This is a genomic window from Bradyrhizobium sp. UFLA05-108 (genome assembly GCF_059803455.1).
Window position 1 is genome coordinate 56905 of the sequence record NZ_JBANAZ010000008.1, and the last position, 111107, is coordinate 168011.

The 111107-nt window shown below is 63.4% G+C and carries 121 protein-coding genes and 4 pseudogenes (2 of these 125 only partly in view); 60 read left to right on the plus strand and 65 right to left on the minus strand.

Translation table 11 applies throughout. From position 1 onward, the window contains the following. Nucleotides 1–414: the 5' portion of a leucyl aminopeptidase gene (locus SO140_RS07980; RefSeq protein WP_498539771.1), read on the minus strand. The gene continues 1089 nt to the left of window position 1, outside the view; only the first 414 of its 1503 coding nucleotides appear in the window; the start codon lies at nucleotides 412–414; the stop codon falls past the left edge of the window. Nucleotides 415–753: 339 nt separating this feature from the next. Here SO140_RS07980 and lptF point away from each other — a divergent pair, with 339 nt between their 5' ends. From lptF to SO140_RS08015, 7 genes are all read left to right on the plus strand, one after another. Continuing rightward, nucleotides 754–1923: an LPS export ABC transporter permease LptF gene (gene lptF / locus SO140_RS07985; RefSeq protein WP_449378554.1), complete on the plus strand. Its 1170-nt coding sequence runs from the start codon at nucleotides 754–756 to the stop codon at nucleotides 1921–1923. Beyond that, complete coding sequence (lptG, locus tag SO140_RS07990; RefSeq protein WP_449378630.1) at nucleotides 1920–3017, plus strand: LPS export ABC transporter permease LptG; 1098 nt, start codon at nucleotides 1920–1922, stop codon at nucleotides 3015–3017. The genes lptF and lptG overlap by 4 nt, the downstream gene beginning before the upstream one ends. Continuing rightward, a complete protein-coding gene (locus SO140_RS07995; RefSeq protein WP_449378555.1) occupies nucleotides 3017–5503 on the plus strand; it encodes an LPS-assembly protein LptD in 2487 nt (828 codons plus the stop codon). The genes lptG and SO140_RS07995 overlap by 1 nt, the downstream gene beginning before the upstream one ends. Nucleotides 5504–5559: 56 nt before the next feature. Continuing rightward, nucleotides 5560–6489 carry a SurA N-terminal domain-containing protein gene (locus tag SO140_RS08000; protein ID WP_449378556.1) on the plus strand — a complete coding sequence of 310 codons (930 nt, stop codon included), beginning with the start codon at nucleotides 5560–5562 and terminating at the stop codon, nucleotides 6487–6489. Next, the gene (gene pdxA / locus SO140_RS08005) at nucleotides 6489–7490 is read left to right on the plus strand and encodes a 4-hydroxythreonine-4-phosphate dehydrogenase PdxA (RefSeq protein ID WP_449378557.1); all 1002 of its coding nucleotides are present in this window, start codon (nucleotides 6489–6491) and stop codon (nucleotides 7488–7490) included. The genes SO140_RS08000 and pdxA overlap by 1 nt, the downstream gene beginning before the upstream one ends. Then, the gene (gene rsmA, locus SO140_RS08010; protein WP_498542408.1) at nucleotides 7487–8341 is read left to right on the plus strand and encodes a 16S rRNA (adenine(1518)-N(6)/adenine(1519)-N(6))-dimethyltransferase RsmA; all 855 of its coding nucleotides are present in this window, start codon (nucleotides 7487–7489) and stop codon (nucleotides 8339–8341) included. Before pdxA ends, rsmA begins: the two co-directional genes overlap by 4 nt. 148 nt (nucleotides 8342–8489) lie before the next feature. Further along, entirely contained in the window at nucleotides 8490–9548 is a 1059-nt protein-coding gene (locus tag SO140_RS08015; RefSeq protein WP_449378559.1) for an alcohol dehydrogenase, read from the plus strand. A 33-nt stretch (nucleotides 9549–9581) separates the two neighbouring features. Here the strand turns inward: SO140_RS08015 and SO140_RS08020 are convergent, their stop codons facing one another. Both SO140_RS08020 and SO140_RS08025 read right to left on the minus strand, forming a co-directional pair. Then, entirely contained in the window at nucleotides 9582–10349 is a 768-nt protein-coding gene (locus SO140_RS08020) for a hypothetical protein (RefSeq protein ID WP_449378560.1), read from the minus strand. Nucleotides 10350–10470: 121 nt separating this feature from the next. Then, nucleotides 10471–10734 carry a GlsB/YeaQ/YmgE family stress response membrane protein gene (locus SO140_RS08025; protein ID WP_449378561.1) on the minus strand — a complete coding sequence of 88 codons (264 nt, stop codon included), beginning with the start codon at nucleotides 10732–10734 and terminating at the stop codon, nucleotides 10471–10473. A gap of 153 nt (nucleotides 10735–10887) precedes the next feature. Between SO140_RS08025 and SO140_RS08030 the strand changes: the two genes are divergently transcribed. Further along, entirely contained in the window at nucleotides 10888–11793 is a 906-nt protein-coding gene (locus SO140_RS08030; protein WP_498542409.1) for a transglutaminase family protein, read from the plus strand. Between the two features lie 16 nt (nucleotides 11794–11809). Here SO140_RS08030 and SO140_RS08035 read toward each other — a convergent pair whose 3' ends face one another. Further along, a complete protein-coding gene (locus tag SO140_RS08035) occupies nucleotides 11810–13057 on the minus strand; it encodes a sensor histidine kinase (protein WP_449378563.1) in 1248 nt (415 codons plus the stop codon). 166 nt (nucleotides 13058–13223) lie between these two features. Further along, nucleotides 13224–13724, minus strand: a complete 501-nt coding sequence (locus tag SO140_RS08040) for a helix-turn-helix domain-containing protein (RefSeq protein ID WP_474799547.1) — start codon at nucleotides 13722–13724, stop codon at nucleotides 13224–13226. A 302-nt stretch (nucleotides 13725–14026) separates the two neighbouring features. On the opposite strand from SO140_RS08040, the gene SO140_RS08045 reads away from it, so the two are divergent. Further along, nucleotides 14027–15337, plus strand: a complete 1311-nt coding sequence (locus SO140_RS08045) for a hypothetical protein (RefSeq protein ID WP_498542410.1) — start codon at nucleotides 14027–14029, stop codon at nucleotides 15335–15337. On the opposite strand, the gene gmk is transcribed toward SO140_RS08045, so the two are convergent. The 7 genes from gmk to fabD form a co-directional block, all read right to left on the minus strand. Then, nucleotides 15270–15929, minus strand: coding sequence for a guanylate kinase (gene gmk, locus SO140_RS08050; protein WP_498542411.1), 660 nt, complete (start codon nucleotides 15927–15929; stop codon nucleotides 15270–15272). The two genes, SO140_RS08045 and gmk, sit on opposite strands and share 68 nt — an antisense overlap. A gap of 3 nt (nucleotides 15930–15932) precedes the next feature. Further along, entirely contained in the window at nucleotides 15933–16820 is an 888-nt protein-coding gene (locus tag SO140_RS08055; RefSeq protein WP_498542412.1) for a YicC/YloC family endoribonuclease, read from the minus strand. A 236-nt stretch (nucleotides 16821–17056) separates the two neighbouring features. After that, on the minus strand, nucleotides 17057–18334 hold the full coding sequence (mltG, locus tag SO140_RS08060; RefSeq protein ID WP_498542413.1) for an endolytic transglycosylase MltG: 1278 nt from the start codon (nucleotides 18332–18334) through the stop codon (nucleotides 17057–17059). A gap of 124 nt (nucleotides 18335–18458) precedes the next feature. Beyond that, nucleotides 18459–19724 (minus strand): beta-ketoacyl-ACP synthase II, encoded by a 1266-nt coding sequence (gene fabF, locus SO140_RS08065; protein WP_449378569.1) that lies wholly within the window; start codon nucleotides 19722–19724, stop codon nucleotides 18459–18461. Between the two features lie 105 nt (nucleotides 19725–19829). Next, on the minus strand, nucleotides 19830–20069 hold the full coding sequence (locus SO140_RS08070) for an acyl carrier protein (protein WP_027522576.1): 240 nt from the start codon (nucleotides 20067–20069) through the stop codon (nucleotides 19830–19832). A gap of 310 nt (nucleotides 20070–20379) precedes the next feature. Next, nucleotides 20380–21117 (minus strand): 3-oxoacyl-[acyl-carrier-protein] reductase, encoded by a 738-nt coding sequence (fabG, locus tag SO140_RS08075; protein WP_027522575.1) that lies wholly within the window; start codon nucleotides 21115–21117, stop codon nucleotides 20380–20382. A 10-nt stretch (nucleotides 21118–21127) separates the two neighbouring features. After that, the gene (gene fabD / locus SO140_RS08080; protein ID WP_498542414.1) at nucleotides 21128–22087 is read right to left on the minus strand and encodes an ACP S-malonyltransferase; all 960 of its coding nucleotides are present in this window, start codon (nucleotides 22085–22087) and stop codon (nucleotides 21128–21130) included. 300 nt (nucleotides 22088–22387) lie between these two features. Between fabD and SO140_RS08085 the strand changes: the two genes are divergently transcribed. Then, nucleotides 22388–23641 carry a diguanylate cyclase domain-containing protein gene (locus SO140_RS08085; RefSeq protein ID WP_449378571.1) on the plus strand — a complete coding sequence of 418 codons (1254 nt, stop codon included), beginning with the start codon at nucleotides 22388–22390 and terminating at the stop codon, nucleotides 23639–23641. Here SO140_RS08085 and SO140_RS08090 read toward each other — a convergent pair. Then, nucleotides 23638–24663: a fatty acid desaturase family protein gene (locus tag SO140_RS08090; RefSeq protein ID WP_449378572.1), complete on the minus strand. Its 1026-nt coding sequence runs from the start codon at nucleotides 24661–24663 to the stop codon at nucleotides 23638–23640. The genes SO140_RS08085 and SO140_RS08090 overlap by 4 nt on opposite strands. Before the next feature lie 3 nt (nucleotides 24664–24666). Continuing rightward, nucleotides 24667–25371: a TetR/AcrR family transcriptional regulator C-terminal domain-containing protein gene (locus SO140_RS08095; protein ID WP_449378573.1), complete on the minus strand. Its 705-nt coding sequence runs from the start codon at nucleotides 25369–25371 to the stop codon at nucleotides 24667–24669. Nucleotides 25372–25864: 493 nt separating this feature from the next. Here SO140_RS08095 and rpsF point away from each other — a divergent pair, with 493 nt between their 5' ends. The 4 genes from rpsF to rplI all read left to right on the plus strand — a co-directional run bounded on the left by rpsF (nucleotide 25865) and on the right by rplI (nucleotide 28333). Then, nucleotides 25865–26332 carry a 30S ribosomal protein S6 gene (gene rpsF, locus SO140_RS08100; protein ID WP_449378574.1) on the plus strand — a complete coding sequence of 156 codons (468 nt, stop codon included), beginning with the start codon at nucleotides 25865–25867 and terminating at the stop codon, nucleotides 26330–26332. 5 nt (nucleotides 26333–26337) lie between these two features. Next, a complete protein-coding gene (rpsR, locus tag SO140_RS08105; RefSeq protein WP_007592020.1) occupies nucleotides 26338–26577 on the plus strand; it encodes a 30S ribosomal protein S18 in 240 nt (79 codons plus the stop codon). Between the two features lie 128 nt (nucleotides 26578–26705). After that, nucleotides 26706–27680 carry a YybS family protein gene (locus SO140_RS08110; protein ID WP_449378575.1) on the plus strand — a complete coding sequence of 325 codons (975 nt, stop codon included), beginning with the start codon at nucleotides 26706–26708 and terminating at the stop codon, nucleotides 27678–27680. 47 nt (nucleotides 27681–27727) lie between these two features. Then, nucleotides 27728–28333: a 50S ribosomal protein L9 gene (gene rplI / locus SO140_RS08115; protein WP_449378576.1), complete on the plus strand. Its 606-nt coding sequence runs from the start codon at nucleotides 27728–27730 to the stop codon at nucleotides 28331–28333. A 185-nt stretch (nucleotides 28334–28518) separates the two neighbouring features. On the opposite strand, the gene SO140_RS08120 is transcribed toward rplI, so the two are convergent. Beyond that, a complete protein-coding gene (locus tag SO140_RS08120) occupies nucleotides 28519–29574 on the minus strand; it encodes a hypothetical protein (protein WP_449378577.1) in 1056 nt (351 codons plus the stop codon). A 275-nt stretch (nucleotides 29575–29849) separates the two neighbouring features. Here SO140_RS08120 and SO140_RS08125 point away from each other — a divergent pair, with 275 nt between their 5' ends. Then, nucleotides 29850–31100 carry a cyclopropane fatty acid synthase gene (locus SO140_RS08125; protein WP_449378578.1) on the plus strand — a complete coding sequence of 417 codons (1251 nt, stop codon included), beginning with the start codon at nucleotides 29850–29852 and terminating at the stop codon, nucleotides 31098–31100. Between the two features lie 13 nt (nucleotides 31101–31113). On the opposite strand, the gene SO140_RS08130 is transcribed toward SO140_RS08125, so the two are convergent. Next, entirely contained in the window at nucleotides 31114–31308 is a 195-nt protein-coding gene (locus SO140_RS08130; RefSeq protein WP_474799538.1) for a transcriptional regulator, read from the minus strand. Between the two features lie 549 nt (nucleotides 31309–31857). Here SO140_RS08130 and SO140_RS08135 point away from each other — a divergent pair. Together SO140_RS08135 and alr are read left to right on the plus strand one after the other, a co-directional pair. Then, nucleotides 31858–33369: a replicative DNA helicase gene (locus SO140_RS08135; RefSeq protein ID WP_449378579.1), complete on the plus strand. Its 1512-nt coding sequence runs from the start codon at nucleotides 31858–31860 to the stop codon at nucleotides 33367–33369. Between the two features lie 46 nt (nucleotides 33370–33415). Next, nucleotides 33416–34699 carry an alanine racemase gene (gene alr / locus SO140_RS08140; protein WP_498539775.1) on the plus strand — a complete coding sequence of 428 codons (1284 nt, stop codon included), beginning with the start codon at nucleotides 33416–33418 and terminating at the stop codon, nucleotides 34697–34699. A gap of 168 nt (nucleotides 34700–34867) precedes the next feature. On the opposite strand, the gene SO140_RS08145 is transcribed toward alr, so the two are convergent. Continuing rightward, the gene (locus tag SO140_RS08145; RefSeq protein ID WP_449378580.1) at nucleotides 34868–35086 is read right to left on the minus strand and encodes a cysteine rich repeat-containing protein; all 219 of its coding nucleotides are present in this window, start codon (nucleotides 35084–35086) and stop codon (nucleotides 34868–34870) included. 40 nt (nucleotides 35087–35126) lie between these two features. Here SO140_RS08145 and SO140_RS08150 point away from each other — a divergent pair, with 40 nt between their 5' ends. Beyond that, entirely contained in the window at nucleotides 35127–35897 is a 771-nt protein-coding gene (locus SO140_RS08150) for an exodeoxyribonuclease III (RefSeq protein WP_449378581.1), read from the plus strand. 27 nt (nucleotides 35898–35924) lie between these two features. On the opposite strand, the gene SO140_RS08155 is transcribed toward SO140_RS08150, so the two are convergent. Continuing rightward, nucleotides 35925–37490 (minus strand): winged helix-turn-helix domain-containing protein, encoded by a 1566-nt coding sequence (locus tag SO140_RS08155; RefSeq protein WP_498542415.1) that lies wholly within the window; start codon nucleotides 37488–37490, stop codon nucleotides 35925–35927. A gap of 154 nt (nucleotides 37491–37644) precedes the next feature. Here SO140_RS08155 and SO140_RS08160 point away from each other — a divergent pair, with 154 nt between their 5' ends. Further along, entirely contained in the window at nucleotides 37645–37887 is a 243-nt protein-coding gene (locus SO140_RS08160) for a DUF1127 domain-containing protein (protein ID WP_449378583.1), read from the plus strand. A gap of 312 nt (nucleotides 37888–38199) precedes the next feature. Here SO140_RS08160 and SO140_RS08165 read toward each other — a convergent pair whose 3' ends face one another. Continuing rightward, complete coding sequence (locus SO140_RS08165; protein ID WP_449378584.1) at nucleotides 38200–38568, minus strand: GFA family protein; 369 nt, start codon at nucleotides 38566–38568, stop codon at nucleotides 38200–38202. A gap of 273 nt (nucleotides 38569–38841) precedes the next feature. Between SO140_RS08165 and SO140_RS08170 the strand changes: the two genes are divergently transcribed. The 6 genes from SO140_RS08170 (at nucleotide 38842) to SO140_RS08195 (ending at nucleotide 45721) form a co-directional block, all read left to right on the plus strand. Next, the gene (locus SO140_RS08170) at nucleotides 38842–39570 is read left to right on the plus strand and encodes a sulfite exporter TauE/SafE family protein (protein WP_449378585.1); all 729 of its coding nucleotides are present in this window, start codon (nucleotides 38842–38844) and stop codon (nucleotides 39568–39570) included. A gap of 19 nt (nucleotides 39571–39589) precedes the next feature. After that, a complete protein-coding gene (gene radA / locus SO140_RS08175; RefSeq protein ID WP_449378586.1) occupies nucleotides 39590–41035 on the plus strand; it encodes a DNA repair protein RadA in 1446 nt (481 codons plus the stop codon). 165 nt (nucleotides 41036–41200) lie between these two features. Beyond that, the gene (locus tag SO140_RS08180; protein ID WP_449378587.1) at nucleotides 41201–41830 is read left to right on the plus strand and encodes a CvpA family protein; all 630 of its coding nucleotides are present in this window, start codon (nucleotides 41201–41203) and stop codon (nucleotides 41828–41830) included. Nucleotides 41831–41861: 31 nt separating this feature from the next. After that, nucleotides 41862–43373 (plus strand): amidophosphoribosyltransferase, encoded by a 1512-nt coding sequence (gene purF, locus SO140_RS08185; RefSeq protein WP_449378632.1) that lies wholly within the window; start codon nucleotides 41862–41864, stop codon nucleotides 43371–43373. Between the two features lie 157 nt (nucleotides 43374–43530). Next, a complete protein-coding gene (locus tag SO140_RS08190; RefSeq protein ID WP_449378588.1) occupies nucleotides 43531–44271 on the plus strand; it encodes an SDR family NAD(P)-dependent oxidoreductase in 741 nt (246 codons plus the stop codon). Between the two features lie 223 nt (nucleotides 44272–44494). After that, complete coding sequence (locus tag SO140_RS08195; RefSeq protein ID WP_449378589.1) at nucleotides 44495–45721, plus strand: ABC transporter substrate-binding protein; 1227 nt, start codon at nucleotides 44495–44497, stop codon at nucleotides 45719–45721. 133 nt (nucleotides 45722–45854) lie between these two features. Here the strand turns inward: SO140_RS08195 and SO140_RS08200 are convergent, their stop codons facing one another. The 8 genes from SO140_RS08200 to SO140_RS08235 form a co-directional block, all read right to left on the minus strand. Further along, the gene (locus tag SO140_RS08200; RefSeq protein ID WP_449378590.1) at nucleotides 45855–47111 is read right to left on the minus strand and encodes a TCR/Tet family MFS transporter; all 1257 of its coding nucleotides are present in this window, start codon (nucleotides 47109–47111) and stop codon (nucleotides 45855–45857) included. Continuing rightward, complete coding sequence (gene der / locus SO140_RS08205) at nucleotides 47108–48490, minus strand: ribosome biogenesis GTPase Der (RefSeq protein ID WP_449378591.1); 1383 nt, start codon at nucleotides 48488–48490, stop codon at nucleotides 47108–47110. The genes SO140_RS08200 and der overlap by 4 nt, the downstream gene beginning before the upstream one ends. Before the next feature lie 50 nt (nucleotides 48491–48540). Beyond that, nucleotides 48541–49092 carry a hypothetical protein gene (locus SO140_RS08210; RefSeq protein WP_449378592.1) on the minus strand — a complete coding sequence of 184 codons (552 nt, stop codon included), beginning with the start codon at nucleotides 49090–49092 and terminating at the stop codon, nucleotides 48541–48543. Between the two features lie 42 nt (nucleotides 49093–49134). Beyond that, nucleotides 49135–49788 carry a tetratricopeptide repeat protein gene (locus SO140_RS08215; protein ID WP_449378593.1) on the minus strand — a complete coding sequence of 218 codons (654 nt, stop codon included), beginning with the start codon at nucleotides 49786–49788 and terminating at the stop codon, nucleotides 49135–49137. 169 nt (nucleotides 49789–49957) lie between these two features. Continuing rightward, nucleotides 49958–51553: a class I adenylate-forming enzyme family protein gene (locus SO140_RS08220; RefSeq protein ID WP_449378594.1), complete on the minus strand. Its 1596-nt coding sequence runs from the start codon at nucleotides 51551–51553 to the stop codon at nucleotides 49958–49960. 78 nt (nucleotides 51554–51631) lie between these two features. Further along, on the minus strand, nucleotides 51632–52216 hold the full coding sequence (locus SO140_RS08225; RefSeq protein WP_449378595.1) for an NnrU family protein: 585 nt from the start codon (nucleotides 52214–52216) through the stop codon (nucleotides 51632–51634). Nucleotides 52217–52290: 74 nt separating this feature from the next. Next, entirely contained in the window at nucleotides 52291–52863 is a 573-nt protein-coding gene (locus SO140_RS08230; RefSeq protein ID WP_449378596.1) for a UCP034077 family protein, read from the minus strand. Nucleotides 52864–52982: 119 nt separating this feature from the next. Further along, a complete protein-coding gene (locus SO140_RS08235; RefSeq protein WP_449378597.1) occupies nucleotides 52983–54602 on the minus strand; it encodes a peptide chain release factor 3 in 1620 nt (539 codons plus the stop codon). 156 nt (nucleotides 54603–54758) lie between these two features. On the opposite strand from SO140_RS08235, the gene sugE reads away from it, so the two are divergent. After that, nucleotides 54759–55073 carry a quaternary ammonium compound efflux SMR transporter SugE gene (gene sugE / locus SO140_RS08240; RefSeq protein ID WP_449378598.1) on the plus strand — a complete coding sequence of 105 codons (315 nt, stop codon included), beginning with the start codon at nucleotides 54759–54761 and terminating at the stop codon, nucleotides 55071–55073. Here the strand turns inward: sugE and SO140_RS08245 are convergent. The 8 genes from SO140_RS08245 to SO140_RS08280 form a co-directional block, all read right to left on the minus strand. Next, nucleotides 55066–56070: an inorganic phosphate transporter gene (locus SO140_RS08245; RefSeq protein WP_449378599.1), complete on the minus strand. Its 1005-nt coding sequence runs from the start codon at nucleotides 56068–56070 to the stop codon at nucleotides 55066–55068. The genes sugE and SO140_RS08245 overlap by 8 nt on opposite strands. Nucleotides 56071–56169: 99 nt before the next feature. After that, nucleotides 56170–56814 carry a DUF47 domain-containing protein gene (locus SO140_RS08250; RefSeq protein WP_449378600.1) on the minus strand — a complete coding sequence of 215 codons (645 nt, stop codon included), beginning with the start codon at nucleotides 56812–56814 and terminating at the stop codon, nucleotides 56170–56172. 155 nt (nucleotides 56815–56969) lie between these two features. After that, nucleotides 56970–57938 (minus strand): branched-chain amino acid ABC transporter permease, encoded by a 969-nt coding sequence (locus tag SO140_RS08255; protein ID WP_449378601.1) that lies wholly within the window; start codon nucleotides 57936–57938, stop codon nucleotides 56970–56972. A gap of 1 nt (nucleotide 57939) precedes the next feature. Then, the gene (locus tag SO140_RS08260; RefSeq protein ID WP_284270329.1) at nucleotides 57940–58809 is read right to left on the minus strand and encodes a branched-chain amino acid ABC transporter permease; all 870 of its coding nucleotides are present in this window, start codon (nucleotides 58807–58809) and stop codon (nucleotides 57940–57942) included. Nucleotides 58810–58882: 73 nt separating this feature from the next. After that, nucleotides 58883–60106 carry an ABC transporter substrate-binding protein gene (locus SO140_RS08265; RefSeq protein WP_449378602.1) on the minus strand — a complete coding sequence of 408 codons (1224 nt, stop codon included), beginning with the start codon at nucleotides 60104–60106 and terminating at the stop codon, nucleotides 58883–58885. A 36-nt stretch (nucleotides 60107–60142) separates the two neighbouring features. Then, nucleotides 60143–60892, minus strand: coding sequence for an ABC transporter ATP-binding protein (locus SO140_RS08270; RefSeq protein WP_449378603.1), 750 nt, complete (start codon nucleotides 60890–60892; stop codon nucleotides 60143–60145). Further along, the gene (locus SO140_RS08275) at nucleotides 60885–61640 is read right to left on the minus strand and encodes an ABC transporter ATP-binding protein (RefSeq protein WP_449378604.1); all 756 of its coding nucleotides are present in this window, start codon (nucleotides 61638–61640) and stop codon (nucleotides 60885–60887) included. The genes SO140_RS08270 and SO140_RS08275 overlap by 8 nt, the downstream gene beginning before the upstream one ends. A 395-nt stretch (nucleotides 61641–62035) precedes the next feature. After that, nucleotides 62036–62395: an ArsC family reductase gene (locus tag SO140_RS08280; RefSeq protein WP_449378605.1), complete on the minus strand. Its 360-nt coding sequence runs from the start codon at nucleotides 62393–62395 to the stop codon at nucleotides 62036–62038. Between the two features lie 102 nt (nucleotides 62396–62497). Between SO140_RS08280 and SO140_RS08285 the strand changes: the two genes are divergently transcribed. The 3 genes from SO140_RS08285 (at nucleotide 62498) to SO140_RS08295 (ending at nucleotide 64480) form a co-directional block, all read left to right on the plus strand. Further along, a complete protein-coding gene (locus SO140_RS08285; RefSeq protein ID WP_449378606.1) occupies nucleotides 62498–62869 on the plus strand; it encodes a tRNA-binding protein in 372 nt (123 codons plus the stop codon). A 192-nt stretch (nucleotides 62870–63061) separates the two neighbouring features. Then, complete coding sequence (locus SO140_RS08290) at nucleotides 63062–63694, plus strand: TetR/AcrR family transcriptional regulator (RefSeq protein WP_449378607.1); 633 nt, start codon at nucleotides 63062–63064, stop codon at nucleotides 63692–63694. A 3-nt stretch (nucleotides 63695–63697) separates the two neighbouring features. Beyond that, complete coding sequence (locus SO140_RS08295) at nucleotides 63698–64480, plus strand: sulfite exporter TauE/SafE family protein (RefSeq protein ID WP_449378633.1); 783 nt, start codon at nucleotides 63698–63700, stop codon at nucleotides 64478–64480. A 1-nt stretch (nucleotide 64481) separates the two neighbouring features. Here the strand turns inward: SO140_RS08295 and SO140_RS08300 are convergent, their stop codons facing one another. The 4 genes from SO140_RS08300 to SO140_RS08315 all read right to left on the minus strand — a co-directional run bounded on the left by SO140_RS08300 (nucleotide 64482) and on the right by SO140_RS08315 (nucleotide 66510). Beyond that, nucleotides 64482–65186: a glutathione S-transferase family protein gene (locus tag SO140_RS08300; protein WP_449378608.1), complete on the minus strand. Its 705-nt coding sequence runs from the start codon at nucleotides 65184–65186 to the stop codon at nucleotides 64482–64484. 122 nt (nucleotides 65187–65308) lie between these two features. Beyond that, nucleotides 65309–65455, minus strand: coding sequence for a hypothetical protein (locus SO140_RS08305; RefSeq protein WP_449378609.1), 147 nt, complete (start codon nucleotides 65453–65455; stop codon nucleotides 65309–65311). A 12-nt stretch (nucleotides 65456–65467) separates the two neighbouring features. Further along, entirely contained in the window at nucleotides 65468–65785 is a 318-nt protein-coding gene (locus SO140_RS08310; RefSeq protein WP_474799525.1) for a hypothetical protein, read from the minus strand. Nucleotides 65786–65850: 65 nt separating this feature from the next. Then, nucleotides 65851–66510: a DUF429 domain-containing protein gene (locus tag SO140_RS08315; RefSeq protein ID WP_449378634.1), complete on the minus strand. Its 660-nt coding sequence runs from the start codon at nucleotides 66508–66510 to the stop codon at nucleotides 65851–65853. Nucleotides 66511–67268: 758 nt separating this feature from the next. Here SO140_RS08315 and SO140_RS08320 point away from each other — a divergent pair. After that, entirely contained in the window at nucleotides 67269–67625 is a 357-nt protein-coding gene (locus SO140_RS08320) for a hypothetical protein (protein ID WP_449378611.1), read from the plus strand. Between the two features lie 68 nt (nucleotides 67626–67693). Here the strand turns inward: SO140_RS08320 and SO140_RS08325 are convergent, their stop codons facing one another. The 4 genes from SO140_RS08325 to SO140_RS08340 are packed head-to-tail and all read right to left on the minus strand — an operon-like array spanning nucleotide 67694 to nucleotide 69612. After that, nucleotides 67694–67948, minus strand: a complete 255-nt coding sequence (locus SO140_RS08325; RefSeq protein ID WP_449378612.1) for a hypothetical protein — start codon at nucleotides 67946–67948, stop codon at nucleotides 67694–67696. Next, a complete protein-coding gene (locus SO140_RS08330; protein ID WP_449378613.1) occupies nucleotides 67945–68685 on the minus strand; it encodes a DUF899 domain-containing protein in 741 nt (246 codons plus the stop codon). The genes SO140_RS08325 and SO140_RS08330 overlap by 4 nt, the downstream gene beginning before the upstream one ends. Before the next feature lie 34 nt (nucleotides 68686–68719). Continuing rightward, on the minus strand, nucleotides 68720–69253 hold the full coding sequence (locus tag SO140_RS08335) for an SRPBCC family protein (RefSeq protein WP_449378614.1): 534 nt from the start codon (nucleotides 69251–69253) through the stop codon (nucleotides 68720–68722). 11 nt (nucleotides 69254–69264) lie between these two features. Further along, nucleotides 69265–69612, minus strand: coding sequence for an ArsR/SmtB family transcription factor (locus SO140_RS08340; RefSeq protein WP_449378615.1), 348 nt, complete (start codon nucleotides 69610–69612; stop codon nucleotides 69265–69267). Between the two features lie 145 nt (nucleotides 69613–69757). On the opposite strand from SO140_RS08340, the gene SO140_RS08345 reads away from it, so the two are divergent. Further along, on the plus strand, nucleotides 69758–70459 hold the full coding sequence (locus SO140_RS08345; RefSeq protein ID WP_449378616.1) for an RtcB family protein: 702 nt from the start codon (nucleotides 69758–69760) through the stop codon (nucleotides 70457–70459). Here SO140_RS08345 and SO140_RS08350 read toward each other — a convergent pair. After that, nucleotides 70422–71609: a serine hydrolase domain-containing protein gene (locus SO140_RS08350; protein ID WP_449378617.1), complete on the minus strand. Its 1188-nt coding sequence runs from the start codon at nucleotides 71607–71609 to the stop codon at nucleotides 70422–70424. The genes SO140_RS08345 and SO140_RS08350 overlap by 38 nt on opposite strands. Nucleotides 71610–71865: 256 nt before the next feature. Here SO140_RS08350 and SO140_RS08355 point away from each other — a divergent pair, with 256 nt between their 5' ends. Then, nucleotides 71866–72393: a hypothetical protein gene (locus SO140_RS08355; protein ID WP_474799521.1), complete on the plus strand. Its 528-nt coding sequence runs from the start codon at nucleotides 71866–71868 to the stop codon at nucleotides 72391–72393. A 40-nt stretch (nucleotides 72394–72433) separates the two neighbouring features. Here SO140_RS08355 and SO140_RS08360 read toward each other — a convergent pair whose 3' ends face one another. From SO140_RS08360 to SO140_RS08380, 5 genes are all read right to left on the minus strand, one after another. Beyond that, entirely contained in the window at nucleotides 72434–73126 is a 693-nt protein-coding gene (locus SO140_RS08360) for a GNAT family N-acetyltransferase (protein WP_449378619.1), read from the minus strand. Between the two features lie 5 nt (nucleotides 73127–73131). Beyond that, nucleotides 73132–73473 carry a Lin0512 family protein gene (locus tag SO140_RS08365; protein ID WP_449378620.1) on the minus strand — a complete coding sequence of 114 codons (342 nt, stop codon included), beginning with the start codon at nucleotides 73471–73473 and terminating at the stop codon, nucleotides 73132–73134. 45 nt (nucleotides 73474–73518) lie between these two features. Continuing rightward, nucleotides 73519–75321 (minus strand): chloride channel protein, encoded by a 1803-nt coding sequence (locus tag SO140_RS08370; protein ID WP_449378621.1) that lies wholly within the window; start codon nucleotides 75319–75321, stop codon nucleotides 73519–73521. Between the two features lie 109 nt (nucleotides 75322–75430). Next, entirely contained in the window at nucleotides 75431–77083 is a 1653-nt protein-coding gene (locus tag SO140_RS08375; RefSeq protein ID WP_449378635.1) for an acetolactate synthase large subunit, read from the minus strand. Between the two features lie 119 nt (nucleotides 77084–77202). Continuing rightward, complete coding sequence (locus tag SO140_RS08380; RefSeq protein ID WP_449378622.1) at nucleotides 77203–78366, minus strand: MFS transporter; 1164 nt, start codon at nucleotides 78364–78366, stop codon at nucleotides 77203–77205. 148 nt (nucleotides 78367–78514) lie between these two features. On the opposite strand from SO140_RS08380, the gene SO140_RS08385 reads away from it, so the two are divergent. Both SO140_RS08385 and SO140_RS08390 read left to right on the plus strand, forming a co-directional pair. Then, the gene (locus SO140_RS08385) at nucleotides 78515–78868 is read left to right on the plus strand and encodes an MmcQ/YjbR family DNA-binding protein (RefSeq protein WP_449378623.1); all 354 of its coding nucleotides are present in this window, start codon (nucleotides 78515–78517) and stop codon (nucleotides 78866–78868) included. A gap of 660 nt (nucleotides 78869–79528) precedes the next feature. Then, a complete protein-coding gene (locus SO140_RS08390) occupies nucleotides 79529–79717 on the plus strand; it encodes a hypothetical protein (RefSeq protein WP_474799517.1) in 189 nt (62 codons plus the stop codon). A 669-nt stretch (nucleotides 79718–80386) separates the two neighbouring features. Here the strand turns inward: SO140_RS08390 and SO140_RS08395 are convergent. Next, nucleotides 80387–80791: a hypothetical protein gene (locus SO140_RS08395; protein WP_449378624.1), complete on the minus strand. Its 405-nt coding sequence runs from the start codon at nucleotides 80789–80791 to the stop codon at nucleotides 80387–80389. Between the two features lie 554 nt (nucleotides 80792–81345). Here SO140_RS08395 and SO140_RS08400 point away from each other — a divergent pair. The 4 genes from SO140_RS08400 (at nucleotide 81346) to SO140_RS08415 (ending at nucleotide 83765) form a co-directional block, all read left to right on the plus strand. After that, nucleotides 81346–81594: a hypothetical protein gene (locus tag SO140_RS08400; RefSeq protein WP_474799515.1), complete on the plus strand. Its 249-nt coding sequence runs from the start codon at nucleotides 81346–81348 to the stop codon at nucleotides 81592–81594. 281 nt (nucleotides 81595–81875) lie between these two features. After that, nucleotides 81876–82184, plus strand: a complete 309-nt coding sequence (locus SO140_RS08405; protein ID WP_449378626.1) for a hypothetical protein — start codon at nucleotides 81876–81878, stop codon at nucleotides 82182–82184. 203 nt (nucleotides 82185–82387) lie between these two features. Further along, complete coding sequence (locus SO140_RS08410) at nucleotides 82388–82576, plus strand: hypothetical protein (protein ID WP_498542416.1); 189 nt, start codon at nucleotides 82388–82390, stop codon at nucleotides 82574–82576. Between the two features lie 877 nt (nucleotides 82577–83453). Continuing rightward, nucleotides 83454–83765: a hypothetical protein gene (locus SO140_RS08415; RefSeq protein WP_474805157.1), complete on the plus strand. Its 312-nt coding sequence runs from the start codon at nucleotides 83454–83456 to the stop codon at nucleotides 83763–83765. A gap of 18 nt (nucleotides 83766–83783) precedes the next feature. Here the strand turns inward: SO140_RS08415 and SO140_RS08420 are convergent, their stop codons facing one another. Further along, nucleotides 83784–84002: a hypothetical protein gene (locus tag SO140_RS08420; RefSeq protein WP_449383169.1), complete on the minus strand. Its 219-nt coding sequence runs from the start codon at nucleotides 84000–84002 to the stop codon at nucleotides 83784–83786. 361 nt (nucleotides 84003–84363) lie between these two features. Between SO140_RS08420 and SO140_RS08425 the strand changes: the two genes are divergently transcribed. The 3 genes from SO140_RS08425 (at nucleotide 84364) to SO140_RS08435 (ending at nucleotide 85548) form a co-directional block, all read left to right on the plus strand. Continuing rightward, a complete protein-coding gene (locus tag SO140_RS08425) occupies nucleotides 84364–84717 on the plus strand; it encodes a hypothetical protein (protein WP_449383170.1) in 354 nt (117 codons plus the stop codon). Nucleotides 84718–84736: 19 nt separating this feature from the next. Beyond that, the gene (locus SO140_RS08430) at nucleotides 84737–84994 is read left to right on the plus strand and encodes a hypothetical protein (RefSeq protein ID WP_449383171.1); all 258 of its coding nucleotides are present in this window, start codon (nucleotides 84737–84739) and stop codon (nucleotides 84992–84994) included. Between the two features lie 227 nt (nucleotides 84995–85221). Next, a complete protein-coding gene (locus SO140_RS08435) occupies nucleotides 85222–85548 on the plus strand; it encodes a hypothetical protein (RefSeq protein ID WP_449383172.1) in 327 nt (108 codons plus the stop codon). A gap of 394 nt (nucleotides 85549–85942) precedes the next feature. Here SO140_RS08435 and SO140_RS08440 read toward each other — a convergent pair. The 4 genes and pseudogenes from SO140_RS08440 to SO140_RS08455 all read right to left on the minus strand — a co-directional run. Further along, nucleotides 85943–86065: pseudogene (locus tag SO140_RS08440) on the minus strand (ATP-binding protein); the annotation flags it as partial. Further along, nucleotides 86065–86976 (minus strand): tripartite tricarboxylate transporter substrate binding protein, encoded by a 912-nt coding sequence (locus SO140_RS08445; RefSeq protein WP_449383173.1) that lies wholly within the window; start codon nucleotides 86974–86976, stop codon nucleotides 86065–86067. The pseudogene SO140_RS08440 and the gene SO140_RS08445, both read right to left, overlap by 1 nt. Nucleotides 86977–87134: 158 nt before the next feature. Beyond that, nucleotides 87135–87821 (minus strand): LysR family transcriptional regulator substrate-binding protein, encoded by a 687-nt coding sequence (locus SO140_RS08450; protein ID WP_474797074.1) that lies wholly within the window; start codon nucleotides 87819–87821, stop codon nucleotides 87135–87137. Between the two features lie 39 nt (nucleotides 87822–87860). Continuing rightward, a pseudogene (locus tag SO140_RS08455) lies at nucleotides 87861–88034 on the minus strand (LysR family transcriptional regulator); the annotation flags it as partial. 121 nt (nucleotides 88035–88155) lie between these two features. Between SO140_RS08455 and SO140_RS08460 the strand changes: the two are divergent. The 7 genes and pseudogenes from SO140_RS08460 to SO140_RS08490 all read left to right on the plus strand — a co-directional run. Continuing rightward, on the plus strand, nucleotides 88156–89328 hold the full coding sequence (locus SO140_RS08460; RefSeq protein ID WP_449383174.1) for an alpha/beta hydrolase family protein: 1173 nt from the start codon (nucleotides 88156–88158) through the stop codon (nucleotides 89326–89328). 95 nt (nucleotides 89329–89423) lie between these two features. Further along, nucleotides 89424–89996: a DUF1097 domain-containing protein gene (locus SO140_RS08465; RefSeq protein ID WP_449383175.1), complete on the plus strand. Its 573-nt coding sequence runs from the start codon at nucleotides 89424–89426 to the stop codon at nucleotides 89994–89996. Continuing rightward, nucleotides 89993–90922 (plus strand): AEC family transporter, encoded by a 930-nt coding sequence (locus tag SO140_RS08470; RefSeq protein ID WP_449383176.1) that lies wholly within the window; start codon nucleotides 89993–89995, stop codon nucleotides 90920–90922. The genes SO140_RS08465 and SO140_RS08470 overlap by 4 nt, the downstream gene beginning before the upstream one ends. Before the next feature lie 81 nt (nucleotides 90923–91003). After that, complete coding sequence (locus SO140_RS08475; RefSeq protein WP_449383177.1) at nucleotides 91004–91519, plus strand: YqhA family protein; 516 nt, start codon at nucleotides 91004–91006, stop codon at nucleotides 91517–91519. A 266-nt stretch (nucleotides 91520–91785) separates the two neighbouring features. Further along, complete coding sequence (locus SO140_RS08480; protein WP_449383178.1) at nucleotides 91786–92268, plus strand: hypothetical protein; 483 nt, start codon at nucleotides 91786–91788, stop codon at nucleotides 92266–92268. Nucleotides 92269–92399: 131 nt separating this feature from the next. After that, nucleotides 92400–92846 carry a hypothetical protein gene (locus SO140_RS08485; RefSeq protein ID WP_449383179.1) on the plus strand — a complete coding sequence of 149 codons (447 nt, stop codon included), beginning with the start codon at nucleotides 92400–92402 and terminating at the stop codon, nucleotides 92844–92846. Nucleotides 92847–92881: 35 nt separating this feature from the next. Then, a pseudogene (locus tag SO140_RS08490) lies at nucleotides 92882–93031 on the plus strand (SOS response-associated peptidase); the annotation flags it as partial. A 751-nt stretch (nucleotides 93032–93782) separates the two neighbouring features. On the opposite strand, the gene SO140_RS08495 reads toward SO140_RS08490, so the two are convergent. Together SO140_RS08495 and SO140_RS08500 are read right to left on the minus strand one after the other, a co-directional pair. After that, a complete protein-coding gene (locus SO140_RS08495; protein ID WP_449383180.1) occupies nucleotides 93783–95036 on the minus strand; it encodes a site-specific integrase in 1254 nt (417 codons plus the stop codon). Nucleotides 95037–95642: 606 nt separating this feature from the next. Continuing rightward, complete coding sequence (locus SO140_RS08500) at nucleotides 95643–95945, minus strand: LysR substrate-binding domain-containing protein (RefSeq protein WP_449383196.1); 303 nt, start codon at nucleotides 95943–95945, stop codon at nucleotides 95643–95645. A 12-nt stretch (nucleotides 95946–95957) separates the two neighbouring features. Here SO140_RS08500 and SO140_RS08505 point away from each other — a divergent pair, with 12 nt between their 5' ends. Next, nucleotides 95958–96182, plus strand: coding sequence for a hypothetical protein (locus SO140_RS08505; protein ID WP_449383197.1), 225 nt, complete (start codon nucleotides 95958–95960; stop codon nucleotides 96180–96182). Here SO140_RS08505 and SO140_RS08510 read toward each other — a convergent pair whose 3' ends face one another. Further along, nucleotides 96183–96830, minus strand: coding sequence for an O-methyltransferase (locus SO140_RS08510; RefSeq protein WP_449383198.1), 648 nt, complete (start codon nucleotides 96828–96830; stop codon nucleotides 96183–96185). A gap of 13 nt (nucleotides 96831–96843) precedes the next feature. Next, nucleotides 96844–97479, minus strand: a complete 636-nt coding sequence (locus tag SO140_RS08515) for a PadR family transcriptional regulator (protein ID WP_449383199.1) — start codon at nucleotides 97477–97479, stop codon at nucleotides 96844–96846. A 222-nt stretch (nucleotides 97480–97701) separates the two neighbouring features. Here SO140_RS08515 and SO140_RS08520 point away from each other — a divergent pair, with 222 nt between their 5' ends. After that, nucleotides 97702–98385, plus strand: a complete 684-nt coding sequence (locus tag SO140_RS08520) for a VOC family protein (RefSeq protein WP_449383200.1) — start codon at nucleotides 97702–97704, stop codon at nucleotides 98383–98385. Between the two features lie 26 nt (nucleotides 98386–98411). Here SO140_RS08520 and SO140_RS08525 read toward each other — a convergent pair whose 3' ends face one another. Beyond that, nucleotides 98412–98870: a MarR family winged helix-turn-helix transcriptional regulator gene (locus SO140_RS08525; RefSeq protein ID WP_449383201.1), complete on the minus strand. Its 459-nt coding sequence runs from the start codon at nucleotides 98868–98870 to the stop codon at nucleotides 98412–98414. 148 nt (nucleotides 98871–99018) lie between these two features. On the opposite strand from SO140_RS08525, the gene SO140_RS08530 reads away from it, so the two are divergent. The 3 genes from SO140_RS08530 (at nucleotide 99019) to SO140_RS08540 (ending at nucleotide 101012) form a co-directional block, all read left to right on the plus strand. Then, entirely contained in the window at nucleotides 99019–99420 is a 402-nt protein-coding gene (locus SO140_RS08530; RefSeq protein ID WP_449383202.1) for an Ohr family peroxiredoxin, read from the plus strand. Between the two features lie 275 nt (nucleotides 99421–99695). After that, the gene (locus SO140_RS08535) at nucleotides 99696–100568 is read left to right on the plus strand and encodes a GNAT family N-acetyltransferase (RefSeq protein ID WP_449383203.1); all 873 of its coding nucleotides are present in this window, start codon (nucleotides 99696–99698) and stop codon (nucleotides 100566–100568) included. 57 nt (nucleotides 100569–100625) lie between these two features. Next, nucleotides 100626–101012: an ester cyclase gene (locus SO140_RS08540; RefSeq protein ID WP_449383204.1), complete on the plus strand. Its 387-nt coding sequence runs from the start codon at nucleotides 100626–100628 to the stop codon at nucleotides 101010–101012. 22 nt (nucleotides 101013–101034) lie between these two features. On the opposite strand, the gene SO140_RS08545 is transcribed toward SO140_RS08540, so the two are convergent. Continuing rightward, the gene (locus tag SO140_RS08545; protein ID WP_449383205.1) at nucleotides 101035–102255 is read right to left on the minus strand and encodes an MFS transporter; all 1221 of its coding nucleotides are present in this window, start codon (nucleotides 102253–102255) and stop codon (nucleotides 101035–101037) included. A gap of 18 nt (nucleotides 102256–102273) precedes the next feature. On the opposite strand from SO140_RS08545, the gene SO140_RS08550 reads away from it, so the two are divergent. After that, nucleotides 102274–102945 carry an MAPEG family protein gene (locus SO140_RS08550; RefSeq protein WP_449383206.1) on the plus strand — a complete coding sequence of 224 codons (672 nt, stop codon included), beginning with the start codon at nucleotides 102274–102276 and terminating at the stop codon, nucleotides 102943–102945. Between the two features lie 322 nt (nucleotides 102946–103267). On the opposite strand, the gene SO140_RS08555 is transcribed toward SO140_RS08550, so the two are convergent. The 3 genes from SO140_RS08555 to SO140_RS08565 all read right to left on the minus strand — a co-directional run bounded on the left by SO140_RS08555 (nucleotide 103268) and on the right by SO140_RS08565 (nucleotide 105351). Next, entirely contained in the window at nucleotides 103268–104242 is a 975-nt protein-coding gene (locus tag SO140_RS08555; RefSeq protein ID WP_449383207.1) for a zinc-binding alcohol dehydrogenase family protein, read from the minus strand. 64 nt (nucleotides 104243–104306) lie between these two features. Beyond that, a complete protein-coding gene (locus SO140_RS08560; protein WP_449383208.1) occupies nucleotides 104307–105161 on the minus strand; it encodes an alpha/beta fold hydrolase in 855 nt (284 codons plus the stop codon). Nucleotides 105162–105207: 46 nt separating this feature from the next. Beyond that, nucleotides 105208–105351 (minus strand): VOC family protein, encoded by a 144-nt coding sequence (locus SO140_RS08565; RefSeq protein ID WP_449383209.1) that lies wholly within the window; start codon nucleotides 105349–105351, stop codon nucleotides 105208–105210. A 167-nt stretch (nucleotides 105352–105518) separates the two neighbouring features. Here SO140_RS08565 and SO140_RS08570 point away from each other — a divergent pair, with 167 nt between their 5' ends. The 6 genes from SO140_RS08570 to SO140_RS08595 all read left to right on the plus strand — a co-directional run bounded on the left by SO140_RS08570 (nucleotide 105519) and on the right by SO140_RS08595 (nucleotide 110658). Continuing rightward, entirely contained in the window at nucleotides 105519–106139 is a 621-nt protein-coding gene (locus tag SO140_RS08570; protein WP_474797073.1) for a CGNR zinc finger domain-containing protein, read from the plus strand. 220 nt (nucleotides 106140–106359) lie between these two features. After that, nucleotides 106360–107112: a glutamine ABC transporter substrate-binding protein GlnH gene (gene glnH, locus SO140_RS08575; RefSeq protein ID WP_449384271.1), complete on the plus strand. Its 753-nt coding sequence runs from the start codon at nucleotides 106360–106362 to the stop codon at nucleotides 107110–107112. Between the two features lie 183 nt (nucleotides 107113–107295). After that, nucleotides 107296–107952 (plus strand): glutamine ABC transporter permease GlnP, encoded by a 657-nt coding sequence (glnP, locus tag SO140_RS08580; RefSeq protein ID WP_474797070.1) that lies wholly within the window; start codon nucleotides 107296–107298, stop codon nucleotides 107950–107952. After that, entirely contained in the window at nucleotides 107949–108677 is a 729-nt protein-coding gene (gene glnQ, locus SO140_RS08585; RefSeq protein ID WP_449384273.1) for a glutamine ABC transporter ATP-binding protein GlnQ, read from the plus strand. The genes glnP and glnQ overlap by 4 nt, the downstream gene beginning before the upstream one ends. After that, the gene (locus SO140_RS08590; protein ID WP_449384274.1) at nucleotides 108667–109725 is read left to right on the plus strand and encodes a C45 family autoproteolytic acyltransferase/hydrolase; all 1059 of its coding nucleotides are present in this window, start codon (nucleotides 108667–108669) and stop codon (nucleotides 109723–109725) included. Before glnQ ends, SO140_RS08590 begins: the two co-directional genes overlap by 11 nt. Nucleotides 109726–109740: 15 nt before the next feature. Beyond that, nucleotides 109741–110658 carry a MurR/RpiR family transcriptional regulator gene (locus tag SO140_RS08595; RefSeq protein ID WP_449384275.1) on the plus strand — a complete coding sequence of 306 codons (918 nt, stop codon included), beginning with the start codon at nucleotides 109741–109743 and terminating at the stop codon, nucleotides 110656–110658. A gap of 83 nt (nucleotides 110659–110741) precedes the next feature. Here SO140_RS08595 and SO140_RS08600 read toward each other — a convergent pair. Continuing rightward, nucleotides 110742–111107 (minus strand): annotated as a pseudogene (locus tag SO140_RS08600) (DUF8737 domain-containing protein) (it continues 151 nt past the right edge of the window).

Consider the following 111107-nt stretch of genomic DNA (forward strand, 5'->3'; position numbering starts at 1 on the left):
CTTATAGGCGCGCAGCCGGAGGCCCGAGGCGATCGCGACCGTCTGTTCCGCGGTCATGGAGCCGTCAGGCAGTTCGGCCATGATGGTCATGGCGCTCGCGCCAGCCTTCAGCTTGCCGGCCGTCACACCACCGAACTTCAGAAAATCGTTGAGCTTGAGGGCCGAAGCCTTGCCAGCGCCGATCACAATCAGGCGGTCGGCCTTCAGCCCCTCGGGAGCCAGGATGTCGAGCGCGGCGCCCGTCTTGCCCTTGAACTGGCTCGCCTCGGCGGCCCGCTTCACCAGGTCCGCTGCCGATCCGAGCGCCTTGGCGGTTGCTGGGCCGAATCGCAGGCCGTCGTCGCAAAATGCCACCAGCGTGCCGCGCGGGGCGGCGGAAAACGGAACGAAGCCGACCTTGACGGCGTCGGACATGGATAACTCCTCCAAAAGACGGGACTTTTGCCGCTCCTCAGGCACCCCCTGAGAGTACCGGCTGAACCGCGATTCACTGATCCGGCACGCACTATGACCCGTCCGCACCGCGCATGCCAAGCGCCGGCCGTGGCCGGCGGGCCACAAGAAGGAAATATTAACCATATGATGAGGGTGCCACGGGGCAGCCATTTTGTTGACGGATCAAAGGGATGGTAGTGAGAGTGTGAACTGGTGAAAGACGTGGCAGAACGACCCTTGGGGACCCCTTTCGGGATGGGTCGGGACGTCCGGAGTTTGGGACCCAGAAGGGGCCTGGTGGGGATCGTGCGGTAGCGCATGGGGTCGATCGACAGGTATATTTTCCGCACGACGCTGGCGTCGTTTGCGCTGGTCCTGGTCAGCCTCACCGGCGTGATCTGGATTACGCAGGCGTTGCGCGGCATCGACCTGATGACGAGTCAGGGCCAGACCATCCTGACCTTCCTCGGCATCACCAGCCTGGTGATTCCGGCGCTGGTGCTGATCATCTCGCCGATCGCGCTGATGATCGCGATCTCGCACACGCTGAACAAGCTCGCGACCGATTCCGAGATCATCGTGATGAATGCTGCCGGCTTCTCACCGTTCCGGCTGTTCTATCCGTTCTTCTACGCCACCTGCGTGGTGGCTCTGCTGGTCGCCTTCATCGCCGCCTATCTCGCCCCCGACGGCATGCGGCGGATCAAGCAATGGGACGCCGAGATCACCGCCGACGTCCTCACCAACATTCTCCAGCCCGGCCGCTTCGCTCAGCTCGACCAGAACCTCACGATCCGGATTCGCGAGCGCCAGCCCGGCGGCATCATGGCCGGCATCTTCATTGACGACCGCCGCGATCCGAAGGAGCGCAACTCGATCGTCGCCGAGCGCGGCACGGTGGTGAAGAGCGGCGGCGAAACCATCTTGGTGCTGGAGGACGGCAACCTGCAACGCTTCGAGGCCGGCAAGCGCGATCCCGCGCTCGTCACCTTCGCCCGCCACGGCTTCGACATGTCGAAATTCTCCAACCAGGGGCGCGACGTCACGCTCGGGATTCGCGAACGCTATCTCTGGGAGCTGTTGTCCCCGCCCGAGGACGACCCCGTCTACATGGCGGTGCCCGGCCAATTCCGCTCGGAGCTGCATGACCGCATCATGGCGCCGATGTACCCCTTCGCCTTTGCGGCGCTGACATTCGCCTTCCTCGGCGCGCCGCGCACCACCCGTCAGAGCCGCAACTTCTCGATCGGCAGCTCGATCCTCGCCGTGTTCGGCCTGCGCATGGCTGGCTTTGCCTGCTCGGTGATGGCGGTGAAGTCGCCGGTAGCGCCCCTCGTGCAATATGCCATGCTGGCGGCCGCCATCGGCCTCGGCCTGTGGATGATCGTCGGCGGCGTGGTGGTCGAAGCGCCGCCTGCGCTGCTGGAAGCCATCAACAGATCCAATGCGCGTATTGCGCGGCTATTCCGACGTCCGGTCGCCGCATGAGCATGCTCACCAACACCCTCGGACGCTATTTCGCCGGCCGCTTCGTCGTCGCGGCGCTCGGCGTGTTCGCGAGCATTTTCCTGCTGCTGGTGCTGGTCGACTATATCGAAATGGTGCGCAAGACCTCTGGCCTTGCGTCCGCCTCCGCGATCATGGTGGCCGAGACCTCGCTGTTTCGCGTACCGCAGCTTCTGGAGAAGCTGACGCCATTCTGCATGCTGATCGGCGCCATGACCTGCTACCTCGCCCTGTCCCGCCGGCTCGAGCTCGTCGTAGCACGCGCCGCGGGCATTTCCGCCTGGCAGTTCATCTCCCCCGCCCTCGGCAGCGCGCTGCTGATCGGTGTGATCGCGACGGTTGCCTACAATCCGATGTCGGCGAACCTGCGCGAGCTTTCCAAGCGTATGGAAGCGGAGCTGTTTGGCTCGGCCCCTGGCGGCGGCATCCAGGACGCCTCCGGCTTCTGGCTCAACCAGGTCACCAGCGAAGGCCAGGTCATCATCAACGCAGCGCGCAGCGAACAGCAAGGCATCCGGCTGACCGGTCTGACGCTGTTCCGTTTTGATACGGAGTATCACTTCAAGGAGCGCATCGAAGCGCGCGAGGCAACGCTCGAGGATGGCCGCTGGGTGTTCAGGACCGTGCGCCGTTTCTCCCTGGATGCGCCCCCCATCGACCAGGACCGGTTGGAGATTCCCACGACGCTGACCGAAGCGCAGGTTCGCAACAGCTTTTCCACACCCGAAACTGTGTCCTTTTGGCAACTACCGAGTTACATCCGTTCGTCGGAAAGCTCGGGCTTCGCGACAGCCGGATATCGACTCCAGTACCATAAGCTTCTGGCGCAGCCGTTTCTGCTTGCAGCAATGGTGATGCTGGCGGCTTCCGTATCGTTGCGCTTCTTCCGGATGGGCGGCGTGCAGAAGATGGTTTTGAGTGGCGTGGGCGCAGGCTTTCTGCTCTACGTGCTGTCCAAAGTTACTGAGGATTTGAGCAAGGCTGAGTTGATGCATCCGATCGCTGCGGCGTGGCTGCCCGTTGTGGTGGGCGGCCTCACCGGCTTTTTGGCCTTGCTTTATCAGGAGGACGGATAGTGACTGCCGTCCGCCGAGGGCATGTGTCTCGTGTCGCGCGACGCACCGTGGTGCGCGCGAACGCATTCGGCTTGCCTGCCCGCAGCCTCCTGATCGCCTTCATTGCCGCGCTCGCGCTGGGTGGATTGCTCGATCTTGCAGCGACCGTGCCCGCGGCCGCGCAGAGCTTCAACTACAACCAGCTGCCGCCACGTCCGAAGCCGCCGAAGGCCGCCAACGACAACCAGATGCTCGTGCAGGCGACCGAGGTCGATTACGACTACAACAATTCGCGCGTCTCGGCGGTCGGCAACGTCCAGCTGTTCTACAACGGCACCAGCGTCGAGGCCGACAAGGTCATCTACGACCAGAAGACCAAGCGCCTTCATGCCGAAGGCAACATCCGCATGACGGATGCCGACGGCAAGATCACCTATGCCGAGATCATGGATCTGTCGGACGACTACCGCGACGGCTTCGTCGATTCGTTGCGTGTGGACACCGCCGACCAGACCCGCATGGCCGCGAGCCGCGCCGACCGCTCCAGCGGCAACTACACCGTGTTCGAGAACGGCGTCTACACCGCCTGTGCGCCGTGCAAGGACGATCCGAAGAAGCCGCCGCTGTGGCAGGTCAAGGGTGCCCGCATCATCCACGACCAGCAGGAGAAAATGCTGTACTTCGAGACGGCGCAGCTCGAATTCTTCGGCGTGCCGCTCGCCTACATGCCGTACTTCTCGACGCCCGACCCGACGGTGAAGCGCAAGACCGGCTTCCTGATGCCGGGCTTCACCTCCTACACCGCGTTCGGCTACGGCCTGGAGATCCCGTTCTACTGGGCGATCGCGCCCGACATGGATGCGACCTTCAGCCCGCGCGTCACCTCCAAGCAGGGCGTGCTGTTCCAGGCCGAATTCCGCCAGCGCCTGATCGACGGCGCCTACCAGATCCGCGTTTACGGCATCGATCAGCTCAACCCCAGCAATTTCGCCGGCCAGCCGGGTGACCGCCAGTTCCGCGGCGGCGTCGAGACCAAGGGCCAGTTCGCGCTGAACGACAAATGGGTCTGGGGCTGGGACGGCGTCCTGCTCTCCGACTACTACTTCATGTCGGACTACCGGCTGGCGCAGTACCGCGATCCCTTCTCCTCGTTCCTGAGCCTGCCGACGGAAGCGATCTCCCAGCTCTATCTGACGGGTGTCGGCAATCGCAGCTACTTCGACGCGCGCACGATGTATTTCCTGAGCTTCTCGGGCAACCAGGGCCAGGTGCCAGTCGTCTACCCCGTGATCGACTACTCGAATGTGCTCAACTATCCGATCTTCGGCGGTGAGGTCTCCTACAAGACCAATTTCATCAACCTGACGCGTAACGACGCCGTGTTCGATCCGATCACCACGGTCGCCAACACCAACGGCCTCTGCACCTCGACCTCGGCCGATACCGCCGCGCGCACGCCTTCGCAATGTCTGTTGCGCGGCTTCCCCGGCACCTACACGCGCCTGACTGCTGAAGCGCAGTGGCGGAAGTCCTTCACCGATCCCTTCGGTGAGATCTGGACCCCGTTCGCCATCCTGCGCGCGGATGCGATCAACTCCTCGGTCTCGAATCAGCCGGGCGTGTCGAACTACCTGCCGGTTGGCGACACCCAGGCGCTCCGCCTGATGCCGACGGTCGGCCTCGAGTACCGCTATCCCTTCATCAACGTTCAGCCGTGGGGCTCGACGGTTGTCGAGCCGATCGCGCAGGTCATCATCCGGCCGAACGAGACCTATGCCGGCAAGCTCCCCAACGAGGACGCGCAGAGCATGGTGTTCGATGCGAGCAATTTGTTCAGCGTCGACAAGTTCTCGGGCTACGATCGCGTCGAGGGCGGCGGCCGCGCCAATGTCGGCGTGCAGGCCACCACCCAGTTCGACAGGGGCGGCGCCGTCAAGGTGCTGTTCGGGCAGTCCTACCAGCTGTTCGGCATGAACTCCTTCGCTGTCCAGGATTCCACCAATACCGGTCTGGATTCAGGTCTCGACAAGCCGCGATCCGACTATGTCGCGAGCGTCGGCTATTCGCCGAACCGGACCTACACGTTCAGCGTCCGCGGCCGGTTCGACGAGCAGACCTGGAACGTGCAGCGCTTCGAGGCTGAGGGCCGCGCCAATTTCGACCGCTGGTCGGTCAGCATGATCTACGGCAACTACGCGCCGCAGCCGGAACTGGGTTACCTGACCCGCCGCGAGGGCATCCTCACCTCCGCCTCGGTGAAGGTCGCAGCCAATTGGGTGGTCCAGGGCTCGGCGCGCTGGGACCTCGAGGCCAACAAGCTCAATCAATACGTGGTCGGCGCCGGCTATGTCGACGATTGCTTCGTGCTGGCGGCTAACTATGTAACGTCCTATAGCTACTCGGCGGGCAGCACCCCGCCTGTTCTGAGCCACGCGTTCATGTTCCAGATCGGCCTGCGAACGCTGGCGAACTCCTCGGGAACCAGCAGCTCCGCCGGCTTGCAGTAGACAGATTTGACGCTGCGGGGCTTGTTCGGATCGCAAGTATGCGAGCGACGACATCCATGACGATCACTTTGCGAGTTCATCGCCTTCTCATCGCACTCGGCACGTCCCTGCTACTGATCGGCGGCGCGGCCCCGTCGCGGGCGCAGACCGTCGTCGTCATGGTCAATGGCGAGCCCATCACCGATTTCGACGTCGAACAGCGCAGCAAGCTCGACCTGCTGACGACCCAGAAGACACCGAGCCGGCAGGAAGTCCTCAACGAGCTGATCGACGAGAAGGTGAAGATCAAGGAAGGCAAGAAATACGGCGTCGAGCCTACCAGCTCCGATATCGACCAGTCCTTCTCCGGCATGGCGCAGCGCATGCGCATCACGACGGACCAGCTCGCGAAATCACTCGAGGTGAAGGGCGTGCGGCCGGAAACGTTGAAGAACCGCATGCGTGCCGAAATGGTCTGGACCAGCCTCGTTCGCGGTCGCTTCAAGGAACAGCTGCAGGTCGGCGAGCGCGACGTCGCGGCCGCCGTGCAGGCCCAGAATGGCGAAAAGCTGCAGGTCGAGGGTTTCGAATACAAGATGCAGCCGATCGTCCTCATCGTGCCGCGCGGCTCGTCGCAGGCAGCGACCGAGGCACGGCACAAGGAAGCCGAAATGTACCGCAGCCGGATCACGAGCTGCGATGAAGCCAATTCGCTGTTCCGCTCGACGCCCAACGCGGCGATCCGCGACAGCGTCACCAAGACCACCGCTGATCTCCCCGAGGCGCTTCGCAAGGTGCTCGACGACACGCCGGTTGGCCACCTCACCCCGCCGGAGACCACCAAGCAGGGGATCGAAATGGTCGTGCTGTGCGCGCGCAATCCGACCATGATCGACACGCCGAAGCGGCGCGAGGTCCGCGAGAAGATGTACGTCGAGAAGTACGAGAAGACCTCGAAGCGTTATCTGGCAGAAATCCGCAAAGCGGCGATGATCGAATATCGTTGATGGCAAGGCCCCTCGCACTGACCCTGGGCGAGCCTGCCGGCATCGGCCCCGACATCACGATCGCGACCTGGCTGCGCCGCAACGAGCTCGGGCTCCCCGCGTTCTACCTGCTCGGCGATGACGCGCTGATCGCGCGCCGCGCCAAGGCACTCGGCATCGATATCAAGATCGCGCGTGTTCGAGCCGAGGAGGCGGTCGCCGCCTTCCCCGACGCGCTGCCGGTGGCTGTTACCGGAGAGATCGCAACGGCCGAGCCGGGCCGGCCCGATGAGGGCAGCGCGCCCGCAGCGCTCGCCTCCATTCGCCAGGCCGTTGCCGACGTCCGCGCAGGCCGCGCCGGCGCCATCGTCACCAACCCGATCGCCAAGAGCGTGCTCTACCGCGCGGGTTTCCGCCATCCCGGTCACACCGAATTTCTCGCCGAGCTCGCCGAACAGGACGGACGCGTGCCGCAGCCGGTGATGATGCTGTGGTCGCCGCGACTTGCGGTGGTGCCGGTGACCATTCATCTTTCGCTGCGCGATGCGCTGGCGCAGCTCTCGCCCGAGCTCATCGTCTCGACAGTGCGCATCGTCGCGGCCGAGCTGAAATCCCGTTTCGGCATCAGCCGGCCGCGCATCGCGATCTCCGGTCTCAATCCGCATGCCGGCGAGGACGGCTCGCTCGGCCACGAGGAGCAGACCATCGTCACGCCGGCGATCAAGATCTTGCGCAACGACGGCATCGAGGCCAGAGGCCCCCTGCCCGCCGACACCATGTTCCACGACGCCGCGCGAGAAACCTACGACTGCGCGGTCTGCATGTATCACGACCAGGCGCTGATCCCGATCAAAACGCTCGCCTTCGACGACGCGGTCAACGTCACGCTCGGCCTGCCCTTCATCCGGACATCACCGGATCATGGCACGGCGTTCGATATCGCAGGCACCGGCAAGGCCAATCCAGCAAGCCTGATCGCGGCGCTGCAGCTCGCAAGCCGCATGGCCGCGCAACCGGCATGAGCGCGATCGACGACCTCCCGCCGCTTCGCGAGGTCATTCGACAGCATTCGCTATCGGCCCGCAAGTCGCTGGGCCAGAACTTCCTCCTCGACCTCAACCTGACGGCGCGCATCGCGCGTGCCGCCGCGCCGCTCGAGACTTCGACGATCGTCGAGATCGGTCCGGGCCCCGGCGGATTGACCCGTGCCCTGCTCGCGCTTGGTGCTGCGCGCGTCATCGCGATCGAGCATGACGAGCGCGCGATCCCTGCCTTGCAGGATATTTCAGCGCGCTATCCGGGGCGGCTCGAGATCGTGCATGGCGATGCCATGACCTTCGATCCGAGGCCGCTGCTCGCGGGTCACGCAGCAAAGATCGTCGCCAACCTGCCCTACAACATAGCTACCCAGCTCCTGATCGGATGGCTTACCAGCGAGCCATGGCCGCCGTGGTACGAGATGATGGTGCTGATGTTCCAGCGCGAAGTCGCCGAGCGGATCGTGGCGCGCGAGAACGAAGAGGCCTATGGCCGGCTCGGCGTGCTCGCCAACTGGCGTACCGAGACCAAGATCCTGTTCGACATCTCGCCTTCCGCCTTCGTGCCACCGCCGAAGGTCACCTCCTCCGTCGTGCGCCTCGTGCCGCGCGTGGCGCCTCTGCCTTGCGACCGACGGCTGCTCGAACAGGTCGCCGCCGCCGCCTTCGGCCAGCGCCGCAAGATGCTGCGCCAGAGCCTGAAATCACTTCAGGCCGATCCGGCACGCCTCGCCTCGGCCGCCGGCGTCGATGCGACGCGGCGCGCCGAGACCATTCCGGTCGCGGGCTTTGTTGCCATGGCGCGTGAATTGGCCGATATACGAAGCCAAACCTAAAGCACGATCCGATGATCGCGCTTTAGAGCATGATCCGGAAAAGTGTGAAGCGGTTTTCCGAAAGATCATGCTCAAACAACAACCCGAAGCGCGATGACGATTCATCCTGATCTCATCGCGCTTCAGCGAAAATTTCGGAGGAAGGAAAATGGCGTTGATGCGTCGACAGTCCCTCGTGAAGTTCGATGCGCCGCTGTGCGAGACCATCATCGACACGCCCAAGCCGCAAGGACGCGAGGTGCTGGTGCGCATCGAGCGCTGCGGCTTGTGCCATTCCGACCTGCACATCCAGGACGGCTATGCTGATCTCGGCGGCGGCAAGAAACTCGACACCACGCGCGGCATGACGCTGCCGTTCACGCTCGGCCACGAGATCGCAGGCGTTGTGGACGAGGTCGGCGGTGACGTGCCGGCTGGCCTCATCGGCGCCAAGAAGGCGGTCTTCCCATGGATCGGCTGCGGCCAGTGCCGCGACTGCGCCAATGGCGATGAGAATCTCTGCGCCAAGCAGCGCTTCCTCGGCGTCTCCATCGACGGCGGCTTTGCCAGCCACGTGCTGGTGCCCGATGCGAAGTACCTGCTCGACTACGATCCCCTGCCGGTCAACCAGGCCGCGACATTGATGTGCTCGGGCGTCACCGCCTACGGCGCGCTCAAGCGCCTCGTCGACCGTCCGCGCCAGCGCAACCTCTTGCTCATTGGTCTCGGCGGCGTCGGCATGATGGGCCTTTCGTTCGCGCAGGCCATGTTCAAGCAGCCGATCGCGGTTGCCGATCTCAGCCCAGCGGCGCGCGAGACCGCGCTGAAGAATGGCGCGGCGACCGCCTACGATCCGGCCGAGCCGGAGGTTATCAGGCGCATCCTGAAAGAGACCGAGGGCGGTTTCGACGAGGTCGTCGATTTCGCCGGCAACGAGAAGTCGATGGCGTTCGCCGTCTCCGTGCTCGCGCGCGGCGGCAAGGTCGTGGTCTCCGGCCTGATGGGCGGCCAGTTCACGCTGCCGATGGTGCAATGGGTGTACAAGCGCATGACCATCGAAGGCTTCATGGTGGGTACGCTCGCTGAGGCCCACGAGCTGATGGCGCTCGCCCGCGCCGGCAAGATCAGGCCGACGCCGATGCAGGAAGAGCCGATGGCCGATGCTCAGAAGTGGATCGACAGCCTGCGCGCCGGCAAGGTCGTGGGGCGCATCGTGCTGAAGAATTGATTGCGCCGGCGTTGAGGCCGCGCGCGGCCCACGCTATTTCAAGCTGACGAAGCGCGACGGTCCCGCGACCATGGTCTTCGCGAGGTCGACGACGAGCGGCGCCGCGTCGGGCAACGCGAGGTCGGCGCCACCAGCCGCGAGCAGACGCATGATCTCCCAATCCTGCCGCGCAAGCGCGTTTCGCAGCGGCTCGACGCGCTCCTTGTAGAATTGGAGGAACAGCGGCCGCGCCACCGGCTGCTTGCGGTGGTGACCCGGCACCACCGCATTGACGTCGATCAGCCCCGCCGCGAGCGCCCTGCGAAGGAGTTCGAGCGCCTGCGCGCTCGGAGGATTGGCCCCCTCGTCCCGATAACCTGCACTGCCGATGCAATCGAGAAATGCCCAGGCTTGCTCGGGTTCGAGCGGCTGAGACTGGGCCGCGCGTCTATCCACATCGGCGGTCCACTGAATGAGATCGCGCGCGAACGCGTCATCCCGTTGCTGTTGCTCGGCTTTGCGCGTTTCGTGCTCTGTGGCCCGGACGCGGGATTCAATGATCTCGGGCGCGAAACCGGAAAAAGCCGTCAACCCGACCAGAAGTAGCGCAAGTCCCGCACGCGGCGACGTGAGCGCAGTCGCGCGCCAGCAGAGAACGAGCACGGCGGCCGTTGACACAACAACCACGGCCAGCGCCGCGAGTGCAAGACGATCGAACTCAGCCCCCCTCTCGATCAAGAGATTGTCGAGCCGGAAACGGATCACGTTGAAGAGGCTCGCCGAGGCAACGAGCAATTGCACAACAGGAATAAGCCAGCGCATTCCCGTTTGGTCGGGGCAAACGATCGATCGGTTCAGCCAGGAAGCGCAAAGGCCATCGGTGCGCGCGGGCGCGCATGCAGACCTCCAGGCGACCGCGCCGCAGAACTCGGACGCGCCGGGTTCAGCTCGTTCGCCCCTGGCGCCCCATGAAGAGGCCATAGAGGAAGAGCAGGATCACTGCGCCGACGATGGCGCCGATGAAGCCCGCCGATTCGCCCGCCCGGTACCAGCCCACCGACTGGCCTAGGAACGTCGCGACGAACGCGCCGACGACTCCCAGGATCGTGGTCAGGATGAAGCCCTTCGGCTCATTGCCGCCCGGCATGATGAATTTGGCGATCACGCCGACGATAAAGCCAATGATGATAGTCCAAAGGATCCCCATCTCGTTGCTCCTGTCATGAGCCGGCACGCGCGGCGACCGCCATCCTGAAAGAGATCATACGGGAGCGCCTTTGACATAGATCAACATAGGGCGGCGTTCTCGGGCCGCCCTGATTGCACAAGACCGTCATTGGGTCGCGCGAGGGAGGTCAGCATGGCAATGCTGGGCGAGATCACCCACACCACCACCTACAAATATGCAAAGCCCGTTACGTTCGGGACGCATCGGGCGATGTTCTTGCCGAGGCGCGGTGCATCTGCCCGCCTGCTCGGTTGGTCGGCGAAAACCAGCCCGATTTCGAAGATCCACTGGATTACCGATTCCCGCTCCAACACCGTTACGGTGATGGAGTTCGCAGAGCCGAGCAGCGAGCTGACCTTCACTTTCCAGGTGCGCGGCGTGTTCTTCGGCATCAAGGGCATTGAATCCTTTCCACTGGAGCCGCGGGCCGATGAAATCCCCGTGCAGTATTCGCCCGACGAGTGGACCGACCTCGCCGGTTACCTGCGTCCCCACGCGGACGACCTCGACGGCATCGTTGCAGCGTGGACGAAGGCCTTCGTCGCCGGCGATCAGGACCAGACGACAGACGTTTTGCACCGGATCTTGCGCACGTTTCGTGAGGGGTTCAGCTACCGCGCCCGAGAAACGCAAGGCACGCAATCCCCGAGCGAGACACTGCGTACGAAATCCGGCACATGCCGGGACTACGCCTGGCTGATGATCGAGGTGCTGCGCCGCCTCGGCCTCGCCTCGCGCTTCGTCAGCGGCTACCTTTACGACCAGGCGCTGGATGGCGGCGCCGTCGGAATGACTGGCTCCGGCGCCACGCATGCGTGGCTCCAGGTGTTTCTCCCCGGCGCCGGATGGCTGGACTACGACCCGACCAACCAGATCAATGCCGGCTTCGATCTCATCCCGGTCGCTGTCGCCCGGCATCCTGGCCAGGCCATACCGCTGGAGGGGTCCTGGTTCGGAGATGCAACGGACTATCAGGGCATGTCCATCAAGGTCGCGGTTCACAAGATCGGCGAGATCCGCGATCCCTCCGAGAGTTGAGCGGGCCTGGAGCTGATCAGTCGTCGGACCGTGGCGCATTTCTCGGAAGGATCAGCCGCACATACGTCCCTGCCCCCAGCTCGCTGTCCAGCGTGATGCGGCCGCCAAGGCGTTCGGTGACGACGCCATGGACGACGTGCAGTCCGAGCCCCGTCGCCCCATGGTGACGTCGCGTGGTGAAGAACGGATCGAAAGCGGAGAGCTTGACGTCCGGCGGCATTCCGCAACCGTCGTCGGACACGATGAGCTCGACCTGATCGTCACCCGCAGATCTCAGATCGACGCGGATCCGACCTCCGGCGCCATCCGGCCATGCATGGGTCATCGCATTCATGACCAGATGGGTCAGAACCTGCCCGAAGGGACCGGGATAGCTGTCCATTTCGAGAGCTCGTGCGAGCCGCAGATCAAGCGCGATACCGCGGCGATGACATTCGCGATCGAGATGCGACAGCAGTTGCTCCGACAACTCGGCAGCGTCGAAGCGGCGCAGCGCTGATTGACTTGGATCGAGCGCGACCTGCTTGAAGGACTGGATCCGCTCCGCCGCACGCGACAGGTTGGTGATGAGCTGGGTGGACGCATCGCCGGCGAGGCTGATGAACTCGTTGAGGCTCGAGCGTCGCACCTTGCCGCCCGCAACTTCCGAGGCGAAGGCCTCGGACTTGCGCTGAAGCGTCGAGGCGATCGTCAGGCTGCTGCCCACGGGACCGTTGATCTCATGCGCCACGCCGGCAACCATCCGACCGAGCGCCGCGAGCTTTTCGGCCTCCACCAGCGACTGCTGGGTCTCGCGCAAATGACGCAACGCGGTTTCAGCAGCATCTTTCGCCTTGCGCACCTCCGCCTCGGCACGCTTGCGTTCTGTGATTTCCTCGGCCGCGACGTTGACGGCGATGATCTCGCCGTTCGGCGCGCGCAAGGGATGCCAATAGGTCACCCAGTAGCGCTCCTCGGCCTGATCGGCGCGCTGGCCGGCGACCTCTATGCCGACCACCGGCTCTCCGGTTTCCATGATCGAGCGGACGATCTCCGCGACGGAATCCGCCAAGGCCGGAACGCAATCCCGCACGAAGCGGCCGAGATGGTTTTCGACCGAGATGCCGCAGATCTCGGTGAGCCGCTGGTTGATTTGCAGGTAACGGCAATCCGGGGAGAGGCAGGCAAGTCCAATCGGTGCAGTGTCGTAGATCGATTTCAGGCCTGGCTGCTCCGGAAACAGCAACACCTCGGATGCGAGCGCTGATTTTGACGCCTGTACCATGACCGCCTCGACATTGTTTTTGTAGGTTCGAGTCGCATCCTCTTTGGCTGAGCCGGGCCCCCTCGCTGATACCGTCCCAGGACGACACACAGCGTCTCTTCGGCTTCGGCAAAACCGCGGCATACTATCGAAATTCTGCAAAATTGAGATTTGCGGCCGTATCGCCTCAATGCGCGTGTCCGTCCCTGCCCGTCAGCCGCGCCAACTCGCGCGCCGTCTCCAGGATCATGTCGATCCGCTGCTGCAAGCGCTGCTGCAAGTCGGGGATGTTGACCTTGTCGGTGACACGGTAGGCATTGCCGATGCGCTCCACGTACCCCTGCTTGATCATCTCCTCGAGCCTGCGCAGCACGGTTGCGCGTGGCAGCTTCAGCGCGGCCGCTACCATGCTCGCCCGCACTGGCGAGCACATCGCGGTCCGCAGGAACAGGTAGATGCCGATCGTGCGGAAGGTGGCGCTGTCGTTCTGCCTGACGAAGTCGGCGCCGTAGTCGTCGTTGAGACTGCGGATCAGGCCGAGATAGAGCCGGCTCAGCAGCATGCGCTCCCGCGCCATCGCGATGCGGGCCGGCGGCTGGACGGTGTCGAGCAGGACGAACTCCTCGCCCGCGACCGACCACTTTTCGGCGGAACTGCTCTTGTCGGAATGGTCGTGGAAAAGGGCCATGGCCGTGATCCATCAAACGACACCCCGGACCAAGCTTATCGCCTTGGCGGCTCGCTCGGATAGGCAAATTTGCGTCAGGGAACCCGAACTTCGAGAGCGTGAACCCGGGCGGCTGGATGCTCTGGGACGCAGACCCCGATCAAACAATAGTCCCGAGAATCGTTCATTTTCGCGGCGGAACGAACGCTGCGCAGGCCCGATTTAAGCCTCATCCTCTCCGGATTTGCGGCTCATTGCCACCCAACTCTTTGACGAGAAGGAGGACAGTGACGCGTTGCGTAAGGCGTAGCCGGGAGACCAGGATGGGCAACCGAACCGCGAAATTCATATCTGCTCTGTTTGCGAGCGTACTCGCCGGCATACCTTTGAGTGCGGAATCGCAGAACGCGACGAGCGCCCCGGCCGCCGCAGACGCGCAGGATGCGTCGCAAAATTCTTCAAACGCCACCGACGATTGCCTTCGCGCCCCGAAGGGCTCAGCGCCCGAGGGGCAGCACTGGTACTATCGCGTCGAACGCGGCACCAAGCGGCAGTGCTGGTATCTGCGCGAGGAAGGCGCGAAAACGGCCCAGAGCGCGCAGGCGACGCAAAGCGCGCCGGCGACGCAGAGCGCACAGGCGACGCAGAGCGCGCCGGCCGCACCGGCGACCTCACCTGCGCAGAAGGCGGACAAACCCGCGCCGCGCTCGGTGCAGGACGCGCACGCCGAACTCACGGCACAGACCGCTGCTGCAACACCCGACACGACCGCATCGATCCCGGCGCCGAGCGCACCCAGCACCCCGCCCGCAACGCTTCAGCGTCCGGTCACGGTGGCCGATGCCGGTGCAGGCCAGCCGACCGTCGATGCGCGCTGGCCCGACCCGAGCGCGGCCCCCCCGCCTGCTCCGCAAGCCGCGCCCGCGCCGAAACTCGCCGATGCGCGGCCCGCGCCCAAACCGCAGGTTTCGCCTCCAGCCGGCACGATGACGCTCGCCTCGGCCGATGCCCCGGCCGAGAAGCCGACTGGTTCGCTCCAGACTCTGCTGCTCGTCATCGGCGGCGCGCTGGCGCTCGCCGGCATCACCGGCAGCGTCATCTATCGCTTCGCCGGCTCGCGCAGGCGCGTCCAGCCTGAAGGCGGACGCCGCCGCGTCAACTGGGAGCCCGCGCACGACGACAGGAGCCGCGCGCCGTGGATCGATGCGACCGCAACTGCCGCCCCACGCGTGCAGCGGCCGCGCCCTGTGGATTTCGGCGCCGCGCTGGCCACGGCGGCCAACGCCAATGGCAAGACCGCCAATGGCAAGACCTACGGCGCGTCCACACCGCACGTGGAGCAACCTCTCGAGGATGCAACGACCGAGTTCGAAGAGCTGGTCCCTGAGGACCTGGACCGCAAGGACCTGCACATCGCATCGGCGGCGGAAACCGCCGAGCCGCATGTCCCAGCCGTCGATGCAGATGCGGATGACAGCGACAACAGCGATGCCGACGCGGTCGATATCGATGCGATCACCGCGATCCTGGAACGTTTGGCGAAGGAAGGTCCGCGGCTGGCGCCGTCTAGCCCTGAAGCTGACCTTGCAGACCTCGTACAAAGCCAACGACGCCAATCCGCCGCTCGCGCTTGAGGCGCTCGGCCTTCAGGATCGACTGCACCTCGGAGAAGGCCTCATCGACGTCGTGGTTGACGACGATGTAATCGTACTCGGCCCAGTGGCTCATCTCGTGGCTGGCGCGGCTCATCCGCTTGCGGATCACCTCGTCGGAATCCTGCGCGCGCGAGCGCAGGCGCTTCTCCAGATCTGCGGCCGACGGCGGCAGGATGAAGACGCTGACGACATCGGCGCGCGCCTTCTCACGTAATTGCTGCGTGCCCTGCCAGTCGATGTCGAACAGCACGTCCTGCCCCGCCGACAGCGCCGCCTCGACCGGTGCGCGCGGCGTGCCGTAGCGATTGTCGAACACGGTTGCCCATTCCAAGAGCTCGTCGCCCGTCACCATCGCCTCGAAGCGCGGCTTGTCGACGAACAGGTAGTCACGGCCATCGACCTCGCCGGGCCGCATCGCGCGCGTCGTCGCGGAGACCGACATCTTCAGTCCTGGCATCCGCTCGATCAACAGGCGCGACAGCGTCGTCTTGCCCGCGCCGGAGGGTGAGGACAACACGAACATCAGTCCCCGCCGCTCGACACCATCAGTTCCGTGACCGCCCGTCGTCATCGATCACTCCAGATTCTGGACCTGCTCGCGGAACTGTTCGACCACATTCTTCAAGGCGAGCCCCGTGTTGGTCAGCTCGATGTCGTTCGACTTCGAGCAGCAGGTATTGACCTCGCGGTGAAACTCCTGCGCCAGGAAATCCAGCTTGCGCCCGATCGGGCCGCCCTTGCCGATCAACTCGCGCGCCTGTGCGACGTGGGAGGCAATGCGGTCGAGCTCCTCGCGGATGTCGGCCTTGGTTGCGATCAGGATTGCCTCCTGCATCAAACGATCGGAATCGAAGCGATCGGAGGTGTCGAGCAGCGTCGCGATCTGCTCGGCGAGTTTTGCCTTGATCGCCTCCGGCTTGCGGCCGGGCGCGGCTTCCGCCTTCTTCGCGAGCGCTTCGATCTCGTCCACGCGCTGTGTCAGGATCTGGCCAAGCGAGGTGCCCTCGCGCTTGCGCATGTCGACGAGCTCGGCGAGCGCCTTGTCGAAGGCTTCGGCCGCGGCGGTGCGCGCCGCCTTGTCCTCTTCCTCGTTGCCTTCTGGCTCGGCGACCTCGATGACGCCCTTGATGGCCAAAAGGCCGTCGATGCTCGGCGCCACCGCGTCGACCTTGCCGGCGATCTGCGATGCCGCCTTCAGCACGGCCGAGAGCACGTCCTCATTGATCCGCACGGTCGCCACGGCGTTCGCGCGCTTGACGTTGAGATTGGCGTAGACCGTGCCGCGCGACAAAACCTCCCCGGCGCGTTTCTTGGCGTGGGCCTCGAGCTCGTCAAAGCCCTGCGGCAGCCGCACGCGCAGGTCAAAGCCCTTGGCATTGACCGACTTCAATTCCCATTCGAACGTATACGGCCCGCTTGCGCCGTGGCTTCGGGCAAAGCCGGTCATGGACGACAGCGCCATCGAGTGAACTTCTCCGCACAGATGAGATTCGCAAAGGCCATCAAGGCACGCGAATCTTAAGACCATTTTGCCGCAAAGTGGAATCCGTAACCACCGCAGGTCGGGGTTGCGGGCCTAAAGCGTGATGAGATCAGGATGAATCCTCATCGCGCCTTAGGTTGTTGTTTGAGCATGATCTTTTCGGAAAACCGTTCCATACTTTGCGCTAACGCGGCCCTTCGGGTCCGGATCATGCTCTAGCGCTGGATAACCTGCGACGAGGGTTGCACCGCCCCCTGGCGGGCCGGCGCAGGATTGGCCGGGCGCGGCGCGGGCGGCTTCTTCTGCTGGGCCGGCTTGGGCGGCGTGGTTGCGGTCGGCGCCGTGTCGACGCCGGCAGGCGCGGCGGCAGCCGGTGCCTGGGCATCGTCGGCAGGCTCGACGGTGTCGTTCTGGATCTGCTTCTCCATCGCCCGGAGCTTGGCGACGTTCTTCTGGTGCGCGTCGTAGGTTTCGGTGAAGGCGTGGCCGCCGGTGCCATCGGCAACAAAATAGAGGTCGCGGGTGCGGGCGGGATTGGCGGCAGCCTCCAGCGAGGCGCGGCCGGGGTTGGAGATCGGCCCCGGCGGCAGCCCGTCGATGACATAGGTGTTATAGGGCGAGGGCTGGGTGATCTCGCTGCGCTTGATCGGGCGGCCCAGCGTGCCCTTGCCGCCGACGAGACCGTAGATGATGGTCGGATCGGACTGCAGCTTGATCTTCTGCTTCAAACGATTGACGAACACGGCCGCGACTCGGCTGCGCTCGTCGGGCTTGCCGGTCTCCTTCTCGACGATCGAGGCGAGCGTCACCAGTTGCTCGGGCGTCTTGATCGGAATGTCCTGGCTGCGGCGCTCCCAGATCTCGGCGAGCACGCGCTTGTGCGCCTGTTGCATGCGCTGGACCACCTGCTCGCGCGTGGTGCCGCGCGGGAATTTATAGGTCTCCGGCAGCAGCGTGCCCTCACGCGGCAATTCGCGCACGCTGCCGGTGAAGATGTCGTTGTCCGACAGCCGCGCCACGATCTGCTCGGAGGTCAGGCCTTCGGGAATCGTCACCGCATGCTGCACCACCTTGCCTTCGACGATGGTGGCGATGACGTCGCGCAACGAAGCGTTCTTCTGGAAAGAATATTCGCCCGGCTTCAGGTCCGAGCTCGCCTTCAGCGCAAAGACGCTGGCGATGAAGACCCAGGGATTGACGTCGGTGACGCCTTCCCTGTTCAGGACGTCGGCAATATCGCGCTTGCCCGCGCGCGAGGGGATGTTGACGATCTTGTCTTCCTGGAGCGGCCCGGCCGCCTCAAGAACCTGCCGGCCGTAATAGTAGACCGCGCCTGCCCCGAGCATCGCGATCAGGAGGATGGTGATGATGGCGTTGCCGACCACCACGAAGGGATTGCGCGCGCGGTCCGACCGCTTCGGCGGCGGCGGCACCTGTTCAGGCTCCAGCGCAGCGCGCGGGCTTCGGGGCGAAATGGGCGGCCTTTCACTCATCGAAAACCTGAATCCTGCCGGTTCAATCGCAGCCTGACGATCGTCTGCCCGGCTAATAGCACACGCCCGCAACTATGACTTATCGCCGAATACGGCAAAACGGTGAATTCGTCTGAAACCCAAGCTAATCGGCCAGCCGTCTGACGATCACCGATGCGTTGGTACCGCCAAAACCGAAAGAATTCGACAACGCCACGTTGATCTCGCGCTTCTTCGCCGCCTGAGGCACGAGATCGATCGCGGTCTCGACCGACGGGTGCTCGAGGTTGATGGTGGGCGGCGCGATGTTATCGCGAATCGCGAGCATGGCGAAAATCGCCTCGATCGCACCCGCTGCACCGAGGAGATGCCCGGTCGAGGATTTGGTCGAGGACATCGCGACCTTGGACGCCGCGTTGCCGAGCAGCCGCTCCACCGCGCCAAGCTCGATCTCGTCGCCGAGCGGCGTCGAGGTGCCATGCGCGTTGATGTAGTCGAGATCGGCCGGCGTCAGCCCGGCGCGCTTCAACGCGGCCGACATGCTGCGGAAGCCGCCGTCTCCATCCGGAGATGGGGAGGTGATGTGATAGGCATCGCCGGACAGACCGTAGCCGATCACCTCGGCGTAGATCTTCGCGCCGCGGCCCCTCGCATGCTCGAGCTCTTCGAGGATCACGACGCCAGCGCCCTCGCCCATCACGAAGCCATCGCGATCCTTGTCATAGGGGCGCGAGGCCTTCTCGGGTGTCTCGTTGAATCCGGTGGACAACGCACGCGCCGCGTTGAAGCCGGCGATGCCGATGCGGCTGATCGGCGATTCCGCGCCGCCGGCGACCATCACGTCGGCATCGCCCAGTGCGATCAGACGGGCGGCATCACCGATCGCATGCGCGCCGGTCGAACAGGCCGTGACCACGGAATGGTTCGGCCCCTTCAGCCCATGCTCGATCGAGACATAGCCGGAGGTGAGATTGATCAGCCGGCCCGGAATGAAGAACGGCGAGACGCGGCGCGGCCCGCGCTCCTTCAGCAGGATTGCAGTCTCCGCGATACCGTTGAGGCCGCCGATGCCGGAGCCGATCAGGGTGCCGGTCGCGCACTTGTCCTCTTCGCTCTCAGGATGCCAGTTGGCATCATTGAGAGCCTGCGTCGCCGCCGACACGGCAAAGATGATGAAATCGTCGACCTTGCGCTGGTCCTTCGGCTCCATCCACTGGTCGGCATTGAAAGTGCCGTTCGAACCGTCGCCGCGCGGCACGACGCAGGCGATCTTGGTCTGCAGATCGGAGACGTCGAACGTCTCGATCTTGCGCGCCCCGCTCTCGCCGTTAAGGATACGCTGCCAGGTCGGCTCGACACCGCAGCCGAGTGGCGACACCATGCCGAGGCCCGTGACGACAACTCGTCTCATATCCCAAAACTCCGGTTCTCAAGGAATCGCGGCCGATAACAAGAAACCGGTGGACCGCTGGCACGATCCGTCCGGTTTCGTCGTTCGACCGCGGATTTTGGAGCCTTAGCTCTTCGCGTTCTTCTCGAGAAACTTGGTCGCGTCGCCGACGGTGAGAATCGTTTCCGCGGCGTCGTCCGGAATCTCGCAACCGAACTCTTCCTCGAACGCCATCACCAGCTCGACGGTGTCCAGACTGTCGGCGCCGAGGTCATCAATGAAGCTCGCGCTGTCGATAACCTTCTCGGGCTCAACACCAAGGTGTTCGACCACGATCTTCTTAACCCGTTCGCCAATGTCACTCATTGCTTAACCTCGTGTTGTTCCCTGTAGACCCGACCCCCCGGGACGATACGAGCCGTCGTGGTCGTTTTACTGCCTTTGCGTACGAACTTGATTTGGCCCCATCCTAGCCGATGCAGGGCCCGGCGAACGACGGCCAAGGCTCCGCATCGCCAATATACAGGGTTTCAAAAACCTGCAATGGCGTTCTTTGCCCATCCGTTGAAGGTCCGGTTATCATACTCCAATTGCCTTGACTACAAGCCTCAATTCACTTCGGAAACGGCCGTTTGCCGCATCCGGTCCGCCCGGCCTTCCGCCGGCCGGATTACGTTCAGATCATGGCCATGCCACCGTTGACGTGGATGGTCTGGCCCGTGACGTAGCCTGCTTCGTTGGAGCTCAGATAGACCGCAGCTGCAGCAATATCCTCCGGCGTTCCCAGCCGGGCGGCCGGAACCTTGGTCAGAATCGTCTCGCGCTGCTTGTCGTTGAGCGCATCGGTCATCGGCGTCTTGATGAAGCCGGGCGCGATGCAATTCGCGGTCACCCCGCGCTTGGCGTATTCGGCGCCGAGCGTCTTGATCATGCCGATCAGGCCCGCCTTCGACGCGGTGTAATTGCCCTGCCCGGGATTGCCGGTGACGCCGACCACCGAGGTGATCGCGATGATGCGGCCGAACCGCTTGCGCATCATCAGCTTGGTCGCGGCGCGCGCGAGGCGGAAGGTCGCGGTGAGGTTGACGTTGATGACCTCCTCCCAGTCCTCGTCGCGGAGCTGCACGAAAAGATTGTCGCGCGTGATACCGGCATTGGCGACGAGGATGTCGACCTGGCCCATCGCAGCTTCCGCGGCGGGCACCAGCGCCTCGACCTCGTCAGCCTTGGAGAGATTGCACGGCAGCACGTGCACGCGCTCGCCGAGCTTGCCGGCGAGCTCGTCCAGCACCTCTTTCCGCGTCCCCGAAATCGCAACCGTGGCGCCCTGCGCATGCAGCGCCAGCGCGATCGCGCCGCCGATGCCCCCGGTCGCGCCGGTGACGAGCGCCTTCCTGCCAGTCAGATCGAACATCGATAGCTCCTCACCCCTGCTTCGCGGCAGCCAAGGCGTCTTTGGCCGTGGCAACATCGTTCGGCCCGCCGACGGCCACGCCCACGGCGCCGTCCGCAATGCGCTTGACGAGACCCGTCAGCACCTTGCCCGCGCCGATCTCGAAGAAACGCGTCACGCCCTGACCAGCCATATAGGAAACCGACTCGCGCCAGCGCACCGTGCCGGTGACCTGCTCGACCAGACGGCGGCGGATCTCGTCGGGATCGGTGATGGCGCTCGCCAGCACGTTGGAGACCAGGGGCGCTGCGGGCGCCTTGATCGTGACCTTGGACAGCGCTTCGGCCATGGCATCGGCGGCCGGCTGCATCAGCTTGCAATGGAACGGCGCGGATACCGGCAGCAGCATCGCGCGCTTGGCGCCCTTGCCCTTGGCGATCTCGACGGCGCGATCGACCGCCGCCTTGTCGCCGGAGACCACCACCTGACCGCCGCCATTGTCGTTGGCAGCCTGACAGACCTGCCCCTGCGCCGCCTCATGGGCGACCTCCATGGCCGCCTCGTAGTCGAGGCCAAGCAGCGCGGCCATCGCGCCGGCGCCGACCGGGACGGCCTTTTGCATTGCCAAACCGCGGGTGCGCAGCAGCCGCGCGGTATCGGAAATCGTCAGGCTTCCGGCCGCAGCCAGCGCCGAATATTCGCCGAGCGAGTGCCCGGCGACGAACGCCGCATCCCGCCCCACGGAAAATCCGGCCTCGGCCTCCAGCACACGCAAGGTGGCGAGCGAGACCGCCATCAAGGCCGGCTGGGCGTTTTCGGTGAGTTGGAGGGTCTCCGCCGGGCCATCCCAGATGGTCGCAGTGAGCTTTTCCCCAAGCGCGGCGTCGACCTCGTCGAACACGGCGCGGGCCGCAGGAAAGGCTTCCGCCAGGGCCTTGCCCATACCGACCGCCTGGGACCCCTGCCCCGGAAATGTGAATGCTGCCGTCATCGGCGCTCCCTGGCTTGCTGAGCCTCGTCAGGATCGGGCGGCCATTCTACGCCGGGGCGTGGGCCGTTGTTCCCGATCATGCTCCAAAGGGGGCCGTAGACACTGACCGGGGCCGAAATGTCAAGCCGCGACGACGTCCTGGATGGGGATCGCTGACAGATTACGCCCACCGGCCGGGTCAAGTCCCTCCCGGCCCGCCACGCGGTCGTGGGCTGCCCATGCAGGCAAAACGTTTACGCTGTCGGGAACTCGACGGTGCATTTTAAGTCCCTTTAAATACCCACTGCCGAAATTGCGGCCATGGCATCCGTCGCTACACTGATATCGACAGCTTCCTCCGCTGCCGCACGAGTTCGGCTGTGGTGGCACAGCTGCGTCGACTGGTTGCTCAGCGGCCCGACCTCTCAGTTCGACGACATCCGGAACGAGTTTCTTCAGCAGAGGACGAAAAAGACCAAGACGCTCCTGGTGGCGGTGCTGGCGTCCCTGCTGGTCGCATCGCTCGCCGCGGCTCTGACCGGCGCTGCATGGGCTTATGCCTGGGTACTGGCGGAAATCGTCCTGGGCTGCACCCGAATCTGCCTGATGACGAAGGCCTCCGCGCGGGCAAAAGCCAACGGGCCAGGCGCCGCGAGCGGCACGCCGGTCTGGGTCGGCCTGCTATCGGTGATCGCAATTTCCGCGGGCTGCTATCAATGCGTCGCATCGGGACAGCTGCCGCTGGTCCTGACTGCGGGCGTCGGCCTCGCCAACCTGACCGGTGGAATTGCCTCGGGCAACGCCGGGACGCCGCGTTATGGAATCCTCATGATCTGCATCCTGACGCTACCCTTTGCGGTGGCCACGATGCTGTCACCGATCCCCTTCCTGTTCATCGTCGGCCTGCAAACGCCGGTCTATACTGCGGGGATGATTTTCCTGCTGCTTGAAAATCACAAGATCCTGCTCAACCTGCATCGCTCCGAGCGCAACAATCGTCAGATGGCGCACCACGACCTGCTCACCGGTCTTCCCAATCGCGCCCTGAACCGGAAGCTGTTTTCGAAACTGCTTGACGGCCCATGGCCGGAGGTCGCGTCACGATCAGCCGCGAAGCTCACCGTGTTTTGCGTCGATCTCGACAACTTCAAGGGCGTCAATGACCGGCTCGGACATGCGGCCGGCGACGCCGTCCTCGTCGCCGTCGCAGATCGCCTGCGCGCCAGCGTGCGTGAGGCCGATGTCGTGTGCCGCGTTGGTGGCGACGAATTCGTGATCCTGCTGCCCGACATCACGGACACCGAGGCCGCCGACATTGCCCGGCGGATCATCGCGCGGGTCTCGGAGCCGTTCGAGTTTGCGCCCACTGCGCGTGTCGGAGCCAGCATCGGCCTGGCATCCGCGCCGCGCGACGGCGTGACCGCGGACGAATTGCTGAGCGCGGCCGACCGCGCGATGTACGAGGCCAAGCGTCGCGGCAAGGGCGATTTCGTGATCCACGCCTCCGGCGTCGAAGAAATCACCGAAGAGGTGCCGCTTGTCCCCGCGGTGCAAAGCGTCGCGCTGGCCGACTAGAACCCGCCGGCCTTCTGATCCGCGCCGACTTCGGCACCCGCCCGTGCGCGGCGAACGCTGCTGACCAATTGCCCGGGACGATCATCGCGGTTTGGCTTGGCGGTGGCCAATCGCAACACGGCGAGATAGTTCGGCTGCACCTCCATGCGGTCAGCATGCCGGCTCTCGCTCAGCAGGCGATGCACCTTGGGCAAATTGTAGCAGGGCACGTAGAACAAGAGGTGATGCTCGAGATGATAGTTCACGTAATAGGGCGCGATGAACAGGCGCTCGAGAAAATTGGCATGCGTGGTGCGCGTGTTGCGCAAGGGATCGTGGCTGTCGGGAACGACCGCATGCTCGGCGATGTTACGGATGCGGGTGATGACCATCTGCCAGGTCAAAAGCGGCACCAGCCATAGCAGCGGATAGGCCCACCACACGCCGGCGGCCGCGAGCACTGCAAACAGAAGCGCATTCGTGACGCATTGCGGCCCGAGCTTCTCCGAGAAATGCGCCGCGCGCTGCGACCACGGCCAATCCTTCGAACCGAGCGCATTGAGCAGTTGTGCCTTACGCTGCTGGTAGCCGGTCTGTCCGGTGAGATCACGGATGAACTTGCGGCGGTAACTCAGCCTGGTGATCGGGAACGGCGCCGACAGCACGAGATCGGGATCATCCTCTTGTTGCGTGCGCGCATGGTGCTGCAAATGATAGCGCCGATAGCTGCGCGTCTCGGCGAAGACCGGATAGGCGCAGAACCACTGGCTCAGCGCCAGATTGGTCTTTTCATCCGGCGACAGGCAGCCATGCGCGCCGTCATGCATGAGGATCGCGAGGCCCAGCTGACGCGAGCCGATGATGCCGACCGCGAGAACATAGGTCAGCGGATTCGGCCACCACGCCACCAGTGCGATCGCACCCGCGATCAGCGCCCAGGCGTGCGCGATCAGTGCCACGCCCTTCCAGGTGACGCGCTCGCGCACGTTGACGAGCTGGTCCTCGGTCAGGAAATCGCGGGCACGCATGCGAAGCGCGGTCATGGCCTAACCCTCCCCGTCCGATGGTGTTGATGCGCCGCGATCCCCGACGAGCCGCAGGCGCGCCGCATCGCCTGCCGATTTCGCCTGCTCGCCCAGCACGCGCAGCATCTCTGCGCACAGCTCATCAGGCGAGCGGCCCATCGCGTAGCCTTCCACGATGACGCCAATCGCCACCGCCCAGAACCTGCGCGAGCTCTCGTCGGGCGCGCGCAACGTCCGCCAGCCATGGCGCGCGACCTGGGCGCCATAGGCGCGCGCGCCCTCGGTGTGCAGGCGTTCGATGGTGCGCTCGACCAGCGGCGCGAGATCCTGTCGCCGCCGTGTCAACGTCAGCGCTTCGGCGAAGAAGGCCACCGAATCGGTCGCCGTGACCGTCTGCGCGAGCGCACGCGTGTAGGCCTCTGGCGTGTGCGCCTTCAGTGCCGCCTGCTCGGTGGCGCGCGCCAGATATAGGAGATCGCGGCAGGCGCATTCGACGAACAGCGCCTCCTTGGTGCGGAAGTAATAGGTGATCTGGCTCGGAAACGCGTTCGCGGCCGTCGCGATGTCGGAAATCGATGTCCCGGAAAGCCCCTGCTCCCTAAACAACGGACTGGCCGCATCGAGGAGCAGCGAGCGCATCTTGCGCCCCGCAGAACGGGTGGCCCGGACAGCATGCTTTGGGTCGCCCCGAGGCGCTTCCACCGGACCTTTGACGGATTTGGCCATCGGCTCCTCTCGTCATTTATTTGTATGCTATACAAACAAATAAATCAAGCCAGAGGAAGGTGCAGCTTTGGAATGCCCTGGAATCGAAAGGGGCCGCTCCTGAGCGGCCCCTTGCCGGTAAAAATGGTTTCGAGATGAAATTCAGCCCCGGCAATTAGAAGCCTACAACTTTCCATAAAATCTGTGGATTCCGTACAAGCGCGGTGTTCCCGCCCCGGAACCGCTACAATCGTGTTGGCTACGCGCGTCTCCAAAACCTGCGTGCCAAACCTTGCCAAGCCGGCCAAAATCCGTATAAAGCGCGCCATCCGCAGACCCCGGCCGGGAGCTGAACGGACGGTCTCAGCAAATTCACTTGTTGATTTTGATGTGGCAGGGCCAGTCGGCCCGTCGTCCCGTGTTTCCGCCTTCTGAGCTTAATCCCAGAGTCCTTTCCGAAGGCCTCTTAAGGGCTTGACGCCGGGTGAAGCGCCAACATGAGGAAAGGACTTCCATGCCTCTTTACGAGCATGTTTTTCTCGCGCGTCAGGACGCGAGCCCGCAGCAGGTTGAAGAGTTGACGACCCAGATGACCGGGATCGTCGAGGGTCTCGGCGGCAAGGTCACCAAGACCGAGAACTGGGGCGTGCGCTCCCTCACCTACCGCATGAACAAGAATCGCAAGGCGCACTTCGTGCTGCTCAACATCGACGCGCCGTCCGCGGCGATCGCCGAGATCGAGCGCCAGGAGCGCATCAGCGAAGACGTGATCCGCTATCTCAGCGTCCGCGTCGAGGAGCTGGAGGAAGGTCCCTCCGCGATGATGCGCAAGGCTGACCGTGATCGCGAGCGCGATGACCGCGGTGGTGGATTCCGCGGCGAGCGTGAAGGCGGCTTCCGCGGCGACCGCGAAGGCGGCTTCCGTGGTGACCGCGGCCCGCGCCGTCCGCGCGACGAAGCTGAAACGACGGATGGGGAGTAAGAACAATGGCTGAAGCTGGTGCACGCCGTCCGTTTTTCCGTCGCCGCAAGAGCTGCCCGTTCACGGGGGCCAACGCGCCGAAGATCGACTACAAGGATTCCAAGCTGCTGATGCGTTACGTCTCCGAGCGCGGCAAGATCGTGCCGAGCCGCATCACGGCCGTGTCCGCCAAGAAGCAGCGTGAGCTCGCCCGCGCCATCAAGCGCGCGCGGTTCCTCGGCCTCTTGCCCTACGTGATCCGCTAAACGACGTTTCGACCGGCGGCCCTAAGGCCGCCGGTCGTATCATTCAAACTCATAAGGCTTCCGGGTCGTCCGGTCGCCGATGGTTGGGGCGAAATGCCTCTAACCGCTCGAAGGGAGCGGGACAGCTGATGATGGCACTCGTACTCATTGCCCTGATCGCCGGCGCTGCGTCGGCCCTGATGTTCGCCTCGATCGTCTCGGGCGCGCTGATCTCGCTCGTCCTGTTCTACCTCTCGCCTTTGCCGCTGATGGTTGCCGCGATCGGCTGGGGACCGCTTTGTGCGAGCCTTGGCGGCATCGCCGCCGCGACCGGCCTCGGCGCGATTTTCGGCCTGCCGTACTGCCTCGCCTTCGTCGTCACGGTCGCGCTGCCGGCCTGGTGGCTCGGCCATCTCGTGCTGCTCGGCCGTCATACTACGCCTGCCGTGATCACCGCGGGCGCAGAGCCGCCGGCCGAACCTGAGATCGAATGGTACCCGGTCGGGCGCATCCTGCTCTGGATTGCGGGCTTTGCCGCGCTGATCACGATCGCGGCGCTGCTCACGCTCGGCAGCGATGCCGAGGGCATCGCGACCTCGCTGCGCCGCGGCTTGATGCGCATCCTCCGCTCGGCCGATCCGCAAGTCTCCGGCGATACCGACCAGTTCATCGATGCGCTGGCGACCGTCGCACCGGCCGTTGCCACCATCGTGTCGATGATGACGCTCACCCTCAACCTCTGGCTCTCGGCCAAGGTGACCGCGACGTCGGGACGGCTGCGCCGTCCCTGGCCCGCGCTGATGACCGCCGAGCTGCCGTCGATGACGCTCGCCGTACTGTGCATCGCCATCGCCTTCTGCTTCGCCGGCGGGCTGATCGCACTCGCCGCGCAGATCATCACGGCGGCCCTGATGATGGCCTACGCGCTGACCGGGTTCGCCGTGCTGCACACGCTGACGCTTGCGCTGAAGAGCCGCGCCTTCTGGCTCGGCTCGACTTACGCCGTCGTCGTTGTGCTCGGATGGCCCGTGATCGCGATGATCGTACTCGGGCTTGCCGATGCCGTCTTCGGTTTCCGCGAGCGCTTCCTGCGCAACCGGCCACCGCCACTGCCGACCCCTTAAGTTCAACCCGAAGATCCAACTCACATCACTTCAAAAGGAGAACGATTATGGAAGTCATTTTGCTGGAACGCGTGGCCAAGCTCGGCCAGATGGGCGAAGTCGTGAAGGTTCGCGACGGCTATGCCCGCAATTTCCTGCTCAAGCGCGGCAAGGCGCTGCGCGCCACCAACGACAACCGCGCCAAGTATGACGGCATGAAAGCCGAGCTCGAGGCGCGCAATCTCAAGGCCAAGGGCGAGGCGTCCAAGGTCGCCGAGAAGATCGAAGGCAAGAACATCACCGTGATCCGTCAGGCCTCCGAAGCCGGCCAGCTGTTCGGCTCGGTCACCGTGCGCGACATCGTGCTGGCGTTCGAAGCGGACGGCATCTCGCTCGCCCGCCCGCAGGTTCAGCTCGACGCGCCGATCAAGACCATCGGCAAGCACACCATCACCATCGCCGTCCACCCGGAGGTCGAGATCGAGGTCACCGTGACGGTTGCGCGCAGCCAGGAAGAAGCCGAGCGCATCAACCGCGGCGAGGACATCTCGACCCGCAACGAGGATCGCGACGCGGCCGCCGAGGCGATCGCCGCCGCCGGCGAGTTCTTCGATCCGGAAGCCCAGCACGACGATGTCGCGCCGGCACCGGCCGCGGAAGCGACCGAGCAGTAAGCCTCGCGCTCACACGACAGACGGAAGCCCGGCTGCCTATGCGGCCGGGCTTTTCGTTTCGGCGGCAACGTCCGCGCTCAGCTTCGCGATCGAGGCCAGCGCGGTCGCGGTATGCGCTTCTCAGTCAGGACGACGCGGAGGCCGCAATGAGCAGCCTCCGATGCGATGACGAGATGAAAGTCTCTTTAGCGGGAGATCGGCGGGACCGGCGAGCCGGAGGGCTCGGCCGCAGCCGGCGCATCCTGCGGCTTGGCCGCCGCCGGCGCAGAGGCGCCGTTGCCGTTTGAAGAGGCATCGGCGGGCTTCGCCGCGGTGTCCGCCGGCTTCTGCTCAGGCGCAGCCTCGGCCGGTTTTGCAGCGGAGAGCGGAGCCGGCGTCACCTCCGGCACGGGATCGGGCCGCAGCGCGGGAGTCTGGCTGGTCGAAGGTTCGACCTTGGCGCTCTCAGGCTTATCGGCCGGCTTCTCCGCCGGTTTGTCCTTGGCGCTGTCGGGCTTGGCTTCGGTATCGACCTTGGCGCTGTCGTTCTTGGTATCGTTCTTGGAATCGTTCTTGGGTTCGCTCTTCTTGTCCGTGGTCGGCGATTCGGCGGCGGCAGGCATTTCCTTGGGCGTTTCGCCCTTGGGCGTCTCGGCCTTCGGGGCTTCCTCGGGCTCGGGCTTGCCGCGCTTGCTCATGCGCTGCTTGGACTTGCGCCCCTCGGGACCGCGCTCATTGGTCGCCTGGCCATCGGGCCTGGCACCATCCTTCGTACCATCCTTGGCCCCCTCTTCGCTCGGCCGCGCCATCCGCCTCGAACCGGCACGTCCGGTCTCGGACACGGGAGCGCCCTCGCCCTCCGGTTTCGCCGCGTCCTGATGCTGACGCCGGCTGGGATGCTCGGGCTGTTGCGTGGCGCTGGAATTGGCTTCTTTCTCCTTGCCGCCGTCCTTCTTGTCCTTGCCGTCCTTGGACTGGTAGCGCGTGTCGGTCGCACCGTTGGAGACGAGGTAGGAGGACAGGACGCCCGCCATGTCGGAACTCGTGGTGTAATGCTGGCGCAAGAAGCCCGGCAGCGAGCCCGCCGGCACCGACTTGAGCAGTCCCCGCGGCGACTTATGACAGGCGTTACAGGTCTGGGCGAAGATCTGGGACGGACTCTTACCGGCCTCGAGATTCGTCGCCTGCGCAAACGCAGCCTCTGGAGCGCCAAGGCCAATCAGAAGCAACACCGTCGCGAGGTTGAGCGCTCGGCTCGACATCCCGTCATCTCCATTGAAAATACGCAAGAAGGCCAGCCGGCGCCGGCGGCGGGTCACCTTTTAGCCGATTGCGCTGCAATTGGAAGCACGCTCGTGACGCAAGGATGTGATCGCGCGTTTTGCGAATATCGGCTTTGAACACAACGCAATAGCAGGTCGGGAACGTGCTGATTACGTTCCCATGCAAATGCATAGGAACCAATGCAGTTCCGATGCGTCGGTGTGACGACGGGGGTTAGTCGCATCTTTTCGGGTTCGCTCGACAGGGTGGTTCTATGGACCGTTTGTTGCGCAGCTTCCTGACGAAGTTCATCCGCCACGGATCGATGACGGTGACGACCGCAAGTGGCGCAAAATTCACATGCGGCGACGGCTCCGGCCAACATGTGGCAGTCCGCTTCGCGACGACGGAGGCGCAGCGCAAGATCCTGCTCAATCCCGAGCTCGGGCTCGGCGAGGCTTATATGGACGGCGAGTTCGTCGTCGAGCAAGGCACGATTGCTGATGCCCTGGCGATCCTCCTGGATCAACCCGAAATATTGCCGCAGTGGGCCAAACCCCAGTGGCACCTGCGCTACCTGACGCGGCATTTGAAGCAGTTCAACCTGCGCACCCGTGCCAGGACCAATGTCGCCCATCACTACGATCTGGACGGCCGGCTCTATTCGCTCTTCCTCGACGCCGACAAGCAATATAGCTGCGCCTATTTCGAGACGCCGGACACCTCGCTCGACGACGCCCAGCTCGCCAAGAAGCGGCATCTCGCGGCAAAGCTCGTCATCAAACGCGGTCAGCGCGTGCTCGATATTGGCTCTGGCTGGGGCGGGCTCGGCCTCTACCTCGCCGAGATCGCAGGCGCCGACGTCACCGGCATCACGCTCTCGACCGAGCAGTTGCAGGTTGCGAATGCCCGCGCTGCCGAGAAGAGCCTGACCCGGTCGGCCCGGTTCCTGCTCCAGGACTATCGCGACATCGACGGTCCGTTCGACCGCATCGTTTCGGTCGGCATGTTCGAGCATGTCGGCGTCAAGTTCTACGATACCTATTTCGAGCGCTGCGCCGAGCTCCTCGCCGAGGAAGGCGTCATGCTGCTGCATTCGATCGGCCGTTCGCAGGGGCCGGACTCCACCAATCCCTGGATCGCCAAATACATCTTCCCCGGTGGCTATATCCCGGCGCTGTCCGAGGTGCTGCCCGCAATCGAGCGCGCAGGGCTCCTCGTCTGCGACATCGAGATCCTCCGCCTCCACTATGCGGAGACGCTGAGGGCCTGGCGCGAACGCTTCATGGCGCGGCGAGAGGAAGCGGTGCAGCTCTACGACGAGCGCTTTGCGCTGATGTGGGAATTTTATCTGGCCGCCTGCGAGATGACCTTCCGCAAGCAGGGCATGATGAACTTCCAGATCCAGCTCACCAGACGCCAGGGCGTGGTCCCGGTGACCCGCGACTATATCGGGCATGAAGAGGCCCGGCTACGCGGCGTTGAAGGCGCCAGCAAGCCGAGGCTGAAGCTGGCGGGCGAATAATGAACAATATGGGCTAGTGGCGCAGCCGTGAGGCTGGACAAAGCGTAGCCGGGAGCGCGAGCTGCGCTCGGAACTGCGCCAACGTCTCGGCCGGCAGCTTGGACCTCTCGGATTCGGGGCGGGAGGCGTCCTCCATGGCAGCAATCAGCGCCGACAGCCAGATCCGACTGCCCGCCTCGCTCTGCCAAGTCTGCAGCTCCTGCCGCATTGTCGCCTCGTCTCCTGACGGTCGCGGACCGGACCAATTCCTTACCCGCCGACCGGTTCCGGCCCTTGCCCGAAAGAATCCGGGGGTCTGTGATCTGCTTCACAAAGTGGCGGTCGGAATTGTCCTAGACCGTCCCCCATGAGCAAGAAGATCCAAACCTCCTTCGACGTGCAGGACGATCTCCGCACCGACTATGCCTTGATCGCCACCGGCGTTGCCGCCGCTCTGGTTGCGCTGGTCTACCTCCTGATCGTCTGAACAGTCGGCCGGCCAACGCGCCGCACGATACGCGCCTGCAAAATAGGTCTGCGCGCCGCCGTATAAGGTTCACATTATCCGGATTTTTCCGCGGGCCGGCCTGAGCGAGATCAAGGTGCCGAGGCCAATTCCGCAAAACATCAGTCAAGCATCGCGCATGCTGCGGCTGCTAATCATCCACCATTTTAAAGACCGGTTGATAGCGACCAGCTTTCGCTTCCGCTTTGCGTGTTGTCGGCGCTTTATCGCCGCCCCGCATCTCGCCGGAAAAGTTGCTAAGCACCTCCAACCATGGCCCTGACTGATTCGACCGTCCTGAAACTCGCGCCCGAGGCCGGAACCCCAGCCTACCGGAGCGCGCCGCACAATATCGAGGCGGAACAGAGCCTTCTGGGCGCGATTCTGGTCAACAACGACGCCTTCTACCGCGTCTCCGACTTCCTCGAGCCAAAGCACTTTTTCGAACCCCTGCACCAGACCATCTTCGAGACCGCCGGCAGCCTGATCCGGATGGGCAAGATCGCGACCCCGGTGACGCTGAAGACATTCCTGCCCGCCGATACCGACGTCGGCGGCATGACCATCGGGCAATATCTGGCTCGCCTCGCTGCGGAAGCGACCACGATTATCAACGCCCAGGACTATGGCCGCACCGTCTACGATCTGTCGTTGCGGCGCGACCTGATCGGCATCGGCGAGGACATGGTCAATGTGGCCTATGACGCGCCGGTCGACTTCGCACCGCGGGCGCAGATCGAGGATGCCGAGCGGCGCCTCTACGAGCTCGCCGAATCCGGCCGCTATGATGGCGGCTTCCAGAAGTTCTCGCAGGCGTTGGCGGTCGCCGTCGATCTCGCGGCAAAGGCATTCCAGCGCGACGGAAAGCTGTCCGGCATTTCCACGGGCATGCGCGACCTCGACACCAAGATGGGCGGCCTCCAGCACTCCGACCTCATCATCGTGGCCGGACGCCCGGGCATGGGCAAGACGTCGCTTGCGACCAACATCGCCTACAATGTCGCACGAGCCTACGTTCCGGAACTCCAGGCCGACGGCACCATGAAGGCCGCCAATGGCGGCGTAATCGGCTTCTTCTCCTGCGAAATGTCGGCCGACCAGCTTGCCACGCGTATCGTGGCCGAGCGCACCGGCGTTCCCTCCTCCCACATCCGCCGCGGCGGCATCTCGGAAGCCGATTTCGACAAGATCCGGGAGGTCTCGATCGAGCTGCAGTCGTTGCCGTTCTATGTCGACGCAACCGGCGGCCTGTCGATCGCGCAGCTCATGGCGCGCGCGCGCCGGCTGAAGCGCCAGAAGGGCCTCGATCTCCTCGTGATCGACTACATCCAGCTCCTGTCGGGCTCGGGCAAGCGCGCCAGCGACAGCCGCGTGCAGGAAATCACGGAGATCACGACCAGCCTGAAGGCGCTCGCCAAGGAGCTCAACGTTCCCGTCATCGCGCTGTCCCAGCTCTCGCGCCAGGTCGAATCCCGCGACGACAAGCGGCCGCAGCTGTCCGACTTGCGTGAATCCGGATCAATCGAGCAGGACGCCGACGTCGTGCTGTTCGTGTATCGCGAGGAATATTACCTCGCGATGAAGGAGCCACGCCCGGGCACACCTGAACACGAGAAGTGGCAGCTTGACATGGGTCTTGCGCACGGAAAGGCCGAAGTCATCATCGGCAAGCAGCGCCACGGCCCGACAGGCACCGTCGATCTGGCGTTCGAGGCCTCGGTCACGCGGTTCGGCGACCTCGCCCCTGACAGTCAGCTGCCGGAGCGCAGCAACAACGACTACTGAGTTCCTTGAACCAAACCAGCCTCTTGCGTAAAACGGCGCCGTGACAATCGCGTCGGACCCGAACATGATTCCGCAAAACGGCTTTCTCTCAACGGAGGCCAACCAGGCCGCGGCGCTTGCCGCGTATGGCGGCGTGCTCACCGTCGATCTCGACGCGATCGTCGCCAACTGGCGCAAGCTCGAGAAGACCGCGGTGCCGGCCGAATGCGCCGCCGTGATCAAGGCCGACGCCTATGGCTGCGGCACGGAGCCGGTGGCGCGCGCGCTGCACGGAGCGGGTTGCAAGACCTTCTTCGTCGCAACGATCGAGGAAGCGCGCATCGCCCGCGCGGCGGTGCCGACCGCGACGATCTATGTGCTCGGCGGCTATTTCCAGAACACCGGCGAGCACTACGCCAAGATCGATTGCCGTCCCGTGATCGGCGATCTCAACGAGCTCGCCGAATGGGATGTGTTCTGCCGCCGCACGGGCTGGACCGGCGGCGCGGCCATCCACATCGACACCGGCATGAACCGGCTTGGGCTGACGCTCCAGGAGGCGCAGGCGATCATCCCGCGCATCAATGCCGGCGATCACGGCATCACGCTGGTGATGAGCCATCTGGTCTCCGCCGAGCAGCTCAACAGTTCGGCGAACGCCAAGCAACTCGCAGCCTTCCGCACCATCGCAAGCGAATTCGCGGGCGTGCCCGCGGCGCTCGCCAATTCCTCCGGCATCTTCCTGGGCGCCCCGTTCCAGTTCGACCTGGTGCGGCCGGGCGCGGCGCTCTACGGCGTCAACCCGACGCCGGAGGCCGACAATCCGATGCAGCCGGTGGTCGATCTCAAGGCCCGCATCGTGCAGATCCGCACCATCGAGCGCGGCGAGACGGTCGGCTATGGCGGCACCTGGAGCGCGCGACGCCCCACGAAGCTCGCGATCATCGCGGTTGGCTATGCCGACGGCTATTTCCGCGCCGCCAGCTCCAATGACGGCACCCGCGGCGCCGAGGTGATCGTCGCCGGCAAGCGCTGTCCGGTCGCGGGCCGCGTCTCCATGGATCTGATCGCGATCGACATCACCGATCTGCCACCGAATGCCGTGCGACGCGGCCACATGGTGACGCTGCTCGGCGAAGGCATCACCGTCGACGAGCTCGCGCATCATTTCGGCACCATCGGATATGAGGTGCTGACGAGCCTCGGCCACCGGTATGCCCGAGTCTACAAGGGCGGCAATGTGCACGCGCCGGTTGAACAGCCGGCTCTCGCCCCGCCCGCGGAGGCGTCCGTCGCCGCGCCGCCGCCACTCGTGGAGCAGCCGGCAAGCCCGCCGCCACTGCCGACCTAGCCAACGGTCTCGTGCCCCGGACGCAGCGCAATGCGCCGCTCTTCGCGGCTAGTGCGCCTGCAGAGCCGGGGTCAGCATTTGTGGTGAGATGGGCCCCCGCTCTGCGCACCGCACTGGACGATGCTCCGCATCGCCAGGCGCGCTGCGCCGCGTCTGGGACACGAGACTTTACTTCTTCCTGCTGTCCAGTGCCTTCTTGCAGGTATCGCTGAGCTGGTCACGCTTGCCATTGAGGCATGCGACGATGCGGCCGCCGCCAGGCGCAATGCCGGCGCAGAATTTGTCATAATCCGCCTTGCAGGCGCCGCGCGGATCGGACGATTGTGCCAGCGCGGACCCGGAGAGCGCGACGGCGAATGCGATAACGGCGAAGTTCAACTTGGACATTGTCTCTCCGGTATGGGGCGTGAGGAGCCATCAGCTCTACATGAAGATTGCGACATTCAACATCAACAACATCAACCGTCGCCTGCCCAACCTGCTGCGCTGGCTGCACGGGGCGAATCCTGACGTCGTCGCACTGCAAGAATTGAAGGCCACTGATGGCGAATTTCCGGCCGCTGCAATCGAGAAAGCCGGCTACGGCGCGGTCTGGCGCGGGCAAAAGACGTGGAATGGCGTCGCCATTCTCGCGCGCAACGCCGAGCCCGTGTTGACCCGCGACCGCTTGCCGGGCGACGCTGACGACCTCGAGGCGCGCTACATCGAGGCAGCCGTGCGCGGCATCATCGTCACCAGCATCTATTTGCCGAACGGCAACCCGCAGCCCGGACCGAAATTCGACCACAAGCTCGACTGGTTCGCGCGCCTGAAACGCCACGCAAAAAGTTTGCTCAAGCAGGATCTGCCGGTCGTGCTCGCCGGCGATTACAACGTCGCGCCGACCGAGCTCGACATCTATCCAACGAGATCTTGGGACAAGGACGCCCTGATCCAGCCCAGGAGCCGCGCCGCGTTCAAATCACTCGTTGCGCAAGGCTGGTGCGATGCGCTCCGCACGCTGCATCCGGACAAGCGGATCTACACGTTCTGGGACTACAAACGAAACCGCTGGCCACGCGACGCCGGCTTGCGTCTCGATCACCTCTTGCTCAGCCCTGCCCTGGCCCCGCGCCTGACCAAGGCCGGCGTCGACAAGCAGATCCGTGGCGAAGACGGCGCGAGCGACCACGCGCCGGCATGGGTCGCGCTACGTTAGGTGCGTGCTCGCAAATCCGCTGGGCCGTTACTCGGGCAGCCCTGCTATTCGCAGGCCATCCGTCAACCTGGCGAGATCCTCGGCGCGGCGAAACGGCATTTGCTCCCCAAGATTCGAAAGACGGAGCATCGGATCGAGCTGACGCAGCCGGGCTAACGACATCTCAGGGCTCTCTGGCCGACCGCCGAGCGCGGCGCTGGCGACAATCATCCTTGCGGCCGGAAGGTAGCTGGGATGTTCCCGCGACGTCCGCTCCGCCCATGAGAGTGCGTCGTCATTTCTGCCGCAGGCAAAATGCGCATAGGAACCGACGCACCACCATGCGAAGGAGAAAACGTCGGAAGGGCTCAACTGCAGGGCGCGTTCGACGTTGGCCAGCGCAAGTTCGGGCTCGCCGCGCCAGACGTGAATCCATCCATGCAGACCCAAAGCGGCGGGAGAGTTCGGGTTGAGCGCCCGCGCGCGCGCAACCGCATCCGTTGCAACGTCGAGATCACCTTGAAGATAGGCCAGACCAAAACCGGCCGCAGTCAGGAATAGCGGATCATCCCTCCCGAGGTCGAGCGCGCGTCGAGCAAGTCGCGCACCTTCAGCGGATTCGGCCGCGTGATCGCTGAACCAACCGAACGACTTCGCCCAAGTGTAGCACTGCGAGGCGAACGCATAGCCCGCCGCTGACTCCGGGTCGAGCTGTATTTCCCGCCGAAAGATTTGCTGCGCTTCCGCGTTGGCCTCCCTGGTCAATCGTCTTTGTACTGCAAATCCGTGCATCAACCGCTCCCACGCCGTTGCCGCAGGCTTGCGTGTCGCGCGCCGGGTCTCGACCCGCAGGACGGCGGGCTCTATCGCACCGACCACGCTGGCCGTCACCTGGTCCTGCAGATCGAAAGCATGTTCCAGACCGCCGTCGAAGTGATCGGCCCAGACGTGCGTGCCCGTCGCCGTGTCGATGAGCTGACCGGTTATGCGAATACGATCCCCCGTCTTGCGCACGCTACCTTCCAGGATAAAGCGGACGTCGAGTTCGCGACCGATCTGCCTCACGTCGATGGCACGCCCCCGGTACGCGAAGCTCGAATTGCGGGCGACTACCGACAGCCACTGGAAGCCGGCCAGCCCAGTGATGATCTCCTCGACGATTCCATCCGTGAAATGGTCCTGCTCAGTATCGCCGCTCATGTTCTCGAACGGCAAAACCGCGATCGAGGGCCTGTCGGGCGGAAGGACAGCCTCCGTCGATCCCATGGGACGGACTGAGATCCCTGCCGCGCCCGAAGGCTGGCTCTCTTCGCGAACCGTGCCGACGAAACGAAAGCCCTTTCGTGGCAACGTCTTGATCAGGCGCTGCTCCTCGCCGGTATCGCCGATCGCACTTCTCGCAGCGTTGAGGCGAGTCGTCAGCGCCGCCTCGGATACGATACGTCCCTTCCAGATGGCGTTGACAACGTCCTCCTTGCTGACCACGCGCTCCCTGTTGCAGATCAAGTAATCGAGCAGATCGAAAACTTGAGGCGCTGTCGGCACCACATCAGCTCCGCGACGGAGCTCGCGCCGGTCGGTGTCGAACGCGTAGTGCTCGAACAAATAGCGCAAGGGACATTCCCTCGGTTGCCCTTCGAGGTCGCCACGGCACGGTCTGACGCGAAAGAATAAGCCGCCGGTAAGGAAAATGTAAGCCGCCTGTCAAGCGTGCCCCGCCATGTCCGGACATCCTAGACCGTGCGAAACGACGCCGGGAGGTACCCCGATGACAACGGCCTTCAACGCGTTCGAGCCACGGCGGAATTTTGTGACGGTGCGGCTCGGCCTCGCTGTCCTCGCCAATTGCCGCGATGCATTTTGCGAATGGCGCACACGCGCAAAGCTGTGCGCGAGGTTAGACGGTCTGAGTGACCGGGAGCTGCTCGATCTCGGTATCGGGCGTGGCGAGATCGACTACGTCTCCTCCAATCGCGCCTCCGACCCGCGCAGCGCCGTCGTCCCGCCGTGAGGAAGACCGCGCGCCCGGTTCAAAACGAACGGGCCGCAAAAGAGGCGTGTCATGCAGCAGAGAGAGTCTCACCCAAGTCAATTCGAACAAACCGCGATGCGCGCATTTCGCGTTCAGCCTGATTGGTACGAGCAATATTGGCTTAGACCGAACATGGCCTCGACTAAAGGAAGATGGCGCCGTTCGAGTGTCCTTCTACGTTCGGTCTTGTACGGAGCAATCGTATCCATGTTCTTCGTCTACTTTGGTCATTGAAGCCCAAAAATATCCTCCGCGCATTCTGCCCGTACCATCAGCCAACGATACGTGCCGTCACCACAAATTCTTACCGTCGATCACGTTCACGGGCACCGCATCGAGATCGTAGTCGTCGAACAGGCGCGCGTTGATCGCGACCTTGGGATTGTCGAAGTCGGGCTTGCCGGTCGACCAGTCCGGCGACTCCGAATAGGTGCCGCAGCCGCAGCTCGCACAGTAATGATGTTTGACGGTGCGACTACCCCATTGATAGGTCGCGACGTTCTCCTGCGGAGAGAGCAAGCGGAACTGCGCCGGCGTGTAGTAGGCCCACAGCGCGCCGCGCTTGGCACAGAGCGAGCAAGTGCAGCGCGTCACGCTGGCCGGCGGCTCCGTGACCTCGAACACCGTTTCACCGCAATGGCAGCTCCCTTCGACCGGCATGACCCGCTCCCTCTCTCGAAAATGTCAGGAGATGGTCGTAGCCGAGGCCTGCTGCCAACATGCTGTCAGCATGTGCTGCGGCGCACTGCCTGGTTTGCAGGCAGCGCCCCGCCGGGCGACACCGGCCTGTGTCCCCGAAGAGTTTCGCGGAGCGCGAAGTCCAGCCTGGCTACTTTGCATGGGGTTGATTTCCAGATTTCTTGTTACCGAGGCGAGCCGGTCCGATCTGGAGCGAGAATTGCTACACTCCCCCGATTCCCGGAGCTCTCCCTTTTGGCCTTCCTGTTCGTCCTCATCGTCGGCCTGATCGCCGGCACCATTTCCGGCATCGTTGGCACGGGCTCGTCGATCATGCTGATGCCGGTACTGGTCTTTGAATACGGGCCAAAGGAAGCCGTTCCGATCATGGCGGTCGCGGCCGTGATGGCGAACTTGTCGCGGATCCTCGCCTGGTGGCGCGAGGTCGACTGGAAGGCCTGTGCCGCCTATTCCATCACAGGCATTCCCGCCGCAGCGCTCGGCGCGCGGACGCTGCTGGCGCTGCCCTCGCACGCGGTTGACCTTGCGATCGGCATCTTCCTGATCGCGATGGTGCCGGCGCGGCACTGGTTGGCGCGGCACGACCTGAGAGCCAACCTCTGGCATCTGGCGATCGGCGGCGCGATCATCGGCTATTTCACCGGCATCGTGGTCTCGACGGGACCACTCAGCGTGCCGCTGTTCCTGTTCTATGGCTTGACCAAGGGCGCGTTCCTCGCGACCGAGGCCGCTTCCTCGCTCGGCCTCTATCTGTCGAAATCCGTGACATTCGAACGCTTCGGGGCGCTGACCGGCGACGTCGCGATCAAGGGCCTCATCGCAGGCTCCTCACTGATGTTCGGCGCCTTCATCGCCAAGCGCTTCGTGCTGCACATGAAACCAGACGTGTTCCGCCTGGTGATGGACGCCATCATGGTCGCGGCGGGACTCTCCATGCTATGGAACGCCACGCAATCCCCCTGACACCGATTCACCAGTCCCCATGGCCAAATCCACGCTCTCCTTCGTCTGCCAGAACTGCGGCGCAGCCTATAACCGCTGGCAGGGCAAGTGCGAGGCCTGCGGCGAGTGGAACACGCTGGCCGAGGAGGACGCGACCGGCAACGTGCCGGTGTCGATCCGCTCCAAGCGCAAGGGGCGCACCTTCGCGCTGGAGAGCCTGGCGGGAAAAAGCCCCGACGCCCCGCGACTGTCATCGGGGATGACCGAGCTCGACCGCGTTACCGGCGGCGGCTTCGTGCGCGGCTCGGTGCTGCTGGTCGGCGGCGATCCCGGCATCGGCAAATCGACGCTGCTGACCCAGGCCACGAGCTTGCTGGCCCGTGCCGGCCACCGCGTCGTCTATATCTCCGGCGAAGAGGCAATCGCTCAGGTGCGCTTGCGCGCGGAACGGCTCGGGCTGTCGGACGCGCCGGTGCAGCTCGCCGCGGAGACTTCGGTCGAGGACATCATCTCGACGCTGTCGGAAGGGGCGGTCCCCCGCCTCATCGTGATCGACTCGATCCAGACCATGTGGACCGACACGGTGGAGTCCGCGCCCGGCACGGTGACGCAGGTGCGCGCCTCCGCGCAGGCCCTGATCCGCTTCGCCAAGAAGACGGGCGCCGCCATCATCCTGGTCGGCCACGTCACCAAGGACGGCCAGATCGCCGGCCCCCGCGTGGTCGAGCACATGGTCGACGCGGTGCTGTCCTTCGAGGGCGAAGGCTCGCAGCAATTCCGTATCCTGCGCGCCGTGAAAAACCGCTTCGGCCCCACCGACGAGATCGGCGTCTTCGAGATGACCGGCCTTGGCCTTCGTGAGGTCACCAACCCTTCCGAGCTGTTCCTGTCCGAACGCGACCTCGGCACCCCCGGCACGGCCGTGTTCGCCGGGATCGAGGGCACCCGCCCCCTGCTGGTCGAGCTACAGGCCCTGGTGGCGCCGACCTCGCTCGGTACCCCGCGCCGCGCCGTGGTCGGCTGGGACCCGAGCCGGCTCTCGATGGTGCTGGCGGTGCTGGAAGCCCATTGCGGCGTGAAGCTGTCCGGCCACGACGTCTATCTGAACGTCGCAGGCGGCCTGCGCATCCACGAGCCGGCCGCCGACCTCGCCGCGGCAGCGGCGCTGGTATCCTCGCTGGTTAACGCGCAGTTACCCACCGATGCGGTCTATTTCGGCGAGATTTCGCTCTCCGGCGTGGTGCGGCCCGTAGCCCAGACCCCCGCGCGGCTGAAAGAGGCCGCAAAACTCGGCTTCAGCCGCGCCGTGCTCCCCGAATCGGCCCGAGGCGAAGCCGGCGGGGACGCGGGGCTGTCGCTCAACGCCGTGAACAACCTGACCACGCTGGTCGCCGAGATCGCCGCCCGCGGCTCCCGCCGGGGCGAATCCACAAGTCAGCCCGAGAAAAATGCCACACCCGCCAGATTCCGCCGTGGAGAGGGCTAGGTGGAGGTGACGATCCCCGGCCCCGCCGCTATACAGCCGTCACAAAGCGGCGGGATCGCGTGGTTCCGGACTTGCCGGGAACGCCGTCTGCCCCTCACTTAGGGCGGCGGCCAAAACACCGATTCGCCGAGCATCTTTGAGAGTACGAGCGGACCAGACCAGCCGATGCCGATTACACTCCTCGATCTGATCCTGCTCGGTGTGATGCTGATCTCAGGCCTGCTTGCCATGGTCCGCGGCTTCATGCGCGAAATCCTGTCGATCGCGGCCTGGGGCGCGGCGGCGATCGTGACGCTCTATTCATTCTCGAAGCTGCTGCCGACCGCCAAGACGTACTTCAACAACGACACGGTCGCGAGCGTCGTGGTCGTGGCCGGCGTGTTCGTGGGCACGCTGATTGTGGTCTCCGTGATCACGGTCCGGATCTCCGACATGATCCTGGATTCCCGGATCGGCGCCCTGGACCGCACCTTGGGCTTCCTGTTCGGCCTGGGGCGCGGTCTCCTGATCGTGGTGGTTGCCTTCCTGTTCTTCACCTGGCTGGTCCCGGACAAGCAGCGCCCGGACTGGGTCACGGGAGCGAAGTCCCGGGTGGTCTTGCAGGGAACCGGGGATTGGCTGATGTCGCTCTTGCCTGATGACCCCGAGAACACCATCTTGAAGAGATTCAAGAAAAACAAACCAGATGATGATCAAGCTGATACCGAGCAGCAGCCTGCGGGCGGCAGCGACGGCTACAGTAAACCGGCTCGTGACAGCCTTAAAAAGCTGATCGAGAAACCCGCGGCGCGTTGAATTGAGCCCGAAGAGAGGCGCGATGGACGAGATGCAAAACCCCGACTGGAACGCCCAGCTTGATCTCGACCTCCCCCCGGCCGGGCTCGAGCTTCAGGACGATCTCGAGGGGGATACGCTACGCGAGGAATGCGGCGTATTCGGCATCTACGGTCACCCCGACGCCGCCGCCATTACCGCCCTCGGCCTCCACGCCCTGCAGCACCGCGGCCAGGAGGCCGCCGGCATCGTCTCCTACGACGGCTCCCGCTTCCATTCCGAGCGCCGCCTCGGCCTCGTCGGCGACACCTTCTCCCGCCGCGAGGTGATCGACCGCCTGCCCGGCAGTGTCGCGGTTGGCCACGTCCGCTACTCCACGACCGGCGCCACGATCCTGCGCAACGTGCAGCCGCTGTTCGCCGAACTGAATGCCGGCGGCCTGGCGGTTGCTCATAACGGCAACCTTACCAACGGCCTGACGCTGCGCCGCGAGCTCGTCAAGAACGGCGCGATGATGCAGTCGACCACCGACACCGAGGTGATCCTGCATTTGGTGGCGCGGTCCAAGCGCAACCGCTTCATCGAACGCTACATCGACGCGCTGCGCGAGATCGAAGGCGCCTATGCCCTGGTCTCGGTGACCAACAAGAAGCTGGTCGGCGCGCGCGATCCGCGCGGCATTCGCCCCTTGGTGCTCGGCGAGCTCGACGGCTGCCCGATCCTGACGTCGGAGACCTGCGCACTCGACATCATCGGCGCGCGCTTCGTGCGCGACATCGAGCCCGGCGAAGTCATCGTGTTCGACGAGAACGGCCAGGACGTCCACAAGCCGTTCCCGCCGATGGCCCCGCGGCCCTGCATCTTCGAATACATCTATTTCTCCCGGCCTGATTCCATCGTCCATGGCCGCTCGGTCTACGAGGTGCGCAAGGCCTTTGGCGCGCAGCTCGCCAGGGAGAGCCACGTGCCGGTCGACGTGGTGGTGCCGGTGCCCGATTCCGGCGTGCCCGCCGCGGTCGGCTACAGCCAGTTCTCCGGCGTGCCGTTCGAGCTCGGCATCATCCGCAACCACTATGTCGGCCGCACCTTCATCCAGCCGACGCAGGCGATCCGCGAATCCGGCGTGCGCATGAAGCACTCGGCCAACCGCGCCGCGATCGAAGGCAAGCGCATCATCCTGATCGACGACTCGCTGGTGCGTGGCACCACCTCGAAGAAGATCGTGCGCATGATGCGCGATGCGGGCGCGACCGAGGTGCACTTCCGTCTCGCCTCGCCACCGATCCTCTATCCCGACTACTACGGCATCGACCTGCCCGATCGCGGTGGCCTGCTCGCGGCAACGCATTCACTGGAAGAGATGCGCGAGATCATCGGGGCGGACTCGCTCGCCTTCCTGTCGATCGACGGCATGTACCGCGCGATGGGCGAGCCCGGACGCGACCCGGCCAATCCGAAGTTTTCGGATCACTGTTTTACCGGCGCCTATCCAACGCATCTCACCGACCAGACCCAGACCGAACAGCAGCCGCGCCAATTGTCGCTACTGGCGGAGGCGAGTTAGTCCGTCCCCAGCAGTCATTCCGGGGCGCGCGTAACGCGAACCCGGAATCTCGATCTCGTATCGTAATCTCCGGATTCCGGTTCGATGCTTCGCATCGCCCCGGAATGACGACCAAGCGGGGGCTTGTCCCGGCCATCCACGCCTGTAAAACCCCGCCATGACAAAACTCCTCGCCAACCGCATCGCTCTCGTCACCGGCGCCTCGCGCGGCATCGGCTATGCCACCGCGATCGCGCTGGCAAAAGCCGGTGCGCACATCGTCGCGGTCGCGCGCACGCAGGGCGGGCTGGAAGAGCTCGACGACGAGATCCGGAAATCAGGCGGCAACGCCACACTGGTGCCACTCAACCTCACCGACTTCGACGGTATCGCGCGGCTCGGCGCCGCGCTGCATGAGCGCCACGGCAAGCTCGACATTCTCGTCGGCAATGCCGGCGTGCTCGGCCCCTCCTCGCCGCTCGGCCATATCGAGCTGAAGACCTTCACCGATGTGATGGCGATCAACGTGTCGGCGAATTTCCAGCTCATCCGCTGCATGGAGCCACTGCTGAAACAGTCCGACGCCGGCCGCGCGGTGTTCATCACCTCGGGCGCAGCCAACAAGGCGACCGCTTATGTCGGCCCCTACGCGGCCTCCAAGGCTGCGCTGGAAACGCTGGCGCGCGCCTGGGCGCAGGAGACCGCGAGCACGAAACTGCGCGTCAACCTGTTCAATCCCGGGCCGATCCGCACCCGCATGCGCGCGACCCTGATGCCGGGCGAGGATCCCTTGACGCTCGACACGCCCGAGCAGGCGGCCGAGTTCATCGTGCCGATGTGCGCGCCTGACTGGGCGGAAACCGGCAAATTCTACGACTACAAGTTGCGCACGCTGATGAGCTTCCGGCCGCCAGCCTGAGGCCCGCGCATGCTGGCCGACGCGCGGCCACGCGACGGATTGATGAAATTTAAGTCAGCAAGAGACGATCGGATTAACCGATCGCCCGGACCGCTACGATTAGCGCATTGCCGCAAGCATCAGGACACGCTATCGGACACATCAAGATCGTGACCGATCACGCCGATGGTCAAAAGCCCCATCCAAGAGGGCCGTCCCGGCATCAACAGTTGGAGGGAATACAATGAAAAACTTGCGCGCGTGGCGCTACGCCGCGCTGTTGACCTGTGCCGGCCTCGGCTTCGCCACCTCGGCTTCCGCCCAAGACAAGACCGTCAAGATCGGCGTGCTCAACGACATGTCGAGCCTCTATGCCGACATCGGCGGGCCGAACTCGGTTGCCGCCGTGAAGATGGCAGTCGAGGATTCCGGCCTGAAGGCCAAGGGCTGGACGATCGATGTCGTCTCGGGCGATCACCAGAACAAGCCCGACGTCGGCGTCAACATCGCAAGGCAGTGGATTGACAACGACAAGGTCGACGTCATCTCCGACACGCCGAGCTCGGGCGTTGCGCTCGCGGTGAACAACCTCGTCAAGGAAAAGAACTCGGTGCTGCTCAATTCGGGCGCGGCCACCGCCGATCTCACCGGCAAGGCCTGCACGCCGAACACGATCTCCTACACCTACGACACCTACATGCTGGCGAACGGCACCGGCAAGGCATTGACCAAGGCCGGCGGCGACAGCTGGTTCTTCCTGACCGCCGACTACGCCTTCGGCCACGCGCTGGAGCGCGACACCAGCGCGGTCGTCACCGCCAATGGCGGCAAGGTGCTCGGCGGCGTCAAGCATCCGCTCAATTCGTCCGACTTCTCCTCCTTCCTGCTGCAGGCGCAGTCGTCGAAGGCCAAGATCATCGGCCTCGCCAATGCCGGCGGCGACACCACCAACGCGATCAAGCAGGCATCGGAATTCGGCATCGTGGCGGGCGGCCAGAAGCTCGCAGCGCTGCTGCTGTTCATCAACGACGTGCACTCGCTCGGCCTCAAGACCGCGCAGGGGCTGACCTTCACCGAGTCCTTCTACTGGGATCTCAACGACCAGACGCGCGAATGGTCGAAGCGATTCCAGAAGGTCTCGCCGAAGGGCTCGATGCCGTCGATGACGGTCGCCGGTCTCTATGCCGGCATCCTGCATTATCTGAAGGCGATGGACGCGCTCGGCAGCAACCCGCATGACGGCGCCAAGGTCGTTGCCAAGATGAAGGAACTGCCGACGGATGATCCGCTGTTCGGCAAGGGCCCGCTGCGCGCCGACGGCCGCCGCCTCATCCCGGCCTATCTGTTCGAGGTGAAGAAGCCGGAAGAGTCGAAGGGCCCGTGGGACTATTACAAGCTGGTCGCCACCATCGCACCGGAAGACGCTGCCAAGCCGCTCGAGGCGAGCGAGTGTCCGCTGGTGAAGAAGTAAAGCGACACTGTCGTAGGGTGGGCAAAGGCGCGAAAGCGCCGTGCCCACCGTTCCTCCATCGCTGTGATAGAAGCGGTGGGCACGCTTCCGCCATCGCTCTTCGAGCTACGGCGGACAAGTCGCTCTGCCCACCCTACGAAGCCGCCTTCGTCGCGACCAGCGTCCGCATCGCGATCATCACCGCTATGATCATCAGCACCGCAGCAAGCAAGAACGGCGCGCCGGGCAAATGCCAGAGCGCGCTGCCGCCGATGAAATAGGAAAACGTCAGCGTGAACAGGAAGGGCCCTACGAGCTGCGACACACTCTGTACGCTCGTGGTTGCGCCCTGCAATTGTCCCTGCTGATCAGGTGCGACGAGCCGCGTCATCAGCGATTGCGCGGCCGCGCCTGATACGCCCCACAGCGACATCACGGGAATGCCGAGCCAGAATAGGGGGCCGGTCGGCGCACTCCCAAAGATCAGAAAGCCGATGGCACCGCAGCTCAAACCCAGGAGCAGCGCGTTGCGCTCGCCGAGCGCGCGCACGATTGGGCCGACGCCGAGCCCCTGCACCACCATGGCGCAGATGCCGACCATCGCGAGCGTGAGGCCGACGGTCTTGGAATCCCAGCCATAACGATAGGTCGCATACAGGACGAAGGTCGAGGGCAGCACGACGTGCGCCACCTGCGCGGTGAAATTGACGACGGAAAGGCCCGCGAGCACCGCGTTCGAGCGCAACAGATGCAGCGCGCCGAGCGGATTTGCCCTACGCCAGCGGAACGGCGCGCGCCTATCCGCAGATAGTGATTCCGGCAGGATCAGGAGGCCATAAACCGCGTTGGCGAAGCTCAACGCCGCCGCAGCCCAGAACGGCAGCCGCGGATCGATATCGCCGAGCAGACCGCCCAGCGCCGGCCCAAAGATGAACCCCGCACCGAATGCCGCACCGATCCTGCCGAAGACCGCAGCGCGGCGCTCCGGCGGTGTCAGGTCGGCGATATAGGCAAAGGCGGTCGAGATGCTCGCCGATGTGATCCCTGAGATGATGCGCCCGATGAACAGCCAGATCAGGGACGGCGCAAGGGCCATCAGCACGTAGTCGGCGGCGAGGCCGAAGTTCGACAAAAGCACCACCGGCCGCCGGCCGAAGCGATCGGACAGCGCACCCAGCACCGGCGAGAACACGAACTGCATCAACGCCCATGCGGTGCCGAATAGGCCGAAGATGCGGGCCGCGTGCGCGGTGTCGTTGCCGACGAAACTCTCGATGAGCTTTGGCAGGATCGGCATGATCACACCAAGCGCGAGCATGTCGAGGAGAATGGTGACGAAGATGAAGGCGACCGCACCGCGCCGGATCGGCGCGGCATCCGAGCCTATCGCCTCACCCGCCTCGCCGCTCACGACAACCGCTTGCGCTTGTGCGCAAACGGGTTGGCCTTCTCGCGCAACGTGATCCGTACCGGCGTGCCCGGCAACTCGAAGGCATCACGCATGGAGTTGGTGAGGTAGCGCAAATAGGCCTGCGGGACGGCATCGGCGCGCGAGCAGAACAGCACGAAGCTCGGCGGGCGCGCCTTGGTCTGGGTGATGTAGTTGAGCTTCAGCCTGCGCCCCGAAACCGCCGGCGGCGGGTTGGCCTGGATCGCCTGCTCGAACCAGCGGTTCAGGGCCGAGGTCGGCACGCGCCTGTTCCAGACCGCATAGGCATCCTGGATCGCCTGCATCAGGCGGTCGATGCCTTCGCCCATCAGGCCGGAGACGGCGACGATCGGCACGCCCTTGACCTGCGGCAGCCAGTGATCGGCATCGCGGCGCAGGTTGGAGATCGCGCCGCCGCCCCTGCTCTCCATCAGGTCCCATTTGTTGACCGCCAGCACGACGGCACGGCCCTCACGCTCGATCAGGTCGGCGATGCGCAGATCCTGCTCCTCGAAGCGGTGCTGCGCGTCCATCATCAGCACGACGACTTCGGCAAAGCGCACGGCGCGCAAGGCATCGGCGACCGAGAGCTTCTCCAGCTTCTCCTCGATGCGCGAGCGGCGGCGCAGGCCCGCGGTATCGAACACTCGGAAATCGCGCCCCTTCCAGTTGATCTCGACCGCGATCGAGTCGCGCGTGGTGCCCGCCTCCGGACTGGTCAAGAGGCGCTCCTCGCCGAGCAGATGGTTGATCAACGTCGACTTGCCGGCATTGGGGCGGCCGACGATCGCAACCCGGATCGGACGCCTGGCGGCCTCCTCCTCGGACAGTTCCTCCTCGTCCTCGCCCTCATCCTCATCGAGCGGCTCCGGCATCAGCCTGCTCAAGGCATCGTAGAGCTCGCCCATGCCCTCGCCGTGCTCGGCGGAAATCTGGATGGGATCGCCGAGGCCCAGCGCAAAGGCTTCCATCGCGCCGGCGTCGCCGTGCTTGCCCTCGCTCTTGTTGGCAACCAGCAGCACCGGCTTGTTGGCACGGCGGGCGAAATCGGCAAAGGCGCGATCGGTCGGCGTGAGGCCGACGCGCGCGTCGATGACGAAGAACAGTGCGTCGGCTTGCGCGATCGCGGCCTCGGTCTGCTCCTGCATCCGCGCGGTCAGCGACCCCTTGGCGCCTTCGTCGAGACCGGCCGTGTCGATGATGGTGAATGCGAGATCGCCAAGCTTTGCATCGCCCTCGCGGCGGTCACGGGTCACCCCGGGCAGGTCATCGACGAGCGCGAGCTTCTGTCCAACCAGGCGGTTGAACAGCGTTGACTTTCCGACATTGGGCCGGCCGATGATGGCGATCGTAAAAGACATTGGTCATTCGTGCGCTGCCGGGGCTGCGCCTGTCAATGCAGTGAAAAATGTCAGCGCGTAAAGCTGCCGCTCGGCATCGGCGCCGGGAAAGCTCCCTGCGACTGCTGCTGTGTGGTCTGCGTCGCTTGCGCGGGCTGGGTGGTCTGATCCTGATCCTGCGGCGGCGCGGTGGTGCGCTTGCGCACGATCTTCTGCTTCGGTGGCGGTGCCGCTGCGGGCGCTGCTTCGGGTTGGGCCTCGCCGTCGACTTCGCCGGCCGGCGCTGCGGCGGCTGCCGCCGGCTGCTTGGTCTTCTTCGACTTCGCGGCCTTGGCGGATTTCGGCGGCTCGGGCGGCGGGGCTGCGGCAGCAGCAGCCGCGGCGTCCGCATTCTGCTGGTCCTGTGGCTGCTGTGCGCCCTTGTAGAGGTCTCTCGGCACGCCCTGCTCCAGGCCGGGCACGCCCTCGGGGAAGACCGGCTTGCGATCGCCCGGCAGCTTCTTCTTGGTGTCGAGCCAGTCCATGAGGTCGCTCGGATCGAACCCGCCGCTCGAGCAGCCGCCAAGGAGGCCCGAGAAGGCGATCAGAACAGCGGCTGCGATCAAACGTTGCGTACGGCGCATCTCAAGTCTCGTTCAACTGTTCTCGCAACTATTCTTGGGCCGTCAGCTCTTGGCGACCGGCGGCAGCAGAGCCTGCAAGGCCTCGGCGCGCGAGCGCAGGCCCTGCGGGGTTTCACCATCCTCGGCGATTGCATCCAGCCATTTGCGTGCGGCGGCTGCGTCGCCATTGCGCCAGGCCGACAGGGCCAGCAGTTCACGTGCGCTATGGCGGAAGGTGGAGCCGGCCGCGGCGGATGCCTCCAGCCGTTGCTGGATGTCGGCATAGGCCGCGGTGTCGATCAGAAGCCCTGCGGCGCGGAGTTTTGCGAGCGCTTGCTGCTCGGCGCCAGCAGTGCTGTCGGCTGCGATATCGTCATACATCTTCACGGCAGCCTTGGGGTCGCGTGCAGCTGCCTCAGCCGCGGCGCGCAAGCGCGCCAGCGTGCGATAGCCCCGGGGAGCCTTGGCCGCGAGCTCGGTGAAGGCCGCCTCGGCCTCGGCATGCTTGTTCTGCTCGGACAGCTCCACGGCCTTCTCGAAGGCGGCACCGGCCTCGGCGGCCTTCTTGGCCTCCAGGTACTGGTAGCCGCGCCAGCCACCGACGGCGGCCACGACCAGCACCATCAGGGCGATGAAGTAGATCGAATACTTGTCCCACAGCTTCTTGAGCTGTTCGCGACGTACTTCCTCGTCGACTTCGTCAAATAATTCAGACACTTATGCTAATCCCATGCCCGGCCGGGAGCGCGCGCCATAGCGTTCGCGTGAGGAATCCCGTCCCCGCGTCGCGGCTGCGATACGCTATCGATATGGCGGTGGCAAGGCAAAGCGAGCCGGATCAAGGCGTTAACCCTCCGCCGTGGCCCCTACCGGGTTCCGGCGCGGTTCATGATCCGGCCAGAGCCTCTCGCAGCTTCCGCTTGAGCACCTTACCATTGGCGTTGCGCGGCAGCGGCTCGGCCGTGAGGACGATCGTCTCCGGCACCTTGTAGTCGGAGAGCTGCTCGGCGCACCAGGCACGCAGCGCCTCGCCTGCGACCGCTTCACGCGTGACGACCACCGCATGGACGCGCTCGCCGAGCACCGGACACGGTTTTGCGATGATCGCACTCTCGACCACCGCCGGATGTCCGGCCAGCACTGATTCCACCTCGGCGGAATAGACCTTCAGGCCGCCGCGGTTGATCATGTCCTTCTGGCGGTCGAACACGCGGACGAAGCCGTCGGCATTGACCGAGCCGAGGTCGCCGGAGTGCCAGAAGCCGCCGGTAAAGCTCTCGGCGGTCGCCTTCGGATTATTCCAATAGCCCTTGATCACGGACGCGCTTCCGATCCAGAGCTCGCCGATCTCGCCGCGCGGCAGTTCGCGCCCCTCTGCGTCAACCGCGACGATCCGCGCGCCGGGACAGGGCAAGCCGACACTGTCGATGTGGCGTGCGGTAAGCTCGCCCGGCATGATCGTCGACGGCGACGTGGTCTCGGTCGCGCCATAGCAGTTCATCAGCTCCAGGCCGGGAATTTTTTCGTCCAGCTTCTCGATGGTCGCGATCGGCATCGGCGCACCGCCGAAGCCGCCAATGCGCCAGCTCGACAGATCATAGCTGTCGAAGTCCGGCTGGAGCAGACAGAGATTATACATTGCCGGCACCATCACCGTGTAGGTGACGCGCTCGCGCGCGGCGAGCTTGAGATAGTCGGCCGCCCTGAACTCCGGCATGATGATCAGCGTACCGGCGCAGCGGATCATCGTCGTGATGTTGGCGACGATGCCGGTGACGTGGCCGAGCGGCACCGCCGCGATCGAACGATCCGCCGCCGTGAGCTTTAGGCAAGATACGAAGACAATCGAGGAATGGATGATGTTGCAATGGGCGAGCATCGCGCCCTTGGGCTTGCCGGTGGTGCCTGAGGTGTAGAGGATCATCGCGGTATCCTCTTCGCCGACGTGCGCCGGCGTAGCCGCAGGCGCGTGATCGCTGAGATCGGAGAAGCGCGACAAACGCACGTCATCGTCGACCGCGATACGATCCGCCACATCGGGGACATCGCGCGGCTCCGGGAGACGGTCGGCCAGCACCGCCTCGTGGATCAAGACCTTGGCACCGCAGTCGGCGAGCACATAGGCAATCTCGGGTTTCTGCTGGCGCGTGCTCAGCAGTACGGTGACGAGGCCCTCATGCGCAGCAGCAAACAGGATCAATGGAAATTCGATGCGATTGCCGAGCAGGAGCGCGACGCGGTCGCCACGTTGCAGGCCGAGCCTGCGAAGTCCGGCCGCGATCCGCGCCGACTGCTCGACGGCCTGCCGCCAGGTCAGCCTGGCATTGCCGCAAATCAGCGCTTCACCGTCGGGATTGCGATCGGATGCTTCCGCGATCATCGCCCAGAGACTTGCCGGCCGCTCGCAGAATGTACTCACGATGCGATCTCCGAAGCGCGCCTCGAGCCGCATCGGGGGAAGCTGAGATTGCGACCAGTCCATCGGGCGGCTCCCGGCTTGCTATTCTCGTCACTTTTCCCGCACGGACAGCCGCTCTTGTCTTGCGCTGATCGGCTGGCGCTAGCCTCCCATCACGGGAACGCCGATCACGACGGGATGGAAGGCAAAGGCGAGCGCCAGATAGGCGACGACACCGACGGCGACGGCGATCAGATCGTTGGTGACACCGCCAACCGGAATCGGCGGGCCGCCAGCATCCTTGCGATGCTTCAACGAGATCCGGTCATACACCGCCCAACCGAGGAACGAGCCGAACAAGATGATGGAGCCGAGATCGCCATTGGCCAAGAGATGCGCCGCCGCCCACAGCTTGATGCCGGCCAGCATCGGGTGCTTCAGCGTCGCATAGATGCGGCCGCGGATGTAGGACGCCACCACCAGGATCACGGCCGGCAGCATCAGCGCGACGGTGATGTGCTTCAGGAAAGTTGGCGGCTCCCAAACATTCCACATGCCCGCCGCGCGATAATGGGAAAAACCCCAGACGATCAGCGCAAGGCCGGCCAGCGAGACCAGCGCATAGAGGATCTTGTAGGTGCCCTCGCCCAGCCGCGCGATCGCCTGAGCGCGCGCCTCGCGCTTGGTCGTGAACGTGTGGGCGGCGAAAAACAAAGCGAGCCCCAGGATCATCACCAGCAGACCCATGACGTCCTCCCCTCAACTAGCGCCGTCTATCGGGTAACACCTGAAGCCCATCGCCCGCAATGCGTCATTCGCGGTCATTGCTTTGTCGTGGGGGGCGTCAACTCGCGATTGTCGACATAGCGGATCGCGATCGGCCGTCCGGCCAGCGCCCCGGCAAAACCGTCGGTGAGCTTCAGCGGCAGGCAGGCATTCAACGACGCGTTGATGGCATCTAGGTACGTGGTTCGCGTGTCCGCCGACGCGCCCGCCGTCGCAAAGGTCAGGTGCGGCGGGCCGATGAGCCTGCCCGACCTGTTGAGGCTGAAACGTACCGACATCTGCATGCCCTCCCGCGCATTGTCGGTCGAGGGAGGCGACCAGCACGAGCGCAACTGCGCGAACAGGTCGCTGATCGTGTCGAGGTCATGATCCGGCTTCTGGTACTTCGCGCTGTCGGCCTGCGATGGAACCGTCTCGACCGTGACCTGGAGCGTCTCGCCGAACGGAAAGGGTATCTCGGTGATACAGGGTCCCTGAAATGGACCGCCGCAAGGCTCGTAGGAGAAAGGCTCGTTGAAGTAGGGACTCGAATGGAAGTGTCGGTACCGTGCATCGGCAGAGACCGGTGTTACCGTCACCAAGAGCAGGATAAGGATGCAGCGCCACATGACCGCCAGACCGCAATGCCACATGCTTCAAACGTGGCACCGGCCGTCGACGCGTCAAGCCCACCGGCGTTCACATGCGCGCGTTCGGTTCGGGCATGACAGCGGAGAGTGGGCTCCGCCTACCCCTTCTTCTTCACGTCCTTGACGTTGGCGAACTCGATACCCTCGGCGCGCTCCCGGGTATAGCCGAGATAGAATTCGTTCCGTGCCAGATACACGGGATCGCCATCGACATCGTCAGCGATGCTGGACGTGTTGGCAGCGATGAAGGTGTCGAGCTTCTTGCGGTCATCCGAGGAGACCCAACGGGCCAGCTGGAACTCGCTCACCTCGAACTCAACCGGCAACGAATATTCCGCCTCGAGCCGCGCCTTCAGCACGTCGAGCTGCAGCGCGCCGACGACGCCCACCAGCGCCGGCGCGCCGTCGCGCGGGCGGAACACCTGCACCACGCCCTCTTCGGACATCTGCTGAAGCGCTTCCTTCAGCTTCTTCGCCTTCATCGCATCGGTAAGCCGGACGCGGCGGACGATTTCCGGAGCAAAACTCGGTACGCCGACGAACGTGAAATCCTCGCCTTCCGTCAGCGTGTCACCGATGCGCAAGGTGCCGTGATTGGGAATGCCGACGACGTCGCCGGCGAAGGCTTCGTCGGCGACCGAGCGGTCCTGCGCGAAAAAGAATTGTGGGCTCGACAGCGGCATGCTCTTGCCGGTGCGAACCAGCTTGGCCTTCATGCCGCGGCTGAGCTTGCCCGAGCACAGCCGCGCGAAGGCGATGCGGTCGCGATGGTTCGGATCCATGTTCGCCTGGATCTTGAACACGAAGGCGCTCATGCGTGGGTCGGTTGCTTCGACCTTGCGCTGGTCGCTTTCCTGCGCGCGCGGCTCGGGTGCGAACTTGCCAAGGCCTTCCAGAAGGTCGCCGACGCCGAAATTGCGCAGCGCGCTGCCGAAGTAAACGGGCGTCAGATGGCCTTCGCGAAACGCCCCCAGATCGAATGGCTTGGAGGCCGCGGTGACGAGCTCGAGCTCGTCCTTGACGGCGGCAACATCGAGATTGGCGTTGAGCTTGGTCAGTTCCTCGATCTCGGTCTGCTGCGCAGCACCCGTCTTGGCGCCGCCGCCCTCGAGCAGGCGTACGCCGCCATTGACGACGTCATAGGTGCCGAGGAAGTCGCGGCCCCGGCCGACCGGCCAGGTCATCGGCGTGGTGTCGAGTGCCAGCGTCTTCTCGATCTCGTCGAGCAGCTCGAAAACGTCGCGGCTCTCGCGGTCCATCTTGTTGATGAAGGTGATGATCGGGATATCTCGAAGACGACACACCTCGAACAGCTTTCGGGTTCGCGCCTCGATGCCCTTGGCAGCGTCGATCACCATGACGGCGGAGTCGACGGCTGTCAGCGTGCGATAGGTGTCTTCCGAGAAGTCCTCGTGGCCGGGCGTGTCCAGGAGGTTGAACACCAGGCCCTCGAACTCGAAGGTCATGACCGAGGTGACGACGGAGATGCCGCGCTCGCGCTCGATCTTCATCCAGTCCGAGCGCGTGTTGCGCCGCTCGCCCTTGGCCTTGACCTGGCCTGCAAGGTTGATGGCGCCGCCGAACAGCAGCAACTTTTCCGTCAGCGTGGTCTTGCCGGCGTCCGGGTGAGAGATGATCGCAAAGGTCCGCCGCCGCGCCACTTCGGTAGCAAGCGGGGAACGGGCCGGCGATTCGGCTGTGATGGCGATGTCGGACATGGCGGGAGCGTTTGGCAGGGAAAACGGGCCTAATCAAGGGTCATCTGGTGATTGCGGGGCGCCTCGGCCAGTCCCATATCCACCCCGGGAAGGACGACCTTCCTTTAATCGGCACATTAGTCGCGGGGACGACCCTGCCTTGAACGAAGGGGCGTCATGGCCTGGACTATCCTGTTCGTCGCCGGTCTTTTGGAGGTCGGCTGGGCGATCGGCCTCAAATACACAGATGGTTTCTCGCGGCTCGTTCCATCCGTGCTCACGCTCGCCGCCATGGCCGGCAGCGTCATCCTGCTCGGATTGGCGCTGAAGTGGCTGCCGATTGGAACCGCTTACGCGGTCTGGACCGGGATCGGCGCGGTCGGCACCGCAGCCCTGGGGATCATCCTGTTCGGCGAGCCGGCCACGGCGCTGCGCCTCGCCAGCATTGGGCTGATCGTGGGCGGCATCGTCGGGTTGAAGCTCGTTACCTGAAAAACTGCACCGCCCACCAGGAGAGTCCCGCGACGATCGCGGACGCCGGTATCGTGATCACCCAGGCATAGACGATCGAGCTTGCCACGTTCCAGCGCACCGCCGAGACACGGCGGGCGGCACCGACACCGACGATCGCGCCGGTGATGGTGTGGGTGGTCGACACGGGCACGCCGAGAAAGGTCGCCATGAACAGGGTTGCCGCACCGCCGGTCTCGGCGCAAAAACCCTGCATCGGCGTGAGCTTGGTGATGCGCAGGCCCATCGTGCGCACGATCCGCCAGCCGCCCATCAGGGTGCCCATCGCCATCGCCGCCTGGCACGACAGCACCACCCAGAACGGCACGTAAAACTCACCGCTCAGTTGGCCCTGCGAGAAGAGCAGCACGGCGATGATGCCCATGGTCTTCTGGGCGTCATTGCCGCCATGCCCGAGCGAATAGAGCGAGGCGGAGGCGAATTGCAGGATGCGGAAGGCGCGGTCGACGGCGAACGGCGTCGAGCGCACCGAGGCCCAGGAGACGATCGCAACCAGCATCATCGCCAGAAGGAAGCCGACCAGCGGCGAGAGCACGATCGCCAGCACGGTCTTCGTCAGCCCGCTCCAGACCGCGGCCGAAATCCCGGCCTTGGCCATGCCGCCGCCGACGAGGCCGCCGATCAACGCATGTGACGACGACGACGGAATGCCGAGCGCCCACGTGACGATGTTCCAGATGATAGCGCCGACAAGAGCCGCAAAGATCACCTGGGCGTCGACGATCGAGGGATCGATGATCCCCGTGCCGATGGTCTGGGCGACGTGCAGGCCGAACACCATGAAAGCGACGAAATTGAAGAACGCAGCCCAGAACACCGCGAATTGCGGCCGCAACACGCGGGTCGAGACGATGGTGGCTATCGAATTGGCGGCGTCGTGCAGGCCGTTCAGGAAATCGAACAGCAGCGCGACTGCGATCAGTCCGACCAGGATGGGAAGACCCAACACGGCATCCACGGCGCGGTTCCTGTTTTAAGATTTGCGCATGATCTCGGCGCAAACGCGCTCCGCGTTTGTCGCGAGGGAAAACCGCTGCACACTTTTCCGGATCATGCGCTAGACCTGTTCGATGACGATGCTGTTGATCTCGTTCGCGACGTCGTCGAAGCGGTCCGCGACTTTCTCGAGGTGATCGTAGATCTCGACACCCACGATGAAATCCATCGCGTTGCCGTCGCGGTGCTTCAAGAACAGCTCCTTCAGCCCGATGTCATGGAGATCGTCGACCCGCCCCTCCAGCTTGGTCAGTTCCTCCGTAATGGCGGTCAGCATGGCGACGTTCTTGCCGATCTCCTGAAGCAGCGGCAGCGCGCGGCCCACCAGGTTGGCGCACTCGATCAAAAGCCCGCCGATCTCACGCATCGGCGGCTCGAAGGCGCGGACCTCGAACAGCATCACAGCCTTGGCGGTCTGCTGCATCTGGTCGATGGCGTCGTCCATCGAGGTGATCAGGTTCTTGATGTCGCCGCGGTCGAACGGGGTGATGAAGGTGCGGCGCACCGCGGTCAGCACTTCGCGCGTGATGTTGTCGGCATCATTCTCGAACTGGTTGACGCGCTGGCAATAGACCGGCGTCTCCTCGCCGCCGTTCAGCATGCCCTGGAGCGCGATGGAGCCGTGGATCACGGTCTGGGCGTGGCGGTCGAACAGATCGAAGAACCGTTCCTCCTTGGGAAGGAAGGCGCGAAACCAACGCATCATGGGGATAATTGCCGGGTTGAGATTGGCCGGTCCGGGAGGACTGTCACCAAATTGTCATAGACCATTTTCAGGCCGCGCGCGTGCCACGTCACGTCGCCCGAAGCACTTCATCCACCACTTTCAAGAACCGCGAAAACAGGCTTTTGATCAAATGCTTACAGAGATCTCCGGAAGTAATGCGCGATTTCGCCGACGACGCCGCGGCGGAAGGTGAGCACGCAGATCACGAAGATCGCGCCCTGAATCACCGTCACCCACTGGCCGTAGCTCGCCAGGTACTGCTGCATGGCGATGATCACGAAGGCGCCCACCACGGGCCCGAAAATGGTGCCGAGACCGCCGACCAGCGTCATCAGCACCACCTCACCGGACATCGACCAGTGCACGTCCGTGAGCGAGGCGTTCTGCGCCACGAACACCTTCAGTGAGCCCGCAAAGCCCGCCAGCGTGCCTGAAAGGATGAAGGCCAGCAGCTTGTACTGATCGGTGCGGTAGCCCAGCGAGATCGCGCGCTGCTCGTTCTCGCGGATCGATTTCAGGACCTCGCCGAAGGGCGAGTTGATGATGCGGTAGATCAGCAGGAAGCCGGCGAGGAAGCCGACCAGCACGACGTAATAAAGCATCGTCGCCTTGGAGAGATCGAAGATCCCGAACAGATGGCCCTGCGGAATGCCCTGAATGCCGTCTTCGCCATGCGTGAACGGCGCCTGCAAGTAAATGAAATAGAGGAGCTGCGACAGCGCCAGCGTGATCATCGAGAAGTAGATGCCCTGGCGGCGGATCGAGATGTAGCCGGTCACGATCGAGAGCACGAAGGCTGCGGCAACGCCAGCGAGAATACCGAGCTCCGGCGGCAGCGCCCACACCTTCAGCGCATGCGCGCTGCAATAGCCGGCAGTGCCGAGGAACATCGCGTGGCCGAACGACAAGAGGCCGCCATAGCCGATCAGCAGGTTGAAGGCGCAGGCGAGTAGCGCGAAGCACAGCGCCTGCATCACGAAGAACGGATAGATGCTGGTGAACGGCACGGCAGCCAGGGCCAGCGCCATGAATACGAAGACGATCATTTCGTCGCGCATCGCGCGCGCCGTCACTGGCAAGGTGTCGTCAGTCAAGGCTGTCATATCAGGCCGCCCTTCCCGTCAGTCCCGTTGGCTTCACAAGCAGCACCAGCACCATCAGCACGAACACGACGGTGTTGGAGGCCTCAGGGTAAAAATACTTGGTCAGGCCTTCGATCACCCCGAGCGCGAAGCCGGTGATGATCGAGCCCATGATCGATCCCATGCCGCCGATCACCACCACCGCGAACACCACGATGATGAGGTCGGCACCCATTAGAGGCCGCACCTGGTTGATCGGCGCGGAGAGCACGCCGGCGAGCGCGGCAAGGCCGACGCCGAGCCCGTAAGTCAGCGTGATCATGCGCGGCACGTTGATGCCGAAGGCGCGCACCAGCGTCGGGTTTTCGGTCGCGGCGCGCAAATAGGCGCCGAGCTGGGTCTTCTCGATCAGGAACCAGGTCGCAAGGCACACCACCAGCGAGAAGACGACCACCCAGCCGCGGTAGATGGGCAGGAACATGAAGCCGAGATTCATGCCGCCCTTGAGCTGGTCGGGAATGGCATAAGGCAGACCGGACGAGCCGAAGTAGTTCTGGAACACGCCCTGGATGATGAGAGCCAGACCGAACGTCAACAGCAGGCCATAGAGATGATCGAGCCCGGTCAGCCATTGCAGCATGGTCCGCTCCAGGATCATGCCGAAGATCCCGACCACGATCGGCGCGATGATCAACGCTGGCCAGTAGCCGATACTGAGGTAATCATTGTTGAGCAGGAAATACGCGACGAACGCGCCCATCATGTAGAGAGCGCCATGGGCGAAATTGATGATGTTCAGCATGCCGAAGATCACGGCAAGCCCGAGACTGAGCAGCGCGTAGAACGAGCCGTTGATCAGTCCCACCAGTAGCTGTGCATAGAGAGCCTGCATCGATCCCGCACCCAGTCCCTTCAGCGTTCCTCATGTGGTTCGCCGGCATTGGCCGGCGAACCGTTATTGCCGCTTACTTCTTCAACAGCGCGCACTTGCTTTCGGACAGCGGTGTGAAGGCCTGATCGCCCGGCACCGTGCCGACCAGCTTGTAGAAGTCCCACGGCGCCTTGGATTCGGAGGGCTTCTTCACCTCGAACAGATAGGCGTTGTGAATCTTGCGGCCGTTCGGCTGGATCTCGCCCTTGCCGAACAGATCGTCCTCGGTCGGCATCGACTTCATCTTCTCGACGACCTTGACGCCGTCGTGCGGATTGCCGCCAAGCGCTTCCAGCGCCTTGAAGTAATGACGCAGGCCCGCATAGACGCCCGCCTGCACCATGGTCGGCGGAGCGCTGTTCTTCATCTTCCCGGCGAAGCGCTTCGAGAAGGCGCGAGTCTGGTCGTTCATGTCCCAGTAGAAGGTCTCGGTGAAGTTGAGGCCCTGCGCGGTCTCGAGCCCGATCGCCTTGACGTCGGTGAGAAACAGAAGCAGCGCGGCGAGCTTCTGGCCGCCCTTGGTGATGCCGAACTCGGCCGCCTGCTTGATCGAGTTGGTGGTATCGCCGCCGGCATTGGCAAGGCCGATGACCTTGGCCTTGGACGACTGCGCCTGGAGCAGGAAGGAGGAGAAGTCCGGCGTGTTGAGCGGATGCTTGACGCCGCCGACAACCTTACCGCCATTGGCCAGCACCACCGCCGTCGTGTCGCGCTCGAGCGCCGCGCCGAAGGCGTAGTCGGCAGTCAGGAAGAACCAGGTGTCGCCGCCCGCCTTCACCAGCGCTTGGCCCGTGGTATGGGCGAGCATATAGGTGTCATAGGTCCAGTGCACGGTGTTGGGCGAGCACTGCGCATTGGTGAGATCGGAGGTCGCAGCACCCGAATTGATGTAGACCCCGTTCTTCTCCTTGATGACGTTGTTGACGGCCAGCGCCACGCCGGAATTCGGCACGTCGACGATGACATCGACCTTGTCGACGTCGAACCATTGCCGCGCGATCGCGGTGCCGATGTCCGGCTTGTTCTGGTGATCACCGGAGATGATGTCGATCTTCCAGCCCTTGGCAACAAGGCCGGAATCCTCGACCGCCATTTGCGCCGCCAGCGTCGAGCCGGGGCCGCCGAGATCGGCGTAGAGACCGGACTGATCGGACAGCGCGCCGATCTTGACGGTCTTGTCCTGTGCGCAAGCGGCGCCCACTGCTGTGAGCGACAGCGCGGTGCCGAGCAGAAATGACGCAATTGACCTGGTCTTCATGCAACTTTCCTTTTTTGAAGTTTCTCGTTGGCAGTTCTAGACGCCGAGATAGGCGTGGAGCTTGTCCATATTGGCAGCAAGCTCCGCATTGGAGAATCCGTCAATGATCTTGCCATGCTCGACGACATAATAGCGGTCGGCGACCGTGGAGGCGAAGCGGAAGTTCTGCTCGACCAGCAGGATGGTAAAACCCTCCTTCTTCAGCCGCGCAATGGTATGGCCAATCTGCTGGATGATGACGGGTGCAAGACCTTCCGTCGGCTCGTCCAGCATGAGGAAGCTCGCGCCGGTGCGCAGGATGCGCGCAATTGCCAGCATCTGCTGCTCGCCTCCGGAGAGTTTTGTCCCCTGGCTGCTCAGGCGTTCCTTGAGGTTCGGAAACAGCTCGAAGATCTGGTCGAGCGACAGCCCCCCGGCCCGCACGATCGGCGGCAGCATCAGGTTCTCGCGCACGTCGAGGCTCGCGAAGATGCCGCGCTCCTCGGGGCAGAAGGCAATCCCCATGCGGGCTATCTTGTCCGAGGTCGCGCGGATGATCTCCTGGTTGTTGAACCGCACCGAGCCGGTGCGCTTGCCGATGACGCCCATGATCGACTTCAGCGTGGTCGTCTTGCCGGCGCCGTTGCGCCCGAGCAACGTGACGACCTCGCCCGCATTCACGTCGAAATTGATCCCGTGCAGGATGTGGGACTCGCCGTACCAGGCCTCTAAGTTGCGCACCTGGAGGATATTGCCGCCGGTCGTTGCAGCCTTCGCCGGTGCCTCGGCGATCGCAGTGTCAGGCATGACCGGCTCCCAGATAGGCTTCCTTGACGCGCTCGTCCTTGGTGAGCTCGCTATAATGGCCTTGAGCAAGCACCTGCCCGCGCGTCAACACGGTAATGATGTCGGAAAGATTGGCCACGACGCTCAAATTATGCTCGACCATCAGGATGGTGTATTTCGCGGAGATGCGCTTGATCAGCGCCGCGATCTTGTCGATGTCCTCGTGGCCCATGCCGGCCATCGGCTCGTCCAGCAGCATCATCTCCGGATCGAGCGCGAGCGTGGTTGCGATCTCGAGTGCGCGCTTGCGCCCATAGGGCATCTCGACCGCGGGCGTGTTGGCAAACTCGCTGAGGCCGACATCGTACAACAACTCGCGCGCGCGATCGTTGAAACGGTTGAGCACGGACTTGGAGCGCCAGAAATCGAACGAGCTGCCGTGCTGGCGCTGAAGCGCAACACGCACGTTTTCCAGCGCCGTGAGATGCGGAAACACCGCCGAGATCTGGAACGAGCGCACCAATCCCATGCGCGCGACGTCGGCCGGCGCCATCGCGGTGATGTCCTGGCCTTTGTAGAGGATTTTTCCGGCAGACGGCCTGAGGAACTTGGTCAGGAGATTGAAGCACGTCGTCTTCCCGGCCCCGTTCGGACCGATCAACGCGTGAATGCTCCCACGGCGGACCTTGAGGGCGACATCGCGGACGGCGAAGAATCCCGCGAACTCCTTGGTCAGCCCTTCCGTTTCGAGAATGAACTCATCGGCCAAACAAATTTCCCCCTGCCCGCGCGACGCGCTGGCCGCGCGTGGCTTTGCTTATTGCTATCGGCTTTCCGGAAGCCTTGGAGCCCTTTCCGGAACGCCGCCTCCGGCGGCGGAATATGCCGGAGGTGACGGGGGTTAGGCAAGGCGGAAAGCTGTGCCGGTCACATTGCCGACCCGCGGGACAGATGCTCCCTTAGTCGAAGACATTGATGTCGCACCTGCCGATGACCTCGCGCGCAAAGCACCGGTCATCCAAGCCGTCGTTAACGGTCTTTCGCAGGCTCCGCCAGCCCGCTCCGTCAGTCGCCAATCGATCAGGCAACGTGATCTCCTGAACCAACCGATGACAGAATCACCCACGTCATCGCGTCAACGAAGACGATCAGCGAAGCTCGCCTTTAGCGTTTCTTGGCGCCGACTTCCTTGGCATAGATGTCCGGCTTGAATCCGACCAGGAGCTTGCCGCCCGTCTCGAGGACGGGCCGCTTGATCATCGAGGGTTGCGCCAGCATCAATGCGAGCGCCTTCTTTTCGTTGAGGCCCTCCCTGTCGGCCTCGGCAAGCTTCTTGAAGGTGGTGCCAGCACGGTTGAGCAACGTCTCCCAGCCGACCTTTTCGCTCCACGCCTTGAGCTTCTCTTTCTCGACGCCAGCGGCCTTGTAGTCGTGGAAATCATAGGCCACTCCGTTGGAATCCAGCCAAGCGCGCGCCTTCTTCATGGTGTCGCAGTTTTTGATGCCATAAATGGTGGTGGGCAAGGCCGCTCCTCATGCATGGGTCGCGTGACGATGATCGGCGTTGTACGAAACTACGGCGCGCCCCACAATATTCGCCACCCAGCTCGCCACACGGATTTCACCATGCACGTCAATCACGATTCCACTGCCGCCGCGGCGCCGACCATCGACTTCGACACGTTTCTGAAGGTCGACATCCGCGTCGGCACCATCGTCGACGCAAAACCGTTCCCCGAAGCGCGCAGGCCTGCATGGCGGTTGTGGATCGATTTCGGCCCCGTGATCGGCGTGCGCAAGAGCTCGGCGCAGATCACCGAAAACCATCCGTTGGAAACGCTGGTGGGACAGCAAGTCGCAGCCGTCGTCAATTTTCCTCCGCGCCAGATCGGGCCGGTTGTCTCCGAGGTGTTGACGCTCGGCTTCCCCGACGCCGAGGGCAAGGTCGTGCTGATGCAGCCGAGCAAACCCGTGCCGAACGGCGGCCGGCTGTTCTAGCCACCTCAGTCCACCAGCCAACGTAACGTCGTTCGATTTCTGGCATGCCAGCGATGGCCGGCTTGACGAGGTCGATCGTCAGTGATAAAATGACTGACTGATCGGTTTTTATAATTTCGTTCTCCTCGAACGAAGAAGGATAAAGCTCAATCAAAACGATCATCTGGTCAGTTATTTAGCGAGCGAGCCGTCATGCCGAAGATCAGCGAAAGACAGCGTGAGAACCGCCGCCAGCAGATTCTCGAGGCCGCCCTCGCCTGCTTTTCCGAAAACGGCTTCCACCAGACCGGCATGGCCGACATCGTCAAACGGTCCGGGCTGAGCCACGGGGCCGTCTACCTCTACTTCCAGAGCAAGGACGATCTCATCGAGGCGCTGGCCGACGACCGGCATCGCCGCGAGGCCGTGCTCAACTCGGTCGCGCATGGGTCGGCCGATCCGCTGGAGCATTTGCAGGCGCTGGTCCGCGTCTACGCGCAATGGCTCACCGATCCCGCCGGCGAGGCGCGCCGGCGCGTCGGAATCCACGGCTGGGCCGAGGCCCTGCGCAACCGCCGCGTCCGCGCCAGCGTCGTCGAAGGCATCGACATGCCACGCGCGCTGATCATCGCGTTGGTCGAGCGGGCCCAGCACGATGGCCTCATCAAGCGCGATCTCGGCGCGGATGCGATCGCACGCGTGCTGATCGCGATCTTCCAGGGCTTCGTACTGCAGAAATGCTGGGGCGAGGAGCTCGACATCAATGCCTGCATGGCGGCCGTCACCGGCGTGATCGACGGCTTCCGCACCACCAAACCCGACGTCGAACGAACGACCAGGGCTTGAATGATGTCCTGGATCCATGACCTGCTCGCAGGTGTCGGCGTAGGCCTCGTCGGAGGGGTGACGTCGGGCTTCATGGGCACGAGCCCTGGTGGCGGTCTCGTGATCTTCTGCGTGCTGCTGCTTGGCGCGGAGCAGCACATCGCCCAGGGTACTTCGCTAATCGCCCAGGTGCCTCCGACGGGCCTCGCCGGGGTGCGCCGCTACTGGCAGAGCGGTAATCGCAGCCCGTTGCAATGGATCGCCTGGATCGGCACAGGATTTCTCGTCGGCGGTGCGAGCGGCGGTTACACCGCGGCCGCGGTGTCCGACTCGGTCTTGCAATGGACCTACGTCGTCTACCTCGTTGCGCTCATCGCAGCGCTCGTTCTGCGGCGTGACCGCAAGGACGCCAGTAGCGAGGTTGGTGATCCCGACAAATTGCCCGGGCTCCCACTGTTCCTCATCGGCACGCTGGCCGGCTTCTCCTCCGGCTTCATGGGCATCGGCGGCGGACTTGCGATCACTGTCGGCCTCGCCGCGGGCCTGCGCGTGCCGCAGCATCAGGCCCAACTCGTCAGCCTCATCTTCTCGGTCATCCCGACCAACATTCCGGCGGCCTGGATCTACTGGAGCAAGGGGCTCGTGGTCGGTTGGCCGGCCATCATCGGTATTCTCGCCGGCCTTTGGATCGGCACCGATCTCGGCGCACGCATGGCCAATGGCGTGAGCAAATCGGTGCTGCGCCGGATCATGATCGGGCTCGTCTCGCTGATGGCACTCTACATGACCTGGAAGGCGTTGAGCTGATTCAGGGCCGCTTCGGAATGTTCAACCCGCGCTGTACGGCCGGACGCACAAGGCCGCGTTCGAGCCAGGCCGCGACCGACTTGAACTGGCTGAATTCGACGAGATCGCCAGCGCCATAGAATCCGATGAGATTGCGAACCCAGCCGAGCATGGAAATGTCGGCGATGGTGTAGTCGTCGTCCATGAACCACTGCCGGCCCGCAAGATGCATCTCCATGACACCGAGCAGGCGCTTGGACTCGCCCACGTAGCGCTCGAGCGGCCGCTTGTCCTCAAAATCCTTGCCGGCGAATTTGTGGAAGAAGCCGACCTGGCCGAACATCGGCCCGATGCCGCCCATCTGGAAATGCACCCACTGGATGGTCTGGTAGCGGCGCGCCGCGTCCTGCGGCAGAAGCTTGCCGGTCTTCTCGGCGAGGTATTGCAGGATCGCACCGGATTCGAACAGCGGCAACGGCCTGCCGCCGGGACCGTTGGGATCGAGGATCGCCGGAATCTTGCCGTTCGGATTGAGCGAGAGGAATTCCGCCGTCTTCTGGTCGTCCTTGCCGAAGTCGACGAGATGCACCTCGTAAGGCAGCCCGATCTCCTCGAGCATGATCGAGACCTTGACGCCGTTCGGCGTCGGCAGGGAGTAGAGTTGAAGGAGTTCGGGATTCTTCGCGGGCCAGCGTTTGGTGATGGGGAAGGTTGAGAGATCGGACATCAGGACCTTGGATGCGTGTGTTGGAGCGCATCTAATGTAGGCGAGGCGTGGAACGACGCAAGATCACTGGTTGTGCCTGCACGTTCTGGTCACGAGGTCCGGCGCGGGGCGGCCCGACGCATCTATGGTGGCAGCCTCATCATCGCTGCGATCGGAGTCATCGTCTCATGTTGCAGCCGATACTCCATGAACCATTGCCCCGTCACCAGCAACATCGCCGTAAAGGCGATCGCAAGCATCGCGGTCGCCAATTGGCTGACATCGTTCATTGCATTTGTCCCTCAGCAAAACTTGATGTCTAAACGCTGGCTCGTTCTGCATGTTCCCTGCTCCCGCGAAAAGATTGCCACTCTTTCCCATTCCGAATACCAGGCGGGCACTCTGTTCCGACCCCAGAGCGAGGGACCATTGAGCCATGCCGGCGTTATCGGGAGATGAACATCGAGAAGCACGCCTTGCTCGATCACGCCGAGCGCTGTCGCCGGGTCGCGGACGACCTTGCCCATAACGAAGCCGTGCGACGGCTGCGGGCGATGGCCGAGGAGTATGAAGCCAGAGCTTTGAGGCTGGAGCACCAGGAAGGTCAACTTCGGCAGCATCTCAAGCAGCGCCGTGCGTGTCTCGGCCGCACCGAAGGTCGAAGCGATCGGGGAGCTGATTGCTCTCAATAGTTGATCTCCATCCGCAACCCGCGCGGATCAGGATCTTCGCCATCGAGGCGTCTGGTGCTGTCACGCGCAGCGATCGCGCAGGCACATGCATCGATCAGATCGTCACGCCCGATGCCGGTGCCGTGACGCTGCATCAGCCATTTCCGGAGCTTGGCAAAGCCCTGCTTCTCCAGCAGTTGAATGCGCCGTTCGCGCCCGGTCGCCGATGTCTTTCGTTCCAGCCTGCACTCGCCCGCGAGAGTCCAGAAGATCAACTCCGGATGCGCTTCGCAGATCGTCGTCTGACGCTCCGGTGTCATGACATCATCGAGCTCTCTGATCTTGTCCCTGATGTTCCAGAGCTGGCACGACACGCCCTTGTCGCCCCGCTGCCAATAATGCCGGTTCGCGGCTGCCATGTCCGGAAACGTCCAGAGATCGCGACGCGCGCCAAGAAAGACGGCAGCGCCGATCAGCTCGCGGGCACGAAGATCGCAGACCCGATAGCCTGTCTCCTTCAATCCGATGGGCATGTCGATCATCGCGCGCTGGTGTGGGATGGCGAGCAAGCGCGTGAGGCCCGGCGCATAGTCGAACCCATGATCGCCACGCCCATCAATCCAGGCCGCGACCCACCCCAACCGAAAGCCGTCCAGGCCGAGATAGTTTGGCATCCCCTCTTCCGCCTGCTTCATGTCTTCGAGCACGCTTGAACATCCGCAAGTTGCGAGCGTATGTCCCGCGCCCTCGCGAACACTTCCGTTCGCGAAACGACCATGAACCGAGTGATGAACCACCGCTACGAAAGATTTGCGCGACTGTCGAACGGTCTCGGACCGATCGATAGCGCATGCCCGGCTCATGGGAGCGATCTCGCTTGAAAGCGAGATCGACAGTCCGCTTCTCACGACCCTCCCGAGCCAGCCGCTCCGGAGGGTTTTTTGTTGCCAGCCGCGCGGCCCGTTCGAACTTCCCGGCAAATGCCGGAACGGGAGACCCGGATCCCGGGGCTCGCGCTCGAGAGGCGCGTGCCCAAGCGCGCGGGGCCTGCCGGAGGGAACGAGGCGATGAGCCGGACACCGATGGCAGAGCGAACCCGAATGATTCGCAAACAGCGGCGCGTTGACAGCGCCGCGATAGAATTTTCGTGAATCGGTTTGCCGCGATCTTCGCGGCTCAACCGACGCTGGTGGTGAAGATGTCGGATACTTCCTCCACGGTGAAGCGGGTTCGAATCCCGCCTTTGACGCACGCACCGGGATGCGGCCTCGGAAAGGCTTGCACGCGGCCCGGCGCAGTTTCTCTCCGCAAGGAGAGCGCTGTGTTGCTGTCACTTAAAGCCGATATCGCCCGTTCCCCAGGGTACCCATCTAGGCCGATGCGAATGCTTCGGCGCAGTCGGGAATGACGCGCGCGGAGGCCGCGTGCAGCCTTGCGATCCTCGCCCGCGGTCTGCGGTGAGGTCGAGATCTTCACCTTCAGCAGTGAGGTGGTGAAGGTCCCTCCCCGCCGCGGCTTTGCGCTGAGGGATGCGATCATCAACTCGCAGGCTCATAGCGGGACCTATCTCGGCAAGGCGGTGTCCGAGATCGACCGCAAGGGCGACCGCCTGATCGTCTTCACCGACGAGCAGAGCCACGACCGCGTGCCGGATCCTGCGGCGAGCGGAACGCTGGTCAACATCGCCTCGTATCAACACGGCGTCGGCCACGGCGGCTGGACCCGCGTCAACGGCTTCTCGGAGGCCGTGGTCGCGTGGATCGCGGCGTCGGAGACGACGCTGCACTGATGCGTCCCACGAACGACCCGGGCGCGGCATCCCGCGCCCGGGTCACTTGGTTTGACGATCTTGCGCTCTTACGCTTGGCCTTCACCCACGCGAGACAGCCTGGCGCGGCTACCGACCAACTTCAGCCAGGGCGCCAGATGGACGGCACTCATCAGCAGGTACATCGGGACCATTCCACCGAACGGCGACGCCCCCGCTGTCGAACACAACGCATCCGGCGATCCGCCGCCAAGAACGGCCGTCAGCAGCGCCATGATCGCGAAGGTCGGCGCGGCCGCGAGGCGTAGCCAATTGGCCGCGCCGATCGCCGCGGTCTTGCTCACGACTTTGCGCTCTGTTTGCGGAACGCCGCCTCTCCGGCATCCGACACCTCGACCCATCTCTTGTCGGGCGCCGCACCTGCCTCGTAGTTGTCATGCCAGTTCCACCACTTGTAGGTCGGCGTCTGGGGATAGCCCTCGGGCGAGTCTTCCCACACCTCTTGCCGGCCGAGCGGCGTGATGTCGAGGTAGTTCCAGGTACCTCCCATCTGCTCATCGCCGCGGTTGTTGATGAAATAGGTGCGGAAGATTTTGCTGCCGTCGCGGAAAAACACGTTGGTGCCGTGCCATTCGCCGACGCCGAAGTCAGCGTCGAAGCTGTCCGTGATCGTGTACCAGGGCATCTCCCATCCCATCCGCGCCTTGAGGCGTGCGATGTCCGCCTGCGGCGCACGCGAGACAAAGACGAGCGTGGTATCGCGCGCGTTCAGATGAGCGAGATGGGCGACCTGGTCGGCCACCATGGAGCAGCCACGGCAGGCGTGGTCCGGCCAGCCAAACACGCCCGGCTCGAAGAATGCGCGGTAGACGATGAGCTGATGTCGGCCCTCGAACAAGTCGAGCAAGCTCGCTTTACCCGTGGGTCCCTCGAACGCGTAACTCTTCTCCACCGCGAGCCACGGCATCCGCCGCCGCTCAGCGGCCAGTGCGTCACGGGCTCGGGTTGCAGCCTTCTCCTTGACGAGCAACTGCTGACGCGCAGCTTCCCACTCCTGCGCCGAAACGACATGAGTCTGCATAGCTGACCTCCTGTTTGTTGTTTGGTGCGTTCCGTCAGGCCGGCAGCCGCCGGTCGTAGTCCTGCTGAAGCCGGGCCCAGCCATCCCAGAACGGCGCCGGCTCCTCGCCGGAGATCCGCGCGACCAGAATGTCGAGATGCATGTGCCAACCGGCGCCGACCTTGAGCATGGTCGGGCGGTCGGGCAGACGACGATGGATCACGGTGAGCACCACGCCCTTTCCCTTCGGCTCCAGCTCGAAGGTCACGTCGCCGCTGTTGCTCCAGGCAATCGAAAGCTTTCGCGGCGGATCGCACTCGGTAATCCGACTCTGCATCCGATGCTCTTCGGGAAAGCCGGCCGGGCGCCTGCTCGGGGGATCGTTGAGCTCATCGTTGCGCCAGACGAGCTCGAAGGGCGCTCCGACCCTGGTCTCCATCACGCCCGCCGCCAGCCATTTGCTGCGAAGGTCGCTGTCGGTGAGATACGCCCAAACGCGCTCGATCGGGCCGGGCAGCAGGCGCTGAAGCTTCAGCGTCGTCGGTTCGATCAGTTCGCCATAGGCATCGGGCTTGGTCTTTGCATCCATCGTTCTGCTCCTCACTTCTTTTTTGCCTTCGCCTCGTCTTCGGCGCGCAGCAACGCCTCCAGCGAGTCGAGCCTGTCATTCCAGAAGCGTTCGTAACGTCGCAACCAGGCATCGGCTTCGGCGAGCCGTGCAGCTTGCAGCCGACACAGATGGGTACGGCCGCGGATCGTGCGTGTGACGAGGCCTGCATTCTCGAGCACCCGAACGTGCTTCGAGGCACCCGCGAAACTCATGCTGAACGGTGTCGCAAGCTCCCCGATCGTGAGCTCCCGTTCCGCCAGATGACCAAGCATTGCCCGCCGCGTTGGATCCGCGAGGGCATGAAAAACGGCGTCTAGATGCGAGAATTGCTCAACCATATGGTTTAACATAATCGGTCGGGATCGATTGTCAACCGATCGGTTTAATTATTTTTGAGTTCCGGCGGCTCTGGGCAACTCGAGCCAGCCGGCAAGGACCCGAGCGAGCCAGACGGCGCGCGCGGAATGAAGTAGGAGCAAGACCATGCGACGACCCGACCCCTACCAGGAACGTGCCCGCGAACTGTGCCTCGCCGCCGGCGTCGATCCGGATTCGCGCGTTGGCGAAGGACGCGGCCAGCCGGCCTGGTGTCTCTGTCGAGATGCCGCGCGGAAGGAGCAGCTGGCACGCGAGACCAGCGCGGCCGCGAGCGAGATCGCGAACCTCCGCCCGCAAGATGATCGCTTCAAGAATGCACCGCTGAAGATCTTCGGCGAGCATGATGAGGCGACCGTGGCGCAGATGCGCAACTGCATGGCGGTCGGCAACGTCGTATCCGGCGTGATCTGCGCCGACGGCCATCTCGGCTACGCCCAGCCGGTCGGCGGGGTCATCGCGTATGAGAAGCAGATCAGCATCTCCGGCGTCGGCTTCGACATCGGCTGCGGCAACATGGCTGCGCGTCTCGACACGTGTTTCGAGAACATCTCGGCGATCGTACCCACGATCATCCGCGACGTCGCGAAGACGATCTCCTTCGGGGTCGGCCGGGCCAATGCCGAGCGCGCCGAGCAGGAGCTGTTCGACGATGGCGATGCGTGGCGTGAGAGCGATATGGAAGCGCATCGGCAGAGGCAAATAGTAAAGTGGGAGGCGATGCCTCCCACTTCGTTTGCGCCGTTCGCTTCCAGCGATCTTCGCGGGGGCGTTAGCCTGCCCCAAGCGCCTCATAAGCGAGGCGCTTGAACTCAAAGAAGAACGGATTCCAGAAGCCCATCGCGCGCTGCGCCATCAGCACGCCGGCCGTATTGGCCGCTGGGCATATCCACCAATGTGTGCCGGCGACGCCGCCCCACTGGAATTCGCCAGTCGAATTCGGGGGATCAAAGGGCGACGGTGCGAAGGTGACGGCGCCGCCGAGCCCAAATCCCTTGCCGGGAATGGTCCCGAGGTTCGCAAAACGGATGGTCTGGCCATTGCCAAGCTGGTTCGTCATCATCTGCCGCAGCGTCTCGGGCTTCAAGAGTTCGCCCGATCCCGGCAACAGCGCCCGCACCAGCGCGAGCATATCCGGCAGGGTAGAGACCAGCCCGCCGCCGCCCGACAGCCGCGGGAACGGCCGGCGATAGGCTTGCGGATAGGGCTGATCGTCGATCCGCCAGAGGCCCGGTTTCATCGGATCGAGCACATCGGCGCCGCGATAATAGGCGACCAGCCTGCCCTGCTCGGCTTTCGGCACGGAAAAAACGGTATCGACCATGCCGAGTGGATCGAAGATGCGCGCCTTGAAGAAGGCATCGAGCGCCTTGCCGGAGACGACCTCCACGACACGGCCGAGCACGTCGGTCGCAACCGAATATTCCCAGCCAGTGCCGGGATGATAGGACAGCGGAAGCCTGGCGAGCCCATCGATCATGTCGCCGAGCGACGTCAGCGGATTGAGGACGCGCGCCTCGTTGTAACCCTTGAACAGCACCGTGCCGGGATCAAATAACCCGTAGCTCAGGCCCGATGTATGCGTCAGCAACTGGCGGATCGTGATCGGGCTGCGCGCCGGTTCGACGTCGGCGAGGCTCGTCGCCCTCTGCTTCAGCACCTTGCGATTGCCGAGTTGCGGCAGGAATTTCTCGATCGCGTCGTCAAGGCCGATGCGGCCCTCCTCGACCAGCAGCATGATCGCGCAAGTGACGACGATCTTGGTGTTGGAAAACGCGCGGAAGATGTGATCGGGCCGAAGCGCCACGTTCGCCTCGCGATCAGCCAGCCCTACGCATTGCTGGTCGACGACATCCCGCCCGCGCAGCACCGCCCAGGACACACCGGCGACGATCTCCTGATCGACGTAGCGCTGCATTGCCGTCCGTGCGGCGGAAAATTTGGGTGTCCTGGCGTCCATCTGCTGCTGTCTCCGTGAGCTGGTTGACATCGATACAACGCCGAATCCCCGGCAGGAAAGCCCTTCCTTCAAGCTGGCGCCGGTGCATGCCAGCGCCGACATTTTTGTTTCGCCGCGTGTTCATTTGGATGCGAGCAACAGAGCGAAAAGCTCTGCAACCTTCCAGGCAAGCGCCCGGCAAGAGCGCGTTAAGGGCGCGACCTTTAGCCTCACACCCATGTTAGGCGTATCTCAATCCAATCAACGGTGACCGGCAATGACCTCGATCGCTGCTACATCTACCAGCTCCTATTCGCCGCTTGATCTGCTCAAGAGCGAGCTCACCAAGGAAGTCTCCGCGGGCACGATCAGCTCGAGCGACGAGTCTGCACTCTCGTCCGCGCTCGATGACATCGATTCCGCACTCAAGAGCGACGGCTCCAGTTCGAGCTCCTCGACGCCGCCTTCGCCCGACGAGATGCAGTCGAAAATTGACAATCTCATCCAGAACGAGGTGTCGAGCGGCAAGCTCACCAGCGATCAGGCGGATGAGCTGAAAAACGTGTTCGCCAATACGTTCTCCAATGGTGCCGGCGCTCCTCCTCCCCCGCCGGATGCGAGCAGTGACTCATCGAGCACGAGCAGCACCGACTCCAGCTCCTCGTCCACCAGCAGCGCTGACCTGATGAAAGAGCTGATCGCACTGCTTCAGAATGCGACCAGCCAGTCGACCTCCTACAGCTCCAGCGGCAACGTGTCGTCCTCCTCCGCGTCGAGCTCACTGCTCGTCGACTACAAGACCTGAGCGCGAGGCAGGGAAGGCTCGGTCCCAGGCCTACCGAGCCTCATCCCTCTTTCTGCAACACGGTCACATGCAGGCGACGGTGGATTCGCATCCCATGCCGCTGATAGAGCGCGATCGCAGATGCATTGTTGGAAAACACGTGCAGGAAGGGAATTTCGCCTCGCGCCACGATATGGCGCGCAATCGCTCCAAGCAGCGTCTGCGCATAGCCGCGGCCGCGGTGATCGGGATGCACACAGATTGCCGTCATCTCCGTGAAATTGCCGGGCTTCATCCGTTCACCGGCCATCGCGACCAGGTCACCACCGACACGGATGCCGAGAAAGGTTCCGAGCTCGTGCGTCCGTTTGCTGAACGGACCGGGCCTGGTCAACGCGGTCAATGCCACCATCGCCGGAACGTCATCGACCCCGAGCGTGACGATCTCGGCATCATGGAGCGGGCTTTCGACGGGCGTGCCGATCATCTGCTCGCCGGTCTCGGCGAGCAGCGTCTTGAATCCGGCCGGCGCGACCACTGCGTCATGCGTGAACAGCACGACAAATTCGGACGGCGACATCAACTCGGCGAGTTCCGCGTAGCTTGCTGGCGACAGATCGACCACGTCGGCGAAGGGTCCGATCGCCGAGGGAAAGCGCAGCGCCCGCGCACCGCCTTGCGCCAGATGCCACTGTCGTGTCGTCAGCGCGTTCCAGATTGGTCGGTCCAGCAGCGCCAAATCGGAATCGGACACGGGCTCTATTCCTTGTCGAGGCTTACGATCACCGCCGCATTGGCGATGATGATGGCGTCGCTGCCCTGCTCGGCCGGAATTTCGAGACCGCCCTTGACTGCTTTCACAGTCACCGTGCCGTAAGGCAGCTCCTTGGCCACCGCGACCTTGTCGACCGCTTCAGGATTCGGCACCCCGATGGTGACGTCGACGAACATGTCGTTGGCGGTCTTGCCGAGCATACGAAAGAATCCGAGGCTGGAATGCCTGATCGCATCCGACACCGCGCGCCTGGCCGCCTTGGTCGCATCCTTGCCATGGACGTCGACCCCCATGCCCATCTCTGTGATACAGCGTACGCGGGTCATTTCCAGTCCTGTTGTTGGTAGTTCCGACGCGCAAGCTTCGGCGATCTAGCTGGTCGGCACAAGCGCCTTTTCGCGCGGGAAATAGGCGTTGCGGTCCTCCTCCTGCGCATTGACGACGGCGCGAATCCGCAACAGGTCCTTGCGCGCGACAAGGCCGACCACCCGATGCGCCTCGCGATCGACGACCGGAATGCGGCCGAGATCGGAGGCAACCATGAGATCGGCGACCCGCCCCAGCACTTCATCGGGATAGGCGACAGCGGCTGATGTATCGGACACGACGTCGTCGAGAGTCGCGCTCTGGTGATCGCCCTCGGTGCGCCAGCGCAACACGTCGGCGCGCGTCACCATTCCGGCGAGACGGCCATTCGCGGTCACGACCGGATAAGACTTGTGCCGCCGCTCCTCCGACGTGAAGAGCTTGACCGCTGCGTCGACGGGCATGTCGACCGGCAGGGTGTCGACGCTCTTCACCATGACATCCGCAACGCGCAACAGTTCGAACGGATCGACGGTGTATTCGCGCGTGATGTGCTGGCCGCGTCGCGCGATCTTCTCGGTGAGGATCGAACGCTTGAGCAGCAGCACCGTGACGGCGTGCGCCGCCCCGGTCGCGGCCAGCAGCGGCAGCAGCATGTCGTGATTGCCGGTCAGTTCGACAGCAAACATCACGCCTGTCAGCGGCGAGCGCATCGTGCCGCCCATCATCGCAGCCATACCGACCAGCGCCCAGAACGACCCGCCACCAGGCAGCATCTGCCCCTCTAGCCACCCGGCGGCTCCGCCGAGAATAAGCAACGGCGCCAGCACGCCACCCGACGTCCCCGAAGCCAGCGCAACGACCCAGATCACAGACTTCACGAGCAATATCCTGATCGCCTCATTGCGCATCATGTGGCCCGAGAGGAGATCGGCGATGACATCGTAGCCGACACCGAGCGCACGCGGATCGATGAGACCGCCGAGCCCGACCACGAGACCGCCCAGCATCGGCCACCACATCCAGTGCAACGGCACATGGTCGAACAGATCCTCAGCCGCGTAGAGCAGCCGCGTCATCAGTCCGGACTGGAGGCCTGCAACGATGCCGACACCGATCGCGACCGCCAGCCCCCACCACGGCAGATCGGGCCGCTCCGCGAACGGAAACAACGGACCCGTCCCGAACAGCAGGGGACGCCACGCTGCCGAAACGACCGCGCCCGTGACCACGGGCAGAAAGCTGCGCGGCTTCCATTCGAACAACAGGAGCTCGACTGCAAGCAGCACCGCCGCAATCGGCGTGCCGAAGATCGCTGTCATGCCTGCGGCGGCACCGGCGACCAGCAACGTCTTGCGCTCGGCGGCCGTGAGGTGGAAGCACTGGGCGAAGATCGAGCCGATCGCGCCGCCGGTCATGATGATCGGCCCTTCGGCGCCGAACGGCCCGCCGCTGCCTATCGAAATGGCTGACGACAGCGGCTTGAGGATCGCCACTTTCGGCTGCATCCGGCTGCCGCCGATCAGGATCGCTTCGATCGCCTCGGGGATGCCATGGCCGCGGATCTTCTCGGAGCCGAAACGCGCCATCAGTCCGATAGCGAGGCCACCGAGCGCGGGCGCCAACACCATCCACAGCCCCGGCCGGGCGTTCGCCAGCGAGACGCTCTCGGTGCTGAAATGGCCGAACCAGATGAGGTTCGTCACCAAGGCAATCAGCTTCAAGAGCACCCATGCGGCCCCCGCCCCGAGGCTACCGACAGCCAGGGCCATGCCGATCAGCACCAGGACGCGGGCGTCCGCCGTGAAATCTCCGGGCTTGCCGCGATGACGCGGAAGCCCGCGGGCTATGTCGGGGGTCTGGCGCATGACTACTCTTGGGAGGATTATGACGCCACGCCAATATATCGTGACACGATATATATCAAGGGAATGGCTGGCATGATTTCCCGTCCCACCCGCGGGGATCTAGCGAAAACTACGGCTTCCCGCCGTGCTCGTCGCGGGTCCTGAGTTCATCGACCAACACCCGCACGTTCTCCGAATAGTCGATCGGGATCGAGATCAGGTGAACGCCACCGTCGCTGAAGGCAGCGTCGAGCGTCGGCATGAAACTGTCAATCGTCTCGATGCGGTGGCCCTTGGCGCCGTAGGATTTCGCGTACAGGACGAAGTCGGGATTGCCGAACGTCAGGCCGAAATCGGCAAAGTGATCGACTGCCTGCTTCCACCGGATCATGCCGTAGGCATTGTCCTGAAGGATCAGCACGACGAGGTTGAGCTTGAGCCGGACGGCGGTCTCCATCTCCTGGCTGTTCATCATGAAGCCGCCATCGCCGGCGACCGCCAGCACGCGGCGTTCGGGATACAACATCGCGGCCATCATCGCCGATGGCAGGCCCGCGCCCATCGTCGCCAGCGCATTGTCGAGCAGCAGCGTATTGGCGACCCTGGTGCGGTAGTTGCGTGCAAACCAGATCTTGTACATGCCGTTGTCGAGCGCGACGATGCCGTTTTCCGGCATCACCTGACGTATGTCGTGCACAATTCGTTGCGGCGTCGGCGGCCAGCGCGATTCAGTCGCGCGATCGGCGATATGGCTGAGAATCTGCTCGCGCAACGGCAACAGCGCGCCGGCATCCGGCAGTCGGCCTTCGAGGCGGTCGGCCAGCAATTCGAGGCTCGGCCCGACGTCGCCGACGACCTCCGCATCGGGAAAATAGACCTGCTCGACGCTTGCCGGCGTATAGCTGACGTGGATCACCTTCGGACCCGACGGCCCCATGATGAAGGGCGGCTTCTCGATCGCGTCGTGGCCGATTGCGATGATCAGGTCGGCGGCGTCGATGGCCTCGTGGACATAGTCACGTTCGGATAACGCCGTGGTGCCCATATAGAGATTGGTGCCGCCGGGAACGGTGCCCTTGCCCATCTGCGTGGTGAAGAACGGGATCTGCGTCCGCCGCACGAAATTCGCGATGCCGTGGGTCGACCGCGGCCGACTGGTCGCCGCGCCCATCATGACCAGCGGGCGTTTCGCCGCCAAAATCATCTCGGCGGCGCGATCGAGCGCGGCACGATGGGCGACGGGAATCTCGATCGGGTGCACGGGGACCACCGGCACGGACGCCACCTCCTCGCCCGCGACGTCCTCGGGCAGTTCGAGATGCACCGGTCCCGGCCGCTCCTCCATCGCAACGCGGAAGGCATCGCGGACCACGGTCGGAATGCTCGACGCGCTGACAATCTGCCGCGCCAGTTTTGTCAGTGGCTTCATGCTCGCAACGACATCGACGATCTGGAAGCGCGCCTGCCGGCTGCTCATGATCGCCTTCTGGCCCGTGATCATGATCATCGGCATCGCGCCGAGATGCGCATAGGCCGCTCCCGTCGACAGGTTGAGCGCACCCGGGCCGAGGGTGGAGAGACAGACGCCGGGCTTGCCGGTCAGCCGGCCATGGGTCGCGGCCATGAAGGCTGCGGCCTGCTCGTGGCGGGTCAGGATCAGTTCGATTTTGGAGTTGCGCAAGGACTCGACCAGATCGAGATTTTCCTCGCCGGGAACGCCGAAGATGCGGTCGACGCCCTCATTCTCGAGGGCAGCAACAAACAGATCCGATCCCTTCACCATCCGTGCCTGGCCGCTCATGTCGCCTCCCCTCAACAATGTCTCCGGCGTTCCGCCGGCAAACTTGAACGGCATGGTAGCCGTCCGTCATGACAACTCCACTCACAATGCGGCGCGCCGCCTCACGCACCGCGTCCGCGAGGACGATCGCCCGACGTCACGATCCCCGCCGATAACGTGACGAGGCACAAGAGCGCGCCGAGCATGGCGAACGCCATCGGCAGGCTCGCGATCCGTGCCACGAATCCGACGCCCGCAGGGCCGACCAGAACACCGGCATAGCCCGCGGTGGTGATTGCAGCGACGGCAAGTCCCGTGGGCATGGCCTGTTGCGAGCCCGCACGGCGAAACAGCACCGGGACCAGGTTCGAGGCGCCGAGGCCGATGAGCACGAACCCGGCCATGGCGACGATGGCGAGCGGAGCGACGAGCAGCACGACGAAGCCGGCAATCGCCAACAGGCTACCGACGATCAACGTGGCGCGATCGCCGACCCGCGCCACCACGGCATCGCCACCGAGCCGGCCTGCGGTCATCGCGATCGAGAACAGCATGTAGCCAAGGCCGCCTTGCGTGTCCGGCACGAGGCCGGCGCCCACGATGAGCAGCGCGCCCCAATCGAGCATGGCACCTTCAACGAGAAAGGTGATCGCGGCCAGCGCCGCAAGCACCAGCACGATGCCGTGCGGCAGGACGAACAGCGGTCCATGCTGCGCCTGTGCGCGCCGCAGCAAGAGCGGCCAGGCCACGATCATCGCGGCCAGCATCAGGGCCGAGGCGATCAGCGTGCTCGCGAGCGGGCCGAGATGGATCGACAGCAGCAACGTCATAAGGCTCGATCCGGCAAATCCACCAATGCTGAACAACGCGTGGAAGCCCGACATCAGCGGACGCGTTGCGGCACGCTCCACCTCAACCGCGTGAATATTCATTGCGACGTCAATCGAGCCGAGTGCGGCGCCGAAGCCGAACAGGACCAGGCCCAGCGTGGCCGGCGTACTCGCGACGACGAGCCACGGCAGAATCACTGCGAGGCCAAAGCCGCCGACGAGAATGATCGGCTTACTGCCGTAGCGCGCACTCAAGGCACCTGTCAGCAGCATCGCGGCAACCGAGCCGATGCCGAGGCAGAGCAGGAGCAGGCCGAGGATGCCGTCGTCGACCGCCAGCCGTTCCTTGGCAAACGGCACCAGCGGCGCCCAGCAGGCGATGCCGAAGCCCGCAACGAGGAAGGACAGCCGCGTCGCGAGCCGGGTCGCCGGCCGGTCGGCTGACAGCGTGTGCATGGGAACTCCGCAAGGGCTAAGGATTCGAAGAACTGCTAGTAAAGCGTGCCTCGGGCAAAACTGTGAAGCTACAGGGAAGTTTCGGCTTGTCGGGCTTCGCGCACTCCGCCAATGATCTTGCCGGACTCCTTTCGCTTTTGCCCCTGATATGACTCCCAAACGCTTCGAAGCCCACTGCCTGCGACTGCCCGCCGCAACCAAGGTTGTGCAATGGGAGGGCACTTCGGTTTTCAAGGTCGGCGGCAAGATGTTCGCGCTCGCCCGCGGCTTCGTCCAGCAGTCAGGCGGCTTCATGTTCAAGACGTCGAACATGGCTTACGCGATGCTGATCGAGCAGGGTATTGCACGCCCCGCGCCCTATCTCGCCCGCGCCAAATGGGTGCAACTCGTCGACAACGATGCCCTGCCCGACCCCGAGCTCGCTGCCTATCTCGACCAGGCGCACGCGCTCGTGGTTGCGAAGCTGACGCGCAAGGCGCGGAAGGAGTTGCGGCTGGGGTGATGGTCACAGAGCGCGCTCGCTGCTGGGCAATGACGTTGCGCCTCAACTCGCATTTCAAATTGGGGACACACTTTCGCATTCTCGCGGCTTGCTCGCCCGAGCTTTGCTGATCTCCTTACCCTTCATCGGAACAGAGGGCGCAGGGAAGACCGGGTGCCGGCTGGCACCCGCGGTCCGCTGCGCGCAGGTCAAACAAAAGAACTGCACAGCGGCATACAGGTCGAGCCGGAAACAACACCCGGCCTTCCCTGCGCAGGGGAGTCAATAGGCGAAAAAACGAAATGGAAACAGTGGCGTTCGGGCTGGATGTTCACATCTGTGTCGCGATTCCCGTTGCCGCCTCGGCAAGAAGCTCGCCATTGGGGCCAAGCATGACATCGCCACGCTCTCGAATGACATCGTCGCGGGCAGGTTCGGAGGCCTTCTCAGCAACGCGCCACATGCGCAAGGCTGCCTCTGGCCTGTTCAACTGGGCCGCCGAGTCCGGGCGCGATTACGTGACTGCCAGCCTCTGTATCAACCTGCCGAAGCTCGACCCTGAGCATCCCCACCCGCGTCCTATCCGAGGATGAGACTAGGACGTTCTGGCATGGCCTAGACCGTGACGATCTCCCCTATGACCGCCGGACTTGCCTGGCACCCAAGTTCGAGCTCGTCACCTTGCTGCGGTCCCGTCAACCACTCGGCGCCCCCAGGGACGAGCTGTTCGACCTCCACGGCGACCACCCGCGCTTCGACGTACCACTCAAGCGGGGCAAGAAGCGCAGCGTGATCCAGCAGCCGCTGTCCGATCTGGCCGTCCTATGGGGGCGAGGCGAAAAGCGGGATACGCGCGACCGCAGCTATTGAGAAAATCTGGTGCGAGAAAATTCGAGGTTGCAGTTGCAGCAGGGGCACCGTGCTCTCGGCGTCTCCAAAAAGGGGCGTGGTCATTCATGCAAGCAATCAACTTCGAGAAGCCCGGCGCGCCCGCAGAGCGCGAACGCCGTGCGGGCTAATTTCCTGCGATCCGCCTCAGATTTCGTTGTCGCTTGCGCACCCGGTCAACGAGGCGCAGTGGGAGTAGCAGAGGGTTGCGGCGTCGCAGGTGGCGCCGCGGCAGCAGGTCGCGGCGCGGCAGGCGCGGTAGCAGGTCGCGCGAGCGGTTCACAGCGACCGTTCACCATCCGCATTTTTCGAGCGCTGCACCTGCGGACTGCGGCACGCACCTTGGAGTTTGATACGCAGATGCCATCGACCAGTTGACGGCCCAGACCACAGCCTTGGCGAACCGGAATGACCGAATTGTTTGGCTGCTGTAATGGGACGTAGGGCATGCTCTGCGCTGAGGACACAACGAACAGCGCGAGCGCGACGACGATGGGTCTGATCATTGTTTGTCTCCAGTTGTCACAGAAAGACCTGCACTAGGCAGCGCGCTGGCAACATTTCGTTGCCACTGGCAAAGTGATCATGGTAGGCACGGCCGATGACTATATGGTCAGCTTCGCGCACCACAGACCAATGGCGTCGCGCCGCTCAGTACGGATAGTATCCGCCGCCCGGGCAAACATAGTTGCCGTAGCTGTCGTAGCCGCAGCCGCCGCGGTAGTAGGCGCCCGCCGCAGCCGCGCCGACCGCAGCCGCGCCCACTGCCGCCGCACCGGCTCCGTAGCGATAGCCGCGATACGCCCCTGCATAGCCGTAGCGCCCGCCACGCACAGCGACAGCGCCGCCCCGGTATCCGCGAGCCGCGACTGCGCCGCCCCGATAGCCCCGAGCCGCGACCGCGCCACCCCGGTATCCCCGGACCGCCACCGCGCCGCCGCGATATCCTCCCGCTCGCACACCGCCGCCGCCGCGGCGGGCGAATGCATCGTCGGGAGTGAGGGTGACCAGCAGCATGGCTGCGGCTGCCGAGGCGATTAGAATTCGACGCAACATCAGCGTACTCCTTGTTTCAGAGAGAAAGCCGCGGACACCTGCACATCGCGCTAACCGCGACTGTCCGAAGCCTCGCGTGCGCGAGCTTCGCGGCCTTGACTTGGATCAAAACAAACCTCACGTTCATCTACGTGAACGACTGCTTCATCGACCTCATTCACGTTGATGCCGCAATTAGAGTAGCCTGCCGACACGAACATGAATGACGCTAATGGCAGAGGCCGTCACCATTGCTGGCTCGGTCGCCGGTGGCAGGGCTCTCTCTCGACGGCGGTCCACTAAGGCTAAGACCGTCAGCGAGTCGGTACTGGCGCTGCACCTCGATTGCAGTCGGACGTACATCGGCAAGCTCGAAACTGAAGGCGTGATCCAGCGGCAAGGTGACGGCTTTCCACTCGACCAGAGCCGCGTTGCCTACCTGCGATACTTGCGGCGCGAGCACAAGCGCTCACCCCGCACGGAAGCCGACGCTGATCACGTCAAGAGCAAGACGGGATCAATCCTTTTTCCGGCTTGGCGGCAGCACGCGATTTACACGAGCAGTAAGGGCCGCCGTGGATCGGACGTTCACGGCCTGCTCCGCTGCTTGTTCGCCGACAGCCGGTCGGCAACCTGCCTTCGATGCCGTTCCAGACTATCCGGCTCCGGTGGTGGGCAACGCCGGCGACGAGCGCGAGATGGGGCTGATGTCGCCACCTCCGCGCTCGGGTGGGCCGCCGGTCTCCAGCATCTGGAACACATCACCGCCGCATGGCGCAGCCAATGCGGTTCGTCGCGCCGATCGCGGTGATCTTGACGACTGATGAGGAGCGCGATGTCTGGATGCGCGCGCCATGGATAACGCAAAGGCGGCCGCAGCGTTCGTTGTCAGATGATGCGCTGAAGATCGTCGTGCGCGCGGACAAGACAAGATAACAGAACCTGCGGCAAGCGCAGCGCAGACATGCGGTGCCGGCTTCATTGGAACAAGATGCCGGACTGGCATGATGGGCTATTGGGGAAGTGAGGCGAGACAAATTGTAGACTGACGCGGCAGATCACTGGCATGTAGGCTAGTGGCACGCTTTGATCCGGGAGTTTCGTTATGCGTGCCTCGCCATCGATTGTGCCTCAAGGGGCCGACCAAAACACCTATCTCGTGCTGGAGGACTTCGGTCGGATGGGCTGCTATTGGCGCGAGACCGACGCCGACAACGCTGACCGCGAGACGCTGATCCGCGACTTAGTGGAAGGCCAGTATAGTCATCCAGTCCGCATCGTGGTCTTCAATACCGCCGAAGGTTGGTCCCGTGACGCGACTATGGATATCGCCGATGAGCTGCGCCAACGCTACCTTGAGTTTGGCGAGGTACCGAACTCGATCCACGATTTCATGGATGCCAATCGGCGCTGAACGGCGATGTCTGCATGCGCGCACCGTGGGACGAAACCAAGGCGCTGCAGCGCTCACTGCAAGATGATGGCCTGAAGGTCGCTATGCACGGTGAATCGAAGGAAGATCAGGCCGCCGCATGAAGCACGTCGAGGCCACGCCCCTTCGCCGATCCGGAAACCGCAGCACGCAAGCTCGTCGAGCTCGCCGCCGGCATCGAGCCCGTGCAAGACGGCCGCGTCCATATCGAGAAGATCAATGCGCCGTTTCTCTACACGCTGAAGGCCAGCGGTGAGGAGTTGGGCACCGGAATCAAGATGGCGGTCGAGCGCGGCTGGCTCGAACTGCACGAGAGCGGCACCTATGTGCGACTCTTGAAGGCAGACGCGCCGCATACGGGGCTTTTACCTTAGTCAAAGACGGCCCCGGCCGGTGGGATAGGGTTGAGTGGAAGGCCGGGGCCGCTGGAGGTGCTTGGCTGCAGGCCAAGCGAATGATCATAGACCAACGCAGGGTCACCGATCTGTTCGCCTCCGTACACTCGCGGTACCACGGTGACGCGGCTTTCAGCCGCAGACATTTGCCGTGTTCTGGCACAAACGACATAGCTCCCCGACACCATCAGTGTGACGGTACGCCCATGGGGAATGACCGGTTATTTCAGTCGATAGTAATTGCTGCCGGCGCGCTATCAGTAGCGGCGTTCTCGGCCCTAGTGCTAATCTTCTATTGATCTAGGTCAACTGCGCTAAGCTTCCGGCGCGCCTGCTTGGATGATCAGAGATCCGAGCGGTACCGCAATGAAGCGCGATCGGCAGTGGATGCTTCATTGTTTGGCATGGTCACTGGCTGCGATAGGCCTGCTGACCCTCGTCTCTCTGCTTTGATTGAAGGCTCGCCAGCGTGAACCGCGGCTCGTTCGCTAGGAGACCGCGTCATCACCACGCCGGTAGTCGAATTTACACTCACCTGATCGTGGGAAGAAGGGCGAGCACGCCCATCAACGCCAGTTGCCCGATTCGGTCAAAGCACCTGGCGGCGAACTGATCATGTGCGGACTGTCGCGAGCTCCAGCATTAACCCTTCCCCGTCAAGCTTAATTCCGAAATCGAAGTGTGCGCGTCGGTGCGGCCGGTTAGGCTGTCACATGAGGAAACGTCTTTTAAGAACGCAATCCAGGTTACAAATTACGAACGCAGAGCTCGCGGCCAAATATGCCGAGATCCTCTCTCTGCGAGAGCGTCTCAAAAGCGCGCTGGCGAAGCGCAAAAAGCGGAAGCGGCTGCACTCTTGAACGGTGGAAACGTACGAACGGACCGGGGCTGGAGGCGACCTTTCGATGAACCGATCTCGTTGCCAGACGGGAGAAAGCTGGTCACGCTGCTCGACGCTGGCGAACACATCGCGGCGTTGAAGGCTGTACACGATCGGCCGGAATGGCAAGCCGCGATGGAAGCGCTGATCCTGGTGGCCGAGCAAGGCGGCCCGACGATGTTTGCCCGGATCGGCATCATGCGAGCCTTGAACAGCGATCAGGTCCAAGAGTTCGCTCCCCGCCAGAAAAAGCCGTATTGGAGCCAGCGCAAGCTATCGAAGCGCTGATGATGCCTCGTCTCGAGATTAGGTCCCGTCTACGCGATCTCGAAAACGTCGATACCTTTGCGGGGACGGCTCGGCGTTCGAAAGGTCGTCCTCACCGAGAATCGCCGGAACGAGTTCGTCGTTCACGACCTTCTCCATCACAAATCGCACAAGCTTAGAGCGCGAGATTCCGCGCTCCTTTGCGGCCTTCTGCAGATACTCAACTTTCAAAGGAACGACGATATTCTTGATCGTCACAATGTGCCTCCGTGATGTTCCGTTGTTTTTTTGGATCTTTGACCGGCAAAATTTGGCAAGAAATGGAAAGCACTGTGGCGACATACCAACGTATAGTTCGTGAAGTTCTGACGGCATTTGCAGATCCCGAAAAGCGCACCCCTGTCCCGGAGCGGATATTGAGCGACGCCTTCCTAAGCGGAGTTGATCGGGCGCCGGTTAGAGGGGAGCGCCCTTGCACCGGTGGGTTAGTCGTGCGGGGCGAGATGCTCGACGAGACGCTCCACGCGATTGCCGAGCTGACAAGTCCGAGACCAAACTGAACTGACTCGCAATCCGCGAGGTGCTGCCCTACCTTGGACTCTGGTCCAGGGAGTTGCGTATGCGTAAGTCGCCTTCGATCACCCCCTCCGATCGGCTCGATCGTGATATCTATCTGGTGCTGGAGGATTTCAGCAGCGGCCCGGCCTGGCGCGAAAGCGACGAAGACCGGACCGACTACCGCACCGTGATGAGCGATCTCCTCACCGGCCAATACGACCTGCCGCTGCGCGTGGTCGCGTTCAATACGGCCGAGGGCTGGTCACGCGACGCATCGAGAGAGGTTGCCGAGGAGCTGTCGCAGCGCGTGGCCGACGAAGGGCGCGAGGTGTCCGTGGCGGTGCAGGAGTTCATCGAGCGCTTCACCGGGCGGGCGCTTGGCGTGCAGTTGTCGTTGCCGCTGCGGGCGTTCTAAGACTTGTGTCGGCCCGCTCATGAAACTCACCGCCGAACGCCCCTTCGCCACCCCCGAGGCCGCCGCACGACAACTCATCGAGATCGCCGCTGGCATTGAGCCCGTCCAAGACGGCCGAATCCATATCGAGAAGATCAACGCGCCGTTCCTCTACACACTGAAAGCCACCGGCCCGGAGTTCGGTGCGGGCATCAAGATGGCGGTCGAGCGCGGCTGGCTCGAGCTGCACGAGAGCGGCACCTATGTCCGGGTCTTGAATGCAGAGGCCGCCAACTGAGGCTGCCCCGCGCTTCATTTCTTGGTTGGCAGCTTCGCCGGGACTTGCGGCGTTGAACTGACAATCCTCACACCCTCATCGGACGAGTGACTTTTAATCGTCTCCAGAACCAGAAAGAATTTTTCCGCGAGCATTGCGGTCCTCCCCTGGCAATTGATTTTGGGAATAAAATAGCATGACTCGTGAAAAAAAGCCCTTAATTCCGAACGGGCGTGGGGCTAGGCTGAATGACCGATCGAGGCTGGGGCCGCTGTTTTGAAGGTCCGATTGAGATCGCCGACCGCAAGCTGCTGACCTTGCGCGACGCCGGCGAGTACATCGCTGCTCTGCCGCCCAAGGTGCACGATGCGCCCGAATGGCACGCCGCCGCAGCGCGCAAGCTGGTCGAGCTGGCCCGAGTATCGAGCCGATACAGGACGGTTGCAGACAATTGGCGGGCCGGCTGCAGCGACCCACTATGTCGGACTTTACATCTGCCGTCTCACACTTTCGAGAAATCGTCGTTTCTCGCCAGGGCGCGTAACCTTGGGAAGCTCCGTAATACGGTTCATTGAAATTATTGCACGGTGCGACGCTGGTCGGACTTGAGGCAGACGCCGCGTATGACCCACCGCACAATGCCTGCTGATGAGTATCGTTCGATTGCATCCGCATATAGAGAGCAAGCGGGTCAGGCCGGAATTTCCGCAAGACGAGCTTCTCGTCTGACGAACATAAGCCGGACGTTCAGCGGTCTGGCGAGCCAACTTGAAATGCTCGAGGCCGATGTGGCTGTGGTGCGAAGGACCCTGCGATCCGGAACGTGAATTGGGATGAGCGCGAAGGCATCTTGATCGCCTTGCCTCTTCCGCCCTTATTGGCGCTGGCTCAGTCAGGATGGCACCGTCAGCAGCAAACGGTGTTGCCGCTGATGCGTGGGCGCGGCTTCGGCACTCGACTAGAACAAACTCAATCAACTCGCCGTACGGCTACGCGTCCGCCATGGGCTTCGACGATTGAACGGCAGATTGTTAGTCCCATTCCAATGCCGTTGGGTTTTGTCGTGTAGAATGGTTCAAAGAGACGTGACACTATTCCAGGCGTGCGCCTATTGAATCGACGATCCGTCCCCATTTCTCGGTCTCGTTGGCAATGAACCTGGAATAGTCCTCGGGAGAGCCGGGGACGGCCTTCGCACCCACCTCGGCGAGTCGTGCCGCGAGTTTCGGATCGCCGAGGCTCCTGTTGATCGCCTGATTGAGCTCCAGGACGACCACCTCTGGGGTGCTCTTCGGCGCGTTGAGACCGTTCCATATGGCTGCTTCATAACCGGGCAGAAAGTCAGCCATGGCGGGAACCTCTGGCAGTGACGGAGAGCGCTCTGCGGCACTGACGGCCAACGCGCGCAAAGCCCCGGTCTTGATGAATCCGATCGCTCCAGGCAGGGTGGCGAAGTAGACGTGAACGCGCCCTCCGAGCAGATCGGTGATGGCTTCAGCGTCGCCACGGTACGAAATGTGCAGCATCTTGATGTCGGTCATCATCTTGAACAGCTCGGCCGCGACATGCGGCGGGCTGCCTGCTCCGCTCGACGCAAAGTTCAATCCGCCCGGATCAGCCCTTGCCCTTGCGACGAACTCGGTGACCGACTGTGCAGGGAATGCGGGATTGACACACATCACGAGCGGCGTGCTGGCGATCATCCCGATAGGGACAGTGTCACGAATGAAGTTGAATTTCAGATTTCGGTAGAGGGTTGCGTTTATTGCATTCGCTGCCGAAGCGACCAGCAGTGTGTAGCCGTCAGGTGCTGCGCGCACGACCTGTTCGGTCGCAATATTCGTCGCGGCACCGGTATGGTTCTCGACAATGAAGGGTTGGCCGAATTGCCGCGACAGCCAATGCCCGACGAGGCGCGCCACGATATCCGTGTTGCCGCCCGGCGAAAAGCCGACGATCAAATAAACGGCCCTGTTCGGATAGGAGGCCGGCGCGGCGACCACGCGGCTTGCGGATGCGGCGATGCTGGCCGCACTGAGCTGAAGGAATTTGCGGCGTCGGAGCATGATAGCTCTCCTCCGTTCCAGGAAGAGACACTGCCAACTAATGCACAATTTCCAAAAATGCAGACCAGGCCCGCGCCCGGTCCATCGACACTACCTCAATGGCGGTAGCGGCGGCAATAGTCGACCACGATGTCCATGAAGACCTTGGCTGCCGGTGACAGCGAGCGGTCGCTGAGAGAGCAAATGCAGAAGACCAGCGGATCCGACGCAAATTCCCTCACGCCCGCAGAATTGAGCGAGCCGGCCGCCAACTCCTGCTCGATCGCAAATCGCGGCAGCAGAGTGCAGTTGTTGCCAATCCCGGCGACTTCCTTGATGAGAGCCAGCGAGTTGGTGACGCAAAATGCGTTCGGTTCAAATCGATGTTTTGCGAAAACACGATCAAGCTGCTGGCGAAGACCAAAGGACGGCTCGGTCAGGACGAAGGGGAAACCACCTAGCTCATGCAGCGACAGCAACTTTCGCCCGGCAAGGGGGTGCGTGGGTGACAAAGCTGCGACCATTCTGTCGCGGAAGACTTCCAGTCTCGTGATGTTGTCGCGGGCCGGAGCATTCAAGATCATGCCGATCTCGGCAGAGCCCGCGATTAGTGCCTCTATTGCCTCGTCGGTGCTGCTCATTCTGACGTGGAAGGTCACATCCGGATATTGCACGTGAAAACGATTGAGGACCGGCGCCACAAAGCTCTCGATCGCGGTTTGGAAGCAATAGACATCAACATTTCCAGCCTGAAGATCTTGCAATGCCGCGATGTGGGACTTGACGCGCGAGAACTCGCGCATCACGCCATCGATTTTCGACAACAGGATTTCTCCGGCCGCCGTAAGTTTCATGCCCTGGGCGCGCCGGTCGAAGATCGGCGCACGAAGCTCGTGCTCGAGTTTTGCGATCTGTCGGCTGATGGCTGATGGCGAGACATGAAGCCGGTCCGATGCCGCGCGGATCGAGCGGGCCTGGGCCGTGGCGCTGAAATAGCGAAGGGCCGTGAAATCCATGTTCTGGACCTCCGATGGTGTTGCGTTTTCGGCAACAGGATGGTGCCCACATTGATATGGCGTCAACACCGGTTCGGGTCAATCGTTTAGCGGCAACTAATCCTACCCGACGGAGAACGCGATGCCCTTCATTCAAATATTGCCCGACCCCGGGATGAACTACACCTTTAACCGGCCGCTGCTTGACGGTACGTCACCGGCGCGCCTCAAGGAACTCGGCGCGATCGCGCCGCGCATCAAGGATTACGATTCCTGGTATGCGGTTTGGCTGGAAGTTGCCAAAAGGGCGGAAGCCGAGAAGCGGCATCTGGACGCCGCCTCCTACTATCACGGCGCGGAGTTCTATTTGCCCGCCGGCGACGTGCGCAACGGCCTCTACGACGACTTCGCGCGCAACTGGGCGCTCGGCATGAAAGGAGTCGCCGGTTACGAGCGCGTCGTGATCCCGTATCCCGGCGGTCATCTCCCGGGCTTTAGGCTTCAGGCAAAAGGCAAGGAACGCAGTACGCTCATCTTCACCGGTGGATACGATTCATTCGTCGAGGAGTTCTATAACTTCCTTCTGCCCCTGACCGATCTTGGAATTACCGTCATCGCCTTCGATGGACCCGGCCAGGGCGGTGCCTTGCGGCAGGGAATTTATCTGGACCACGCGTGGGAAAAGCCCGCCAAGGCGGCGATCGATTACTTCGAGCTCGATGCCGTTGATTGGCTGGGTGCCTCCTGCGGAGGTTACATGTCAATCCGGGCGGCGGCGTTCGAGCCCCGCATCAAGCACATCATCTCGATGCCCACCTCCTATTCGGGTCTCGACATGACACTGAAGCAAATGCGGCCCGGCAAGGCGCAGGATCTGATCTCGCGGTTCAACGCCGGCGATCGCAAAGGGACCGAGCAGATCGTGGCCCAGGAGCGCCTGCCGAGCTCCGTCTTCGAATGGTGTGTTGTCCAGGGGATGCACATCACCGGCACCAAGACGCCATTCGATTTCCTGACGGCTATTGCGAAGCACTCGCTCGACGGAATCTTGCACAACGTCAAGCAGGACATCCTGCTGACCGAGGGCGAGCAGGATCATCTGTTCGATGTCAGCTGGGTCCATCGGACCATGCGCGAGCTCGTCTGCGCCCGGTCCGTGACGACGCGGATATTCACGGCGCGCGAAGGTGCGGAACAGCATTGCCAGCTCGGAAACTCGGCGGCCGCGCGTCACGCCATCGTCTATTGGCTTGCCAGCTTCTACCCCGGCATGCCGGTTAGCGAGAGCACGAAGCCGACCAGCGTCGCCGCCTGATCGCGGTGCATGCCTCGAAAAGGCACATCATCACCTGAGCATTCGATCAGGGATCGTGAACTGAAGGCAGTCAAGTCCAGACAAAGGGTGATCAAATGAACCTGCCACCCCTGACAGCAGCAGCCCTTGCCGCGGCGCTCGTTGCCGCGGCTTCTGTCCTCGCTTTTTCACAGCTTCCTGCCCTGTTCGTGTGGGCCGCCTTTATCGGCTGGGCGAGTTACGACCACTCCGGGGCGACCCGGCAGGCGGCGGTACGCTCGTCATCCGCGCTCGCATTCGGCTGCATCATGGCATGGCTGGTTGCCCTCATCGTTGCGGTTCGCGGGCCGTCGGCGAATGCAACACTCTTGACGCCGGCCGTTGCCGGCATCGCCTCGTTCCTGATTGTGACTGCTTCGCGCATGCTATCGCTTTGCATCGTACCGGCGGCCTTTTACGGATTCGCCTCGACATTTGCTTGTCTCAGTCTCTCGCCCGGAGCGTTCACGGTCGATGCCCTGATCTCGCCAAGCTTGTGGAACGCCATTTTCAGCGTCCTGGTCTCGCTGCTCGCCGGCACTGGCCTCGTGATCATCCATGGCTGGCTCGCGAGCGCACTTGCCGGTCATGGCGGCTCGGTAAGGGTCAGCCTTTCCAATGCGCATGCACCAAGCCGGAACACGCCATGACCGAAACCATGACCATCCTCGCCTCGCTTGCGCCAGTGTTCCTTGTCATGGCGCTCGGCTATGCGGCTGGTCGGACAAGAGAGTTCGACAACCGCAACGTCGATTCGCTCAATGTGCTGGTCATGGATTTCGCGCTGCCGGCGGCATTGTTTACGGCGATGGCACAGGCATCGCGCCAGGCCATGATCGACCAGGCTCGGCTCGCGCTGGTGGTGCTGGCGGCGATGCTCTTCGCCTATGGCATGACATACTTTGTACAGACCCGCGTGTTCGGCGACGACCGGCGCGAGAGCGCACTGATCGCATTGACCGCATCCGGTCCCAATGTGGGATCCGCCGGTCTTCCGATCGTCGTCGCCCTGTTCAACAAATCGGCCTCGGTCTCGGTGGCCGTCACGGTGGCCGTGGCAGCCATCGTGGTCACACCGCTTACCCTTCTGCTGTTGGAGTCTGGGGCCGGCAAGAGCCGCAATGTCACGGCCGTCGTCAAAGCTGCGCTGGCCAAGCCGATCGTGATCGCGCCACTGCTCGGGCTCGCGTGGTCGCTTCTCGGCCTGTCGCCTCCGTCGCTACTCGACAGCACGCTCGCCCTGGTCGGCCAGGGGGCGTCCGGAACTGCCTTGTTTCTCACCGGTCTGGTGTTGTCCGCGCAGCCAGTTCGGCTCACGACAGATGTGGGGGTGGCAGCCATGATCAAGAACGTGCTGCAGCCGCTGATGACAGCACTGCTCGCGATTTCGCTGCTCGATAGTGCGGACGCGCGTATCGCGGTCATGTTGATGGCGGTCCCCTCCGGTGCCTTCGGCGTTCTCTTTGCGATCCGTTACAATGTTGCGTCCGTGCGGGTTGGAACAACCTTAATCGTGAGTACAATTGCCAGCATCGCCACCCTCACGACCGCAATTCTTCTGTCAGCTACCTTGTGATGGGCGTGACAGGTCAATTCTGGCAATTTGTGTCCCAGCCCAAAGGGCCTCTCGGGGTCAAACAACCGCAGGGAGTTTGTCTTGGATCGCTTGCGCCTGACGCTCGAAGCAATCATTGCAAACTCCCGCTGGTTGATTGCTCCATTTCTGCTTGGCCTGATACTTACCCTCGCGGGACTGCTCTACAACTTCGTGCTGAAATTGTTCGATTTTTTCGCGCGCGCCCGGATCGCCGATCCGTCCGAAATCATTGTTGGAAGCCTGAAGCTGGTTGACGTCGCTCTCACGGCCAATTTGATCGTGATTGTGATTTGCTCGAGCTACGAGAACTTCCAGGCACCAATTGACGTGCAGCGGCGGCCGGCTTGGCCAGCCGGCCTGGCGAACGTCGGCTTCTCGGGCCTGAAGCAGAGGCTGCTCGCATCCATTGTCGCCATCGCGGCAGTGAATGTGCTGGAATGGTTCCTGGATATCGAACACAACGCGGACAGCAGCAAGCTCGGATGGCTCATTGCGATCATGTTGGGGTTTGCGCTGACGATGCTCCTCTTGGCAGCCGCAGAGCGTATCGGAGAGAGAGAGCCGCCAAAGCACTAGATGCTGCGCCAGCGATGATCGCCGGGAAGTACGGCAACATTATCAACATCAGCTCCGGCACGGTTTGCAAAGGTGCGCCGCTGATGCTGCATTACGTCACCTCGAAAGGCGGTATCGTTCGAACTCGGCCCGTACAATATTTGAGTGAACACTTTGGCACTTGGTCAACCCCGTTCGCCCAGCATTCCCTTGATCTGCATCAAGCGATTTCGGGTGCCTCGTGAAAGCGTTCAGCAGGGTGGGAAGTCAATCAAGGAGAACAGGTCATGTCTGTGAGCTTCTTTGAGACCAAACCTCGCGCCTTCGATCCTGTGGCCGCCTCCGGGCTCACCAAAGAGGCTCAAGAAGCCGCGAACGCAGCCTTGAAGGCATTGGCCACTTGGCGAAACGAGATTGCCGACACGAACCAGAAAAATGGCGAGCGCGTCCTCGACCAGATGGCGGTGGCCGCGAAGACACTTGGGTGGCCAACGCAGATCGTTGATGCCGCCCGCACACAATTGAAAAGCGTTGCCGAAATCCAAGTTAAGACGATGGATCAAATGATGGACGTTTGGGAAGAGCAGCTCAAATTGCCGAACCCGATGACCGCGTCACCATCGGCGATGCTGTCAAAACTCACATCCTTGCCGGGTCTCACAACAGGTCCAGCTACAGCAGCGAACCCAGTCGAAGTGTGGATGAAGCTAGCGGAGCAGTGGCAACGAGCGTGGATTGCGCCCTTCGGCGCAACGGACAAGCGGCAGTAGGTAGCGTGAGGGTAGGCAAGCGCACTGCGTAGTAGCCCATTGTGTCCGGCGAGCCCTCGACCGCAATCCCTAGCACCTGAGACGAAATCACGCGACACCAATTACGGCGGCTCGGTCCGGGCGGCGGCAGAGTGGGCGGCGAAGCGCGCAAGCAAGCCGACCGGCTCGTGTGCGAGGCTTGGAATAAGCGGATGCTCGGTTTTCGAGATCCCCTCCGCCTTATGCGCGCGAACGAAGCAAGCTATAAAAAGGGGCATACGATGAAGTATCAAATCTGGTTTATGAAGCCATCGTTTCTTCGCGATGTCGTTGGTAGCTCGCCCAATCCCAATAACCTCTCGGCTACTCATGTTCACTTGAAGGATATCGAAGCCGATAGTCAGGAAAATGCATTGTCTCGCATGCGAGCGGAGAACTGGTCACCGAACGGTGAAGGTCTCGATTTGCTTCAGAGCAAAGGACTACAGCATACAACCATGACGATCGGCGACGTACTCGTGGATGAAAGCGATGCTGTCTATCTCGTCACCGGCATTGGGTTCAGTTTGCTGCCGAAACATGAGGAGCCGCGTCGATAACTATCATGAAAGGCTGAATTGAGGCCCCGAGAAATGGCATCTGGACGACGCTCAACAGAGATCGCGTCACGAAGTCCAAGCCGGTGCCGGGACCGCATCGGGGCCTACGGCTTCCTGACGACAGTGCCAAATGCAATTTTCGAGCTCATCCAGCCGAAGGCTGGATGCCCGCGATCCTAACGACCCGATGAAGATATCTGAATGCGCGAGGCGTAGGCGCTGCAACGGCCGTTGCCGGATGACGCGCTCGTTCCCGATCCGGAACGCGGTGAAGCAAAGTGGCGAGCGTTGCAGATTTACAACCCGCGCAGACCTTCGAGATATTACGCTGGTCCGTCTTATTTCATGTCTATGCCAATATAATCAGCGGGGGCGAAAAGTGTTTGATGTCTATCGCAATGATAAGCGCGAGTTGCTCGTTCTAAGCAAAGGCTCTGCGATACCGACGCTCAGTTCGAGACATGAGTGGCGGAAGAGCAGACAAAGAGTCTTCAGAGTGAGCAACGGAAATCAGGTCAGCCGTTCAGAGATACGGCTATTACGTCCGCAGCTGCGGGCCACCAAGAAGCGCACGATCTAGGTCGAGCAGCTCGGCGGCCGGTATTCTAGCACTACTTTGGCAGAATCTGTTTGCGCCAGTGTTTTTCAAGGATTTTTTTCGGCAGTATGGACACCGTTGAGACGGCGGCCGAAGGATGAGATCGACGATGGCGTGACGTACGGCGGGCATGGTTGGCTGAGGCGGAGGTCCGTTGATTCTTTTTTTTCATCGCGCCACGCCTGCGGAATGCTGCGCTTGCCTGGCTTCGTGCCGGTTCGGCGTCCGGTGGGGCGGCCCCGACGAGGCAAGCCACCCAAGGTAGTAGCAATGCGCTCTCGCCAGTTGACGGCTTTCTTTGGCATTACCGATTCACTCGCAGAAAATTGTCAATTTTGTTACACTGCGAGCGCGACGACATTGTCGGCGGCTGGCGAAGGTTCCGACAAGAGTCCGACGCGCGCGATGTCTTCTATGGAGTACTCGGTAATGTACTTCGAGTAATGTTTTTCAATCATCGCGACGCTGGTGTTGTGCAGGGATGCCACAAGCCGGATAGGCACGTTCGCCAGCAGCATCCTGACGATCGACGAGTGGCGAAGTGCGTACATCGTCACCTCGGCGGGATCGAGTCCAATGGCCTTGACGACGCTGTCAACCTGACGATGGCAATTCTGCCCCGGAGCCTTGCCCCAAGCCAGGCCGTCGCGCTGCAGCAGCAAGGGCGCATCGCCGGCGCGGCCCTTCGCTGCTGCCCTCAGTTTGGCGGCAAGCTGCACCGTGATCGGCACGCTGTAACGCTCGCCCTTCTTCTGCGCCCGGTTTCTGCCACCGCCCTTAGCGCTTTTGGGCATCATCAATTTCGGGCGGACGGGATGATCATGCAGATCTTCGACGCGTAGGCGCACGGCTTGGCTCGGTCTCGTGCCGGTGACCGCCAGCGTGTCGATCAGTAAGCCGAATTGATGATCGAGCCCGTAGGCGGTCGCGACGAACGCACGCACCTTGTCGTCCGGGAGGATGACGTTGCGCACCTCCGTTGCATCCGGCAAACCGGCCAGCCCCACTTCCCAAGCCTGATGGTTCTTGATCCGGTCATCATGCTGCGCCGCCAGCGCGAGCGCGGCAGACACACATCGGCAGAGCCGATTGATGGTGGACAGCGCCATCTCGCCCAGCAGGCTGTCACGCCACTTCTTCATCTCCGTGGCCGTGAGCAGCGCCACCGGTTTAGATACCAGCACGCTTGTCAGATGAAGGCGCGGGTGCTCGGCGTTGTAGGGGTTGGCGCCGCGCGCCTCGAGATCGCGCTTGTAATCCTTCAGCGCCACATCGACCGTGATCGGCGCAGTGTCCAGGCTCCCGTCTTCGCCGCGCGCCAACTTCTTCGCTACGTCCTGCGCCTGATGGAATGTCAGCACGTTCTTGCCATCAGCAACCTCGTAATCGTCAGCGTCCCCGATACGCTGCGTCCAATATCCGCACCTGCCGTCCGATGCCTTCAACACCCAACTGCCGTTGCCCACGTTGCGCCGGTACATCAGCAGGATTCCGCGAGCCAGCGACGGACCGCTATACGGCCTGCGGCGGCTTGGGAGTTTGAGCCGTGCATTGCGGCTTTCGAGTGCACTGAAGCTGACCTTGCGTGCCATAATCGTGTCCCGGTGTCTCGCGAAGTGTCGCGATTGCGTGCGTGGAGCCCTATGGAGGCGTGTGAAAGCCTATTGCAGAACCCCGAGCATCCTCAATAAGTTGAGGACTCCACACGGCTCTACACAGCTTCACCGGACAATTTATTTTCCCTGCGCAGTGGTTTAACGGCTTATGTCGTGCTCTCCCCGGGGAGCGATGCACTATTGCCCCCGTCGCCTTGCAGCTCACCGATGCGAAGGGCCCGGTCAGGCCGCCCGCATCACCGCACGACTTGACGCCAGACTCCGGGCGCCAGGACCACACGATTTTGCCATACGCGGATAGCATCGTCGTACCCGCGCGATACCGTCGCTCACGGGGACTACCCGCCCTGCGATGGCTGTTCGCGCCGACGCTGCCCGCGTCCACCGCCGCTCACCCCGCATACCGTGACGATCGCGATACGCCCCTCTGCTTGGGGTGAGATGAGCCAAAGATACGATAATTCCGAATTCCGTCAATCGATATATCTTGCTCAATGCGCATTGACCCAGCGCCGGCGTGATTTGCCCGTCGGGCAGCGCTAGGACTGGTAGAGCCCACACCCACCCAATGAACATCAGCAGCTAGGCCCGCCCCAGGCTTGCCTGAAGAAATTCGATGAAGCGTTGTGTCTTCGCCGGCAACAGGCGCGTCGCCGTGATGGCATAGACCGAGATCGGCGATGCCTGCCATTTTGGCAGAACGCGGCGCAGCCGGCCGCGCGCCACGTCATCGGCGGCGATGGCCTCCGACAAGAGTGCAATGCCCTGGTCGTGGACCGCCAGGCGACAGATCATGCCGACGCTGTTGAGCGTGAAGCGGCCTTTGAGGGCGACGTCAACTTCCTTCGTCCCGGCGTGAAGCGTAAGGGACGATGCCCTCGGCATGCACAGACATTGATGACGAGCGAGCTCGCGCGGATCTTTGGGTTCGCACCACCTGACGTATGTCGTGCACAATTCGTTGCGGCGTCGGCGGCCAGCGACATGGCGCTGCGGCGGATGGAGCGCGGCGGCGTCACGCTGACCGGCACCAATCAACTCGTGGCCGAGCTCGTCGGCAACTGGACCACGCCGGAAGGCAGCCAGGTGGTCCAGGTCGTCATGCAGACCTCGCAGGCCTGACTACTGCACCTTGAGCGACAACTCGGTTCCGCCCTTGAGCGGCAGCGTCATCGAGACGAAACCGTGTTTGGGATCGCGGATGAACTCGAGGAAGTCGGGTTCGGCATTGTCGTTCATGACGTAACCGCCGACGCGAAGCTGCGGCGCGACGATCTCGATCACTTGCCGCGCCAGCGAAGGCCCCTCCTCGCCCGGCCAGCCGTCGATCAGGATGAAGTCGACGGGACCGCCGAGATCGCGCAGCGTCTTGCGCGCATCGCCTTCGCGGATCTCGGCGTAGGCGGCAAGGCCTGCCTCGTCGAGATTGCGCCGGGCGGTTGCGACCTTGGCCGGCACGATCTCCGAGCCGATCACGGTGCCGCCGCCATTTTCGCGCATGGCGGCCGCGAAATACAGCGTCGACATGCCGACGGAGGTCGCGAACTCGGCAACGCGCGTCGCGCGCATGCCCCGGCACAACAGGTAGATCAGCTCGCCCTGCTCGGGATGAATCGAAAAACCCTGCTCGGCATAGGCATGCGGATCGCGGCTACCGAATCCGCCGCGCGGTCCGCCGCCCGGTGGACGGCGGCGCGCGGCCTGCATGCGGTCGATCACGGCGTTGATGCGCGCATCCTGGATCGGGCTGTGCGGCTGCTCTTGCGACATGATCATATCCCATTCAGCTCCGCAGAATTTCGGCAGCCGCGCGGTCGAGGATCTTCGCGATCCGCCGCGCTTCTTCCGCATCGCAGCCGTGCTTGGCGCGCAGCGCGCGCTTGAGGCCATGGCGGGCGCGTTGCAGCTCGTCGGAGGCATCGCCATCGAGATCGCTGACGCCTGCAAAGGCCTCGCGCACTTCGTCCATGCGACGTCCGATCCGCGACAGCGCCTGAAGGATCGCATCCGCGGTAGCGCGATGCTCGGCGAGATGGGCCTGCCCCTGCGCGGTGATGCTGTAGCGCTTGCGGCCGGCGTCCTGCTCGACGCTGGCGTGCCCGACCTCTTCGAGATAGGTCAGCGCCGGATAGATCACGCCGGGGCTCGGGCTGTAAAAGCCATCCGAGCGCTCCTCGATGGTCTTGATCAGCTCATAGCCGTGCGCCGGCTGGTCGGCGAGCAATGCGAGAATGACGAGCTGCAGGTCCTGCGACGAAAGCCGCCGCGCGCCCGGAAAGTCGGCGCCACCGCCGCGGCCGAAGAAGCCATGGCCACCGCGGCCGAAGCGATGCCGTCCGCCATGCCGGCCCATCGCGAATGCGAAACGGAATTCCCGGTCGTCTCTGTCGTGTCGATTGTGGTGCTTGTCTCGAAACATATCTTAAGTCTCCTCTGTTGGATATATCGTAAGATATGTTTTGAGATTAAAACCGCAAGGCACAACTCCGTGATCGGCCGTCAGCGGCTTTGCCGAAGGGCTGGGCGCCCGCGCACGTCACGCGCCCGGATCCGCGCAGGTCAGGCGCCCTGATCGCTGACGCCGTCACATTTAGCGCGCAAGATGCGCGGGCCTGGCTTCACGACATCAAGGGAGGAACCCATGGCCACCGCGGACAACAGCAAGGCTGCCGGCACCTCGAAACTGCGCAGCGTCGATTTCAAGCTCGAGATCGTCGTCGTGCCGGTATCCGATGTCGATCGCGCCAAGGCGTTTTACACAACACTTGGCTGGCGGCTCGATGCCGACTTCGCCTCCGGCGACGACTGGCGCGTCATCCAGTTCACCCCGCCCGGTTCGAACGCCTCGGTCATCTTCGGCAGGAACGTCACGCCGGCCAAGCCTGGCTCTGCACAGGGCCTGTACCTGATTGTCTCCGACATCGAGGCCGCGCGCGACGCGCTCGCTGCCGCTGGCATCGAGGTCGGCGAGGTCTTTCACGGCAGCGGCGATACGCATGCCGGTCCGGACGAACCCTACCTCTTTGGTTCGCGGCGCGTCAGCGGCCCTGATCCGGAACGCGGCAGCTATCGCTCCTTCGCCTCGTTCCGCGATCCCGACGGCAATGGCTGGCTGCTCCAGGAGATCACGACACGCCTGCCCGGACGCGTCGAGGCCGACACGACTTTCAATTCGACAACCGAGCTCGCCAGCGCACTGCGGCGCGCGGCCACGGCCCACGGTGAGCACGAGAAGCGGACTGGCGGCAAGCACGATGAGAACTGGCCGGACTGGTACGCCGACTACATCGTGAGAGAGCAGGCCGGCCAGCCGCTGCCGGATTGACCGAAGCCGGCGCGGGAATTTGCGGCTTAGCCGTCGCCCTGCGTCGCGCGGAGCAAATTGTCGCGCAGCCGGCTCACGGTCTTCTGCACGACCGGGAATTCGTCGCCGAGCCCGGTGGCTGTAACCAAGGACTCACCGAGATCCTTGTCGAGCAGCTTTCTGCCTGAGGGTGTCAGGCTCACCCTGACCTGCCGTTCATCTGCGGGATCGCGGTGGCGGCGGATGTAGCCCGTCTGCTCCAGCTTCTTCAGGATCGGCGTCAGCGTGTTGGATTCCAGAAACAGCTTTTCGCCGAGCACGCTGACGGTCTGCTCGTCCTCCTCGGAGAGCGCCACCATGGCGATGTATTGGGTGTAGGTGAGCCCGACCGCGTCCAGGATGGGCTTATACGCGCGGCCAAAGGCGAGATTGGCTGAATAGATTGCAAAGCACAGGAAATTTGAGAGCTTTCGGCCATTTGGCGATGGTTTGGGCGAACGGGTCACGGGAACCTCCGGAAGTCGTGATGCAGCGACCAATATAAATCGCATCCGATTAAATCGGAAGAGCTTGACTTCGCATCAGGGTAGCTTTATTTCGAATCGCATCCGATTAATTCGGATACGAGCAATATCTCACCGAAAGGACTCCACCATGACCACCCCCGCAAAGCTTCTCTTCACCGGCAAGACCCACGTCACCGCTGGCGCAGAAGGCGCCGCGCGCTCCCGTGACGGCTTTCTCGACATCAAGCTGCCGCAGCCGCACCCGGCCGCCGAAAATCTTTTCGCCGCCGCCTGGTCGGCCTGCTACCTCGGCGCGCTGCAGTTCGCGGCCCAGCAGCATAAGGTGAAGCTGTCGGGCGAGCCCGCGGTGGATGCCGAGATTGACCTGAACAATGCGGGCGGCTCGTTCTTTCTCCGCGCGCGCCTCAACGTCAGCGTCCCCGGCGTCGACCGCGCGGTCGCGCAGGAGCTGATCGAAGCGGCGCACGGCATCTGCCCCTACTCCAAGGCCGTCCACGGCAACATCGAAGTGACCACCACCCTCGCCTGAAACCTACGCCTCCACGGCGCGGCCGAGCATGGGCTCGGCCCGCGCGGTGCGATCCATCGGGACAAAGGAGTTGATCGTGAGTCATCGTCTTTCGAGAACCGCACGCGTGCTGGCGAGCGCAGTGCTTCTCTCCGGAAACCTTCTCACGCTGCCGGCCGCAGCCCAGCCGCAAGGCTGTCACTATGTCGTCGAGAAACAAGTCGTTGCTGACGCCGGTGACGCAAAAGTGCTAGCCCCGATTGACTTCAGAATATTATCTGACTAAAGTCAGATACATGCTCGATCCCGTTTCCCGTATCCGTCGCTTCAACCGCGCCGTCACCTCTGCAGTCGGCGCGCTCGATACCTCCTTCCTCGGCCGCGGCCGCCCCCTGGGCGCGGCGCGCGTGCTCAATGCGATCGGGCACGGGCGCGAGGACGTCGCCGAGATCCGCGACTATCTCGGCCTCGATTCCGGCCTGATGAGCCGCCTGCTACGCAGTCTCGAGGAGGAAGGGATGATCGAGACGAGCCCGCATGAGGACGACGCGCGACGCCGCGTCGCCCGGCTGACACGTGCGGGCCGGCGCGAGTTCAATGCTTATGAGGCGCTCTCGAACGCGCAGGCCGAGGCCCTGCTCGCCCACCATTCGCAGGCGGACGCCCTGCTGGCGGCGATGGACATGATCGGTTCTGCGCTTGGACAGAGCCACACCACGCTGACGGAAATGAACCCGCGCGGCGATGAGGCGCGTTATTGCCTCGGCGAGTACTACGCCGAGCTCGCGCGCCGCTTCAAACAGGGCTTTGACGTCAAGCTGTCGCGCGACCCCGAGGCCAAGGACATGGTGCGCCCGCACGGCACCTTCATCGTGGCGATGTCGGATCGCTTGCCGATCGGGTGCGTCGGGCTGAAGGGAACGGACCATGGCTTCGCAGAAATCAAGCGGCTATGGGTCTCCCCGTCCGCGCGCGGTCTGGGGCTCGGCCGGCGCCTGATGGAAGCGGCCGAGAGCGCCGCGCGCGAGCTCGGCATCGCCGTGCTGCGGCTCGACACCAACAGCGCGCTACCGGAAGCGGGCCAGCTCTACCGCAGGACCGGCTGGAGCGAGATCCCGCGCTTCAACGACGACCCCTACCCCGATTTGTTCTTCGAAAAGCGTCTCTAAACGGAGTGCCGGTTTTGGCTCCTGCTGCGTTATCGTCACAGCCGCAGGAGCATCGCCATGACCAGGGCGCACCTCGCAGATATTTACCGCAGCTACATCGCCTGTCTGAACCGGCAGGACTGGCCGGCGCTCGGACAATTCGTTCACGATAACGTCTCCCACAACGCGAAGACGCTTGGGCTCGCCGGCTACCGCGCGATGCTGGAGCAGGATTTTCGTGAGATTCCGGATCTGCATTTCAATATCGAGTTGCTGATTTGCGATCCGCCACACATCGCCTGTCGGCTGACATTCGATTGCACGCCGGTGAGGACTTTTCTTGGGCTCGGCGTCAACGGCAAGCGCGTGTCCTTCTGCGAGAACGTCTTCTACGAATTCAGAGACGAGAAGATTTGGCAGGTCTGGTCGGTCGTCGACAAGGCGGCCATCGAGGCGCAGCTCTAGCGCCGCGCCTCGGCGGCCTCTCTCACGCCGTTGCCGGTGCAGGCTCCCCTTGCGGTTTTGCAAACGGCTTGAACGTCATCGACATCAAAAACGCGCCGAGGCCCATCGCCCAGGAGCCTATATAGAGCCAGGCGTAGCTCGAAAACGCATCGTAGATCAGGCCGCCGGCGAGCGGGCCGGTCGCCATGCCGAGGCTGCCGGCCATCGCCGTGCCGCCGATCACCGTCCCCATCATGCGCAGCGGAAAGTTTTCACGGGCGAGCGAGGCGTACAGCGGCATGGTGCCGGCATAGATGAAGCCGAACACGGCGGCGACCGCGTAGAAGGTCGCGAGCTGATGCGCGAAGACGTAGGCGAGCGCGCCGAAGGCTTGCGCAAGCAGGCCCGAGACCAGCACGCGCTTGGCGCCGAAGCGGTCCCCCATGAGACCGAAGGCGATCCGGCCGCCCATGCCCGCAAAGCCCTCGACGCTGTAGATCGTCACCGCCGAGATCAGCGGGATGCCGCAGCTCACGGCATAGCTGACGGTGTGGATGATGGGGCCGGAGTGCGTCGCGCAGCAGAAGAAGTTGGTCGCGATCAGGATCAGGAATTGCGGCGAGCGCAGCGCTTCCGACAGCGACATCTCGGCTTGCGGCGCCCCCGCACCGGACGTTGCGGCCTGCGGGTTCGCCAGCGTCGGCGGACGGCGCACCAGCAGCGAGACCGGGATCATGATGGCGCCGACCACCAGCGCCACGAGCTGCATCGACGTGCGCCAGTCATGGTTGGAAACGAGCCAGGCCGCGAGCGGCGACATCGTCATCGGCGCCATGCCCATGCCGGCCGAGACCAACGAGACCGCAAGGCTGCGATGGGTGTCGAACCAGCCGGTGACGGTCGCCATCATCGGCGCGAAGATCGCTGCGCAGGATGCGCCGACCAAGAGGCCAAAGACGAACTGGAACGCAATCAGCGAGGTTGCGTGGCTCGCGAGAAACAGGCTCAAAGCCAGCACCGTCGACCCCGTCAGCACCACCGGCAGCGGGCCGAACCGGTCGGTCAGCGTGCCCCAGGCCATGCTGGTGAAGGCCATCGCGAGAAAGCCGATCGTCATCGCGCTTGAGATGCCCGTCACCGACCACCCGGTGTCCTTCGCGATCGGCTGCAGGAACACCGGCAACGAAAACATGCCGCCGATCGCGACGCAGCCAAGCAGGCCGCCGGCGGCGACGATCACCCAGCGATAGTTGGAAGGGGTCATCTTGGGTCTCCCATACAGATGTCTCTGGATGAAGACGAACAGGCCGAGTGCGATCCGACAGGATCACCATCCATACTAACGAAATTTCTTGCGGGGCTGGAACCGCTTTACGCGGTCAACGCGTGCTGCTCCTGCTGTCGCCTGCTGCCAATGTGCGGCCGTGCGCCTCCCCCAAGTAGCGAGCCCCGCAACACAACGTGCAATGGCGGCTTGTGTCAAAACAATCTCACCTCCATTCTGCGCGCCGCTGAAATCCCGCCGCTTTTTTGGGAAGAGGACTTATGGATGGGAATGAACTTCGAGCTAATGCTACTGACAGCCGCGAGTGTTTGGGGTCTTCTCCAGCTTGTTGCTGCCGCGCAAGCCGCAAACGCGCAGTATGGCCTCACATGGGCCGCGAGCCCGCGCGACATCGAGATGCCGCCACTCAAGCCCATCGCCGGGCGCATCAACCGCAATTTCCGCAATTACATGGAGACGTTTCCGTTCTTTGCGGCGTCGATTCTCGCCGCTCAGGCGGCAGGCGTTCACAACGAGCTGACCCTTTGGGGATCGATAGCCTATCTCGGCGGACGCATCGCTTACACCGCGCTCTACATCTGCGGAATACCGCTGATCCGCTCGCTGTTCTGGAACATCGCCGCCTTTGGCATGCTCGCGGTTCTGGCCGCGCCCTTCGTGTCGCGCTGAGAGGCCCCGGGCAGCTCTCATGCCCAAGCCTGCAAGGAGCCATTGACGGCAATACTCAGGCCTTCGTCCGCGCCTGCCCGAACCATTCGTCGAGACTGATGCGACCGAGACGGGCCTCGCCCAGCGGCACCAGAGAATGCTGCTCGACCTTGCCGCCCAAATATCGCGCGCGGGACCCGCAAACAAAAAACTCGAAAACAACCCCATGCAAAGTAGCCGGGCTGCCGATGTGTTGCCTGACGAAGCCGGGGAGCGATTTGAGACGTCGGGCAAAATCACCGGCACGATGTCACCATCCAGCGCGAGCCGGATCGCCGTGGTGTCAGTCGTGGACCACGACCATTTTGCCGCGCGCCTCATTGGCCTCCATGACGCGGTGCGCCTCTCGGATCTCGCCGAAGCGGAAGACGCGGGCCGGCTTGACGTCGAGCCGACCTTCGGCTGCGTCCTGCGCGATCTGTTGAAGCGGCACGTCCGACAGCGGGAAGCCCGGCGTGCCAAACACAAAGCTGCCGAAGAAGGTGAGGTAGACGCCGCTCGTCATCTGCAGCAGCGGATTGAAGTCCGGGATCGGATCGAGGCCGCCGAGCCAGCCGGCCAGGCACGAACGGCCGCCGCGACGAAGCATGGCAAGGGAATCCAGCACGACGCTGTTTCCGACGAGATCGAGCACCGCATCGATCTGTTTTGCCTCGGCGATGTGCTTCGAAAGGTCGGGGCGCTCGATTTCGCAGCGCTCGGCGCCGAGCTTCTCCAGCAGCGCGAAACGATCACGGCTGCGGGTGGTCGCGATCACGCGAACCCCGGCATTGACCGCCATCTTGAGAGCGGCCTGGCCGAAGGACGATGTCGCGCCGCGAATGACGAGGAGCTGTCCTTTCCTGATCTCCAGATTGCGGAACAGGCAGGTCCAGGCCGTGGCGTAGGTCTCGGGAAACGCCGCCAGCTCAGCCCACGGCAGGTCCGCCTCGATCAGCGCGACATTCGACACGGGAACGCGGGTATATTCGGCGTAGCTGCCGTTGATGGTACGACCAAGACCGCCCATCAGTGCTGCGACCTTCGCGCCGACCGGAAACTCGCCGCCGGGGCAGGATTTCACCAGGCCCACACATTCGATGCCGCTCACTGGCGCTGCCTCCGCCCATTCGCCACGACGCATGTGCAGCTCCGCATGGTTGAGGCCGAACGCCTTGATCTCGATGACGACGTGACCGAGCTTGGGCTCCGGCTCGGGGATGTCCTTGTAGACGAGGCTGTCGAGGCCGCCGAATTTGTCGAGGACAATGGCACGCATGTTGATGTCTCCGTGGGTTGGATGCCATGCCCGCTCGCGCGGCGCGGCAAGCGCGGGTGCGATGTCAGCGGGGAAGGAACTCGCGGATCACAGCAGCGATCTCGGCGGCGTGTGTCTCCAGCGCGAAATGGCCGGTGTCGAAGAAACGCACCGTTGCATTCGGCATGTCGCGCTTGAATGCCTCCGCTCCTGCCGGCAGGAAGAACGGATCGTTCTTGCCCCACACCGCCAGGAATGGCGGATTGTGGGTGCGGAAATAATTTTGGAAAGCCGGGTAGAGCGCAACGTTGCTCTTGTAGTCGCCGAATAGATCGAGCTGCACCTCGTCCGCGCCGGGCCGCGAAAGATAGTAGTTGTCGAGCGAATAGCCGTCCGGCGAGACCCTGGTCGCATCGGGGACGCCGTGGGTGTATTGCCAGATCGTCGTCTCCGGCTTGAGGAAGGCGCGTAACGCCTGCCGGTTTTCCTCCGACGCATCCTGCCAATAGGCCCGGATCGGATTCCAGCCGTCGCTCAAGCCCTCCTCGTAGGCGTTGCCGTTCTGCGAGATGATTGCCGTGATGCGCTCCGGATGTTTTGCAGCGATGCGAAAGCCCGTGGGCGCACCGTAGTCGAAGACATAGAGCGCAAAGCGCTCCAGGCCGATCACCTCGGTGAAGCGGTCGATGATCTCGGCAATATGATCGAATGTGTACGCGAACATGCCGCGCGCCAGCTTGTCCGACTGTCCGAAGCCGGGCAGATCGGGAGCCACGATGTGAAAGCGATCGGCGAGCAGCGGGATGAGATCGCGGAACATGTGACCAGCGCTGGGGAAGCCGTGCAGCAGCAGCAGCGTCGGCGCATCCGCACGCCCGGCTTCACGATAGAAGATCTTCCAGCCGTCGACGTCAGCAGTGCGATAGTTGATGGCAGCCACGAGCTTTCTCCTCCGTTACATAACTTTCTAAAACCTAACTTACAGGTTACACGCTGAACGTGCCGTCCACTTGGCCGTGGCGACCGCTACGCCATGGAATACGGTCATGGAGCCGACGAACTTTGCCCATCCCCAATCGCATGAACTCTGTTTCGCAGGCGATCAACACGTTCAAATCTTTCAGGCGCATCGCCCTCTCCGTCCAGAGCATTCCCGCGCTCGTAACCTCTTTGATAACTACAATACGGTTACTCTTGGCTGGCGTAACTTGTCAACGACCAACAAAGCGGTTATCTATGGAGCAGCGTTCACGGTTGGGTGATGGAATTGGGACAGCGCCGGGAACAGGAGTCTTCGATGAACCAACATCCTCCCGCGATCTTCATCGGCGATGCGCCCGGTCTGGATTTCCTGAATTCGATCGCCACTCCGGTCGATACGCCCTTCGACTGGATCGACAATGGCGAGGGCCTGCTGAACTGGCTCGGGCAGGCACAGCTTGTGCCTGCAGATGCGCTTGGAAGCATTCGCTCGCAGGCGCTGCCCGGCGAGCTGGACAAGGTCGCAGATCAGGCGCGGAGCCTGCGAGAGTGGTTCCGAGGCGTCGTGCGCAAGCATAAGGGCCGTCCCCTGACCGCAAAGACTCTCGCCGAACTCGAACCGCTCAATCGACTGCTGGAGCGGGATGATTGCTTCAACCGCATCGTGGCCGCGCCGAAGGGCGCACCGTCGCCCCTCCAGCGGCAATCGATCCGCCGATGGCGCACGCCCGAAGCCCTTCTCGCCCCCATTGGAGAGGCACTGGCACAATTCGTCTGCGTGGAAGATTTTTCAAACGTGAAGGCCTGCGAAGGACCAGCCTGCACGCTGCTCTTCGCCGACCACACCCGTGGTCATCGGCGACGCTGGTGCAGCATGGCCATCTGTGGCAATCGCGCCAAACAGGCCGCTCACCGTCAGCGGGTCAGGGCGCAGTAGGCCGCACCAAGTGCCCTCGATGCCGCGTGCCTCGATCACTCGCACTCAACCATCCGGAACCCAACCGGGGTTCCGTCCAAGGTGCCCCGCCCCGGGGATCAAGCGCCACTTGATTGTGCAAATATTAAATGCATTGTACAAAAAGATGCACTTTAAATTTTCATATTTTGTGCGACGATGTGGGGGTTCTGTGGCAATCCCAGCAAAGGGGACCCCCCAAATGAAGTTCGCGCTTGCCAGCCTGACCGCCGCCGCGGCTGTCGCGGCAACCCTGGCCCTCGGCCAGCCTGCTCGTGCCGGCGACCTGATCGTCGCAACCGACACGGCCTTCGTTCCGTTCGAGTTCAAGGAGGGCGACAAGTATGTCGGCTTCGACATCGACCTGTGGGCCGCCATCGCCAAGGATATCGGCGTGACCTACACGCTGCAGCCGATGGACTTCAACGGCATCATCCCGGCGCTGCAGACCAAGCAGGTCGACGTCGGACTGGCCGGCATCACCATCAAGGACGAGCGCAAGAAGGTCATCGACTTTTCGGACGGCTATTACGACAGCGGCTTCCTGCTGATGGTGCCGACCAACAGCACGATCAAAGGTCCGGAAGACCTTGTCGGCAAGACGCTGGCCGTGAAGACCGGCACGTCGGCAACCGACTACGCCAAGGAGCACTTCAAGGGGACGGAGCTCCGCCTCTTCCCCAACAGCGACAACGCCTATCTCGAAGTCGCGACCGGACGCGCGGACGCCGCGATGCACGACACCCCCAACGTCCTCTACTACATCAAGACCAACGGCCAGGGGAAAGTGAAGACCGTAGGTCCCCAGATGATGGCCCAGCAATATGGCATGGCCTTCCCGAAGGGCAGCGAGCTCATCGCCAAGGTCAACGCCTCGCTGGTCAAGCTGAAGGGCGACGGCACCTACACAGCCATCTACAAGAAGTGGTTCGGCGCCGAGCCGCCGAAGAGCTGATCCACGTTCCGTGGCGCGCGCGCTGGCCTAAAGCGCGATGAGATCAGGATAAATCGCCATCGCGCTTTAGGTTGTTGTTTGAGCGTGATCTTTTCGGAAAACCGCTTCGCACTTTGCGCTAACGCGGCCCTCCGGGTCCGGATCATGCTTTAGCCGGCGCGCCTTCCCTAGAGGAATGCTCTCATGGATTTCGAGTGGTCGGTTATCTGGCAGGCCCTGCCTGAGCTCCTGAAGGGTGCCCGCCTCACCGTGCTGATCGCGCTGGCGGGGCTCGCCGGCGGACTGCTGATCGGCTTTGCCGCCGGCCTGGCGCGCGCCTACGGCAATGCTATCCTCAACGCCATAGCCTTCGCCTATGTCGAGCTCATACGCGGCACGCCGATCATCGTGCAGGTGATGTTCATCTATTTCGCACTGCCGATTCTCGCGAATGTCCGCATTTACCCGCTCGCGGCGGCGATCATGGCCATCATCGTCAACGCCGGAGCCTATATCGCCGAGATCGTGCGCGGCTCGTTTCTCTCCGTCCATAAAGGACTGCGGGAAGCCGGTCTGGCGCTCGGCCTGCCGCTCTGGAAGGTGCTTCTCTACATCATCGGCCCGCTCGCCTTCCGCCGCATGATTCCGGCGCTCGGCAACCAGTTCATCGTCAGCCTGAAGGATACGTCGCTCTTCATCGTCATCGGTGTCGGCGAACTCACGCGGCAAGGCCAGGAAATCATGGCGGCCAACTTTCGCGCCGTCGAAATCTGGTCCGCCGTGGCGATGTTCTACCTGATCATGACCGGCGCGCTGACGCTTATCCTCCGGATGACCGAAAAGAGGATGCGCATCCTGTGAGCATCGTGGAGTTCAAGAAAGTCACCAAGCGGTTCGGCCAGGTCACGATCCTCAACGAGGTCGACCTCTCGATAGAGGCCGGCGAGAAGGTCGTGCTGATCGGTCCCTCCGGTTCCGGCAAGTCGACGCTGCTCCGCTGCATCAATGCGCTGGAGGAGATCAATGGCGGTGATCTCGTCGTCGACGGCATCAGCGTCAAGGCCGGCGGCCGCATGGTCCGCATGATCCGCCAGGAAGCCGGCATGGTCTTCCAGCAGTTCAACCTGTTTCCGCAAATGACGGCGCTCGAGAACGTCGCCTTCGGCCCGCGTCGCGTGCGCGGCGAGTCGCGGCAGGATGCGCGAAAGCGGGCGCTGGAAATGCTCGCCAAGGTCGGCCTCGCCGACCGCGCTCATCACTATCCGAGCGAGCTTTCCGGCGGCCAGCAGCAGCGCGTCGCGATCGCCCGCGCGCTTGCCGTCAAGCCGAAGCTGATGTTGTTCGACGAGCCGACGTCCGCACTCGATCCGGAACTGCGGCATGAAGTGCTGCGCGTCATGCAGGCGCTGGCCGAGGAAGGCATGACCATGATCGTGGTCACCCACGAGATGGCCTTCGCCCGCAAGGTCGGCACCAGGCTGATCTTCATGGAAGGCGGCAAGATCGCCGTAGACGGCGAGCCACGGGAGCTGCTGGCCAACCCGCAAAACCCTCGCCTGAAAGAGTTTCTGCAACATGTCGTCTGACGCCGGCCGCCGGCTTTCCTTCATCGATGTCGCAGGGTCGCCATTTGATGTCGGCGCTGCCCTTGGGCGCTTCGGCCAAGCGGCGCTGCAGGACCATTTCCGTACCTCTGCTGCGTGGCGCGAGCTCACCACGCGCCGCGGCGATCCCTTGATCGGCGAGATGGCGGCCATCGTTCGGGAACGGTTTCCAAGATACTGGGCTGAGCTGCAGGGCCTCGCCGTCGGGCTGGCGCTGCCGTTCGACGACGTCTTCCTGTGGAACTGCCGCGGCGATATCTGGGCGATGGCGCCGGATGGCTGCACGACCGTGCAATTGCCCGGCTCTGCGCATGTGATCGGCCACAACGAGGATGGCGACCCGGATTTTGCCGGCCACTGCGCCCTCGCCCATCTTGCATCCGAAGGAGGCACGGCGTTCACCGCCTTTGTGTACCCGGGCTCGCTGCCGGGACACACATTTGCGGCCACATCGAAGGGGCTGGTCCAGACCGTCAACAACATCAGGCCGCTGGCCGGCGGCGCCGGCACGCCGCGCATGGTGCTGGCCCGCGCGATACTCGACGCAGCGGACCTCGACGCGGCGCTCACCGTGCTCAAATCCGCGCCGCGCGCCGGCGCATTTCACCTGACTTTGGCGCAAGCCGGGGACGAGCGGCTTCTCAGCGTCGAGTTCACCGCCCGGGCCCTGTCGGTCGATCGGGTCCGGGCACCGCGAGTCCATTCGAATCATCTGATCCATGCCGACACCGGGCGCATGTCGCAGATCGTCACCGGTTCGTCCGGCGTGCGACAACGGCGCGGCGAGATGCTGCTCGGCCAGACGCACCCGTCGGACCCGCAGGGCCGCGCGCTCGGCATATTGTGGGACGCAGCCGACGCGGAATTGCCGATCTACCGCACGGATCCGGCCGACAGCGACGTCGAGAACACGCTCGCAAGCGCCGTCTTCCGGGTCGGGGCTGACAAGGTCGAGTGGTCTGTCTACGATGGAGTGCACGAAGCAGCTCGCTTCGATATGCGGGATGGGCTGGTGCCTTTCGCGGCGTGAACAGGATCTAAGGTGATGCCAGAGGAAGCCGTCGCGGAGCCGCCGCGCACCATCGAGGATCTCAGGGCACTCGCGCTCTCGATCGGCCGCGACGAGGCAGGCTTCTCGCTCGGCGCCAAAGCGCATGATGTCTTCGCAAAGCTGGTGGAAGCGCCGGAACAGTCGGCGGTTCGCTCGATCTCGGAGCTTGCCGATCAGTTCGGCATCAATCCGTCGACGCTGACCAGGCTGGCGAAACGTCTCGGCTTCGAAGGCTTCAGCGACTTCCAGGCGGTCTTCCGCAAGGCCATCGCCAACGAGCAGCAGTATTTCTATAGCCGCCAGGCCGGCCGGCTCATGGCCGCGCCGTCCGTCGGCAATGCCGAAGTCCAGACGTTCGAGCAGCTGGCCCGGGAGACGGCAGCAAATGTCGACGGATTTCTCGGACAGCTGGACGGAGCCGCTCTGCAAGGGGCTGTGAGGCTCCTGGCGAGCGCCCGCCGTATTCGTGTCCATGGCGTTCGCCAATTCCATTCGCTGGCGAGCTTTCTCACCTATTGCCTGGGAATGGTGCGCTCGGACGTCGCGCTGCTCGACGCGCCGCGCCTCGGCGTCGCCGAGGCATTGTCACAGCTCGACCGGGGCGACGTCGTCATCGTCGCCAGCTGCGCGCCCTATACGCGCAGCGTCGCGGAGGTGGCCCGGGTCGCGGCGTCGAACGGCCAGACGGTCATGGCGATTACGGATTCCCGCTCGTCACCGCTCGTTCCTCCCGCCGAGCATGCCTTTTTCATCCCCCACGCCAGCAGCTTCTATTCGAACAGCATGGGCGCCTATGTCGTCTTCTGTGAGGCGCTGCTCAACCTCGTCGCGAGAGAATTGGGTGACAAGGCGTTGAACTCCCTGGCGGGGCGCGAGCGGCTGATCGCGGAGATGAACATAGAGGTCGGCTGACCCGCGCGCCTGCTACCGCCTATTGCCCTCGCGCGATGCCGCCGTGCCGAAGGTGCCGGAATGGCATTCGGGCCAGCGAGCACTCAACTCGCTCTTGCGGCATCACCCTGAAGCACCGCCAGCGGCCCGCGAGAACGCGCCATCAGATAGAACGCGGCCACGTGCGTGATCATGAGCAGGGGCACATAGATGATCGGGATCGCGTAGACAGCGCCCAGCTCTCCCGCAAGCGGCGCAAGGCCAAGTTGATTGCCGTGATAATAGTCGACGAGGATATCGCCTGCCCCCAGGAGATTGAACGCGACGACGAACAACCAGAACAGGGGCTGCACCCGCACCGTGAGAAGCGCCAGCATCGCCAGAAGTCCGGTCACGAAGTCGAAATAGGCGGCGAAGCTGGCGAAGCCGATTCGGCCCGACCACGCCGGGGATCAGGAAGACCAGCCCGA

Coding starts and splice junctions, on each gene's coding strand:
- SO140_RS08590 (WP_449384274.1), top strand. CDS start 108,667: ATGTCGTCTGACGCCGGCCGCCGGCTTTCCTTCATCGATGTCGCAGGG.
- SO140_RS08395 (WP_449378624.1), bottom strand. CDS start 80,791: ATGTTGCGTCGAATTCTAATCGCCTCGGCAGCCGCAGCCATGCTGCTG.
- SO140_RS08265 (WP_449378602.1), bottom strand. CDS start 60,106: ATGAAGACCAGGTCAATTGCGTCATTTCTGCTCGGCACCGCGCTGTCG.
- pdxA (WP_449378557.1), top strand. CDS start 6,489: ATGGCAAGGCCCCTCGCACTGACCCTGGGCGAGCCTGCCGGCATCGGC.
- SO140_RS08470 (WP_449383176.1), top strand. CDS start 89,993: ATGACCGAAACCATGACCATCCTCGCCTCGCTTGCGCCAGTGTTCCTT.
- SO140_RS08095 (WP_449378573.1), bottom strand. CDS start 25,371: ATGGCCAAATCCGTCAAAGGTCCGGTGGAAGCGCCTCGGGGCGACCCA.
- SO140_RS08030 (WP_498542409.1), top strand. CDS start 10,888: ATGGCAATGCTGGGCGAGATCACCCACACCACCACCTACAAATATGCA.
- SO140_RS08555 (WP_449383207.1), bottom strand. CDS start 104,242: ATGCGTGCCATTGTCCTCGACAAATTCGGCGGCCTCGACAGCCTCGTC.
- SO140_RS08270 (WP_449378603.1), bottom strand. CDS start 60,892: ATGCCTGACACTGCGATCGCCGAGGCACCGGCGAAGGCTGCAACGACC.
- SO140_RS08210 (WP_449378592.1), bottom strand. CDS start 49,092: ATGCGCCGTACGCAACGTTTGATCGCAGCCGCTGTTCTGATCGCCTTC.
- SO140_RS08350 (WP_449378617.1), bottom strand. CDS start 71,609: ATGGACGCCAGGACACCCAAATTTTCCGCCGCACGGACGGCAATGCAG.
- SO140_RS08020 (WP_449378560.1), bottom strand. CDS start 10,349: ATGCGCTGGCTTATTCCTGTTGTGCAATTGCTCGTTGCCTCGGCGAGC.
- SO140_RS08000 (WP_449378556.1), top strand. CDS start 5,560: ATGACGATCACTTTGCGAGTTCATCGCCTTCTCATCGCACTCGGCACG.
- SO140_RS08510 (WP_449383198.1), bottom strand. CDS start 96,830: ATGTCGCAAGAGCAGCCGCACAGCCCGATCCAGGATGCGCGCATCAAC.
- SO140_RS08450 (WP_474797074.1), bottom strand. CDS start 87,821: ATGCGCGAGTTCTCGCGCGTCAAGTCCCACATCGCGGCATTGCAAGAT.
- SO140_RS08220 (WP_449378594.1), bottom strand. CDS start 51,553: ATGGACTGGTCGCAATCTCAGCTTCCCCCGATGCGGCTCGAGGCGCGC.
- SO140_RS08190 (WP_449378588.1), top strand. CDS start 43,531: ATGACAAAACTCCTCGCCAACCGCATCGCTCTCGTCACCGGCGCCTCG.
- SO140_RS08545 (WP_449383205.1), bottom strand. CDS start 102,255: ATGACCCCTTCCAACTATCGCTGGGTGATCGTCGCCGCCGGCGGCCTG.
- sugE (WP_449378598.1), top strand. CDS start 54,759: ATGGCCTGGACTATCCTGTTCGTCGCCGGTCTTTTGGAGGTCGGCTGG.
- radA (WP_449378586.1), top strand. CDS start 39,590: ATGGCCAAATCCACGCTCTCCTTCGTCTGCCAGAACTGCGGCGCAGCC.
- SO140_RS08150 (WP_449378581.1), top strand. CDS start 35,127: ATGAAGATTGCGACATTCAACATCAACAACATCAACCGTCGCCTGCCC.
- SO140_RS08230 (WP_449378596.1), bottom strand. CDS start 52,863: ATGTGGCGCTGCATCCTTATCCTGCTCTTGGTGACGGTAACACCGGTC.
- SO140_RS08465 (WP_449383175.1), top strand. CDS start 89,424: ATGAACCTGCCACCCCTGACAGCAGCAGCCCTTGCCGCGGCGCTCGTT.
- SO140_RS08250 (WP_449378600.1), bottom strand. CDS start 56,814: ATGATGCGTTGGTTTCGCGCCTTCCTTCCCAAGGAGGAACGGTTCTTC.
- SO140_RS08130 (WP_474799538.1), bottom strand. CDS start 31,308: ATGCGGCAGGAGCTGCAGACTTGGCAGAGCGAGGCGGGCAGTCGGATC.
- SO140_RS08165 (WP_449378584.1), bottom strand. CDS start 38,568: ATGCCGGTCGAAGGGAGCTGCCATTGCGGTGAAACGGTGTTCGAGGTC.
- glnH (WP_449384271.1), top strand. CDS start 106,360: ATGAAGTTCGCGCTTGCCAGCCTGACCGCCGCCGCGGCTGTCGCGGCA.
- SO140_RS08145 (WP_449378580.1), bottom strand. CDS start 35,086: ATGTCCAAGTTGAACTTCGCCGTTATCGCATTCGCCGTCGCGCTCTCC.
- SO140_RS08025 (WP_449378561.1), bottom strand. CDS start 10,734: ATGGGGATCCTTTGGACTATCATCATTGGCTTTATCGTCGGCGTGATC.
- SO140_RS08565 (WP_449383209.1), bottom strand. CDS start 105,351: ATGCGCCTGAAAGATTTGAACGTGTTGATCGCCTGCGAAACAGAGTTC.
- SO140_RS08515 (WP_449383199.1), bottom strand. CDS start 97,479: ATGTTTCGAGACAAGCACCACAATCGACACGACAGAGACGACCGGGAA.
- SO140_RS08495 (WP_449383180.1), bottom strand. CDS start 95,036: ATGGCACGCAAGGTCAGCTTCAGTGCACTCGAAAGCCGCAATGCACGG.
- SO140_RS08290 (WP_449378607.1), top strand. CDS start 63,062: ATGCCGAAGATCAGCGAAAGACAGCGTGAGAACCGCCGCCAGCAGATT.
- SO140_RS08015 (WP_449378559.1), top strand. CDS start 8,490: ATGGCGTTGATGCGTCGACAGTCCCTCGTGAAGTTCGATGCGCCGCTG.
- purF (WP_449378632.1), top strand. CDS start 41,862: ATGCAAAACCCCGACTGGAACGCCCAGCTTGATCTCGACCTCCCCCCG.
- SO140_RS08195 (WP_449378589.1), top strand. CDS start 44,495: ATGAAAAACTTGCGCGCGTGGCGCTACGCCGCGCTGTTGACCTGTGCC.
- SO140_RS08340 (WP_449378615.1), bottom strand. CDS start 69,612: ATGGTTGAGCAATTCTCGCATCTAGACGCCGTTTTTCATGCCCTCGCG.
- SO140_RS08285 (WP_449378606.1), top strand. CDS start 62,498: ATGCACGTCAATCACGATTCCACTGCCGCCGCGGCGCCGACCATCGAC.
- rpsF (WP_449378574.1), top strand. CDS start 25,865: ATGCCTCTTTACGAGCATGTTTTTCTCGCGCGTCAGGACGCGAGCCCG.
- SO140_RS08570 (WP_474797073.1), top strand. CDS start 105,519: ATGAACCAACATCCTCCCGCGATCTTCATCGGCGATGCGCCCGGTCTG.
- SO140_RS08550 (WP_449383206.1), top strand. CDS start 102,274: ATGTCTCTGGATGAAGACGAACAGGCCGAGTGCGATCCGACAGGATCA.
- SO140_RS08110 (WP_449378575.1), top strand. CDS start 26,706: ATGATGGCACTCGTACTCATTGCCCTGATCGCCGGCGCTGCGTCGGCC.
- SO140_RS08135 (WP_449378579.1), top strand. CDS start 31,858: ATGGCCCTGACTGATTCGACCGTCCTGAAACTCGCGCCCGAGGCCGGA.
- SO140_RS08375 (WP_449378635.1), bottom strand. CDS start 77,083: ATGGTGAAGGGATCGGATCTGTTTGTTGCTGCCCTCGAGAATGAGGGC.
- lptF (WP_449378554.1), top strand. CDS start 754: ATGGGGTCGATCGACAGGTATATTTTCCGCACGACGCTGGCGTCGTTT.
- SO140_RS08595 (WP_449384275.1), top strand. CDS start 109,741: ATGCCAGAGGAAGCCGTCGCGGAGCCGCCGCGCACCATCGAGGATCTC.
- mltG (WP_498542413.1), bottom strand. CDS start 18,334: ATGAGTGAAAGGCCGCCCATTTCGCCCCGAAGCCCGCGCGCTGCGCTG.
- SO140_RS08120 (WP_449378577.1), bottom strand. CDS start 29,574: ATGTCGAGCCGAGCGCTCAACCTCGCGACGGTGTTGCTTCTGATTGGC.
- SO140_RS08305 (WP_449378609.1), bottom strand. CDS start 65,455: ATGAACGATGTCAGCCAATTGGCGACCGCGATGCTTGCGATCGCCTTT.
- SO140_RS08355 (WP_474799521.1), top strand. CDS start 71,866: ATGACCTCGATCGCTGCTACATCTACCAGCTCCTATTCGCCGCTTGAT.
- lptG (WP_449378630.1), top strand. CDS start 1,920: ATGAGCATGCTCACCAACACCCTCGGACGCTATTTCGCCGGCCGCTTC.
- SO140_RS08385 (WP_449378623.1), top strand. CDS start 78,515: ATGACTCCCAAACGCTTCGAAGCCCACTGCCTGCGACTGCCCGCCGCA.
- fabD (WP_498542414.1), bottom strand. CDS start 22,087: ATGACGGCAGCATTCACATTTCCGGGGCAGGGGTCCCAGGCGGTCGGT.
- SO140_RS08160 (WP_449378583.1), top strand. CDS start 37,645: ATGACAACGGCCTTCAACGCGTTCGAGCCACGGCGGAATTTTGTGACG.
- SO140_RS08505 (WP_449383197.1), top strand. CDS start 95,958: ATGACGAGCGAGCTCGCGCGGATCTTTGGGTTCGCACCACCTGACGTA.
- fabF (WP_449378569.1), bottom strand. CDS start 19,724: ATGAGACGAGTTGTCGTCACGGGCCTCGGCATGGTGTCGCCACTCGGC.
- SO140_RS08035 (WP_449378563.1), bottom strand. CDS start 13,057: ATGGTACAGGCGTCAAAATCAGCGCTCGCATCCGAGGTGTTGCTGTTT.
- der (WP_449378591.1), bottom strand. CDS start 48,490: ATGTCTTTTACGATCGCCATCATCGGCCGGCCCAATGTCGGAAAGTCA.
- SO140_RS08430 (WP_449383171.1), top strand. CDS start 84,737: ATGAAACTCACCGCCGAACGCCCCTTCGCCACCCCCGAGGCCGCCGCA.
- SO140_RS08045 (WP_498542410.1), top strand. CDS start 14,027: ATGGGCAACCGAACCGCGAAATTCATATCTGCTCTGTTTGCGAGCGTA.
- SO140_RS08255 (WP_449378601.1), bottom strand. CDS start 57,938: ATGACAGCCTTGACTGACGACACCTTGCCAGTGACGGCGCGCGCGATG.
- SO140_RS08365 (WP_449378620.1), bottom strand. CDS start 73,473: ATGACCCGCGTACGCTGTATCACAGAGATGGGCATGGGGGTCGACGTC.
- SO140_RS08380 (WP_449378622.1), bottom strand. CDS start 78,366: ATGCACACGCTGTCAGCCGACCGGCCGGCGACCCGGCTCGCGACGCGG.
- SO140_RS08460 (WP_449383174.1), top strand. CDS start 88,156: ATGCCCTTCATTCAAATATTGCCCGACCCCGGGATGAACTACACCTTT.
- SO140_RS08085 (WP_449378571.1), top strand. CDS start 22,388: ATGGCATCCGTCGCTACACTGATATCGACAGCTTCCTCCGCTGCCGCA.
- SO140_RS08125 (WP_449378578.1), top strand. CDS start 29,850: ATGGACCGTTTGTTGCGCAGCTTCCTGACGAAGTTCATCCGCCACGGA.
- SO140_RS08435 (WP_449383172.1), top strand. CDS start 85,222: ATGACCGATCGAGGCTGGGGCCGCTGTTTTGAAGGTCCGATTGAGATC.
- SO140_RS08500 (WP_449383196.1), bottom strand. CDS start 95,945: ATGCCGAGGGCATCGTCCCTTACGCTTCACGCCGGGACGAAGGAAGTT.
- rsmA (WP_498542408.1), top strand. CDS start 7,487: ATGAGCGCGATCGACGACCTCCCGCCGCTTCGCGAGGTCATTCGACAG.
- SO140_RS08480 (WP_449383178.1), top strand. CDS start 91,786: ATGTCTGTGAGCTTCTTTGAGACCAAACCTCGCGCCTTCGATCCTGTG.
- SO140_RS08070 (WP_027522576.1), bottom strand. CDS start 20,069: ATGAGTGACATTGGCGAACGGGTTAAGAAGATCGTGGTCGAACACCTT.
- SO140_RS08315 (WP_449378634.1), bottom strand. CDS start 66,510: ATGCCAAACTATCTCGGCCTGGACGGCTTTCGGTTGGGGTGGGTCGCG.
- SO140_RS08055 (WP_498542412.1), bottom strand. CDS start 16,820: ATGGCGCTGTCGTCCATGACCGGCTTTGCCCGAAGCCACGGCGCAAGC.
- SO140_RS08235 (WP_449378597.1), bottom strand. CDS start 54,602: ATGTCCGACATCGCCATCACAGCCGAATCGCCGGCCCGTTCCCCGCTT.
- SO140_RS08405 (WP_449378626.1), top strand. CDS start 81,876: ATGCGTGCCTCGCCATCGATTGTGCCTCAAGGGGCCGACCAAAACACC.
- SO140_RS08345 (WP_449378616.1), top strand. CDS start 69,758: ATGCGACGACCCGACCCCTACCAGGAACGTGCCCGCGAACTGTGCCTC.
- SO140_RS08225 (WP_449378595.1), bottom strand. CDS start 52,216: ATGGGTCTGCTGGTGATGATCCTGGGGCTCGCTTTGTTTTTCGCCGCC.
- SO140_RS08310 (WP_474799525.1), bottom strand. CDS start 65,785: ATGCTGCCGAAGTTGACCTTCCTGGTGCTCCAGCCTCAAAGCTCTGGC.
- rplI (WP_449378576.1), top strand. CDS start 27,728: ATGGAAGTCATTTTGCTGGAACGCGTGGCCAAGCTCGGCCAGATGGGC.
- SO140_RS08180 (WP_449378587.1), top strand. CDS start 41,201: ATGCCGATTACACTCCTCGATCTGATCCTGCTCGGTGTGATGCTGATC.
- SO140_RS08260 (WP_284270329.1), bottom strand. CDS start 58,809: ATGCAGGCTCTCTATGCACAGCTACTGGTGGGACTGATCAACGGCTCG.
- SO140_RS08295 (WP_449378633.1), top strand. CDS start 63,698: ATGTCCTGGATCCATGACCTGCTCGCAGGTGTCGGCGTAGGCCTCGTC.
- SO140_RS08520 (WP_449383200.1), top strand. CDS start 97,702: ATGGCCACCGCGGACAACAGCAAGGCTGCCGGCACCTCGAAACTGCGC.
- SO140_RS08370 (WP_449378621.1), bottom strand. CDS start 75,321: ATGCGCCAGACCCCCGACATAGCCCGCGGGCTTCCGCGTCATCGCGGC.
- SO140_RS08090 (WP_449378572.1), bottom strand. CDS start 24,663: ATGACCGCGCTTCGCATGCGTGCCCGCGATTTCCTGACCGAGGACCAG.
- glnP (WP_474797070.1), top strand. CDS start 107,296: ATGGATTTCGAGTGGTCGGTTATCTGGCAGGCCCTGCCTGAGCTCCTG.
- SO140_RS08040 (WP_474799547.1), bottom strand. CDS start 13,724: ATGGCCCTTTTCCACGACCATTCCGACAAGAGCAGTTCCGCCGAAAAG.
- SO140_RS08300 (WP_449378608.1), bottom strand. CDS start 65,186: ATGTCCGATCTCTCAACCTTCCCCATCACCAAACGCTGGCCCGCGAAG.
- SO140_RS08330 (WP_449378613.1), bottom strand. CDS start 68,685: ATGCAGACTCATGTCGTTTCGGCGCAGGAGTGGGAAGCTGCGCGTCAG.
- SO140_RS08535 (WP_449383203.1), top strand. CDS start 99,696: ATGCTCGATCCCGTTTCCCGTATCCGTCGCTTCAACCGCGCCGTCACC.
- SO140_RS08530 (WP_449383202.1), top strand. CDS start 99,019: ATGACCACCCCCGCAAAGCTTCTCTTCACCGGCAAGACCCACGTCACC.
- rpsR (WP_007592020.1), top strand. CDS start 26,338: ATGGCTGAAGCTGGTGCACGCCGTCCGTTTTTCCGTCGCCGCAAGAGC.
- SO140_RS08335 (WP_449378614.1), bottom strand. CDS start 69,253: ATGGATGCAAAGACCAAGCCCGATGCCTATGGCGAACTGATCGAACCG.
- SO140_RS08540 (WP_449383204.1), top strand. CDS start 100,626: ATGACCAGGGCGCACCTCGCAGATATTTACCGCAGCTACATCGCCTGT.
- gmk (WP_498542411.1), bottom strand. CDS start 15,929: ATGACGACGGGCGGTCACGGAACTGATGGTGTCGAGCGGCGGGGACTG.
- fabG (WP_027522575.1), bottom strand. CDS start 21,117: ATGTTCGATCTGACTGGCAGGAAGGCGCTCGTCACCGGCGCGACCGGG.
- SO140_RS08425 (WP_449383170.1), top strand. CDS start 84,364: ATGCGTAAGTCGCCTTCGATCACCCCCTCCGATCGGCTCGATCGTGAT.